The sequence below is a fragment of the Pseudomonas syringae group sp. J248-6 genome, assembly GCF_032586995.1.
Lineage (GTDB): Bacteria > Pseudomonadota > Gammaproteobacteria > Pseudomonadales > Pseudomonadaceae > Aquipseudomonas > Aquipseudomonas amygdali.
Genome location: NZ_JAWHOP010000015.1, coordinates 1 through 115,343 on the forward strand (window position 1 = coordinate 1; position 115,343 = coordinate 115,343).

The following is a 115,343-nucleotide window of genomic DNA, read 5'->3' on the forward strand; positions in this document are numbered from 1 at the left end:
CTCATCAGCGGGAGGCGAATTCTACAGCGTTACAACCGCGTGTCAAACTCTTTTTTCTCACCGCTGTCGATCACTGCAGACCCGACCTCTTTCCTCGCTGACTCTTCACTCCAAACCCTCGTAAACTATTGATCTACAAGGCTTTTTCGTTTCCGTCTGCGCCGGAAGTGGGGCGAATTATAGACAGATCACAGAGGGCGTCAACCGTTATTTTGAACTTTCTTCAGAAACCAGGGTAACGCGCCCGAAAGCCTTCTTGCCAGCCTGGCAGACGTGAGTCGCACCCAGCTTGAATACAAAGCCGCGATCCACCACCCCACCATCTATACGCACACCGCCAGATGCCAGCAGATCGCGAGCGACAGCAGCGTTCTTTACCAGCCCCGCCTTATTAAGGACGGCCGAGATCGGCATATCCTCTGTAGCAGCTACGGAAATCTCTGGCAGATCGTCTGGCAGCTCGCCTTCCTTCATACGGTTGCCCGCAGAACGATGCGCATTGGCGGCAGCTTCTTCGCCATGGAAACGGGCGACCAGCTCTTCGGCCAGCTTGATTTTGATATCACGCGGATTGGCACCCGCTTCGCAATCAGCCTTCAAGCCATTGATCTCTTCCATCGAACGGAAGCTCAGCAGTTCGAAGTAGCGCCACATCAGCGAATCCGGAATCGATACCAGCTTGCTGTACATAATGCCCGGCGCTTCCTGAATACCAACGTAGTTGCCCAACGACTTGGACATCTTCTTCACGCCATCCAGGCCTTCCAGCAGCGGCATGGTCAGAATGCATTGCGGCTCCTGCCCATACGCACGCTGAAGCTCGCGCCCCATCAGCAGGTTGAATTTCTGATCAGTACCACCCAGCTCGACGTCAGCCTTCAAGGCCACGGAGTCATAACCCTGCACCAGCGGGTAAAGGAATTCATGAATGGCGATGGACTGATTGCTTTTATAGCGCTTGTCGAAATCGTCACGCTCAAGCATACGGGCGACTGTGTACTGCGAAGACAAGCGAATGAAGTCAGCCGGACTCAGCTTGTCCATCCAGGTGGAGTTGAACGCGACTTCGGTCTTGGCCGGATCGAGAATCTTGAAGACCTGAGACTTGTAGGTTTCGGCGTAGTCGAGAACCTGCTCACGGGTGAGCGGCGGGCGCGTCGCGCTTTTGCCGCTCGGGTCGCCGATCATGCCGGTGAAGTCACCGATAAGGAAGATGATCTGATGCCCCAGGTCCTGAAACTGCCGCAGCTTATTAATAAGCACGGTGTGTCCAAGGTGCAGATCGGGCGCTGTCGGGTCGAAACCAGCCTTGATACGCAGTGGCTGGCCACGCTTCAGCTTCTCGACCAGTTCGGCCTCGACCAGGAGTTCATCTGCACCGCGCTTGATCAGCGCCAGCTGTTCTTCAACCGACTTCATTTCAGCCCCCAATTCAAAGGGAACCAACCTTACAAGATCAGAGCCCAATTACAAGTTTTGCCCAGCGTTCGCCTGCGAATCAGTGACTGATACGCGGGAAGGGTTGCTTCGAGCAGGTTTTGGTTATATTTTATACAGTTATTTCATCTTCATCATGTCATTCATCTTTTCCATTTCACCTTTTTCAAAGTCAAATTACCTATGAAAGACACACCGCCTAAAGCGCCCCCGCTTTATCCGAAGAGTCACCTGCTCGCTGCAAGCGGCATTGCCGCATTGTTGAGCCTGGCTCTCCTGGTTTTTCCTTCCAGCGAAGTTGAAGCCAAACGAACGAATCTTTCCCTTGATCTGGAGATGCCGGATCAGGACGCACAAGACCAAGACGCTCCAGACGCTGCTCAAGCCACACCTGAAACCACTGAATCGCCATTTGCCCAGATCGACAATGCCGATGACCAGGCCCAAGACACCGCCACAGCACAGTCTGAAGCAGAAAAGCCGGCGCCGGCCAAAGACCCTAACCATCGGGAAGTGATCGTCAGCAAGGGCGATACGCTTTCGACTCTGTTTGAAAAAGTCGGGCTGCCAGCCGCTACCGTTCATGAAGTGCTGGCCAGCGACAAGCAGGCCAAACAGTTCACCAAGCTGCAGAACGGGCAAGCCTTGCAGTTCGAGCTATCGCCGGAAGGCCAGCTCAAGCAACTGCATACCAAACTCAGCGAACTTGAAACCATCAGCCTGTCGAAATCGGCTTCCGGCTTCGTTTTCAATCGCGAAATCAGCAAGCCCAACGTGCGTAACGTCTACGTCCACGGGGTGATCAACAGCTCACTTTCACAGTCAGCACAGCGCGCCGGCCTGACTCATAGCATGACGATGGACATGGCCAACATCTTCGGCTACGACATCGACTTCGCGCAGGACATCCGCAAGGGTGACGAATTTGACGTGGTGTACGAACAGAAACTGGTCAACGGCAAAAGCGTCGGCACAGGCAATATCCTGTCCGCTCGCTTCACCAACCGTGGCAAGACCTACACCGCCGTTCGTTACACCAACAAGCAAGGCAATACCAATTACTACACGGCCGACGGCAACAGCATGCGCAAGGCATTCATCCGCACCCCGGTAGACTTTGCCCGCATCAGCTCCATGTTCTCGATGGGTCGCAAACACCCGATCCTCAACAAGATCCGCGCGCACAAGGGCGTCGACTATGCAGCGCCACGCGGTACGCCGATCAAGGCGACCGGCGATGGCAAAGTTCTGCTCGCTGGCCGTCGCGGCGGTTACGGTAATACCGTCATCATCCAGCACGGCGATACCTACCGCACGCTGTACGGTCACATGCAAGGCTTTGCCAAAGGCATACAAACCGGCGGAACCGTTAAGCAAGGTCAGGTAATCGGCTATATTGGAACTACCGGCTTGTCTACTGGCCCGCACTTGCACTATGAATTTCAGGTCAATGGCGTTCACGTAGACCCGCTGGGCCAGAAGCTTCCGATGGCGGATCCGATCGCCAAATCCGAAAAACAGCGGTTCATGCAGCAAAGCCAGCCGTTGATGGCGCGCATGGATCAGGAAAAGGCCACCACGCTGGCCTCGAATAAAAGGTAATCCATGGACTTCTTCTATATAGGTGTGATGTCCGGCAGCAGTCTCGATGGGATTGATATCGCCCTTTTGAAGCAGGATGACCGATCAAGGCTTCTGGCTACTCACTACATCCCGATGCCGGAAGATCTGCATGCCGAACTGCTGGGGCTTTGCTCCAGTGGTGCCGATGAGCTTGCACGCGCAGCAATCGCCGAGCAGAAGTGGTGCAGGCTGGTCGCCCAGGGCGTGCAGACCTTGCTGGAAGATCAAAACATGGTGCCCGCTCAGATTCGCGCCATTGGCAGCCACGGCCAGACTATTCGTCATGAACCTGCGCGCGGCTACAGCATTCAGATCGGCAATCCGGCGCTGCTGGCAGAGCTGACCGAGATCACCGTGGTAAGTGATTTTCGTCGTCGCGACATCGCCGCAGGTGGACAGGGTGCGCCGCTGGTGCCCGCCTTCCACGAAGCACTGTTCGACGATAACAAAGATCACCGCGCCGTATTGAACATCGGCGGCTTCAGCAATTTGAGCCTGATAGAGTCCGATCGCCCGGTCGAAGGCTTCGATTGTGGACCCGGCAACGTACTGCTTGATGCCTGGATACAATCCCAGCGCCATGAAAGCTACGACAAGGATGGGGCGTGGGCGGCGAGCGGCAAGGTTGATCAAGCCCTTCTCAAGAAACTGCTCAGCGATCAGTTCTTCCTGACCAAAGGCCCAAAAAGCACCGGTCGGGAAGTATTCAACCTGGGTTGGGTGCACCATCATCTGTTCCAGCTGCCAACGTTGACTGCTGAAGACGTGCAAGCCACGCTGCTGGAACTGACTGCACTGACCATCACAGAGTCGCTGCAATCGGCACAAGCGGTCACCAAGGAGCTTCTGGTCTGTGGCGGCGGCGCACATAACAAGGCGCTGATGAAACGCCTTGCAGAGCTATTGCCCACTACCGAGGTCAACAGTACCGAGAAGTTCGGCGTAGACCCTGACTGGGTTGAGGCCATGGCGTTTGCCTGGCTGGCTCATTGCTGCCTCGAAGGCGTACCGGCCAACCGCCCAACGGTAACCGGCGCCAAAGGCAGACGTGTTCTGGGCGCGATCTACCCCGCCTGACGCCATGCCACAATGCAAAACGCCGCTCAATGAGCGGCGTTTTTGTTTACAGCACGCTTCGATCAGATCGAGAACGAGGAGCCACAGCCACAGGTCGTGGAAGCATTCGGGTTTTTGATCACGAATCGCGACCCCTCAAGCCCTTCCTGATAATCGACTTCTGCGCCAGCCAGGTACTGAAAGCTCATTGGATCGACAACCAGGCTTACGCCCTCGCGCTCGACGATGGTGTCATCGTCTGCCACATCTTCATCGAAAGTAAAACCGTACTGAAAACCTGAGCAACCGCCACCTGTAACGAATACACGCAGTTTGAGACGATCATTGCCCTCTTCGTCGACCAGGGTTTTCACCTTGTGCGCTGCATTTGGAGTGAACTCCAAAGCGGTAGGCGTGAAGGATTCGACACTCATGTCAGATATCTCCCGGCGTTAGCCGTCGTAATGCGTAATGACGGCATTATCCGCTTCTCCTAGAAAATCGGTCAACTATTTGCTGGACGGCGGCAGTCCTTACGGCATCATGCCCGCGTGAGACAAACCGGCACGCTCATCAAGACCAAACAGGATGTTCATGTTCTGAACCGCCTGACCTGACGCACCTTTGACCAGATTGTCGATAACCGACAGCACGACAACCAGATCGCCGCCCTGCGGACGGTGCACCGCGATGCGGCAAACGTTGGCTCCGCGCACACTGCGGGTCTCGGGGTGGCTGCCTGCGGGCATTACGTCCACAAAAGGCTCGTCGGCGTAGCGCTTCTCGAACAGCGCCTGCAGGTCCACCGAACGATCAGTGACCGTCGCATAGAGCGTGGAGTGAATGCCACGAATCATCGGCACCAGATGCGGAACGAACGTCAGGCCGATATCACCGCCCGCAGCGCGACGCAGGCCCTGGGTGATTTCAGGCAGATGACGATGGCCTTTTACGGCATAGGCCTTGAAGCTTTCATTGGCTTCCGAATACAGAGAGCCGATACTCAAACCACGCCCGGCACCGCTCACGCCAGATTTGCAGTCGGCAATAAGGCGAGTGTTATCGGCAATCCCCGCCTCAAGCAGTGGCAGGAAACCCAATTGGGTAGCCGTCGGATAGCAACCCGGCACGGCGATGAGCCGCGCATTCTTGATCTGCTCGCGATTGACTTCCGGCAGCCCGTACACCGCGTCTTCCAACAGTTGCGGAGCGCCATGAGGCTGGCCGTACCACTTGGCCCACTCGACCGGGTCCTGCAGACGGAAGTCGGCAGACAAGTCGATCACCTTGGTGCCTGCCGCGAGCAGTTCACCGGCCAGGGCATGAGCGACACCGTGAGGCGTGGCGAAGAACACCACATCACAGGCACCCAGGGTTTTCACGTCAGGTACGCTGAAAGCCAGGCCGTCGTAGTGACCTCGCAGGTTCGGGTACATCTCGGCGACTGGCATGCCGGCCTCCGAGCGCGAGGTAATGACCACTACTTCTGCCTGCGGATGCTGTGCCAACAGACGCAGCAGCTCGACCCCGGTGTAACCCGTGCCGCCGACAATACCGACCTTGACCATAACCTGCCCTCAACGAAACAACTGGAAAGCGGTCGATAATAGGAGCCTATCGCTTCTGCGACAACCGACAACGTGACGTACGGACGCACAAGACACTACTATTCGGCCACCGTGAACCTGGGAATAATCAAAAATGCTCTATCTATGGGTCAAAGCGCTGCATGTCATTTCAATGGTCTGCTGGTTTGCAGCCCTGTTCTATCTGCCAAGACTGTTCGTCTACCACTCGATGAGTGAGGACACGGTCAGCCGTGAGCGCTTCATGGTGATGGAGCGCAAGCTCTACCGTGGCATCATGACCCCGGCGATGATCGCAACGCTGGTCTTCGGCGGCTGGCTGATCAGCTTTGATGCCAGCGGTTATTTCAGTCAGGGCTGGATGCACGCGAAGCTGACACTGGTGTTCCTGCTGATCGGCTATCACCATGTCTGTGGCGCACAGGTCAAACGCTTTGCCCGCGGAGAAAATGGCCGCAGCCATGTGTTCTATCGCTGGTTCAACGAGATTCCTGTGCTGATCCTGATCGCTATCGTCATTCTGGTCATCGTCAAACCCTTCTGACCGGAAAGCATTCGGCCTCTCCAGCAACACAACAGGGCGCTCGGCTTTACGCAATGTGTAACGCAAGCGCCCGGTACTGTTCCCCCCCAAGACAAGGAAGCCCTGTATGGCCGATTCCCTCTTCAAGATTGTATTTGAAGGACAGGTGCGTGAAGGCGTCGAGCTTGATACCGCGAAGGCCAACCTTGCGGGGTTGTTCAAAAGCGAAGCTCGCGCAGTGCAAAAGTTGTTCAACGGCCAGCCCGTTGCGCTCAAGCGCGGGCTGACCCACACAGATGCAGAGCGCTACCTGAAGGCACTTAACGATGCAGGTGTCGAAGCACGCATCGAACCGGACAGCGACATCAGCCTGAGCCTCAATGAAACAGCGAGCCCGCCACCACAAAAACCCGCGCATCTGGAAATATCGCCCTATGCGCCGCCCAAAGCACAGGTTGGCGGTGATCAGCCGGAGCATTCGACTCTAAAAGTCCTGAGCATAAACGGGCGCATCGGGCGTTTGCGCTATCTGGCCTGGAGCCTGGTATTGAGCGCAGCGGCACTGGCGCTGGTTGCCGTGTGCCTGCTGACGATGAACGAGTCACTGGTCGCTGGCGGGCTACTGAGCGCGGTGGTGCTCGTGGTGTTTGCAGTCATCGGTGCACAGATCGGTATACAACGGCTGCACGACCTGGGCTGGTCGGGCTGGCTTTTACTGCTGACGATGGTGCCCTTCATAGGCAGCGTCTTCCCGTTCCTCATGGTCCTGCTGCCGGGGACAAAAGGCCCCAATCAGTTCGGCCCGCCGCCACCGCCGAACTCGAAAGGCGTAAAGACGCTGGCCATTCTGTGGCTGTTGCTGCTACCGATTATTCTGATTGGCCTCACTGCCGGAGGCGCAGGCATGCTGCGCGACGAGCTGGAACTGCAGACAGACGAGTACGAGCAATCCCTCCCGTACGACGATGAACAAGACCAGGACAGTGCCTTGGTCGTGCCGGTGGATGTCAACAAAGAGCTCAAAGAAACACAGTGACACGTAATAGACTGCTCACGGTTCGGCAGACTGCCGGGCGCAATATGCTCAATGGAGAAATGCATGACCCGTTACGCCCTGATCACCGGCGCGTCCAGCGGCATAGGCCTGGCGATGGCCGAAGCGCTGGCACGCCGTGGTCGCAGCCTGATTCTGGTCGCCCGCCAACGCGACCTGCTGGAAACAATTGCACTGGAATTGACTCAGCGTTTTGGCGTGGAAGTGCTGTTTCGTGCATGCGACCTGGGCGAACCGCTGCGACTCTCGGGCTTCCTGCTGGAACTGGAAGACGGCGCGCATCAGATTGATCTGCTGGTCAATGCAGCGGGCATCGGCACGTGCGGACCTTTTCTGGCGCAGGACTGGAGCGCCGAGCAGGACCTGATCGACCTGAACATCCTCGCACTGACTCGCCTGTGCCATACCGTCGGCAACCTCATGGCCATTCAAGGTGGTGGCCAGATACTCAATGTCGCCTCCGTGGCGGCTTTCCAGCCAGGGCCGTGGATGAGTACCTACTACGCGAGCAAAGCGTATGTACTGCACTTTTCCGAGGGGCTGCGCGAGGAAGTGAAGAAGGCCGGGGTGAAGGTCTCGGTGTTGTGCCCCGGCCCGACCCGAACAGCTTTTTTCCGTACCGCGCAGTTGCAGGTCAATGTCGACAACCTGATGAGCCCCGAAGAAGTGGCCCTGTATACCGTTCGCGCACTGGCAAAGGACCGTGCGGTGATCATCCCCGGCTTCAGCACCCGGCTATGGACGTTCAGTCCGCGCCTGGTCTCGCGCTGGCTGGCCCGCCAGATCAGCGGCTACATCAACAGGAAGTACTGCCCACGCTGACAGACAAACGACTGGGCGAGCGGCGCCTCGCTCAGTACACTCAGGCGCACTGCTGCACAGCAATACCCTGCGACGACCATCAACCGACAAGGAGCAAACGGCTGTGGAAACTTTGTTTACCAAGATCATCAATCGGGAAATTCCGGCGAAGATCATCTACGAAGATGACCAGGTACTGGCTTTTCATGACATCGCCCCACAGGCACCCGTGCATTTTCTGGTTATCCCGAAAAAGCCCATTCGGACCCTGAACGATCTGACCGAAGAAGACAAAGGCCTGGCGGGGCATATCCTGTTCACGGCGCAGCGTCTGGCCCTTGAACTGGGTTGTGAAGAAGGCTTCCGCGTGGTCATGAATTGCAATGATCTGGGCGGACAGACCGTTTATCACATCCACATGCATGTACTCGGTCAGCGTCAGATGAACTGGCCGCCGGGCTGATCCAGCGTTTCCGGGCTTTGCAGCCGGCCAGCGGCCGTTATGTTCGCTGGCCGCGCCGACACAAGCCCTGCTGCCTGCGGCCGATTCGGGTAAACTGCCCGCATGATCTTCCGGAGGTGCCCATGGCTACCGAACGTCACTATTCCCCCCTCGACCGTCTTTTACTGCAAGCCGATAGCGCAATGCGTACATTGCTGCCATTGAGCGCACATCCGCAACGCCCCTCCCCTGCGGTCGTCCAGCCCGATCACAAGATGAGCGACGTCGACACTCGCCACGTTGCAGGCCTGATGCGCATCAACCATACCGGTGAAGTCTGCGCTCAGGCGCTGTACCAGGGACAGGCGCTGACAGCGAAGCTGCCCAAGGTGCGCAAGGCGATGGAGCATGCGGCTGAAGAGGAAATCGATCATCTGGTCTGGTGTGAGCAGCGCATTCATCAGCTTGGCAGCCATACCAGCGTACTGAACCCGCTGTTCTACGGCCTGTCCTTCGGGATCGGCGCGGTAGCCGGCGTTATCAGCGACCGGGTCAGCCTGGGTTTCGTCGCGGCGACAGAGGATCAGGTCTGCAAGCACCTGAGTGAACACCTTGAGCAATTGCCGAGCGAGGACGGAAAGTCGCGGGCCATTCTGGAACAGATGCTCAGTGATGAAGAACACCATGCCGAGTCAGCGCTGGAAGCAGGCGGCTTTCGCTTCCCGGCACCGGTCAAGTTTGGCATGAGCATATTGGCCAAGGTCATGACCAAGTCGACTTATCGCATCTGACGACGCAACCGGATGGATAAGGACGAATAAAAAAGGCGCCTGCAACAGGCACCTTTTTAATGTCCGGAATCCGGGCTTATACGGCTACGTTACGGCCGTAGAAGATTTCCAGCATTTCGTGTTTGACCTTGGCGGTCACTTGTTCGCGCTGCTCTGCAGACAAGTTGCTGGTCGCGTCGCCGAACAGGTAGTTATCCAGTTCGAACTGCTTGAGCAGCATCTTGGTGTGGAACAGGTTTTCCTGATACACGTTCACGTCGGTCATCTGGTAACCGTTGCGCGTGTCTTCGGACAGGTAATTCTGGATCGAGTTGATTTCATGATCGATGAAGTGCTTCTTGCCTTCCACGTCACGGGTAAAGCCGCGCACGCGATAATCGACGGTCACGATATCCGACTCAAACTTATGAATCAGGTAATTCAACGCCTTGAGCGGTGAAATAACGCCACAGGTCGACACATCGATATCCACGCGGAACGTGGCGATGCCATCTACCGGATGAATTTCCGGGTAGGTATGAACCGTGATGTGGCTCTTGTCCAGGTGCGCCAGGATGGTTTCCGGCAGTGGACCTGGCGACTCTTCGATCTGGCTTTCGGTAGGCGTCACCGGCTGCTCGGAGATCAGAATGGTCACACTGGCACCTTGTGGATCGTAATCCTGACGCGCAATGTTCAGGATGTTGGCACCAATGATATCGACAACATCAGTCAGAATCCGCGTCAGGCGTTCTGCGTCATACACACTGTTGATGTATTCGACATACGCCTGCTGGTCCTGCGGGGTTTCCGCATAGCAGATGTCATAAATGTTGAAGCTCAAGGTCTTTGTCAGGTTATTGAACCCGTGGAGCTTGAGTTTGCTTTTCACCGTTAAAAACTCTCTATATGGGTGCGGCGCCAGCCGCGTGATCAAGCATGCCCGTCAGTTGAGTCCGGCTCATCTGCGTAGGACGGTTAACACCTCTTCGCGTTGGCGATTTTGGTTGTCTGTTCGGGCCTGCAGCAGAAAACCAGTACATGCTGCGCCCTGAAAAAGTGGCGCATTATGCAGACGTCCGAAGCCGTCTGCCAGAGTGTGCGCCGTTTTTATGATCGTTGGATGTCTGGCGTTCAGGTCAACTCGACAATTTCATAATCGTGAGTGATCTTCACACCCGCGTTTCCGAGCATTATAGAGGCAGAGCAATATTTCTCCGCCGACAGCTCGATAGCCCGTTTGACCTGAGCTTCTTTCAGACCGCGACCCTTGACGACGAAGTGCAGATGAATTTTGGTGAACACTTTCGGATCTTCATCCGCGCGCTCGGCGTCAAGAAATGCCTCGCAGCTTTCCACTGGCTGGCGCGACTTCTTCAGGATGCTCACCACGTCAAAGTTGCTGCAGCCGCCCAGGCCGATCAATACCATTTCCATCGGGCGTACACCCAGGTTGCGGCCACCGCTTTCAGGCGGGCCGTCCATCACTACCACATGTCCGCTGCCGGATTCGCCGAGGAACATGGCTTCGCCAGCCCATTGAATGCGTGCCTTCATCGCCAGGACTCCACTGTAAAAAAGGGGTCGCCAGCTTAGCACAGCGCCAAACCCTGCCTGGACGCATTGAAACAATGCTTTTTGTAGGAAACGCGTAGGAATATTCGCAAATAGCTTCCTACACGTCTGGAAAAGCTGGTGAGAATGCAGGCGCAGCCGATACCTACAGGTATGCCATTTGGCCATACATCTTATTTTCGGAAGTCACGCATGGTCGCAATAACATTTACGCCCAAAGCAAACAGTCTCGACAAGCTGCTGCCCCATGCAGAACGCCGCCGCTGCCCCGCCAAAAGCAACATCATCAATGCGGGTGATCGCTCTGAGTCGCTGTTTCTGATCCTGAAGGGCTCAGTCACGGTTCTGATCGAAGATGACGAAAGACGCGAGATGATCGTCGCCTATCTCAACAGCGGGGATTTTTTTGGTGAACTGGGTCTGTTTGAGCAGCCGGGACGCGAATCCGTGCGCAGTGCATGGGTGCGAGCCAAGACCGAATGCGAAGTGGCCGAGATTTCATACGGCGCCTTCCGCGAGCTGACCCGCCAGGAGCCGGAAATTCTCTACGCTCTGGGCAGTCAGATGGCCGAGCGCCTGCGCAACACCACACGCAAGGTCGGTGATCTGGCGTTTCTCGATGTCACCGGGCGAGTAGCTCGCACGTTGCTTGAGCTGTGCAAGCAGCCAGATGCAATGACCCACCCGGACGGGATGCAGATCAAGATTACCCGCCAGGAGATCGGACGCATCGTAGGCTGTTCAAGAGAGATGGTCGGGCGCGTGCTCAAGGCCCTGGAAGAGCAGAGCCTGGTCAACGTCAAGGGAAAAACGATGGTGGTGTACGGTACGCGCTGAACCTCTGCCAGTCAGAGTTCAGCGAGTAGCTGCCGATAGGCCTGCGCCAGGCGAGGCAGAACGTCGACATCCGGAAACACTTCGTGCAAGGCAACGTGGCTTTCGGCCCGAATACGTGGCTCAAGCTCACAAAGCTCATTGAAGCGGTTGACCGCTCCCGCCATCTGTACACGCTCATCATCCAGCAACAATGCGCCGTGGGCCAACACTACAGGACGCGTTCCGCCCTGACTCTGCCGCCAGCGCTGGGCAGTTCCGACCATCTTGCGACCATCAAGGTTGACGTTGAAGCGGCCGTCGCAGAATGCACCCGCCACTTCGCCCAATGAAGCCTGGCCGCCCAACTCGATCAACAGGTTTAGCAACGGCTGACACAAGCGCAGGTAAGCGGTTTCTATGCGGTCACGATCAACATCAGCAGCGGGCTGTGCATAGACCAGCGCGATATTCACTGTGGAAGAGGATTGTGGCACCGGCTCACCACCGGTTTCACGCAACAACACGGGCCATCCATTGTCAGCCAGGGTCTCGCTTGCCTCGACAAAACCCGGCAAGCGGCTCATGCGGCGCGGCATGACCAGCGCCCGGTCATTGGGTCGCCAGAACAGCAACCCATGATCGGCAGCGCCGGAACACACAGCCGCCAGAAGGTCCTGCTCGGCCTGCAAGCCTTGTTCGACGCAGATGTCGATGATCGAGTCTTGCATGCCGGACCTCAGCGTGGTGTTCAGTTCAGTCAGTCGATGGACGGGCCGCTCGCCGCAAGCTTGCGCTCCGGAAAGAACAGCCGCTGCAACTCGGCGCCCGGGTGTTCGGCGCGCATGAAAGCCTCGCCCACCAGGAACGAATAGACATCGTTGATTTCCATCAACTCGACATCCGCACGATTGAGAATGCCGCTTTCGGTGATGACCAAGCGATCACGCGGGATGCGCGGTAGCAACTCCAGCGTGGTTTCCAGGCTCACTTCAAAGGTGTGGAGGTTGCGATTGTTGACACCCACCAGCGGTGTATCAAGCGTCTTGAGTGCGCGCTCCAGCTCGTCGCCGTCGTGCACCTCGACCAGTACGTCCAGTCCGACACGCTTGGCAACGTCGGCCAGCTCAGCCATTTGCGCGTCTTCCAGTGCCGACACGATCAGCAGAATGCAGTCAGCGCCCAGCGCGCGAGCCTCGACCACCTGATAAGGATCGATCATGAAATCCTTGCGGATCACCGGCAAATTGCACGCCGCCCGAGCTTCCTGAAGATAGGCATCGGAACCCTGAAAGAAATCGACATCAGTGAGCACTGAAAGACAGGTCGCGCCTCCCGCCTGATAACTTCTGGCGATCTCGCCCGGCAGGAAGTTTTCCCGGATAACGCCTTTGCTTGGAGACGCCTTTTTGACCTCTGCGATGACGGCAGGCAGCTTCAACCTGGCCTGAGTAATCAGCGCGTTGGCAAAGCCACGTGGCGCATCGGCGCTGGCGACCTGTTGTTCAAGTTCGGCGAGGCTGACAATTGCTCGACGGGCCGCAATTTCCTCGGCCTTTCGAACAAGAATCTTTTCCAGTACGGTTGGCACGCTCATGCTTCGTTCTCCTGTTTGAATACTGCCGTGAAGGCACCCAACTCTTCCAGCTTTTCCCGCGCAAGGCCGGTGTGCAGGGCATCGTGTGCCAAGGCCACACCCTCTTTCAGGCTGGTCGCATGATCGGCAGCATAGAGCGCGGCGCCGGCATTAAGCACGATCATTTCCGCGGCTTTCTGCCCGTTCTCGGTCTTGCGTCGCCCAAGCGCATCACGAATCAGTTCCAGCGAAACTGCCGGACTTTCCACAGCGAGGCCATACAGACTCTGGCTTTTGATGCCCAGGTCTTCGGGCTGTACCCAGTATTCAGTCACTTCGCCATTTTTCAGCTCGGCAACGAAGGTCGGCGCGGCCAGACTGAACTCGTCCAGGCCGTCCTGCGAGTGCACCACCAGCACATGCTTGCTGCCCAGCCGCAGCAGCACTTCGGCCAGCGGCCGGCACAACGCCTGATTGAACACGCCGACGATCTGGTGGCGAACCCCAGCCGGATTGGTCAGCGGGCCAAGCATGTTGAACAGTGTGCGCAGCCCCAGCTCACGGCGCGGCCCGGCAGTGTGCTTCATTGCGCTGTGATGGGACTGGGCAAACATGAAGCCGATGCCCACGCTGTCGATGCAGCGAGCCACCTGAACAGGCGTAAGGTTCAGATAAACCCCGGCGGCTTCCAGCAGGTCGGCGCTGCCGCTCTTGCCCGACACTGCGCGGTTGCCGTGTTTGGCCACCGTGCAGCCAGCAGCTGCGATGACAAAAGCCGACGCCGTGGACACGTTGAAAATATTTGCGCCGTCACCACCAGTGCCAACGATGTCTACAACGCCATCCAGTGTTTTCAGCTCAACACTGCTGGCCAGCTCACGCATGACCGAAACAGCACCGACGATCTCATCGATGGTTTCACTCTTCATGCGCATGCCCATCAGAAACGCACCGATCTGCGCTTCGGTGCATTGGCCGGTCATGATCTCGCGCATGACGTCGCGCATCTCGTCAGTGGTCAGGTCCAGCTGGTTGACCACGCGGTTCAGCGCGCTTTTGATGTTCATGGGGGTAGTCATAAAAAATCCTTAGCCCTGACGATGGCCGCCGCTCTGCTTGAGAAAGTTGGCGAACAGCTCGTGGCCCTGCTCGGTCAGAATCGACTCAGGGTGAAACTGTACCCCTTCCACGTTCAACGTTTTGTGACGCAGGCCCATTATCTCGTCAACCGAGCCGTCTTCCAGCGCAGTCCAGGCGGTCACTTCCAGGCACTCGGGCAAGGTATCGCTTTTTACCACCAGCGAGTGGTAGCGGGTTACCACCAGTGGGTGATTAAGACCTTCGAACACGCCGCCGTCCTGGTGCACCACCGGGCTGGTTTTGCCGTGCATCACCTGACGCGCACGCACCACATCGCCACCAAAGGCCTGCCCGATGGACTGATGCCCCAGGCACACACCCAGAATCGGCAGTTTGCCCGCGAAATGTTTGATCACTTCAAGCGAGACACCGGCTTCATTGGGTGTGCACGGGCCGGGCGAGACCACGATGCGTTCGGGGTTCAGGGCTTCGATCTGTTCAATGGTCAGTTCGTCGTTACGAATGACTTTGACATCGGCCCCCAGCTCACCGAGGTACTGCACGACGTTGTAGGTGAACGAATCGTAGTTATCGATCATCAGCAGCATTTTGCTATCAACCTTTTGATTTACTGACTTGATTCAGGCCTTCCGGATTCCACTTCGCCCATGCGTCCCCTCTTCAGCCACAACGCTGGGGGTGACAGAGGCAAAGGCATCATATATCGAAGGCATACAGGTACGGGTCCGGCAGGGCCGGCAAGGAAATAGTCAGGCGCGCCAACGCCAACGGGCGTGAGCCTTGATAACGCGCATCAAGAGTTTGCTGACAGTCGTCACGGAAGGGGTCTCATCGGTACGTTTCGGGACATTAGCGTACCGAACCGACCGGTGCAATATGAATGTACCGGGCTGCGCCGATTGAAAAGCGGTTAAAAGCTGAAAAGAGGGCCGCGCCTCCTTGTGGAGGCGGGATTGAGGCAGGGGCACGATGGCCGAGGGTGGGGAGCCGAGAGGAACATCAGTGCGCAATCTCGCGCACGTAGGCCTGGCAGGCCTTCAAAGCGATCAATCCCTGATCGCCGTAGTCGGTGATGGCGACAATTCGTCCAGCAGCCGCTGGGTCAAGTTCGCCTCGCGAGCTTCCATGAACCACGCCGCCGGAACCGGAGGCGGTTGGCATTCCATCGCCACCGGTGGGGCTGGCAAGGAGGACTGACAGCCGCAAATCAGCGGTAGCCAGACGATCACGCAAGCGAGCCTGAGAAGTCTGTGCATCGCTCAATTCCTTATGAATGGTTGTATCGTTATCTTGCAGACGGAGTTCCAGCGCCCGCCTTCGTGCTTGCTCAGCGTTCTGCCAGTCGACGAGCGCCAGCGCCGCCTGTTCGCGCTCTTGCTGCCACGTCAGCTGTTGCGCGGACAGTTGCAGGCCATAGCGGGCCGCCTGCCACTGCCAGGCGGCCCATGTACCCAGCCCTGACCCCAGCACGAATGCGAGGATCAGGAATCGCATCTCCAGCACTTTCACGGCAGCACCTCCAATGCCCGCTGGTAAAGCGCCTGCCGATCTGCCAGGCCATTGGTGCCTCCGTTGATACGCCGGGTGATCATCAGAAAATCACCCTTGTCTGCCAGCGCGTTGAGGTTGGCACGGTCCCAGAACCACGCCGCCGACATGGCGGCATGCTCCGGCTGTTCAAGCAGTTGCGGCTGGCGCAACAAGTCCAGCCCCAGCGCCTCCCCGCACGCTTCATAGTTGGTCCGCCCCGTCACCTGAATAAGCCCACGGCCCCGGTACAGTTGGCCGTCGCCATCTGCCTCCGGCGTGTTGCCCAGACGTAACGCCAACTGCCCGGTGTCGTACTTGGCCAGATAGCTGTCGCTACCCAGCTCGCGCACATACCGAAGCTGCCCGGACTCATGCCCGATCTGGGCGATGAACGCGGCGATACGCAGGCGAGTGTCGATGGCGTAACGAGCCATTGCGGTGTTGAGAGCAGGAACAAAAACGCCGGCTTGGGGGCCGGCGTTGGGGAGGATTTTTAGTAGTTGTTGCTGGTTGATAAGCATGGAGCCTCCTAAGTAGTTTGCTTACATCCCAGGTCGACGAAGATTTTCTGCTTCACGCGCAATACACACTGCGGATAAAACAACGCCCCGTCAGTGCGGGGCGTTATCCAGCCATCGTCTTCTGAGCATCAGGCTCCGAGGGGGGCGTAAAAATAAAAGGCTGTGCTGGCGGGTCGGGCCACTCGACAGAAAGAGGAAACCCTGTTTGAGACTCTATCTGCGCAAGACTTACCCGATAAGCTCTCCAAGCATTAAATTCCGCTTCCAATCCGGCAAGACTGGCTACCTGTTGATCGTTGGCCTTATTAAGCTCAACAGCATCATGGATTATTTCCAACGCTATTTGCAGGGCGTTGATTTTCGCGGTTGCCAGCGCTGAGGCCGAGCCCCGTTTCAAATTGACAGAAGCCTGAATTTCCAGCTCGGTCGGTTCACCAATATCACCAAACTCTCCCGCCACGGCCAGTTGGTAAATTTCTCGCCCATGGGCAACGATATCGTCTGGCGATGCCGCAAACGGAATTTCACCCAGCGTGTCTTCCGTTTCTACAAAAATGACATCCAGAGTGACAACGTTATGTTCAACATTCCAGCGTGGGTTACGCGCACTTTTCAGAACAGCCATATCAGGAAATCCTCATGCAAACAGTGACCGAGTTAGCATCATTTAAGTTTTTGTCCAGGACAAAGCCCATCAATCGCCATGTGCCTACCGGGGCCCCCGTGGCATGACCAGACGTTGCAGAATACAAGCAGGATGAACCCGCAACAGCTTCACCCGGATTACCTGAAGTACCGGTATTCCCTCCTCCTATCAACAGAAGTGCATAGGTTCCAATACCGCCAGCCTGCTGCGCCCCTATGTTGGGCATGAGATTGTTCTCGGTCATGATCCGGCCCCAGTCAGTATTGTCTACTGTCAGTCTGGGTTGAGCGCCATCGTAGCCAATTCTGATTAGGTTACTGAGTTGCCCAACGCCGGTGCCTTGCTGAACCGCAGTGAAGCCAAGTCGCGGCTGCAGGTAATAAACCGTACCGTCCACTGTTCTGCGCATGTATGGAAGATTTACGTCATTACCGGCAAAGCCTATATTGGTTATGGAGTCCGCCAAAGGTCGCTGTGAGTCACGCAGATCACTTTCAGCCTTTGTGTAAGCATCGGCGATACGGTACGAAGCGAGCGTTGTACCCCAGTTAGCCTTGGTTGTCGGGTCGAAATTCTTGGCATACCAGAGATTGCCCATATCGGTTTCATCAACGGTCGCTTTAAGACCGTTGTCCGACCAGCCTATCTTCACGACATTGTTGAGCTGACCCAAACCAGTGCCCTGCTGAACCGGCGTATACAGCAATCTAGTCTGAAGCCAGCAGGTCGCAGAGTCAGAAGATCGTCGCATGTAGGGCTGCCCTAGATCTCCACTGCCCAGCCCTACATAAGAGATAGCGTCCGCCAACGCCCTACTGGCCAGTCGCGTATCCACTTCACTTTTGGCATACACCTCAGCCTTGGTGTAAGCGTCAGTAATTTTATAAGACGCCAGCGTAGTGCCCCAGTCAGCTTTGGTGGCTGGATTAAAGTTGTTCGCATACCAGATATTGCCAAGATCAGTAGCATCGACCATCGCCTTGAGGCCGTTGTTCGACCAGCCGATCTTCACCTTGTTGTCGAGCTGGCCTGTACCACCGCCTTGTTGTACCGGAGTAAAACCCAGGTTCGGTTGCAGGGAAACCAAGGCGCCATCGGACTCACGGCGCATATAAGGCGCATCAGGCTTGTTATTGGAAAGACCTACATGCGTGATGGAATCACGCAGCGGCCGCTGAAGATCGCGCAGATCGGCCTCGGCCTTGGTATACGCATCCGAAATACCATTACCGCTAAGTGTTGTAGGGTTGCTCCCCTCTTCCACCTGCCCGAACTTATTGACCTTGACCCGGGTGTAATCACCCGCAGCAACACCACTGCGTCCCAATAGACGCTCGAACGCAAGGTCAGTTGTACCCAACACCGGCACTGTCGTATTGACCAGTTGCCACACGGTGCCTGCGTTTTTCGTGCCGGCCTGCACCGGCACCAGATGACCCGGCGTGCATTCGGTGCTTTCGTTCGCATCCTGCGCACGAGCCCAGGCGCCTGCCGCGGCCACGTAAATCCAGTTCTGCGACGCAGTGTCCTGATTCTTCACCAGCACCCGATCACCGGCCACCAGCGTGACGTCATCAATGGTCTGCAAACCGCTCAGCCCAATGGAAACTGTCGTGGCGCAACGCACTGCTTTCTTATAGTCAGATGCGGCGAGCCCGAGAATGGCCCTGTGCAATTGAGTGACATCTTCCTCATTCGGCACCAGGCCAGCGCCGAGGATGACGTTCAAAATCTCCTGCGTCACCGAATTCCCCCATGCCGCAGGGATCAGCGAGCCGGGTGTGCCGGTTGCCGGGTTTTCATCTACAAACTTGCCGCTTGCCAAGCCTACGCCTGGCACACTTTTGGGATAATCCACGTTGTGTTCCTCAGTTGAAGTTAACGAATTCGACGCTATGCGCCGGTGCAGCTCGACGGATCAAACATTCGATAGCGAGCCCGGGGTTGACCCCGAATCGCTCTCCCCAGTAGCTGGCCCCGAAGCGCCGCCCAAGCCGCTGGCGACCGCCGGTGTTCAGGGTCCACATGAACTGCGCGTTCCAGGTGCCGAAGTGCGCCTGGCCAAAACGCGAACGCCCCATACGGGGCGCTCGAAATTCGGTGACGGTGGCGTCGGGGTAGCCCTGGCTGACGGCAATGTCGATGTAGAACGCTGCGTTCTGCCCTCCTGTTGCCACCAGCCGCTGGCGCACTGACAAGCGTCGATCTGCGAACAAGGGTTTGAGCCCCAGGCACGGATCCGGCAGGTTCATGACCCGCTCCCAGTCCGGTACCAGTTCACTGACGGTTGCAGGGTCCATTTCGTTGAGCAGGTCGAACGCACGGCCATCGATGCGCGCGAACTCGCGGGACAGGCCGGTAATGACCTGCTGCAATTCCGGTACGCGCTCCGGGTCCCACGCAGGCCCGGGTGGCAACAGCGCCTGCAATTGCCCGGCGTAGTGCTCGGCAGTTCTTATGACGACCATTGAATGCCCCCGAACGTGAGTAACTGGTTAGGGCCTGCGGCTACATTGGCAACAGGCGCAATCAGCACATGATCGGTTTCGCCGGTCGCGCGGCTGATGGCCTCGGCGATGTGCGTCAGCAGCAGGGTTTCGCCCAGTCCGCCCTCACGGTTGTGCAGGTCCAGCAATTGAGCCTCAACCGCTGATCGCACGGCAGAGCTATCAGGCGTGAGCCTGATCGTGTAGATCACAGGCTTCTGCACTGGCGCCAACACATATACATCGGCAGTAACCGGACGCAGCGGCTCTATGTAAGCAGCCACCGCAGCCAGTTGCTCGGTGTCAGGAATCGGGTCAGCCTCATCGTCACGCATGAAGAACACCGCCACCGTACCCGGCCCCATGAAGCGACGCACACACCAGGCGCGCGTCACCCCCGGCACTTCCAGCGCCCAGGTCACGTAGTCGTCCTGATTGCCGCCGTGAGGAATGACCCGGTAGGAGCGCACCACTCGAGCACGCAACGACTCGATACTTTCCTGCGCGATGCCGCCAGTCAGACCGTCGCCGATGACGGTGAACGTACTGTCGATGCCTTCGACCGGTTGCACGGCAGTCATGACCAGACCGGCATCTGCGTTACCAAGCACGCCTGCATCCACGGCTTCGACCGTGGTTGTGTTGTTGCCTGCAACCGTGGTGACGCCTTTTGTCACTCGATAGAAGCGCCCGTCACTGAATTGCAGAACCGTGTCGACATCCAGCACTGCACCGACAGCGGCGGTAAAACGCACGGAGCCAGTGGCGGCCTGGGCAACCTTGCGTGGCTGCCTCAGACGCAGGATGGCTTGCCGCTCAAGGGTTTCCTCGTCGGCGGTGTCCGGCAGAATCTGGTCGGCAATCCAGTCCTGATAGCCGTACAGCCCGTAGGCCGCACCGCTGTGTGCACGGGACAGTACCCGGGCATCGGACTGACGCAGCGCTTCGTCGGCGAGGTCGACCTGGGTTCGGTTGATCAGCGCCGGTAACGTAGGTGTTTCAAACGGCATAAATCACCTGCCACTGTTCAGAAGGGTTGAAGCGCACGATCTGACCGTCCGAAACGACCAGCTCGACGCCCAGGTTCAGGCGATTGCTCTGAACCTGTTCGGTAAGGATGTTTATGTTGCTGACCTGACCGTCGTCGATCAGCCAGGCGAGCGCTTCGCGCGCATAGAACTCGGCGTCGCGCTGGGTCTGCCCAGTGAGCCGGACCCTGCGCAGCAGCCACAGCCTGGAGCCGATACGGTCGTTGGCCTGCGCCGGGTAGGTATCGCCCCACCAGCCAAAACGTTCGGCATCGTCGAACGGATCGTCCGCTTCGGCGCGACGCCAGGTGAACAGGCTGATGACCACCGAGCGCAGCAAGGACGCCTGCAGAGAGCCTTCAATAATCATCCGGCACCTCCAGCGGGCGGTCCGCTCTGGCCGTTACCTGCCTGAACACCGGCATGCAGATGGCTGATCTGGCTGATGCCAGCGGCAAGCTGGTCGCCCTGGGAGACGATCTTTCCGGTCTGGGTGATCTGCGGTGTGTCGAAGTTCACCGCTACCGCGGCCTTGATGTTCAAGGTGTCGGTTTCAATGTCGATGACCTTGCCGCGCTTGAGGTGAACCTTGTCGCCCTCGTCGGTGTAGATCGCCACTTCGCCCGACTCCAGGCCCTTGAGGCGATAACGACGATCAGCCACCACCAGCAGCAGCCCGTGTGATCGGTCGCCACCAATGAAGGCGGCAATGCCCTCGGCGCCAGCCAGCGGATTGCTGGTGAAGCCATAGGGCTCGAAGTGTTCCATGTCGTCCTTGACCTCTCCGGCGGTGAGGCGCATTTGCAGCGCCTGCATTTTGCTGCTGGCCCTGGCGAGCACCACCGTGCCGCGCACCAGCATGCGATTGAGTAAGCTCATGAGGTTGTTTCCTCGTCGATGGGCAGCAGCCAGGAGTAAGCGTCCTGATTGACCTGCACCTTGCTGCGCTTGTTGGGGTCACCCGGCTCGGCCTGGAAACCTTCAGGCGGACCGACCACCAGTGTGGTGATCGTGCCTTTATCGGTCAGGGAATAGGTCACCGCTGAAATCAGCATGTTCCTGCTGGTAAAACCGATGACCGGATCGATCACCCGCACCATGGTGTTGTGCCGCCAAAGCGCGCCGTTGGACTGCCGCCAGCCCTGCACCTTGTACGTGGTGAGCAGTGCCTTGCCCGCCCGCTGACCACGCTCCCAATTGGCCCGACTCAGGGCAAGCGCGGGAGTGATCGGGGCGTCCTCATGCACGATCAGCACACGCAGACGTTTTTCATGCTCCGGGTCGTCATGCCTGAGGTCGATGACTTCGGCTGACACCTCCGACGCTTCCTTGCCGAATGTCTTGTCATTACCGGTCTGCTGACCAATCACCCGGTATTCGGAAAAGAGTCCGGAAAAATCCCGGGCGATGCTGGCGCTGAGTACATTCTTGCCGAGCTCGAGCGCGTCGGCGCTCTGCCCTCGACTCCCCGGCCTGGCCAGTACCACATTGCCGTACTCGTCATCGGTGGAAAAAATCCGGAACAGGGTCAACAGTCGGTCAATGGACTTGAACACGGTTTCGGCCGGCTCGATGGTGTGATCTGCCATTTTCGAGGTCTCCGGTATTTCGCTGATTACCGTCAACTTGTAGGGAGCAGCCAATGCCTCGACAATCTTCAGCACCCCAACACCTTTCCACTGGCTCGGCCTGTTGATAGCCGAGCAGTCAATGAGGTCGGCGGTTTTCGAGCGACCGGAAATCGTCAGTTTGACCTGCGTGCCGTCGTAGCTGACCGGCGCGGCAAACACCCAGCCGGTCAGGATCAGCTCGCCGCCGATACGCACTTCGCAGGCGGCACCGGGGGTGATCGGATGCGCGACTTCAGTGCCCGGCCACTGCCAGGTAATACTCACCTCAAAGCTGCGGGCCTGACGCTCGATCCCGGCAGATATTTCCACCGATTTCCAACCGGCATAGTCGTGCTTGTCTACCGTCAGGGTGACAACGTTAGGGTCGATCATGGGTTACTCCCGAGCGATCTTCAGCGTGCCGGGCGGCACGAAACCAGGATGCGCAAGGCGGTTGCGCTGCACAATTTCCAGCGCCCGACTGGCGTCGCCGAATCGGCGATAGGCCAGCACCAGCGCAGGCAGCGGTTCGGACACCTTCATGTCCACCAGACGTACCCCAGACGCAGCCACCGCATTGAGATGGCGGACCAGGGCCTGACGCAAAGTGTTCAGCGCCAGGTAGTGTTCGGGGTCGGCTTTCAACGACGCTTCCCAGATGGCCGAACTCAGCGTGTCGCGCAGTTCGATAACGTCATCGGCAACCGGCACATCCACACGTTGCAGCGCTTGCGTCACCTGCTGATCAAGCGAGGGCACCACATTCAGCGGCGTGACCGTCGTCGCAATCGGCATGCTCGCGACGATTCTCGCCACCTTGACCAACAGCGCATCCTGTACCAGGTTGGCAGTGGCCTGAGCCGTCATACTGGTATCAAGACCGCTGCCCTGGCTGACCAGATTGATACCAGACACCGCCTCTGCCTGTTGTGTGGCCTCGGAAATGACCGACCGGTAATCGACCGTTTCAACAGAGGACACGCCGCCATTGCTGCCGGACCTTGCTGCCGTGCTGCTAGCAGCGGTGCCGTTACTGCCACTCGCGGAACCGCTGCCTGAGCCGCCCCCTGTCGAGCCACCGGAACCTGACCCGACATTCGTTCCGGTACTCGCCCCGCCAATACTGCTGGTGCCGTTCGCTCTTCTGGCTCGACGACTGTCGCCATCGAAACTGGCAAAGAACGTGGTAAACAGCGTGCTGACCGTCAATGGCGCGTTGACCAGCGAATGCACCAGCGCGGTGACATCCGAATAGATCGCCATGAACGGTGCGAACTGCCGCTGAATGGTGGCGAATACGCCCGACAGGGCGCTGCGCAGCGCCTGAATGTTGATACGTACCGCGTCCACCGTGGCCATCACCGAACGGTAGCGCCTGAGCGCCGAGTCCAGCAGGCTCTCGGACGCGCCCAATAACTGCCGCCGGGTGTTGAGCGTGGACACCGGAAACTTGAGCGGGTTGGCCGGATAGAATTTCAGGTCCAGCCGGACAAGTCCGCCTTCGTTCAGGTTGTGTGTGACGCCGCACTCGCCAACCTGAACCTGCACGCGACCCAGCCAGGGATGCACCAGCTCGCCAGCCCCTTCCTGCTCCAGCGCCTGAAGCAGTTTGTCTCGCTGTTCGAAACAGTCGGGACCGACAATGAACCCCGTCAGCGTATGAACTTTCGACTGTTTGCCCAGCGACTCGAAATAAGGCTCGTCGCGCTGTGGAAACTCATGCAACTGCCCCTTGCGGCCTGCCGGGACGACGGCTTTTTCAATGAAAAAACCGACGCCCCGGAAAGACGCTGGCAGCAGGCTGTCACGCCATGTACTCATGATCCGGCTCCTGCGCCGAGGGTTCGATAACCGACGTTTGGCGATATCGTCAAACCCGGCTGGTTGGTTTGCACTTGCCCGGCACGCATGCCCGGCGGCGCGTTTTCAAAGCGAATGTTGAGCTCGCCTTCAAGTCGCGGACCGGCCCCGCCTGCGCCCTGCTGCAGCAACAGGCTGCCGGGAACCAGTGGGGCGGGTACGCCGAGCAATTGGCTGGTCGGCGGCACGCCAGTGGCCTGATTGAGCAACTGCTGATTCATGCGAACGTTGTCGACGGCACCGGCCGCCAGAAACGCACCGGTCCCGCCGCCCGGCCCTGCATTGCGTATCCGCTGTTGTTCCGCGAACTGATTGACCTTCTCCGTCGCTCGCTGCAGCACGGTCTTATCAGTGTCGCCACCAAACCAGCTCATGATCGGTTCGATGAATGGCTTGATGTCCGCCCACAGACCTGCGAACCAGGTTTTGATCGGCTGCCATTTCTCGATAACCATGCCCAGCGGCGAAAAACTGAACAGCGTTGCCAGCACATCGGTAAATGGTTGCGCCTCGGCCTTGATGGTTTCCCACAGGCCGGCCAGGTACTCGGACAACGGCTGCCAGTTGGCCACGACAATGCCCAGCGGCGACCACGCAAACAGTGTCTGCAGGAAGTCGAAAAACGGCGTGGCCAGCGCCTTGATAACGTCCCAAAGCGCAGCAAAGAACTCGGACAGCGGCTGCCAGTTGGCGACGATCATGCCCAGCGGTGTCCAGGCGAAGACCGCCTTGAGTACGTCCCACAGCGCCATGGCCGGCCCACGAATCGCTTCCCAGACAGCTTGAAAATAAGGCGCGACGGTCGACCAGTTGGCAATCAGAAGACCTGCCGCCAGCGCCAGGCCGCGCACGATCAGGGCCAGCGGTGACAGGCCCATCACCGCGCCAAGTACGCTCATGGCGGTCGTCGCTGTCATGACCGCAACTTGCAATACACCGAACGCAATCGCAGCGGCCACCACACCCTTGATCACGCCAGGGTGTTCGGCCGCCAGTGCGGCGACCTGAGAAATCATCGGCCCGATCACGGCCATTGCTTCGTTCATCGCCGGCAGAAACATACTGCCGATATTGATGCCCAGACGATCGACACGGTTGGTCATCTCTTTGATGGCCGTGGCCGTGGTCTGCGAGTTGTCGGCGAATTCCTTCTCGATAGTGCCGCTGTTCTGCACGCCCTCGCCGACCTTGGCCAGGTTGGACCTGAGCACATCCAGATTGGCCAGCAGTGGCGTGATAGCACCCAGCGATTCGGCACCGAACAGTTGCGTGATGACATCCGACTGCTTGCCGGGGTCAACACTGGAGACCGCCGTCAGAACCTTTTCAATGGTCCCGGACGGGTCACTCTGCATGCCTTGGGTCAGCTGATTGACGTCGAGCTGCAACGCCTCGAACGCCCCGGCTTTCGCCGCGCCACCTTCGGTCAACGACTGCATGAATCGCTTCATGCCGCTGGCGGCCACATCGGCCGGCACATCGACGCTTGCCAGGGTTGCGCCCATTGCCGCCAGCTGCCCGGAGGCCATCCCCGCAACCGGCCCGAGCGGGCCCATTGCAGTCACCATGGTGGCGATTTTCTTTTCCAGGTTGTTGCCGCCGAGCACATTGATCTTCTCGGACAGCGCCGCGACTTGCGGTTGGGTCATCTGGAACGATGAGCGCCAAGAGGCCATCATGTCGCCCGACTCGGCCGCCGTCTGATCGAATGCGACACCCATTTTCACGGCATCGCTGGCAAACCCGGTCAGTTCTTCACGCGGTACATTGGCCTTGGCACCGGCAGCAACAATCGCCGCGATACCGTTGGCGCTTTCCGGCAGTCGTTCACTGAGGTCCAGAATGTCGGAACTCATCTGCTGGAACTGTTGCGGTGTTTCAAAGGTGACCGACCGTTTCACGCCGGCCATGCTGGTCTCGAAACCGATCGCTGCCTTTACCCCGGCAATCAAAGGCCCCGCCAAAGCGTTGTCCGTGACTGCCTTGCCAAGGTCTATGGCCCCCAGACTGGTCTCGAGGCCTTTAACATTGTTGCGGATAGTTGCCAGCGTTGGAGACAGCTGGTCGACGCCGGTAATCAGCGTTCTGATAGTGTCTGCCATCACTCCCCCTGCAGGATCTGGTTGATGCGTTGCGCCTGCAAGATCGATTCGGTGATGACGTCCAGCTCCCTGGACATCATCAGTTCGGGATCGGTCTTCCAGAAGTACGCGAGGTCGTAAACGACGGCGATCAGTCCTTCAAGGTTGCTGATGCCGCTGCCATGAAAAAACTCGCAACCTTCCAGCTCAGCGTGTTGATGTCGCACAGATCCATCTGATTGACCGACGAGGGCGGGATGCCGGCGCAGACGGCGATGTACTTCGCCGCCACGTCCAGGTCCAGGGAAACTTCCTCGTTCTTGTCGATCCTGTACGGCAGAGCCTTGATGGCCCGCGCTTCCTGCGCCGTAGGGCGCCGGAAGGTCAGTTGCGAAAGGGTTTCGCCGTGCGCTTCGATCGGGCTGGCCAGGTCGATGACTTCACTCATTGCCAGCTCCCCTGATTGCCGTCGAATCTCAGCTCGATGGTGCCGTCGTCAGCCTTGCTGATCGGCTCATCGACCAAGTAGGCGCCGGACAGGACGTAGGTCTTGCCGTTCTTGAATTCACAGGTGATGGTCATGTCCACACCGGTAGTGAGCAGCTTGAGCGGCAGATCCGCGGTATGCACGGCGGTGAATTTCAACCAGGCGGCCTTTTCGGTTTCCTTGTAGTAACCAGGCACGACCGTCTCGCGCTTGATGTTCATCAGAGGCGCTTCGCCGCCGCCGCTGATGGTCAATTGGGTGCCATCCACTTTGATGTAGCAGGTACCCGCAACTTTCTGACCCATGTTGTTTATCTCCAGAATGAAAAAACCCGCACGAGGCGGGCTTGAAAGGGTTGGTTAGGCTTATGCCGCTTCGTCGTACTGCAAGCGGAACTGGTTGAGCAGCGCGAACACGCGCAGGCCGTTGATGTAGTCAGGCGGGAACATCACGTTCACGCGGCTTGGGTCATTGCCGTCACGCTCAACGATCAGGTGCTGGGCGAACGTTTCGGCGTTCTCCACATGACCCTCTTCTTCAAGGCGTGCGTACTGCGCAATCAACTCGCCACGGATGGTGCTCGGCGTGATGATCGGCTGGCCGGCACCGAAGCGCGTGCCATCGTTGGCCAGCTTGTGGCGGCCGTACTTGCTGGTGATGATGCCTTGCAGACGACGGATGATGAACGCCGACTGGTGCATGGTTTCGCTGTCCAGGTACGAGTTGTCAGCCTGGCCGTAAGCGTTCTTCTGGTAGGTGGTGATCGAACGCTGAATGCGCACGTAACCGCCTTCGTAGTACGCCGTGGCGATGCCGTAACGCAACAGCGACTCACGCTCGGTCAGGGTGAAACGCTGACTGGCCGGCGCCGGATCGATGCCAGGCATGGTGCCGCTCTGGGTCGGACGGCTGGCGTCGGCAGAGATGAACACCGCCGTGCGTGCAGCCAGGGCAGCGGCTTGCAGCCAGACAGGTTGCGGCACACCGTTTTCGACACCCTGCAGGGTGATGTGCTGATCGTTGCGCAGTTGACCTGCAGCCACCAGCGTACCGACCGTGCCGCGCTTGGCGGTGTAAACGTGGCCGTACAACTGACGCGCCCAGCTCCAGCGACCGGTGCTGTCATCCATCGCCGCTTTCCAGGCATCCAGCGTGGCGGTGTCGGTCCACGGCATGCACAGGAACTCGAACGGCTCATCGCCCAGCGCAGCCAGTGCCTTGAGCTGATCAGGCGTACCCACGCCGCCGGTCATGGCAGTGACTGCTGCCGTCAGGCCAGCCGGAATGACTTCACCATTGGTCTTGCCCTGGCGGTTGAATTCCAGCTGGATGTCATTGCCGCTCGCCCCGCTCCATTTGCAGGAAAGGGTCAGCACACCCGCTTCGACAGCCGCGGTGATCGGCAGATCAGGCGTGGCGTTGATTTTCACCGACAGTGCCGTGGCCGCCTGGGCAGCGGTTGCGCCGTTAACGACAGTGGCCTGTACTCGCATGCCGCCGACATACAGGTTCAGCAAACCGGCTTCGGTCGCCGCCCCGCTGAGGGTGACTTTCGCGCTGGCCTTGGCGCCTTCGGTATTGATCAGCGGCAGGCACCAGACTTCGCCGGTGGGGTCCGCCTTGCGCCAGGTTTCATACATGGCGGCCAGCATGGAGCCCTGACCGCCAATGTTTTTCGCCAGCGCCACACTCGGCACCAGCACCAGAGAACCCAGTTCGGGGCCGGACACATCGTCGTTGACCTGCGCAACGATCAGTCGGCGCATGCTGGCCGACGCACTGTTGGCGGCCGAGTTGTCCATCTCCGCATAAAACAGCGGCACGCGAACATCGGATGGAATGTTGTTAAAGCTGATAGCCATTGTTTGGCTTCCTCTTGGTTAAGCCGTGAAGGCTTGTTGGGTGGTGGTGGATTGCTCGGTTTGAAGGGTGATGTCGCCGTCGTTCTGACGACGCTGCCACCAGGCGTTGAAGGTCACCTGCCGACCTTCGACGGGCAGCAAATCGCCCGCCTCCGGATCCGGCACAGTGCGGCCCTCGGCCGGTACTACAGTGATGCGTTGAGTCATGGTGTTACCTCTATTGTGAATTTCGCTTCGATACGGCCATCAGGGCCGGGGGTTTTCAGATTCGGATCTGCGGGGTCAACGCAGTCCATCTCGAGGGTGGCGCCGGTAAATCCGGGCAAACCGTCCAGATACGCTTCATGCCAGGTCTCGGCAGGCTGATCGGAGGTGTTGCGGCCCAGTTGAAACTGCGCTGCAAACCCGAAGCGATACGTCACCCGGTCGCCGCTGATCTGCACCAGCGCGCCACCGGTGTACTGCATCGCGTCGTAATCGCGATCCGGGTTCCAGCCCACCAACGCTCGCCACAACTCAGCGCGCAGGGTGTGTAGTTGCTCACTGGCTTCCTGCCCGCGCTTGTCACCGCCGTCGAGCACCACCACCACGTCAATCCGGTCGGTGATGTTCTGGCGAATAACGTTCTGCAAATCGTTGGCGGTGGGCTGATCGCCAGTGGCAATGACGTACGCCGACGGGTGGGCGAGCTGATCACCGAGGGCGACCGCCGCCCAGTCGATACCGGCACTGATTCGCCCGGCAAAGCTCGGGCAGGTCGCCTGCAAGTGGGCAACTATCGGGGTTATCTTCATGAGGGGTTCCGCGTGTGTTGAGGTTGATTGCGGCGTGGGAAACGCCTACTGGTTCGCCTTGCCCAACGCCTCATCAGCCTTGTCTGCAGCACGGCTGGCCGTGTGAGCGGCCTGATTGGCAATTGATGCAGCACTCTCGACCTTGTCTGCCGCCTGGGTGGTGGTTTCGGCCAGCCTGTCCAGGCGCCGGTCGCGCTTGCCCAGCGCTGCGTCGTAGGCATTGCGAACCTCGGCCAGCTGCTGCGTATGCTCGGCATTCGCCGACCACTGCCCGGCCTGAAAACCGAGCATCAGGCAGCCAGCGATCAGCAGTACGGAAATCAGCCAGACCTCCAGGCGCCGCCACCAATGGCGAGCGATGAAATCAATTGCGCATCTGTGCATCGTTTGCACCTCCGAGTTGGGATCGCAGCCGGGCTATTTCGGCGCTTTGCGTGGTGACCTTGTCGGTGAGTTGAACGATGTGGCTGGTTAGGGCTTCGATCTTGCCCTCCATCCGCCCAACCGCTGCGGCGAGCTCGTTGCGCTCCTTGGCGAACTGATCAGCCCGCGCTTCGGCTTCCTTGCGCGCCTGGCGCTCGGAGTCGAGCAGCTCATTGAGGCGGCGCACCGTACCGATGTCCGCGTTGTCCATCGCCCGGTCTGTTGCATCTCTGGAAAGAAACTTGCGCAGCCAAAGAAAGCCGCCAAGCAGAATTGTGCCCGTGCCGCCCAGCCAGGTAGCTGTGCCTGGGCCTAGGTCGGTTGGGTCCATTGGTGCTCCGTAATAGGGTGGTGGACTCTCAAGGCCCTCGAAAATCGAAAGCCTGAATAAACTGGAAAGAGCCCCTTGATGCGGGGCTCCGTTGTTGGGTCAGAACGGAATGACTTGCACCGTCATGCCTGTGCATAACCCCACAGGGCAATGCGCTCGGCAAAGTACGGTGTGACCAGTGCGACGGTCTCCGCCTGATTGCTGGCCTCCAGGCTCATCTTTTCGCCATCGGTGCCTGGCCCTGTGACCCACAGTGTCACTGGCACTTTTTCCGCCTTCGCTTTATCGAGCAGGTTTTTCAGCGCGGTGCGACCGGCAGCCGTTGGCGGAATCCCTGTTTCGCCGATAAATGCGGCCATCTTGTTGGTCTTGGCATAGGTCAGAAACGGCCCCACGATTTCATCGCGCAGAACGGTCGGCGAGATCAGGTCGTTGTTATTGGCGTAGGCACCGCTGGAGCTTTTATCGTAATCGCCGTAAGCATGGGCTTCCCAGACAATTGCATTGGCCGGGTCGACGATCTTCGACTGAAGGTTGGCAGAGACGGTGGCCCAGTTTCTGGCGCTTGCAAACTCAAGCCCACAAATGAACACCGGCTTTTTCGAGCTGTTGCGCAACGCCTGCAGCACGGTATTCATCGTGCTGATGTACAGCGCCTCAAGAGCAGGGAACGTAATGTAGTCCTTGGCACCCACCGTAGTATTCGAATACGGCTCGTTACCCAACCCCCAGCCCAACACCATTGGATCGTCGCATTCGGTGACCAGCTTCTGGTGAAAGTTGGCCAAGTGAACGGCGCTCCAGAAAGTGCCACTGACACCGTTCCCATCCTTGATCAATACCGACTCGGTTGCCTTCCAGCCGTTCTGATTACCGGCCTCCGCGGCAGGAAGAATGCGCCCGGTCAGGTTCCCGTTTGCATCGGTTTCGTAGCGATGCAAACGCATGTAGTGGTGCGGATCAGGAATGATTCTGGCCTCGCCATTGGAGTCTTCACGAATCCAGCCAAGCATTTCTTTCCAGCGCTTCACGAAGTCGGTATTCAGGTTCGCCCCTTGACCTGGCAGGCCGTCCAGAGTCGACAGCTGAATAGCGCGCTGAAGTTCGAACGGGAAACGGATCAGACGCACGCCCCGATTCTTGACCCAGGTAGTGATGGTTCCACGATTGGGCCACTGATAATGAGTCCCTGCCTCGCCAGGCACGATCTGCCCGGCGTTAGCCACTGAACCCAGGTTGATACCTACCAGCGGAATATTCTTGAGCTGGCTGACAGCAGAACTGCTATTGGACATGATTAATACCTCTGATTAGCACCGCGAGGCAGCAACGACGCTGCTGTACCTCTGTCGCTCAACGGCGATAACTCGAGGCGCGCGGCCTTCACATGATTCAACGTTCCGCAGCGGGAACATTTGATCTGGAGCTCTGTGTACTCACCCATGCGGGCCAGCAGTTTCTTGCACTGCCCGCATCGAAAGTCCTTCAACATGTGCACTGGCCTCCGTGTGCCTGACCCAATGAAAAACCCCGCCGAGGCGGGGTTTGAGGTGGGTCGCGAGTGACCGGTTGTGGCTGTTGTTCAGCCTGTTTCCGGCTGCTGCCCTGAGGCGCAAATCGCATATCGTGGGACCTTTTTACCCCCCTCCGGAAAGCCTGGGAAGGGGCAGTTTCGGGGTGGGTCGAGTTTGACCGGAGTTCAACACGAGTTCGGCCACAGCTGTGCAATCGACCCGGATAAACGGCGTGAAACCGTGTCTTCATTTACCCTTGCGCAGCCTTGTCGGCGACGGCGTTATTGCTTCTGGAAGCGCTGCGCTCAGCGAGAATCGCCAGCACTTGCTGGTGAAGCTTGTTGATCCAGTTGCGGTAGGTGCGGTCTGCGCCTTCATTGATGCCCACCAGACGCATCTGCTCGCGCACCGGCAACGACTCGACATAACGCAATGTCGCCAGTTGCGCCAGTTCAGGCCCGCGGCTCTTTGCAGGGCTGCGCGAAAGCTGCGCCACAGCCGCCTCGACTTCGCTGCTTATATAGTCCAGGCCGCTGCCATTCCCCACCAGCGCGCGCGAGCCGGGCGTGCGACGTGGAATGTAAGCGCCCCACTCCATGATCCCGGCCATAGGACTGCTCAGCCCGCCGCCAAGACCTATACGCATGCGTTGCTCGCCCCAGTGCTGCATCACCGCTTCTACTTTTTCGATCATCGTGTCTCTCCTGTAGGACCTTTCTGAAACTGCGCCCGGCTTCTTCCGCCAGAAACAGCCAAGGCCTTACAATACATTTTGTATTTTTACGACACAACGAAGCATTACATTATGTATATTGCTCAACACCCTACAGCCTGTATGATTCGACGCATGAACAGAAAATGGTATGAAGTCGCAAGACAGGTCATGGAAACCCAGCAGATCAGCCAGGAAGAGATGGCTGAGCGCATGGGCGTGACGCCCGGCGCGGTGGGGCATTGGCTGAATGGCAAGCGTGAGCCGAAGATCGAGGTTATCAATCGGTTCCTGACCGAGCTCGACCTGCCGATTCTCACCACCTCCATTCCGGCCAGCGAACCCGGCATGCACAACGTGGAACCCACGGTGCAGCCCTCGCGTTTCTATCGCTATCCGGTCATAAGCTGGGTTGAGGCCGGTGGCTGGAGTGAAGCCGTCGAGCCCTACCCCGCCGGCTATTCGGACACCTTCGAGATCAGCGACTACAAAGCCAAGGGCCGTGCCTTCTGGCTGGTCGTGCGAGGCGACTCGATGACTGCGCCCGCAGGCCAGAGCATTCCAGAGGGCATGCTGATTCTGGTCGATACCGGAATCGAGCCCACTGCCGGGAAGCTGGTCATCGCCAAGCTGCCGGAAAGCAATGAAGCCACGTTCAAAAAACTGGTCGAAGACGCCGGGCGCTATTTTCTCAAGCCGCTGAACCCCGCCTACCCGACCCTTGCGGTGACCGAGGAGTGCAAACTGATCGGTGTCATCAGGCAGATGACGATGCGTCTCTGACCCCCGGCATGCCACGTCCAAGCCCCGATAACCGGGGCTTTTTCATGCGCCACTGTTTCGTCCCGGGCAGGTGTCCGTGTAGGAAACATTTGTAGCTTGCGTGAGAAACACCCCTCAATTACTGTATGCACATACAGTAAAAAGGAGTTCACTCATGCTCAAGCAGTTCCCCGACACCTCGCAACATGACGCTTACCTGGACTTGGCACAGCGCATTCAGGACGCTATCACCAGTGACAAGGCGCAGATCGAGCATCAGGTCCTGCTGATCAGGGAGCCTGGCGAATCGGTGGCTCACTGGGAGAGCATCATGGATCAGATCAGCGAGGCCGAAGGTATCAGCGTCACCCGCAACCCTGAAAACGGCACTGCTCGCGTGTCCTGGTACATCGATTCCCTGTGAGACGAACAATACAAATCGTATTTAAAATACAAACTGTATTGTCACAACGCGCTACATATCGTATTGTTTGTCTGCACCCCATCTCGGGAGTACTCACATGCAAACCACAGGGAGTCATGGAATGAACGAAATACTGGATCAACTTCGCAAAGAATTCGCCACGCCGTGCCCTTCGCTGAGCGCCGTCAGAGAGCGTTATTTTTCGCACCTGTCGAACGACAGAAATCTGCTGCGCAAGATCAACGCAGGACGCATCGACTTGAAGGTCAGCCGCACAGGCGGCAGTCGTCAGGGTCACCCCTTCGTGTACCTGCATGACCTGGCCAACTATCTGAGCGCCATCGTGACCAACAGGGCTGCCTGAGGTCAAAAAAGCACCGGCGCAGCGCGATAATGTTCATCAAACTTTGCAGCCATGAAAAATCTTGCTACGTTTCCGGTACAAAACAAAAACAATCGGGATCCGTTCATGACCAAGACATCGAGGCGCTGGCCCTTCGCAGCCTGCCTGTTATCGCTTGCCTGCGGCACCGCTGCTGCCGCGCCCTATTCGACCATGGTGGTGTTCGGTGACAGTCTGGCCGATTCCGGGCAGTTTCCGGATACCGCAGGGCCAAGGGGCTCTACGCTAAGGTTCACCAATCGTGTCGGCCCCACGTATCAGGACGGCAGCGGTGAAGTGTTCAATCTGAACTCATCGACGCTGATTGGCAGAATGCTCGGTGTTCCGGCAGGAGATCTGGCGGCCTCCACGTCACCAGTCAATGCTGCGCTGGGAGCACCCGATGGCAATAACTGGGCAGTCGGCGGCTATCGGACCGACCAGATTCTTGAGTCGATCAACTCGCAATCCACCGTTGTCGACCCGAACACAGGCACACTGCTGCGCAGCCGGACCGGCTACCTGCCCGCAAACGGTTTTCGCGCCGACCCCAATGCGCTTTATTACCTGACCGGAGGCGGCAACGACTTCCTGCAGGGTCGCGTGGTGAGTGCCAGCAGCGCAGCGCAAGCCGCCAATCAGCTGGCTGACAGCGCGCAAGCCCTGCAACAGGCCGGTGCGCGCTACATCATGGTCTGGTTGCTGCCGGACATCGGTAAAACGCCAGCCTTGAGCGGTTCGCCACTGGCTTCGGCCACCTCGGCACTCAGCGCGGGCTTCAATCAGCAACTGGTCAGCCGACTGGCGCAGATCAATGCCCAGATCATTCCGCTGAACGTTCCGTTGCTGATCAATGAGATCCTCGCTGAACCGGCACGCTTCGGGTTCGATCCCAACGAGAATCTGGTCAGCACCTGTTTCAGCGGCAATAGCTGCCGGGAAAGCACCACCAACGGCAGGTCCAGTACGACGCCGAATCCGAACCGGCTGTTCTTCAACGATCGCGTGCACCCGACCGAGGCCGGACAGAGGTTGCTGGCCGACTACGCCTACTCGCTGCTTTCGGCCCCTTGGGAAGTCTCCCTGCTGCCGGAAATGGCCAATGGCACGCTGCGTATGCATCAGGACGAAATTCGCGCCCAGTGGCTCAGCGACTGGGGCAACTGGCAAGGTGTCGGGCAGTGGCAGAGCATGCTTTCGGCAGGCGGTCAGAAAATGGACTTCGACGCGCAGAACAGCTCGGCTGATGCTGACGGAAGAGGCTATAACCTGACCATAGGCGGCAGCTACCGGTTTGCCGAAAACTGGCGCACCGGTGTTGTTGCCGGGGCTTATCGCCAGAATCTTGAGGCGGGCCCCAGGGACTCGGACTACAAGCTCAACAGCTACATCGCCACCGCGTTTCTGCAGTATCAGGCCAACCATTGGTGGGGTGATCTGGCGGTGTCGGGCGGCAAGCTTGATTACGAAAATGCCGAGCGCAAGTTCGCGCTGGGGGTCAGCGAGGGTCAGGAAAAAGGCGATACCGACGGCGAGATGTGGGCGGCCAGCGGGCGAATCGGCTTCGACATCGCGGGGGCTGCCAGCCGCTGGCATCTGTCGCCTTTTGTCAGCGCCGACTACGCGCATATCGATGTCGATGGCTACTCGGAAAAAGGTGATCGCTCGACGGCACTGACCTTCAGTGATCAGACCCGCAAGTCGCGGCGTGCAGGCGTTGGTCTGCAGGGCAAGTTCCAGGTGACACCGAGCACGCAGGTATGGGGAGAAGTTGCCCATGAAAGGGAGTTCGAGACCGATCAGCAGGACGTGACCATGGCGCTCAACAGCGTACAGTCAGTGGGTTTCACGCTGGAAGGTTACACACCGCAACGCGACCTGAATCGGGCAACGCTGGGCGTCAGCCAGAAGCTGACCCAAGACCTGACACTGCGCGGCAACTACAACTGGCGCAAGAACGACGACGTGACCCAGCAAGGGGTAAATGTTGCGTTGAGTATGAGTTTCTAGACAGGCCGCAGGAGCGAGCGTGAGGCACGATAATCTGACTATCGTGCGTGGCGCTTTTTCAGGGTTTCACTATCGTGCGACGCTCCGCGTCGCATGCCGTTCTGGACGCTCCGCGTCCTCTCCTGAGAACTGCGGCGCGGCGCAAATCTGTGACGCGGAGCGTCACCCACGGCATTCCCACGCTGGAGCGTGAGGAACGATGATCTCAACTATCGTGCGTGGCGCTTTTTCAGGGTTTCACTACCGTGCGACGCTCCGCGTCGCATGGCGTTCTGGACGCTCCGCGTCCTCTCCTGAGAACTGCGGCGCGGCGCAAATCTATGACGCGGAGCGTCACCCACGGCACTCCCACGCTGGAGCGTGAGGAACGATGATCTCAACTATCGTACGTGGCGCTTTTTCGGGGCCTGACTATCGTGCGACGCTCCGCGTCGCATGCCGTTCTGGACGCTCCGCGTCCTATCCTGAGAACTGCGGCGCGGCGCAAATCTGTGACGCGGAGCGTCACCCACGGCATTCCCACGCTGGAGCGTGAGGAACGATGATCTCAACTATCGTACGTGGCGCTTTTTCGGGGTCTGACTATCGTGCGACGCTCCGCGTCGCATGCCTTTCTGGACGCTCTGCGTCCTATCCTGAGAACTGCAGCGCGGCGCAAATCTGTGACGCGGAGCGTCACCCACGGCATTCCCACGCTGGAGCGTGAGGAACGATGATCTCGACTATCGTACGTGGCGCTTTTTCGGGGCCTGACTATCGTGCGACGCTCCGCGTCGCATGCCGTTCTGGACGCTCCGCGTCCTCTCCTGAGAACTGCAGCGCGGCGCAAATCTGTGACGCGGAGCGTCACCCACGGCATCCCCACGCTGGAGCGTGAGGAACGATGATCTCGACTATCGTGCGCTGCTCTGCGTCTGCTTTGAGACGCAGAGCAGCAAGCCTGCTCAACCCTCGGCAGGCTGCGACGCCAGGGCAACAGCGCGGAACATGGCGCGGCGCTTGTTCAGGGTTTCTTCCCATTCCAATGCCGGCACCGAGTCGGCAACAATGCCGCCACCGGCCTGCACATGCAGTTCGCCGTTCTTGATAACCGCAGTACGAATCGCGATAGCCGTGTCCATGTTGCCATTCCAGGCCATATACCCCACGGCGCCGCCGTAGACACCGCGCTTGACCGGCTCCAGCTCATCGATGATTTCCATGGCGCGAATTTTCGGCGCACCGGACAAGGTGCCAGCCGGCAGAATCGCCCGCAGTGCATCCATTGCCGTCAGCCCGCTTTTCAGTTGACCGGTGACGTTGGAAACAATGTGCATCACGTTGGAATAACGCTCGATAACCATCTTCTCGGTCAGTTTGACCGTACCGATCTCGGACACCCGCCCAACGTCATTACGGCCCAGATCGATGAGCATCAGGTGTTCGGCGATTTCCTTGTGATCGGACAGCAGGTCTTCTTCCAGCGCAAGATCAGCCTCTTCGGTGGCACCGCGAGGGCGAGTACCGGCGATTGGACGCACCGTGATCAGGTTGTCCTCGACCCGCACCAGCACTTCCGGCGAACTGCCGACGACATGGAAATCGCCGAAGTTGAAGAAGTACATGTAAGGCGTCGGGTTGAAGCAGCGCAGCGCCCGATACAGATCGATGGGCGCGGCGCTGAAATCGATGGACATGCGCTGTGACGGGACAACCTGCATCACGTCGCCAGCGAGGATGTACTGCTTGATCGTGTCGACCGCCGCCTCGTAATCGTCCTGAGTAAAGCTGGAACGAAACACCGGGTCGGCGGCCGGCGGCCGGTCCAGGTCCAAACCGCGACGCGGAGTGATCGGCTGACGCAGTTTGTGCATCAGTTCATCAAGCTGCGCAGCGCCACTTGCGTAGGCATCCTGTTGCGCCGGATCGACCAGCACGATGGCGTGCATCTTGCCCGCCAGGTTGTCGAACACTACGACCGCGTCAGACACCATCAACAGGATATCCGGCACGCCCAGCGGGTCAGGATTCGGGCAGTTGGCCAGACGCTTCTCGACATAGCGCACACAGTCGTAGCCAAAGTAGCCCACCAGCCCGCCGTTGAAGCGTGGCAGCCCGGCAATCGTCGGCACGTTATAGCGCGCCTTGAAGGTCTCGACGAAGTCCAGCGGGTCTTCGACATCCAGGCTTTCTATCTCGACGCCATCATGGGTCACGCTGACGTGATGACCATGCACGCGCATCACGGTGCGGCATGGCAGGCCGATGATCGAATAACGCCCCCACTTCTCGCCGCCCTGAACCGACTCCAGCAAGTAGGAGTTGGGCTGATCGGCAAGCTTGAGGTAGATCGACAGCGGCGTGTCGAAGTCGGCCAGGGTTTCGCGGGCAAGCGGGATGCGGTTGTAGCCTTCAGCGGCCAAACGCAGGAATTCTTCACGGTTCATGAGCAACCTCGTGGTTTGAGGAAAAACGGTCAGTCAGGCAAACGTGCCGGCAGGCCGGCCAGGATCAGGTCAGGCGCGCCAACGCCAGCGGGCCAGGGCCTTGATGACTTTCATCCAGAGCTTGCGAGTGACCACCACGATGGATTCTCTTGAGGAGGGACGTTTGATGTCGGGCAACAGTATCTCAGCGTCCATGTCCAGGCAACCGGGAATCAGCTTGCGCAGATCATCGATGACCATTGCCGGGTTTTCCTCGGCAATCGGCCGGCCATGGTTGTAGCCATAACTCAACGCGACACAGGCAACACCGGCCGCCTTGGCAGCCTGTACATCACTGCGCGAGTCGCCAACGAACAGTGCTTGCGAGGCCGGAACACCCGCCATTTTCATTACGAAAAACAGTGCGGCAGGGTCAGGCTTTTTCTGCGGCATGGTGTCGCCACCGATGATCCAGCGAAAGAAACGCCCCAGCTTCATCTCATCCAGCAGCGGCGCGACAAAGCGCTCCGGTTTGTTGGTGATGAGAGCCATTTCGACGCCCATCTTCTGCAGCCATTTCAGGGTTTCACGCACGCCGGGGTAGACCACGGTGAACTCGTGCTTCTGGGCGTAGGCACGCATGAAGATTTCCAGGCCCTGCTCAGCCAGAGCATCATCGACACCACTGTGGTCGAGTTGGTTGGCCAGTGCGCGGCGTACCAGCACCGGAGCACCATTGCCTACCCAGGCACGGACCGATTCAAGCCCGGCTATTGGCCGGCCAAGTTCAGCCAGCATGGTATCCACCGCTACTGCCAGATCAGGGACCGAGTCCACCAGGGTCCCGTCCAGATCGAACATGATCAGCCTGGGCAACTTGCCTGCAAACAGCTGCTCAAAGCCGCTCATGCGCGGGATGCTGCCAGTTCTGCGCGCATTTTCTCGATCACTTCCCGGTAGTCCGGTGCGTTGAAAATGGCTGAACCGGCAACGAAGGTATCAGCACCTGCGGCTGCAATTTCGCGGATGTTGTTGACGTTCACGCCGCCGTCGATTTCCAGGCGGATGTCGCGTCCGGAAGCATCGATCAAGGCGCGAGCCTCGCGCAGCTTGTTAAGCGTACCGGGAATGAACTTCTGCCCGCCGAAACCCGGGTTGACGCTCATGAGCAGGATCATGTCGACCTTGTCCATCACGTACTCCAGCAGGTTCAACGGCGTGGCCGGGTTGAACACCAGACCTGCCTTGCAACCGCCTTCAAGGATCAGTTGCAACGAACGGTCGATGTGCTGAGTCGCTTCCGGGTGAAAAGTAATGTAGGTAGCACCGGCATCGATGAAATCCCCGATGATGCGATCCACCGGGCTGACCATCAAATGCACATCGATCGGTGCAGTAACGCCATATTTGCGCAACGCGCTGCACACCATCGGACCAATGGTCAGGTTCGGGACGTAGTGATTGTCCATCACATCGAAGTGGACAAAGTCGGCGCCGCTGGACAGCACGTTGTCGACTTCCTCGCCCAGACGGGCGAAGTCAGCGGAAAGAATCGATGGGGCAATAACGAAGGGCTGCATGACGCACCTGTTTGAGCAGAATCACGGTGCGCGGATTGTACGCCAAGCTTCGCCCGGAGCGGTAAGCCTCAAGCTGCACGCCAATGGATTCGCCTTGGCTGGCAGCTTGAAACTTGCGGCGCCCGGTTATTGAGCCGTTCGGAGTTTTTCACTACGCCCGCGTAACCACTCCAGTACCAGCAGCAACAGCACGGAGAAGCCGATCAGCAAGGTCGCGGCGGCAGCGATGGTCGGGCTGAGGTTTTCGCGAATGCCGCTGAACATCTGCCGAGGCAAGGTCGCCTGCTCCGGCCCGGCGAGGAACAGCGTCACCACCACTTCGTCGAACGAGGTCGCGAAGGCGAACAGCGCACCGGAAATCACCCCCGGCGCAATCAACGGCAGGGTCACGCGCCGGAAGGCGGTCAGTGGCGAGGCACCAAGGCTGGCAGCCGCACGCACCAGATTGTGATTGAAACCCTGCAAGGTCGCCGACACGGTGATGATCACGAATGGCACACCCAGCACCGCATGGACCAGAATCAGCGAGGTGTAGCTGTTGCCCAGGCCCAGCGGCGCGAAGAACAGGTAACTGGCGACACCGACAATCACCACCGGCACCACCATCGGCGAAATCACCAGCGCCATGACCAGCGCCTTGCCGGGGAAGTTGCCGCGGGTCAGGCCGATCGCTGCCAGCGTGCCGAAGCCCATCGCCAGCAGGGTCGCGGCCGGGGCAACGATCATGCTGTTCTTCAGTGCGCGCATCCACTCGGCGGAGTTGAAGAAGTCCTGATACCACTGCAACGAGAACCCTTGCAGCGGATAGACCAGAAAGCTGCCTGAATTGAACGACAACGGCACGATGACCAGCACCGGTAACACGAGAAAGAGCAGCACCAGCGCACAGATGATGCGCAAGGCGTAATACCAGATGCGTTCGATCGGCGATGTGTAAGGGTTCAACATGGTGACACTCCTCAGCTCAGACGCAGGCGGCTGGCGCCGACCAGCCAGCTATAAATCAGGTACAGCACGATGGTCGCCAAGAGCAGTAACCCGCCGAGCGCGGTGGCCATGCCCCAGTTGATGCTGGTGTTGGTATAGAAGGCGACGAAGTAGCTGACCATCTGGTCGTTCGGGCTGCCCAGCAAGGCCGGGGTGATGTAGTAGCCGATCGACAGAATGAACACCAGCAGACAGCCTGCACCGATCCCGGCGTAGGTCTGCGGGAAGTACACGCGCCAGAAACTGGTGAACGGATGGCAGCCAAGCGAAATGGCGGCACGCATGTAGGTCGGGGAGATGTTCTTCATCACGCTGTAGATCGGCAGGATCATGAACGGCAGCATGATGTGAACCATCGAGATGTATACGCCCACCCGGTTGAAGACCAGTTCCAGCGGCTTGTCGATGATGCCCATCGCCAGCAACGCGCTGTTGATCAGACCGCTCGACTGCAGCAACACAATCCAGGCAGCCACCCGCACCAGAATCGAGGTCCAGAACGGCAACAGCACCAGAATCATCAGCAGGTTGCTCTGCCGCGCAGGCAGGCTGGCCAGCAGGTAAGCCAGCGGATAAGCCAGCACCAGGCAGATCGCGGTAATCACCAGGCCCATCCAGAAGGTGCGGGCGAAGATATCCAGATAGATTGACTGATCCGGGGTCGCAGGCGCGACTTCCCCAAGGTCGTCGATACGATGGTCTACCGCCGCAAGCAGGTAATACGGGGTGATGCTGCTGGTATTGCGGCGCACCGCCTGCCAATAGGCCGGGTCACCCCAGCGCTCGTCCAGCGCTTCGAGCGCTTCTTTATAAGAGGCCGGTTCAGTCTTGAACGGCAAGGCGCGAGCGGTCTTGCTCAGCAGGCTGCGATAACCGGCCAGTTCCATGTTCAGACGCTTGGACAGATCGCCCAGCGTGGAATTCTTGCGTGTTTCGGCCAGGTCCAGGCTCATTGCCTTGTAGACCGACTCGGGCGGCAGCCCTTTTCCATCCCACTTTTGCACTTCGACCACTGTGGTCGGCAGTGCAGTCACGACTTCCGGGTTGCCGACACTCTTATAGAGCAGCGCAGCAATCGGCACCAGAAACACTAACAGCAGGAAAATCACCAGCGGAGCGATCAATGCCTGAGCCTTCCAGCGGTTGACCCGCTCGGCGCGAGCGAGACGTTGCTTCAAGTTAGGGCTGGCGCCTTCAGTCAGGGGCACGGCGATGGCCATAGCGAACTCCGGAATCTTTCAACGAGAGGGCGCTCCCTACAGCAGAGAGCGCCCGGATCTGACGTGATGCAGCCTGTTTACTTGGCAGCCCAGGCAGTGAAACGCTGCTCAAGGGATTCGCCGTTGTCGGTCCAGAACGCTACGTCCATCTGCACCTGATCCTTGATGTTCTCAGGCGTGGTCGGCATGTTCTGCAGGGTTTCCTTGTCCAGCAGCTTGACCGCCTGGGTATTGGCCGGGCCGTAGGCGATATTCTGCGAATAGGTCTTCTGCTGCTCGGGGCTCAGCATGTAGGCGATGAACTTCTTCGCGGCATCGGCGTTTTTCGAGCCCTTCGGGATGGCCCAGGCATCGAAGTCATATACGCCACCGGTCCACACGACCTTGAGGTTGCTTTCCTTCTGCACAGCAGCGATCCGGCCGTTGTAGGCCGAGCTCATCACCACGTCACCGGAAGCGAGGTACTGCGGCGGCTGTGCGCCTGCTTCCCACCACTGAATGTTTGGCTTGAGTTCATCGAGCTTCTTGAACGCGCGGTCCTGGCCGTCTTTGCTGGCCAGCACTTTATAAACGTCTTTCGGCGCAACGCCGTCAGCCATCAGGGCGAATTCCAGCGTGTACTTGGCACCTTTACGCAGACCGCGCTTGCCTGGGAATTTCTTGGTGTCCCAGAAATCGGCCCAGCCGTTTGGAGCTGTGGCGACCTTGTCGGCGTTGTAGGCCAGCACGGTGGACCAGACGAAGAAACCGGCACCGCAGGTGGTGATGGCGCCAGGCACGAAATCAGCGGCATTGCCCAGTTGTTTCGGGTCCAGCTCCTCAAACATGTCCTCATCGCAACCACGGGCCAGTTCCGGCGATTCGACCTCTACCAGGTCCCAGGAAACGCTCTTGGTGTCGACCATGGTTTTGACCTTGGCCATTTCACCGTTGTATTCACCGGCGATGATCTTGCCGTTACCGGCCTTTTCCCACGGCGCGTAGAACGCCTTTTCCTGAGCGGCCTTGTTGGCACCGCCAAAGGAGATGACGGTCAGGTCGGTGGCTGCCATGGCCTGCGCGGCGCACATGAGGCCCAACGTGATGGCGGTGAACTTCAAAGACTTCAACATAGGTTCTTTTCTCCACAAGCAGTGTTGGTAAGCGATTGGGATGGGCGATCAGGTCGCCTCTGTTATTGCTTTTATCGGTAGATCAATGCACTTGCTGCAAGGGGTCGAGCGCGCGAACGTGCTCGACTTGCCAGCCGATGGGCACCACGTCGCCCACACTCAGGCCAGGGTCCAGTTCGGCAATCGGTTGTTTGACGAAGAAGTCGTTCTTGCCTGCTACCTCCAGACGCACGCGAACGTGGTCGCCCAGGTAGATGAACTCAGCCACACGGCCGGAAAAACGGTTTGCACAATTCTCGCTGCGACCATTGAGGTTGATGCGCTCAGGGCGGATCGACAGGGTCACCTGGCCGCCAGGCTGGCCGACGTTGATCGCCAGCGCATACACTTTTTCGCCGCGCTCAAGCTCGACGACACAACGGTCGCCATCCTGACTGACCAGACGTCCGTTCAGCCGGTTGTTCTCGCCGATGAAGTTGGCCACAAAGGTGTTCTTCGGCTCTTCGTACAGGCTGCGTGGCGGTGCGATCTGCTGGATCTCGCCCTGATGGAAGACGGCGACCCGGTCGGACATGGTCAGGGCTTCACCCTGGTCGTGGGTCACATAGACCACGGTCACACCCAGGCGCTGGTGCAGGTGCTTGATCTCCATCTGCATGTGTTCGCGCAGCTGCTTGTCGAGGGCGCCGAGCGGCTCATCCATCAGCACCAGCTGGGGTTCGAACACCAGCGCGCGTGCCAGCGCCACGCGTTGCTGCTGGCCACCGGACAACTGCGCCGGGTAGCGATGCGCAAACGTGTCCAACTGGACCATGCCCAGTGCCTTTTTGACCTTCTCGCCGACGTCGGTCTTGCTCATGCCACGCACCGACAACGGGAACGCCAGGTTCTCGGCCACAGTCATGTGCGGAAACAAGGCGTAGTTCTGAAATACCATGCCGATGTCGCGTTTGTGCGGCGGCACGTTGTTGATGGCGCGGCCACCGAGGAGGATTTCACCAGCCGTCGGGGTCTCGAAACCGGCCAGCATCATCAGGCTGGTGGTCTTGCCCGAGCCGGACGGACCGAGCAGGGTCAGGAACTCGCCCTTGCGAATGTCCAGGTTGAGGTCTTTGACGATCAGTGCTTCGCCGTCGTAGCTCTTCTGCACACCACGAAAGCTGACCAGAACATCATTTGCTCCAGCGCTTGTATCGACGTCGCTCATTACCCACACCTTTGTTTTGTCTGCGTGGGCTCAAGCCTAGAGCAGCCTGAATGCCCCGCAAATCGGCAGCCGGGAGAGAATCGCCTAGGCCGGCTGGAAGGCGGGGGGTAGGGATTGCCCTACAGCGATGGCGCGATTGAGTATGTGAGTGAGCCTGATCGTTGCGCACGCCCCAGCGTGGGAATGCAGTGCGTGACGCTCTGCGTCACAAAAGAGGACGCAGAGCGTCCAGAACGGCATGCCGACGCGGAGCGTCGCACGATAGTTGTGAGTAAGGCACCGACCCGACACTCAACTGGAGTGTCGTTTTCAGACTCAGAATAGCTTGTGCTCCATCGCGTATTTGACGAGATCGGCCAGTGAGTTGAGTTTCATTTTCTGCATCAGCCGCGCCTTGTGGGTGCTGATGGTTTTGCTGCTCAATGCCAGTTGCTGGGCGATGTCGTTGACGTTGGCACCCTGCGCCAAGCGCTCGAACACCGAGAACTCGCGCTCCGACAACAATGAGTGCAAAGGCCGGCTATCGGTCAGGCCCACTTCAAAGACCATGCGGTCGGCGAGGTCCGGGTCGATATAGCGCCCGCCTGCCGCTACCCGACGAATTGCCGTCAGCAGCAGTGCCGGGTCACTGTCCTTGGTGGCATAACCTGCGGCGCCGACTTTCAGCGCACGTGCCGCCATCTGTGCTTCATTGTGCATCGACAGCACCAGAATGGCGGGCGGACTGGCCAGTGCGCGAATTCGCGGAATCGCCTCAAGACCATTGACGCCGGGCATGGAGATATCCAGCAAAACCACTTCGCAAGTCACATGACGCAAGGTTTCGAGCAACTGCTCGCCGTTGCTGGCCTCACCGACCACTTGCAGGTCTCTGGCCAGACCAATCAGTTGCTTGATCCCTTCACGCACGATGGTGTGGTCTTCGGCTACCAAAACACGAATCACTGGCTTCGCTCCTGTGCGACGGGGTCCAACGGGATGTAGGCGCGCAAGGTTGTGCCCTCACCGGCCTCGCTGTCCAGCTCCAGTCTGCCGCCGAGCATCAGCACCCGCTCGCGCATCCCGACCAGACCGAATGAAACCACCCTGCCCGACTCGACGACAAACCCCTGCCCGTCATCGGCGATGGTCATGCACATCACGCCATCCTGCAACGTCAGGCTGATTTCCACCGTGTGCGCCTGGGCGTGGCGCATAACGTTGGTCAGCGCTTCCTGAAGAATCCGGAACATGCCTGTGGCTCTCGCATCGCTAAGCACTGGCAGGTTGTCCGGGACCTGCACCAGACAAGGGATTTGCGTACGCGCCTCGAAACGGCGTGCCTGCCACTCGATGGCCGACGCAATGCCGGCGTCGAGAATCGGTGGCCGCAATGCCGTGGCAACATCACGCACCAGTTGAAACAGTTGAGCGATAAGACGCTTCATGCTGTCCAGTCGCTCACCAAGGCCGGTATCCAGATCTGCATAGGCCAGCTCGCACATCGACGTTTCCAGCTTCAGCACCGTCAGCATCTGCCCCAGCTCGTCATGCACCTCGCGAGCAATACGCGCCTTCTCTTCTTCACGCACGCTTTCCAGGTGGGCTGACAATTCACGTAGCTGATCATGCGCACGGCGTCGTTCACTGGCATCACTGAGAAACACCACCAGGTATTCCGCCTCACGAAAGCGCAGGAAGCTCAACGAAACGTCGGTAGGCAGAAGGCTGCCATCAGCACGCAGACAATGGGTCTCGAACACCTGCGGGCTGTCTTCAAGAGAGCGCGCGTTCTTCCACAGGTTGAGCCAGCGGTCCATATGCAGACCGGGCTCGAAATCAATCAGCGGGCGCTCGACCACCTGTCCCGGCGCGTAGCCGAGCATGGATTCCGCCGCCCGGTTGGCGTAACGCACACGACTGTCCCAATTGACCCAAAGGATGCCGACGGTGCTCTGGTCGATGGAGAATTGCGCCAGACGCAGCGCCTCCTCACCTTCAACGCGACGGGCAAGCTCTTCACGCGCGCGCAGCAACTCCTGCTCCTGCGCCTGCTGCTGGCGACGCTGCCAGACCACGATCGCAAAACAGGCCAGCAGCATCACCAGCAGCAGAATGCACAGGTTTTTCCAGAGCTTGGTCGACTCGATGAAATGCGATGGGGTGAGCGGCATCCAGCGCGCGTGCAGTTGCTCAAGCTCTTTGGCAGGAATCGCGCGCAACGCTTCGCTGACGATGGCGGCCAGCTCAGGCATGTCACGGCGCGAAGCCACGCGCAACAATTGCGGCAGCCCGATATCCCCCACTACCGCCAGCCCGGCAAATTCCGGCTCGCGGAGCAGGCGGCTGAGCTGCGCTTCGTCCACCACGGCATAGCGTGCCTGCTGACTGAGCAGCAATTGCAGCGCCTGACGCTCCAGCGGCACGCCTTGCAGGTTCAGGTGCGGAAAGTTGCTGCGCAGGTAATCGGCGGCAGGGCCTGGCATGCGTACAGCAACCCGCGAAAGGCTGTCGAGTTTCTCGAGGTCCACGGCAGTGCTGCCATCACGTTCGCCGATCAACAGTTGCGAAACACGCAGATACGGATCGGAAAACAACCACAGACGCAGGCCCGCCGGGCTCTGCATCAAGCCAGGCGCAACATCGATTTCACCATTGGCCAGGGCCTTCTCAAGCGCCGCCTGATCAGGAAAGTTTCGCCACAGCAACTCGACCGGCAGCATCGAAGCCAGCGCATTCATAAGGTCGACATTGGCTCCGGACAACTGCTGCAAACGCTGATCGAACTGAGCATAAGGCGCACGCAACACCAGACCCACCCGCAGCGGACCGTGCTGGTCGAGCCAGCTACGCTGTGCTGAACTCAACTGCGCAGACGCAGGCATTTGTGGCTCGTCAGCCTGCGTACTGGCCATCTGAACCATCAAGAGCAAAGCCAGGCAGCCGATAAAGCCGGTGCGCAGAAGACCAATCATCAATGTGTCGCTCTCGTGTGTTCGTATGACGGCCATATGCCGCGCAGGCTCAGGCCTGACAAAAGCCGATCAACCCATTAGGCTGCCGGGATAGTTTCTGGCTTGGAATATCCGATGTCCTACACCTTTCGCGCAACGTTTCCTGCATTGTTTCTGTCATTGGTCCTGCCTTGCGCACTGCCTGTACTCGCAGCCGACCCGGCCCCGGCGAAAGACGCTGCTGCCGAAGCACCGGTAGAACGGGCACCGCTGCTCAGCCGCTCACAGGAAGACGCGATAGCGCTGGAGCGTCAATTGCCTCGCGAGGATCAGCAGCAGCTTCAGGCGGGTGACGAAAGCTTTCTCGCCCTCTGGAAGCCCGCAAACAGTGACGCCCCCCAAGGCGCGGTGATTATTGTGCCTGGCGACGCCGAGTCACCGGACTGGCCGGATGCCGTCGGCCCGTTGCGAAGGAAGTTTCCGGATGTCGGCTGGTCAAGCCTGAGCATCACCCTGCCGGATGCGATGGACAACAGCCTGGTGCCACGCGAGCCCGACGCCGCCCCGACCGACGCGAACGCTGCCAAACCCAAGGAATCCCCCAAGGACGCCAGTCCGAAAGCGCAAGACCCGGCAGCTGAAGCCGAGGCCCTGGCTGCCGCAGCAACCGCAAAGGCAGCTGCCGACGAGGAAGTCAACAAGGCTCAGGCCGAGCGCATCTTCGCGCGGATCGAAAGCGCGATCAGCTTTGCGCAGCAGAACAAGGCCCGCAGCATCGTATTGATCGGCCATAGCAGCGGCGCCTACTGGGCAGCCAGATTCCTCAATGAACGCACATCGCCTGCCGTGCAGAAGCTGGTGATGCTTGCTGCGCGCGAGCCGGTAAATGCTGCGCCTTCGCTGCTGGACATGGTGCCTCAGCTGAAAATAAAGACCGCCGACTTCATCTACAAAAACTCGCCGGACCAGGCCGCCAAAGCACGCCTGCAGGCCAGCAAACGCGCCAAAGGCCCCGGTTTTACGCAGATTGGCCTGATCAATATCGTAGGCAATGAAGATACCGAGCAAGAACAACTGTTCCGCAGGGTTCGTGGCTGGATAGACGCCAAGGAAGAAAAATAAGCTTCACGCCAAGCACCCGACGCACGAGCAGGCTCAGTTGAACCCGCGTCGGGCCTTCACCACCCGATAGGCGTTATGCAACTGGCTGGTCTTGTCGGTCGCCACCCGCACTTGCTGAGGGTTGGCACCCGAGCCGGCAACCTTGTCAGGGTGATGCCGACTGAGCAGCCGGCGGTAGGCGCGCTTGATGCTCGACGGGTCGGTGTCCGGTTTTATTCCCAGAAGCGTCATCGCACTTTTGTAGTCATCCCCGCTGCTGACCGGCGAACGCTTCATCGGGTCGTGATCGGCAGCCAGCGCCTCGACTTGTGGCCCTGTCCAGCCCAGCCACATGCCCCATACCCCGATCAGCTCACGCTCGACCCGGGAAGCCTTGCCATCCGCCCAGGCCATGCGCCAGCAGGCACGCAACAGCTCCTCGGCGGTGTCCGGCTGCCCGTGCAGGCCGCGCAAATAACTGCGCAGCCCGTCGGCACCATCACGACCACGCTTGAAGGCGTTGATGGCGCGCAACTGATCCGCCTCGTTCAGGTTCAGACGGCGCATTTCGGTACGGGCCTGATTAATATGACTGGCCAGTACACGTCCGTCACTCTTGGCCAGACGGCCCAGCAACACAAACAGCAGCCCATCGGCGGATATCGCCGCCCGCCCGCCCAGACGCTCGCGCAGATGCGCCCAGCTCTGCAGCTTCAGGCGCCGGTCCAGCGCCTGCCCCAATAGAGCACCCAGCATTGCGCCCGGGATGCTGGCAATTGCATAGCCGACACCCGCGCCGATCAATGTGCCAGGCCAAAGCATTCAGCGGGTCTCCGCAAGCAAGTGCTCGACTTCAGCCAGACGCTCGTGCGTGCCGACATCGACCCACCGCCCTCTGTGGTGCTCTCCCGTTACCAGGCCTTGATGCATGGCCTCACGCAACAACGGCGCAAGCTTGAACGCACCGGGCTCACAGTTGGCAAACAACTGTGGATGCAGGATAGCGATACCGCTGTAGGTCAGTCGCTGGCCTGCCGAATCGTCATCGCGCACCTGACCGTCAACCAGCGAGAAATCGCCAGTGGGGTGATGTGCCGGGTTATCGACCAGCACCAGATGCGCGAGACCGGCTAGCGGCACGCGCAAAGCGCTGAAGTCATAGTCCGTCCAGATATCCCCATTGATCACCACAAAGGGCTCAACGCCCAGCAATGGCAATGCCCGATGAATCCCGCCGCCTGTTTCCAGCGGCTGGCCCTCGGGGGAATAACGGATACTCAGGTCGAAACGCTGACCGTCGCCCAGATAATCCTCGATCTGCTGCCCCAGCCAGGCATGGTTGATGACCAACTGGTGAAACCCGGCTGCGCGCAAGGCGTTCAGGTGGTACTCGATCAACGGCATCCCCCCGGCACGCACCAATGGCTTGGGCGTGTGCAGGGTCAACGGGCGCATTCGCTCGCCTTTACCGGCGGCGAGAATCATCGCTTTCATGCAGTCCTCTTCAACACAATCAGGTTTCTTTCAAAATAGCCATTTTCAGGCCGTCGCTGGCGTATCAGACAGCGGTCTCTACCGGTTGCTGCAGACTGGTAAGCAATTGCCCGAGTTGGGCCAGCTCGGGGCGACGCGACAAAACTGCCTCTATATAAGCGAAAAAGCGCGGGACGTCTTGCAGATAGCGCGGTTTTCCATCGCGGTGGCAGATGCGGGCAAAAATACCGATCACCTTCAAATGGCGCTGAACACCCATCAGATCACTGGCGCGCTCAAAGGCTGCAAAATCTTCCTGCACAGGGATACCAACGGCACGCGCCTGATCCCAGTAGATTCTGAGCCAGTCGCTGACGCGTTCTTGTGGCCAGCTCAGGAACGCGTCCTTGAACAGACAGGTCACGTCATAGGTGACCGGGCCGTAGACAGCGTCCTGAAAATCCAGCACGCCTGGATTGGGCTCGCTGATCATCAGGTTTCGCGGCATGTAGTCGCGATGCACCAGCACTTTGGGCTGCGCCAGAGCGCTGTTGATCAACAACTCGCTGGCCTGCCGCCAATCGCTCAGTTGCGCCTCGTCCATCTCGATACCCAGGTGGCGCTTTACGTACCACTCGGGGAAAAGCTCCAGTTCACGGCGCAGCAACGCGACGTCATAGCTGGGCAGCAGCGCGTCCATCGGCAATTGCTGATAGGCCAGCAGCGCCTGGATTGCATCGGCGAACAAGGCATCGGCATTGTCAGCGTCAATCACATCCAGATAGGTCTGACGACCAAGATCATTGAGCAGCAAAAAGCCTTGCTTCAGGTCTTCGGCATAAATTTCCGGAACATTAATGCCCGACTTTTTCAGTAAATGGGCGATATCCACAAACGGTTTGCAGTTTTCCTGCGGTGGTGGCGCATCCATCACAATAAAAGTTCGGCCAGCGCCCTCCCAGCGAAAATAACGACGAAAACTTGCGTCACTACTGGCCGCAGTCAATGTGGCCGGGGGTACAGCGCCCCAATTTCGCGCCGCAAACAGCGCTGGCAACTGCTCATCGAGCCAAACTTTCAGGGATTGCAGGCGTATATCTTGATCTGACATTACAAGGGTCTCCGACGGCGCTAGCCGTCAAGCGGGTCATGCTTTATTATCCGGAATCTTTTTCAGCCCATCGAGAGGCGTGCGGCCCCCCCGCGGGCAGATGGCGCGCAGGAAGCCCGGACTAATAAGATGGCATTGAAATCCCCCGCGTTTCGTAAAAAATTTCCGTTGCTCGTAACCGGCAGTCTGCTGGCGATGCAACCTCTGGCCACTCAGTTCGTGGTCGCCGCGGAACAGTATGACTGCTCAGTCTCTGCTTCGGGTGCCTGGAACTGTGCGCCGAAATCCAATGCTGCTGCAGTGGACCTGCCTCCGCGCCCCGTGCATGACACGACGTCGGTCAGTTCCAACGGCACAGTCACCTCGCAAGGCACCTCTTCGGGTGAGCAGGTTGCAGGTACGCAACTGGTTACCGAAGCCAAGGGCAAAGGTCTGCGGTCGCGTAGTGCTGACTACAGCCACCTTGATTGGGTTCCTCGCGAAAAGCTGACCGCAGCACAACTGGCCGAGACCGGTCCGTATTGCTCGGGTGCCTACGTCGAGCCGATACGCCCAGGCATGGACGACAAGACGCCGATGAAAGACGCGCCTATGTTCGTCGGAGCCAAGGCTTCGCGTTACGAACAGGAAGCGCAGGTCGCGACGCTGGCAGGTGATGTCGTGTTGCGCCAGGGCAGCATGCAGGTACAGGCCCAGGAGGCCGCACTGCATCAGGCCGAGAACCGTGGCGAGCTGAACGGCGATGTCCGTCTGCGCGACAACGGCGCGCTGATCGTCGGTGACAAGGCCGAGTTGCAACTCGATACCGGCGAAGCCCGTGTCGACAATGCCGAGTACGTCCTGCACAAGTCGAACATTCGCGGTAACGCTTTGTACGCCAAGCGTGCAGAGAACGCGATCATCCGGCTCAAGGACGGCACCTACACCTCGTGTGAGCCGAACAGCAACGCCTGGACGCTCAAAGGCAACAACATCACGCTGAACCCGGCCACCGGCTTCGGTACAGCGACCAACGTTACCCTGCGGGTCAAGGACATACCGGTTCTGTATACGCCGTATATCTACTTCCCGATCGACGACCGTCGTCAGTCCGGTTTCCTGCCGCCGTCCATTGCGGCAGGCGGCGATAACGGTTTCACGCTCGTTACTCCGTACTACTTCAACCTGGCACCGAACTACGACGCCACGTTGTACCCGCGTTACATGGCTGACCGCGGCCTGCTGATGGAAGGCGAGTTCCGCTACCTGACCAAAGGCAGCGAAGGCCAGTTTGGCGGCGCGTACCTGAACGACGAGAATGACGACCGCAAGCTTCAGTCGGACTACGACAAGACTCGCTGGATGATCAACTGGCAGCACAAGGGCGGACTTGATACGCGCTGGCTGACCCAGGTTGATTACACCGACATCAGCGACCCGTATTACTTCCAGGATCTGGAAACCGATCAGATCGGCGTTAAACGGACGGATTTCCTCAACCAGCAGGGCTCTTTGACCTACCGTGGCGACAGTTACGTGGCAACGCTCAACGCCCAGGCTTACAAGCTGGCGACGGTCGCGAACATCACACCTTATAACCGCCTGCCACAGCTGACGCTTAACGGCACCTTGCCGTACAACCCGGGTGGTCTGAAGTTCGATTATCAGACAGAAGCTGTCCGTTTTGAACGTGATCTGCGCAGCGGCGCGTTCATTGATGAAGATGGCAACTCCGAGACACGCCTGGACAACAACATCTCCGGCCTTGCCCGGGCAAACGGGGACCGCCTGAATCTGGCGCCGTCCGTCAGCCTGCCAATGAACTGGACCTATGGTTTCCTGACACCGAAGCTTAAGTACGTCTACACCCAGTACGCGCTGGACCTGGACAGTCAGGGCAAAAGCTCGCTTCTGGCTGGCGAGGAATACAGCAGTAGTCAAAGCCGCAGCGTGCCGATCTTCAGCGTCGACAGCGGCCTGTACTTCGACCGCAACACCAACTGGTTCGGCAAGGATTACCGTCAAACCCTGGAACCGCGCCTGTTCTATCTCTATGTACCCGAGAAAGACCAGACCGACATCCCGGTATTCGACACCAGCGAAAGCACATTCAATTATGCCTCGCTATTCCGTGACAACCGCTTCACCGGTTCCGACCGCATCGGCGACGAGAACAAGCTGTCGCTGGGTATCACCAACCGCTGGATTGAAAGCAACGGCTTTGAACGCCAACGCTTCAGCATCGGTCAGGCGCTGTATTTCGAAGACCGCAAGGTGCAGTTGCCTGGCGTGGTGTTCGCTGACCGTGATGATGCGCGTTCCAACGTTTCGCCTTATGCACTGGAATACGAATACCGCTTCAACCGCGACTGGCGCTTCAACTCCGATTTCAACTGGGATCCGGACAGCAAGAGCACCCGTTCGGGCAGCGCAATGTTCCATTACCAGCCTGAAGACAACCCGAACAAGATCGTCAACCTCGGCTATCGCTATCGCAACGACCAGATTCGTTACGACGAAAGCACTGGCCGCTGGATCGTGGGCGGTGGCGACTACGGACGTCCGGGCGATGCCAACTACGTGAAGGACTACTACAAGATCCAGCAGCACGATTTCTCGGTCATCTGGCCCATCGTGCCGCAGTGGAGCCTGATCAGCCGCTGGCAGTATGACTACAACCGTGCGCGCACCATCGAAGCTTTCGGCGGGTTCGAGTACGACAACTGCTGCTGGAAAATGCGTCTGGTCAACCGCTACTGGGTCGATTACGACGAGTTCAGCCAGGCAGCGCCTCAGAACGAGAAAGGCGACCGCGGCATATTCCTACAAATCGTGTTGAAGGGGCTCGGCGGTGTAACTGGCGCCAAGGTAGACAGCTTCCTCGACAAAGGCATTCAAGGTTATCGTGAACGTGAAGACCAAGCTTTCTGATTGTCTGCGCCCGCTGATGCTGGGCGCGTTACTCCTGAGCGGTGCAGTGCATGCTGCGGTTCAACCTCTGGACAGTATCGTGGCCATCGTCGACAACGACTTGATCATGAAAAGCCAGATGGACCAGCGTGTACGTGAGGTTCAGCAAACCATTGCCAAGCGCGGCTCTGGTGTACCGCCTGCGGAAGCTCTGCAACCGCAGGTTCTGGATCGTCTGATTCTGGAAAACCTGCAGCTGCAGATGGGCGAACGGTCCGGCATTCGTGTCTCCGACGACGAACTCAATCAGGCCATCGGCACCATTGCCCAGCGCAACAACATGAGCGTGGAGCAGTTCCGCGCCGCACTGGCTCATGACGGCTTGTCCTATAACGATGCACGCGAGCAGGTGCGCCGGGAAATGATCATCAGCCGTGTGCGTCAGCGCCGGGTGGCCGAACGTATCCAGGTATCCCAGCAGGAAGTGAAAAACTTCCTCGCCTCCGATCAGGGCAAGGCTCAGTTGTCTGAAGAGTTCCACCTGGCCAACATTCTGATCGCAACGCCTGACAGCGCCTCTTCGGACGCCATCCAGGCTGCTGCGGTCAAAGCCAAGGGCATTTATGACCAACTGAAGAAAGGTGCTGACTTCACCCGACTCGCAGCAACCACCTCCTCCAGCGAAAATGCACTGGAAGGCGGTGACATGGGCTGGCGCAAGGCTGCGCAACTGCCACCGCCGTTCGGTGACATGCTCAGCGCGATGCCTGTCGGCGACGTGACGCCTCCAGCGCGCACGCCGGGCGGCTTCATTATCCTCAAGTTGCTGGAAAAACGTGGCGGCCAAGGGCAGGCACAAATGCGTGATGAAGTGCATGTGCGTCATATCCTGATCAAACCGAGCGAAATCCGTAACGAAGAAGAGACCAAGCGTCTTGCCGAGAAAATCTACGACCGCATCCAGAATGGCGAAGACTTCGCCGAACTGGCGAAAAGCTTTTCGGAAGATCCGGGCTCGGCACTCAATGGCGGCGATCTGAACTGGGTTGATCCGAACTCTCTGGTTCCGGAATTCCGTCAGGTCATGAACGAAACGCCACAAGGCGAATTGTCCAAACCGTTCCAGACCCAGTATGGCTGGCATGTTCTCGAAGTACTCGGTCGTCGCTCCACGGACGCTACCGACCAAGCTCGTGAACAGCAGGCGTTGAACGTACTGCGTAACCGCAAGTACGACGAAGAGCTGCAAACCTGGCTGCGTCAGATCCGTGACGAAGCCTACGTTGAGATCAAACTCCCTGGCGCGACCCAGGCTGCGCAGTGAAACCCAAGCGTTTCGCCCTGACACCCGGCGAGCCGGCCGGCATTGGTCCTGACCTTTGCCTGCTGCTCGCCACGCAGCCTCAGCCATACCCTCTGATTGCCATCACCAGCCGTGACCTGCTCCTTGAGCGGGCCGCGCAACTGGGTGTGGCGGTCAGTCTGCTTGACGTCACCCCTGATTCGCTTCCCGACCTGCCTGCGCCTGTCGGCAGCCTGTATGTCTGGGATACGCCCCTGGCAGTTGCGGTAGAAACCGGTGTGCTGAACAAGGCCAACGCAGCGTTCGTGCTGCAAACCCTGACTCGCGCTGGCCAAGGCTGTCTCGACGGGCTGTTCAGCGGGATGATTACTGCCCCGGTGCACAAAGGCGTCATCAACGACGGCGGTATCGCTTTTTCCGGACACACCGAATTTCTTGCCGAACTGACCCACACCGAACAGGTGGTGATGATGCTGGCGACCGGCGACCTGCGCGTGGCACTGGTGACCACGCACCTGCCGTTGCGCGAAGTGGCTGATGCCATAACACCGGACCGACTGGAGCGCGTGACACGCATCCTGCATGCCGATCTGGTGAACAAGTTCGGCATTGCCCACCCGCGTATTCTGGTCTGCGGCCTCAACCCTCATGCTGGCGAAAGCGGGCATCTGGGCCGAGAGGAAATCGACATCATCGAACCGACTCTGGAGCGCCTGCGCAGCGAGGGCCTGGACTTACGCGGCCCACTGCCTGCCGACACTCTGTTTACCCCCAAATATCTGGAGCACTGCGACGCAGTGCTGGCGATGTACCACGACCAAGGCTTGCCCGTGCTGAAATACAAAGGTTTCGGCGCAGCAGTCAATGTGACGCTCGGCCTGCCGATCATCCGCACTTCTGTCGATCACGGCACGGCGCTGGATCTGGCTGGCAGCGCGAACATTGATACCGGCAGCCTGCACGTTGCACTGCAAACCGCCTACCAGATGGCCGAGACCCATTCATGACCGAGCAATACCAACACCGGGCGCGCAAGCGTTTCGGGCAGAACTTCCTGCACGACGCAGGCGTTATCGACAAAATCCTGCGCGCCATTCGTGCCAAACCTGAAGACCGGCTGCTGGAAATCGGACCGGGCCAGGGCGCACTCACCGAAGGGCTGCTCAACAGCGGCGCGCAGCTGGACGTGGTCGAGCTGGACAAGGACCTGATCCCGATCCTCACCGGCCAGTTTGGCAACAAGCCGAATTTCAACCTGCATCAGGGTGATGCACTGAAGTTCGACTTCAACAGTCTGGGCGCCGAACCGCGCAGCCTGCGTGTCGTGGGCAACCTGCCGTACAACATCTCGACGCCGTTGATTTTTCATCTGTTGCAGAACGCCAGCCTGATCCGCGACATGCACTTCATGTTGCAGAAGGAAGTGGTCGAGCGCATGGCTGCAGGTCCGGGCGGCGGTGACTGGGGTCGCCTGTCGATCATGGTCCAGTACCATTGCCGCGTGGAGCATCTGTTCAACGTAGGACCGGGGGCGTTCAATCCGCCACCGAAAGTGGACTCGGCCATTGTGCGCCTCGTCCCTTATGAAACACTGCCGCACCCTGCCAAGGATCACCGTGTGTTGGAGCGCATCGTGCGTGAAGCGTTCAACCAGCGTCGCAAGACCCTGCGCAACACGCTCAAGCTGCTGTTGACCAGCGACGAGATTACCGCTTCCGGAGTAGACGGCAGCTTGCGTCCCGAGCAGCTCGATCTGGCTGCATTCGTCCGCCTGGCAGACACTCTCAGCGAAAAAGCTGTAACAGAGTGAACCCTGAGGACAAGTAAACGGCACTGCCAGTCGTCATTTCCCGCTTACTTGTCCTAGACTTGTCTACCTGCCGCACACGCCCTTTTTTTCGTTATGGATTTCAAGGCCTATTGCATGCCCGATTCTCGTTACAAGGTCGACGTCAGCGTCGTCACACGCTTTCTCTCGGAACAGTCGCAACCCGAGCAGAACCGCTTCGCTTTCGCCTACACCATCACCGTGCACAACAACGGTAAATTACCTGCCAGGCTGCTGTCGCGTCACTGGGTTATCACCGACGGCGACGGCCATGTCGAAGAGGTGCGCGGCGAGGGCGTGGTCGGTCAGCAACCGTTGATCGAGGTCGGTAAAAGCCATACCTACAGCAGCGGTACGGTAATGACCACCCGGGTAGGCAATATGCAGGGCTCTTATCAGATGCTGGCTGAAGACGGTAAACGCTTTGAGGCGGTCATAGAGCCCTTTCGTCTGGCCGTCCCGGGTTCGCTGCACTGATGGCGGTGTACGCCGTTGGTGACCTGCAAGGTTGCCTTGAACCTCTGCAATGCCTGCTTGAGCACGTCCACTTCAACCCCGAGCATGATCGACTCTGGCTGGTGGGCGACCTGGTCAACCGTGGTCCGCAATCGCTGGAAACACTTCGCTACCTGTACGGCCTCCGTGAATCGCTGGTGTGTGTGCTGGGTAATCATGACCTGCACCTGCTTGCCGTCGCCCGTAAACACGAACTGCTCAAAAAAGGCGATACGCTGCGCGAAATCCTTGAAGCGCCGGATCGTGACGAATTGCTCGGCTGGGTGCGTCGGCAAAAGCTGATGCACTACGATGCAGAACGCAACGTCGCCATGGTGCATGCCGGTATCGCGCCGCAGTGGTCGCTGAAAAAGGCCTTGAAGCACGCAGCCGAAGTCGAGCATGCACTTCAGGACGACCAGCTGTATGGCGCTTTTCTCGACGGCATGTACGGCAATGAGCCGGCCAAGTGGGACAACGACCTGCAAGGCGTCACGCGTTTGCGGGTCATTACCAACTACTTCACCCGTATGCGCTTCTGCACCAGCGACGGCAAGCTCGACCTGAAGAGCAAGGAAGGCGTTGAAACCGCCATACCTGGCTATGCGCCCTGGTTCAGCCACCCGAAACGCAAGACCCGTGAGCTGAAAATCATTTTTGGCCACTGGGCGGCGCTTGAGGGTCGCTGCAACGAGCCCGGCGTCTTTGCCCTCGACAGCGGATGTGTCTGGGGCGGCTCGATGACGCTGCTCAACGTTGATACCCTTGAACGTCACCAATGCAATTGCGATGCTGTCGGCCAGGCCGCCAACGGGCTTGTTACAAGCGCACAGGCCGGCACCGCCACTAACCCCCAGGCTCAGGAGCCCAGGCAATGACCGAATTCAAACGTATTCCACCTGAACAGGCACAGGCACTGCGCGAGCAAGGTGCAGTGCTGGTCGATGTTCGTGATGCGCAGACTTTTCAAAGCAATCACATTCCTGACTCCGTGCATCTGGACAATCACTCGATTGCCGACTTCATTGCCAAGGCCGATCTGGACAAGCCGCTGGTCGTTGTCTGCTACCACGGCAACTCCAGCCAGAGCGCTGCCGCTTACCTGGTGGGCCAGGGTTTCTCCGACGTATACAGCGTGGACGGCGGCTTTGAGCTGTGGCGCGCCACTTACCCTGACGAAACCGCGCAAGGCTGATAAAAAATATTTTTATGACAGCTGATCCCGCGTTCTACGCGGGCTCGCGAGCCATCTGACGAACGGTCAGCCCGTCTTCTAGCGCATCCCTTCTTTATCTTTCCGAATCCGAACTATCCTTAGCCTAGGCCATCCGTATTCAGGGGAGAGCCGGTACACCGGCGCGTGGGTCATCGGTAGTTACTTTTAAGGTGTTCTGGGGGGAAACAGCAGCCGCATTGCGGTCGCTGCCAGCATCGACTGACGATCCGCCGCCGGCTCCACGTATCGAGCGAGGTGACGTCATGAGTATATTCAGCCACTTCCAACAACGCTTCGAAAGCACACGGCAAGAAGAGCTCTCGCTACAGGAGTATCTGGAGCTCTGCAAACAGGACCGCAGCGCCTATGCCTCTGCCGCAGAACGTCTTCTGCTGGCCATTGGCGAGCCCGAACTGGTGGACACCTCCACCAACTCCAGGCTCTCGCGAATATTCTCCAACAAGGTGATACGCCGCTATCCTGCCTTTGCCGACTTCCACGGAATGGAAGAATGCATCGACCAGATCGTTTCGTATTTCCGCCATGCCGCCCAAGGCCTGGAAGAGAAGAAGCAAATCCTTTACCTGCTCGGCCCGGTGGGCGGTGGTAAATCGTCCCTGGCTGAAAAGCTCAAGCAACTGATCGAAAGAGTCCCGTTCTACGCCATCAAGGGCTCGCCAGTCTTCGAGTCGCCTCTGGGCCTGTTCAACGCCACTGAGGACGGCGCGATTCTGGAAGAAGACTTCGGAATTCCGCGACGCTACCTGAGCACTATCATGTCGCCCTGGGCGACCAAGCGCCTGGCCGAGTTCGGTGGCGACATCAGCCAGTTCAAGGTTGTGAAGCTCTACCCTTCGATTCTCAACCAGATCGCCGTAGCGAAAACCGAGCCCGGCGACGAAAACAACCAGGATATTTCCGCGCTGGTCGGCAAGGTCGATATCCGCAAACTGGAAGAATTCCCACAGAACGACGCCGACGCGTACAGCTACTCGGGCGCACTGTGCCGGGCCAACCAGGGCCTGATGGAATTCGTCGAGATGTTCAAGGCACCGATCAAGGTCCTTCACCCGTTGCTGACCGCGACCCAGGAGGGTAACTACAACAGCACCGAGGGGCTGGGGGCCATCCCGTTCACCGGTATTCTGCTGGCGCACTCCAACGAATCGGAATGGCACAGTTTCCGCAACAACAAGAACAACGAAGCCTTCATCGACCGTATCTACATCGTGAAGGTGCCGTACTGCCTGCGTGTCAGCGACGAGATCAAGATCTACGACAAGCTGCTGTTCAACAGCTCGCTGTCCAAAGCGCATTGCGCGCCTGACACCTTGAAGATGCTCGCGCAGTTCACCACGCTGTCGCGCCTCAAAGAGCCGGACAACTCCAACATCTACTCCAAGATGCGCGTGTATGACGGCGAGAACCTGAAAGATACCGACCCCAAAGCCAAGTCGATCCAGGAATACCGCGACAGTGCGGGCGTCGACGAAGGCATGAACGGTCTCTCTACCCGCTTCGCGTTCAAGATTCTGTCCAAGGTCTTCAACTTCGATCCACACGAAATTGCTGCCAACCCGGTGCACCTGCTGTACGTACTGGAACAGCAGATCGAACAGGAGCAATTTCCGGCCGAAACGCGTGAACGCTACCTGCGTTTCATCAAGGAATACCTGGCACCCCGCTACATCGAGTTTATCGGCAAGGAAATCCAGACGGCGTACCTGGAATCCTACAGCGAGTACGGTCAGAACATTTTCGACCGCTACGTGCTGTATGCAGACTTCTGGATTCAGGATCAGGAATACCGCGACCCGGAAACCGGCGAGATTCTCAACCGCGTTGCCTTGAACGAGGAGCTGGAAAAGATCGAGAAACCGGCCGGCATCAGCAACCCGAAAGACTTCCGCAACGAAATCGTCAACTTCGTGCTGCGTGCCCGCGCCAACAACAACGGCAAGAACCCGACCTGGCTCAGCTACGAGAAGCTGCGCGTGGTGATCGAGAAGAAAATGTTCTCCAACACCGAGGACCTACTGCCCGTCATCAGCTTCAATGCCAAGGCCAGCAAGGAGGATCAGCAGAAGCACAACGACTTCGTCACACGAATGGTCGAGAGGGGCTACACGGACAAGCAGGTACGTCTGCTTTCCGAATGGTATCTGCGCGTGCGGAAATCGCAATAAAGCAGCTGCAAGCTTCAAGCTATCAGCTGCAGGCGAAAAGCGATCGAGGCCCGGCTCCGGGATCGATGGCGCGCTCGCTTGCAGCTTGAAGCTTACAACTTGAAGCTCCCCGGAGGAGCCTATGAGCTATGTGATCGACCGACGTCTCAACGGCAAGAACAAGAGCACGGTAAACCGGCAGCGGTTTCTGCGGCGTTACCGTGACCACATTAAAAAGGCAGTGGAGGAAGCGGTCAGCCGGCGCTCCATTACTGACATGGAACACGGCGAGCAGATCAGTATTCCCGGACGCGATATTGACGAGCCGGTCCTGCACCACGGTCGTGGCGGCAAGCAGACCATTGTTCATCCTGGCAACAAGGAGTTCACCACAGGTGAGCACATCGCCCGCCCTCAAGGCGGTGGTGGCGGCAAAGGGCCTGGCAAGGCAGGCAACTCCGGCGAAGGCATGGATGAGTTCTCGTTTCAGATTACTCAGGAAGAGTTTCTCGAGTTCATGTTCGAAGACCTGGAGCTGCCGAACCTGGTCAAGCGTAACCTGACCGGTACCGACACCTTCAAGACCGTGCGCGCGGGGATCAGCAACGAGGGCAACCCTTCACGCATCAACATCATCCGCACCCTGCGCTCGGCGCATGCGCGACGCATTGCGCTGTCCGGCAGCAGCCGGGCAAAACTCAAAGAGGCCACTGTCGAGCTTGAGCGTATGAAGCGCGAAGAGCCCGACAACTTCGGCGATATTCAGGAACTGGAAGTAGAAATTGATCGACTGAAAGCACGTATTCGTCGCGTACCGTACCTCGACACGTTCGACCTCAAGTACAACCTGCTGGTCAAACAACCCAACCCCAGCTCCAAAGCGGTCATGTTTTGCCTGATGGACGTCTCCGGCTCCATGACCCAGGCGACCAAAGACATCGCCAAGCGCTTCTTCATCCTGCTGTACCTGTTTCTCAAGCGTAATTACGACAAGATCGACGTTGTGTTCATTCGTCACCACACCAGCGCCCGTGAAGTGGACGAAGAAGAGTTTTTCTATTCTCGGGAAACCGGCGGCACCATCGTTTCCAGCGCATTGAAACTGATGCAGGAGATCATGGCCGAACGCTACCCAAGCAGCGACTGGAATATTTACGCGGCACAGGCCTCGGATGGAGACAACTGGAACGACGATTCGCCCATTTGCCGGGAAATCCTGACCAAACAGATCATGCCCTTCGTGCAGTACTACACGTACGTGGAAATCACGCCGCGTGAGCACCAGGCCTTGTGGTACGAATACGAGCGTATCGGTGAAGACTACGCCGACACGTTCGCCCAGCAGCAGCTGGTCTCTGCCGGTGATATCTATCCGGTATTCCGCGAACTCTTCCAGCGAAGGTTAGTGTCATGACCGCCAGAGAGCAGAAGCGCCAACCCCTTTCCACGGGGTCAGAGTGGACATTTGAACTGATCCGGGCCTACGACCGTGAGATCGGCAGAATTGCCGAGCGGTATGCTCTGGACACCTATCCCAACCAGATTGAGGTGATCACTGCCGAACAAATGATGGATGCCTACGCCTCGGTGGGCATGCCCCTGGGCTACCATCACTGGTCATACGGCAAGCACTTTCTCAGCACTGAAAAATCCTATTCGCGTGGCCAGATGGGGCTGGCGTACGAGATTGTGATCAACTCGGACCCGTGTATTGCCTACCTGATGGAAGAAAACACCATCTGCATGCAGGCACTGGTCGTTGCGCACGCCTGCTATGGCCACAACAGCTTCTTCAAGGGCAATTACCTGTTCCGCACCTGGACCGACGCCAGCTCAATCATTGATTATCTGGTGTTCGCCAAGCAGTACATCATGCAATGCGAGGAACGGCACGGCATCGACGCCGTGGAAGATTTGCTCGACTCGTGCCACGCGTTGATGAACTACGGCGTGGACCGCTACAAGCGTCCGTATCCGATTTCCGCTGAAGAGGAACGGCGGCGTCAGAAGGATCGGGAAGAACATCTTCAGCGCCAGATCAACGATCTTTGGCGCACTATTCCGAAGAACGCCGAAAAAGGCAGCAAAGAGGACAACGCACGCTTTCCTGCCGAGCCGCAGGAAAACATTCTCTATTTCATCGAGAAACACGCGCCGCTGCTGGAGCCCTGGCAGCGCGAAGTGGTGCGCATTGTGCGCAAGATCGCGCAGTATTTTTATCCACAGCGCCAGACCCAGGTGATGAACGAAGGCTGGGCAACGTTCTGGCATTACACGTTGATGAACGACCTGTACGACGAAGGCCTGGTCACCGACGGCTTCATGATGGAGTTTCTGCAGTCGCACACCAGCGTGATTTTCCAGCCCGGTTTTGACAGCCCCTACTACAGCGGCATCAATCCCTACGCGCTGGGCTTTGCCATGTATCAGGACATACGCCGGATGTGCGAAAGCCCTACCGATGAGGACCGGCAGTGGTTTCCGGAAATTGCCGGCACCGACTGGCTGACGGCGATCAAGTTTGCGATGACCAGCTTCAAGGACGAGAGCTTCATTCTCCAATACTTGTCGCCCAAGGTGATTCGCGACCTCAAGCTGTTCAGCATCATGGACGACGACCAGCAGGAAGACCTGCTGGTGCCTGCCATTCATGATGAAAACGGTTACCGGACCATTCGCGAGATTCTCGCTGCGCAATACAACCTGGGCAATCGGGAGCCCAACGTGCAGATCTACAGCATCGACCGCCGAGGCGATCGCTCGCTGACCCTGCGCCACCAACAGCACAATCGAAAACCGCTGGGCGATTCGACTGACGAGGTGCTCAAGCACCTGCACCGGCTATGGGGCTTTGATATCCATCTGGAAACCCTGCAGGGCGATCAAGTGGTCAAAACCCATCACGTACCTCCAAAAGGCGAGCATGCCGACAGTGAGTATCCCCGGCTTGATATGGCGGTCGTCCACCTTTAGGCGTTAGGGAAAAGGCTGTTTAAACGGCTGCTCATGCAGCTTTAGCCTCCGCAAGCACGGCACAAGGTTTATCCTGTCGCGCTTACGGAGGCTTTTTATGCAGATTTATAAAGTGGGCGGTGCTGTACGCGACCGCCTCCTGGGTCAACCTGTCACTGATATCGATTGGGTCGTGGTCGGCGCGAGCACTGAGGACATGCTGGTCAAGGGCTATCGCCCGGTCGGCACAGACTTCCCGGTGTTTTTGCACCCGCTGACCAACGAGGAATACGCGCTGGCGCGCACCGAGCGCAAAAGCGGCGTGGGCTATGGAGGCTTTGTTTTTCATGCAAGCCCCGAGGTAACGCTTGAGCAGGACCTGATTCGGCGCGACCTGACGATCAATGCCATGGCCGAAGACAAGGACGGTAACCTGACCGATCCGTATAACGGCCAGAAAGACCTTGAAGCGCGAGTATTGCGCCACGTTTCCCCCGCGTTCGCCGAAGATCCGCTTAGGGTCTTGCGCGTGGCCCGGTTCGCAGCGCGCTACGCACGTTACGGTTTCACCATCGCACCCGAGACTTTGGGGCTGATGCGCCAGCTCAGTGAATCCGGCGAACTCAAGGCGCTGACTGCCGAACGAAGCTGGAAAGAAATCTCTCGCGCGCTCATGGAAGATCAGCCTCAGGTGTTCATCCAGGTACTGCACGACTGCGGCGCACTCAAGGAACTGATGCCCGAGGTCGAAGCGCTGTTTGGCGTGCCGCAACCCGCTGCACATCACCCGGAAATAGACACCGGCGTACATGTCCTCAGCGTGCTTGAGCAATCTGCGATTCACAAACACCCGCTGACCGTACGCTGGGCCTGTCTGCTGCACGATCTGGGCAAGGGGCTGACGCCGGAAGCCGAATGGCCCAGGCACATTGCCCATGAACATACCGGCCTGCGCCTGATTAAAGCGGTCAACGAGCGCTTTCGGGTGCCCAGGGAATGCCAGGAACTGGCACTGCTGGTCGGCCAGTACCACACCCACGGCCATCGGGCGCTGGAACTGAAACCCTCGACCTTGCTGGATCTGCTGCAAAGTTTCGACGTCTACCGCCGCCCGCAGCGTTTTGAAGAGTTCATTGCGGCGTGCGAGATGGACGCGCGAGGACGTCACGGCTTCGAACAACGCAGTTATCCACAGGCTGATTACCTGCGCGGTGCAGCACAGGCAGCTCGAACGGTGTCAGTACAGCCGCTGCTGGAAAAAGGCCTCAAGGGCAAGGAACTGGGCGACGCGCTAAAGAACGAACGGCTCAAGGCGCTGAAAATCTACAAGGCAGAGCACGTCGCCTGACTCTAAATGACTATTATCGCTTCCACGCTCCGCGTGGTAGCGCAGCCCTGGACGCTCTGCGTCCGGTCTTCAGCACCCGAGAGCCACACACCGACTCAGCTACGCAGCAGACTCTCAGGCGTAAGACCCACTCCGCGCCACTCAAACGCTACCGGCCAGAGCTGCTGATCGATCTGCGCGTCAGCCCAAAGCTTGCTGAAGGCAATACCCACACCCGGATGCAGACGTTCAGGGGCAATCAATGCCAATGGGCACAGCACGAAGGCATTCTTCAGAATTTCCGCTCTGGGCAAAATCAGCCCGTCGAAATTACCGACCTGCTCGCCATACAACAGCACATCGATATCCAGCGGCAGCCCTTTGCGATCCGGGGCATAGCGGCCATTGTCGGCCTCAATGAATTTCAGACGGCGATCAAGCTCCATCAACGGCAGATCGGTCAACGCCGACACCACCAGATTGAAGAATGGCCCGCTCTTGATGCCCACCGCATGGCTTTCAAAAACCGGCGAGCAACTGAGGTCAGTCAGAAAGCCATCCAGCGCATCCAGCCCGGCATGCAGGTGACGTTCGCGCTCGATATTGCTCCCCAGGCCGAGGAAAATCCGCGTCAGCGACATCCGCGCTCGATCTCCACGCCCACACCGGCAGCGGCCGCTACGGCACCCGGCTTGGTCAGTTTCAGACGCAGCCAGGGAATATTGAATTCGCTCATCAGCACTTCAGCCAGCCGCTCAGCGAAGGTCTCTACCAACTGAAACTGAGCCTGCTCGGCGAAAGCCTGAATACGTGTCGAAACACTGGCGTAGTCGAGGGCCTTGCTCAGGTCGTCGCCTGCCGCTGCAGGGCGATTGTCCCAGGCGAAGCTGAGGTCCAGACGCAGGCACTGGCGAATGCCGCGCTCCCAGTCATAGGCGCCGATGACCGTATCAACCTCAAGGCCCTCGATGAAAACTCTGTCCAAGCACTACTCTCCACTGCACGACAAGGGCGCGATGCGCCGTTAGAATCAGGGCATCCTCGCCCGGAATGGTTAGCATGTTTTGGTTACTGGCCACCTTCGCCTACCTGCTTGGTTCGCTGTCCTTCGCCATTCTGCTCAGCCGCCTGAGCGGCAGACCAGACCCGCGCGCCAGTGGCTCGGGCAATGCCGGCGCTACCAACATGCTGCGTCTGGCCGGAAAAAAACTGGCCATCCTGACCCTGCTTGGCGACCTCTGCAAAGGCCTGCTGCCGATCCTGATCGCCAGCGCCTGGAACCTGAACATCGCGCAACAAGGCTGGATCGGCGTCTGTGCAGTGCTGGGCCACCTGTTCCCAGTGTACTTTCGCTTCCGTGGTGGCAAAGGTGTCGCAACAGCCGCCGGGGTGCTGCTGGGGCTATACCCGCCCGCAGCCGCCCTGGCGATAGCGGCCTGGCTGCTGACGCTCTACCTGACCCGCACCAGCTCGCTTGCCGCCCTGATTGCCACACCGCTGACCCTGCCATTACTGGCATGGCAAGAACCTCATGCGCTGTTGCCGATGAGCGTGCTGACACTGCTCATCGTCTGGCGCCATCGCGGCAATCTACGCGACCTGCTCGCCGGGCGCGAACGACATTTCTGAAGGGCAACCTGAAATCATTTTACCCTCGCCTGCCATCACAGCCCCGGCAACTGCTCCATGGGCCAACGCGCCTGCACGCTGATGCTCAAATCTTCCTTCTGCCCTGCCTGCAAACGCTGACAGCCAGCAAAGGCAATCATTGCGCCGTTATCGGTACAGAACTCGGGCCGTGCGTAGTAAACATTGCCGCGCAGGTCGCCAAGCATGCTTTCCAGCGAAGCCCGCAGCGCCTTGTTGGCGCTGACGCCGCCCGCAATGACCAGGCTCTTGAGGCCGGTCTGTTTGAGCGCGCGCTTGCACTTGATGGTCAAAGTCTCCACTACCGCCTGCTGGAACGCCAGAGCGATGTCGCAGCGGGTTTGCTCGCTGTCGTCTCCAGCGCCCTGACATTGCTGCCAGGTATTGAGCGCAGAAGTTTTCAAGCCGCTGAAACTGAATTCCAGCCCGGGGCGATCGGTCATTGGTCGGGGAAAGACAAAACGCCCCGCCACGCCCTGCATCGCCGCCTTGGAAATCTCCGGGCCGCCTGGATACTGCATGCCCATCATCTTGGCGGTCTTGTCGAACGCCTCGCCTGCTGCATCATCCAGCGTCTCGCCCAGCAGTTCGTACTGACCGATACCATCGACGCGTACCAGTTGCGTATGACCACCGGACACCAGCAACGCGACGAACGGGAACTGTGGCGGGTTTTCTTCCAGCATCGGGGCCAGCAGATGGCCTTCCATGTGGTGAACGCCCAACGCCGGGATATCCCAGGCGAATGCCAGCGCCTGAGCGCACGAGGCGCCGACCAGCAATGCACCCACCAGACCCGGCCCGGCCGTGTAGGCAATGGCGTCGATGTCAGTGGCCACGCAGTCAGCCTCGGCCAGTGTCTGGCGAATCAGCGGCAGCATGCGCTTGACGTGATCGCGCGAAGCCAGCTCCGGCACCACACCGCCGTAGGCCCGATGCAGGTCGATCTGGCTGAATAATGCGTCCGCGAGCAAACCGCGTTCGCTGTCGTACAACGCGACACCGGTTTCGTCGCAGGAGGTTTCTAATCCCAGTACTAGCATGGGGTTGCGCCTTGTAGGGGGCAGATTTGAAGGCGCGCATAATAGTCGTCGACCGAGGTGCCGACCAGCGGTTTTCGATCAGAGGCTTTGCATTCCTCTCAATGAGGGGTTAACATCCGCAACCCTTAAAAACCGACGTACTTTTGTGCAGTGTTTGCACTAAGCGTTGACCCCGGTAATGAATGAAGGTAGCTCTGGATGCCAGCCGTCAAAGTTAAAGAGAACGAACCCTTCGACGTAGCTCTGCGTCGTTTCAAGCGCTCCTGCGAAAAAGCCGGTGTTCTGGCTGAAGTTCGTAGCCGCGAATTTTACGAGAAGCCGACTTCGGAGCGTAAGCGCAAGGCAGCAGCTGCTGTCAAACGCCACGCCAAGAAAGTCCAGCGCGAACAGCGCCGCGCCGTTCGTCTGTATTAATTTACAGACCTTCGTCGCAAGCTTCTGCCTTGCCCGGCCAACCAGCCGGGCTGTCGGCAGTTCCAGCTTCGCTTTTTTGCGTTAACTGGATTGCGCGTTAGCTAGATTGATTGACCCCGTCCAAGCCGCCGATGCGACTCAGACATTCAATCAAGCACGTCCAGCCTGTTCACAGGCTACGTTGGCCATGCCCACTCGGGCAGCAGACGGCCGATGACAAGACGAGTATGCCTTGATGACTTCGCAAGAAGCTCAGCCAAGGCAGCGTCTTCCGTGCACCCAGGCTTATGTATCCGGGTTTTGTCACACTCAGGTGGACACCCAGCATGAAGCCTCCCGACCTGCCCGCAGGTTCAAGTTTATTTCCTTTCAGGCCCACACCGCCCAGCGGATGCAAAGACGTGCCCGTTGATTGCTCACGTCTTCAAAAAAGACGGCTGACAGGCTGACGGAACGCTCGTAGAGTCTCCCGATACTTTTGCACCACGCTTGAATGATGAGAACGCCATGGCCGGGCTGATTCCCCAGAGCTTTATCGACGACCTTCTGAACCGCACCGACATTGTCGATGTAGTCAGTTCGCGCGTGCAGCTCAAGAAAGCCGGGAAGAACTACACCGCCTGCTGCCCGTTCCACAAAGAGAAAACACCCTCTTTCAGCGTCAGCCCGGACAAACAGTTCTATTACTGCTTCGGTTGCGGCGCTGGCGGCAACGCGCTCGGCTTCATCATGGATCACGACAATCTGGATTTCCCCCAGGCTGTCGAAGACCTCGCCAAAGCAGCAGGCATGGAAGTGCCTCGCGAACAGGGCGTAAAAGGCCAGAAGCCCCGCCAGCCAACCGATTCCCCGCTCTACCCGCTGCTGACCGCCGCCGCCGAGTTCTATCGCCAGGCGTTGAAAAGCCATCCATCGCGCAAGGCAGCGGTGGATTACCTTAAAGGCCGCGGGCTGTCCGGTGAAATCGCCAGAGACTTTGGTCTGGGCTTTGCTCCGCCAGGCTGGGACAACCTGTACAAGCACCTGAGCAGCGACTCACTGCAGCAAAAGGTCATGATCGATGCCGGTCTGCTGATCGAGAACGCCGAAACCGGCAAACGCTATGATCGCTTCCGTGACCGGGTGATGTTTCCGATACGCGACTCGCGCGGACGCGTCATCGCCTTTGGCGGGCGCGTGCTGGGTGATGACAAGCCCAAGTACCTGAACTCGCCGGAAACACCGGTTTTCCACAAGGGCCAGGAGCTGTACGGGCTGTTCGAAGCCCGCAAATTCAATCGCAACCTCGACGAAATCATCGTCGTTGAAGGCTACATGGACGTCATCGCCCTGGCGCAGCAAGGTTTGCGCAATGCCGTGGCCACGCTGGGTACCGCGACCAGCGAAGAGCATTTGAAACGACTGTTCCGGGTCGTGCCCAACGTGCTGTTCTGCTTCGACGGCGATCAGGCCGGGCGCAATGCCGCGTGGCGGGCACTGGAAGCCACCCTGTCGAACCTGCAGGACGGGCGTCGGGCGCGCTTTTTGTTTCTTCCCGAGGGCGAAGACCCGGACACGCTGGTGCGCTCCGAAGGCACCGACGCGTTCAAGGCGCGCATCAATCAGCACGCCCAGCCACTGGCCGATTATTTTTTCGAGCAACTGACCAAAGAGTCTGACCCGCGCTCGCTGGAAGGCAAGGCGCACATGGCCACCCTCGCGGCGCCACTCATCGATAAAGTGCCTGGGGCGAACCTGCGCATTCTGATGCGCAAACGCCTGACCGAAATTACCGGGCTTACCGGCGAGGCCGTCAGTCAACTGGTACAGAGCGCGCCGGCGGATGCACCGCCGAGCTACGACCCGTACGTCGATTACGACGCCATGCCTGACTTTGCCGATTACCAGCCCCAAGGCGGTTATGAGCCACAGCAGGAATGGACGCCAAAGAAAACCGGCGGTCAGAATCAAAAAAAATGGGACAACAAATCCTGGGGCAAAAAAGGCAAGCGCCAGGACTTCGAACCTCGAACACCGCGTGTACCGACCGCTGTCGAGCCACCCATGCAGGCCGCACTGAGAACATTGCTGCACCACCCTGAACTGGCCGAAAAGGTCGAAAATGCCAGCCATTTCGCTGCAGAAGACCAATCTAACGCGCAACTGCTGGTCGCCCTTATCGAAGCCAGGCAAAAGAATCCCAACCTGCGGTCGTTACAGTTGATAGCGCGATGGCACGGGACTGAACAGGGCCGTTTGCTACGCGCCCTGGCAGAAAAGGAATGGCTGATTGAGGCCGACAACCTTGAACAACAGTTTTTCGACACTATAACTAGCTTATCCGCTCGCCAACGCGAGCGCAGTCTGGAACATCTGATCAGCAAGGCTCGGCAGACCGAGCTGAGCGCAGAAGAGAAAATTCAGCTTAGGGAACTGCTAAATCGCAATGTTCCCGCACAAACCCCGACCTCAACTGGCGCGTGAGGTCATAGCTCGGGTATAATCCTCGGCTTGTTTTTTGCCCGCCAAGACCTTCAGTGGATAGGGTGTTATGTCCGGAAAAGCGCAACAGCAATCTCGTATCAAAGAGTTGATCACCCTGGGTCGTGAGCAGAAGTATCTGACTTACGCAGAGGTCAACGACCACTTGCCCGAGGATATTTCAGATCCCGAGCAGGTGGAAGACATCATCCGCATGATCAACGACATGGGGATCCCGGTACACGAGAGTGCTCCGGATGCGGACGCCTTGATGCTGGCCGACGCCGATACCGACGAGGCAGCCGCAGAAGAAGCGGCTGCAGCGTTGGCAGCGGTCGAGACCGACATCGGGCGTACCACCGATCCCGTTCGTATGTACATGCGTGAAATGGGCACCGTTGAACTTCTGACCCGTGAAGGCGAAATCGAAATCGCCAAACGTATCGAAGAAGGTATCCGTGAAGTGATGGGCGCAATTGCGCACTTCCCTGGCACGGTTGACCATATTCTTTCCGAATACACACGTGTCACCAGCGAAGGCGGTCGCCTCTCCGATGTTCTGAGCGGCTATATCGACCCGGACGACGGCATTGCGCCGCCTGCCGAAGTACCTCCGCCTGTCGATCCCAAAGCCGTCAAGGCCGAAGGCACCGATGACGACGAGGAAGAATCGGCAGACGCCAGCGACGACGAAGACGAAGTCGAAAGCGGTCCCGATCCGGTCATCGCCCAGCAGCGCTTCGGTGCGGTTTCCGATCAAATGGAAATCACCCGCAAGGCGCTGAAGAAATTCGGTCGCGACGACAAGCACGCCATTGCCGAAATGGTTGCACTTGCCGAACTGTTCATGCCGATCAAACTGGTTCCAAAACAGTTTGAAGGTCTGGTAGAGCGTGTGCGGGGTGCTCTTGAGCGTCTTCGTGCTCAGGAACGCGCCATCATGCAGCTGTGTGTACGTGATGCACGTATGCCGCGCGCCGACTTCCTTCGCCAGTTCCCCGGCAACGAAGTTGACGAAAGCTGGACTGACACACTGGCCAAGGGCAAGAGCAAATACGCCGAAGCCATCGGTCGTCTGCAGCCTGACATCCAGCGTTGCCAGCAGAAGCTGTCGGCACTGGAAGAAGAGACCGGCCTGAAAATAGCCGAGATCAAGGACATCAACCGTCGCATGTCGATCGGTGAGGCCAAGGCCCGCCGCGCGAAAAAAGAGATGGTTGAAGCGAACTTGCGTCTGGTTATCTCCATCGCCAAGAAGTACACCAACCGTGGCCTGCAATTCCTCGATCTGATCCAGGAAGGCAACATCGGCTTGATGAAGGCTGTGGACAAGTTCGAATACCGTCGTGGCTACAAGTTCTCGACCTATGCCACCTGGTGGATCCGTCAGGCGATCACTCGCTCGATTGCCGACCAGGCCCGCACCATCCGTATTCCGGTGCACATGATCGAGACAATCAACAAGCTCAACCGTATTTCCCGGCAGATGCTGCAGGAAATGGGTCGCGAACCGACTCCGGAAGAGCTGGGCGAACGCATGGAAATGCCTGAGGACAAAATCCGCAAGGTATTGAAGATCGCGAAAGAGCCGATCTCCATGGAAACCCCGATCGGCGACGACGAAGATTCGCATCTGGGTGACTTCATCGAAGACTCGACCATGCAGTCGCCAATCGATGTCGCCACTGTTGAGAGCCTGAAGGAAGCGACACGCGAAGTGCTGTCGGGCCTTACCGCCCGTGAAGCCAAGGTTCTGCGTATGCGTTTCGGCATCGACATGAATACCGATCACACGCTTGAAGAGGTCGGTAAGCAGTTTGACGTTACCCGTGAGCGGATTCGTCAGATAGAAGCCAAGGCACTGCGCAAGCTGCGTCACCCGACAAGAAGCGAGCACCTGCGCTCGTTCCTCGACGAGTAATCGCATCTGCGAGTCAAACAAAACCCCCGGCCTGCCGGGGGTTTTGCGTTTCAGAGAAAAAGAAATCCAGATTTGCAGGTCCAGTCGTCAATTGATCAAATCAAACAGATGTCAGACGTCGGTCTAATTGCAGGCCCTGACGAATTGACCTACAACTATGTATCACACAGGACACAAGCGCTTTTCAGTCCAGCCTTGACCAGTGATTGTTACAAATTCACGCCACAACAATATCAGCGATAGTCAAACACGGACGTAAGCCGCATATGCGTGAAGTAATAATCGACACCAATGACCGGGAAGCGTCGTGCCTGTCCGAGGGAAAATTCGCCTCGGTCTTCGCTCAGTGCCCGGATGCCATGATTATCGCAAGCCTTGTCGACGGGCATATCATGGATGCCAACGCGGCGTTTGTTGAACGGACCGGCATCGCCCTTGACGAAGTGATCGGAAAAACACCCACCGAACTGGACCTGTGGGCAGTGCCAGGTATAGGCCCAAAAGTTTTGCAGCAACTGCAGACAGGCAACATCCATAATCTGGAGATACCCTTTCGGCGCAAGAACGGCGAAACCTTTTCCGGGCTCATGTCCGCCCAGCCTTTCGACCAGAGCTCCACGCCAGCCGTACTGGTGATAGTGCGTGACATCACCCAGCGCAAGCAGGCCCAGCAGCAACTTCAACTTTCCGAAGAAAAATTCGCCAAGGCTTTTCATGCCTCGCCTGACGGGCTGGCTATCACCCGCCAGCAGGACGGGATGCTTTTGGAGGTGAATGAAGGTTTCTGCCGCATCACGGGGTATAGCGAAGCGTACTGCCTTGAACACTCGACATTCGACCTGGGCATCTGGGTGGATCTGGGCGAGCGCTCCAGGCTCATTGAGCAGTTGAAACGGTACGGCTCCGTACGGGACTTCAGGGCCCGGCTTCGTAATGTTGATGGCAGTATCAAACTGTGCGAACTGTCCTCGCACCCGCTCGTCATCGCAGGCGACGACTGCCTGCTGACGATTGCACGAGATGTAACCGAAAGCAGGCAAATGCAGGAAAAACTGCACCTCGCTGCAACGGTGTTCGAGAGCACCGCCGAGGGCGTGCTCATTACCGACACCAACCAGCGCATCAATGCCGTCAACCGTGCCTTCACTGAGATTACCGGCTACAGCGAGAGCGAAGCCATCGGCCAGACGCCTCGCATGCTCGCCTCAGGCCAGCATGACAGCGCGTTCTATGCCTCAATGTGGCATCAACTTGCAGCCGAGGGCCACTGGCAGGGCGAGATCAGCAACCGGCGCAAGAGCGGCGAGCTCTACCCAAGCTGGCTGACGATCAATGCAGTGCGCAACAAAGCCAACCTCACCACCCACTTCGTCGCCGTCTTCGCTGACATCTCAAGCCTCAAACACGCCCAGGCGCGCCTCGACTACCAGGCCCACCACGACCCGCTCACAGGCCTGCCCAACCGAACCCTGTTCGAGAGCCGCCTTCAATCGGCATTACTGCACAGCGAAGAGTCCGGCAGCCTTGGTGCAGTGCTGTTCCTCGATCTGGACCGTTTCAAGCACATCAACGACAGCCTGGGCCACCCGGTCGGCGATCTACTGCTCAAGGGCATCGCACACCGGCTCAAGGAGACCCTGCGCGATGTCGATACGGTCGCGCGCCTTGGCGGTGACGAGTTCATCGTTCTGTTACCTGGCCTGCTGCAGCCCAGCGACGCACAAGCCATTGCCAACAAACTGCTGTCCAGCTTCAACACACCTTTTGAAGCTGGCGAACATGAGCTCTACATCAGCCCGAGCATTGGCAGCTGCGTTTTCCCGACTGACGGCACCGACGTAGCAACGCTGGTCAAAAACGCCGACGCTGCGATGTACCGCTCCAAGGCCAAGGGCCGCAACCGGGTCGAAAGCTACACCTGCGACCTGACCACACAGGCCAGCGAACGTATTGCCCTTGAACAGGAATTGAGAAGAGCGCTGGACCGCAATCAGCTGTCCCTGGCCTACCAGCCCAAAATCAGCCTTCTGACCCACACGCTGATAGGCGCAGAAGCGCTGATCCGCTGGAACCACCCGACCTTCGGCGACGTGCCGCCCGAACACTTCATACCGCTGGCCGAAGAAAACGGCATGATTCTGCAAATCGGCGAATGGGTGCTGGAGCAGGCCTGCCAACAGATGGGCAAATGGCACAAAACCTGTCAGCCGTTCGGCCCCGTGTCAGTCAACCTGGCAGGCGCTCAATTGCGCCAGACAAACCTTGTCGAACACATCGAACAACTGCTGGCCGACAACGGCCTGGAGCCAGGCTGCCTGCAGCTGGAAATCACCGAACACTTCATCATGAGCCAGACCCAGGAGGCGCTGGCAGTGCTGCACAAACTGAAGAAACTAGGCGTGCAGCTGGCCATCGACGACTTCGGCACCGGCTATTCCTCACTGAGCTACCTCAAACGCCTGCCGCTGGACATCCTCAAGATCGACCAGTCCTTCGTTCGCGGCCTGCCCGAAGACACCCACGACTCCGCCATCGTCCGCGCCATCATCGCCCTTGGGCGCAGCATGCAACTGACCGTGATTGCCGAAGGCGTAGAGAACAGCGAACAGCAGCAATTCCTGACCCGCGAGGGCTGTGAACAGATCCAGGGCTACATCATCAGCCTGCCCCTTCAACCCGAAGAATTCAGCGAGAGATTTCTTCTTATGAATCTTTCGGACGTTTCGGATAGCACAGCCGCGAAACCGCCGTTATAATCCGCGGCCTACTGAGGGCCCATAGCTCAGTTGGTTAGAGCAGAGGACTCATAATCCTTTGGTCCACGGTTCGAGTCCGTGTGGGCCCACCATATTCAAAGCCGCGCATTGCGCGGCTTTCGCGTTTTTGGCGGAGCCACCTCAGATACAGTCCTATGGCCCAAGGGTACAATTTAGGTACAGCGCTGGTTCGACAGCCGCCTAGGAGGCCACTCTCATGGCAACTCTAGTCAAAACTCCTTCTGGCACCTGGAAGGCACTCATTCGTAAGAATGGCTGGCCCACTGTCGCCAAAACCTTCCGCACAAAGCGTGATGCGGAGGATTGGTCTAGCCGTAGGCAACACAATGTTTTGTCTGTAAGACCATCCCTCATGGTTACACCTCACTTCGCAGGTTGGGGAGAGAAGAATGGGCTATACCTCACGAATGAGGAGACTGGACTCGGAATAATTACCTCAATGAGCGTAACTGTGTCCGGCAAAACCTACGCTGGGCTAGGTACAAGTCAATGGCCGACAATCTTGCGCAGCATTAACTTGGACCCGCTTTGCTTCTCTACGGGATGGCCAACAAAGCTCGCCGCTCTGATCCCCGGTAAGGAGATCCAGATTCTGGGACCTTCGAAAAAACCACCTGCAGGTTGCGAGCTCGCGCTGATCAACTTCCTTTTGCGCAAGGATGTCTCAATTGCGTTGCACTACACCTCCCTGTACGAGGAAGTGCATGTATTTAATGGGGATACCTCGATGAATCTATAAGTGGTTACTTTTCCTCGATATTCTCAGCAGCGCCTTTGACTACGTTATTTTCTCCACATAAAAGGCATGGAGCATCCACACATGACTATCGTTGCTGGACCGTGTAGAAGCTGATGCTAGTAGAGACTTGGGAGGCCTAGAGTGGCGAATCTTTATGCCGACAAGAAGTGGGCGAATTTCAGAGAGCGAGTAATAGAGCTGGATGGTGGTGTCTGCGTTGTTTGTGGCCGCAGGCGGCCAGAAGTCGTGCTGCAGGTCCACCATAAACAGTACATTAGCGGCCGAAAACCTTGGCAGTATGACTACTCTGATTGCGAAACCTTATGCCGGGGCTGCCATGCGCGCGAACATGGTGAGATACGACCTGATTTGGGATGGGAGTATATCGGCGAGGATGATCTGGGTGACCTCGCCGGGAGTTGTGAGCTGTGTGGCACCGCGATCCGTTATGTTCACTATGTACTGCATGAGCACTGGGAGCAAATGGGAGTCGGCACCAACTGCTGCGATACCCTGACGGGCACGCGAGAGGCTACCGAAGCGAGAAGACGCTTGGGGCGGCTCAGACGCTTTCTGTCCTCATCCAAATGGAACGGCGAAAGAGATCACCAGACGATAAAATTCCGAGGGTTTCAATTGGCTGTTGTCCTTGAGCCGGTCGGCTATAAGCTCGTTGTGGATAACGTGCTAGGAAAAAAAATATTCGAAACCACCTCGCATGCTAAGGAGTTTGCGTTCGACTTTATTGATAGCGGCCAAGCTAAGGAATACGCGGAACAGCGCAGGCATAGAAGCCAGTCGCTCTGAGCAAAATTTTTACACCCGCAGCCTAGGAATAGCTCGCGAGTCAGACTGATTGATGCACCTCTGCACATCGGCCCTAACCGTCTATAGAGATGTTTCAGTACCATCGAGCCGAGTAGGCCTCAAACGTTTCCTCGTAGAGGACGGCTACAGAGCCCTGCACCCGACAATCATGGTATCGGCCGGTAGACGAATATGGATATCTCCTGTAGGCACACTGAATTAACTGTAGTAGCCTAACGCTACCCATCGTAAAGATGGACTAGAAAATGTCCGAGCAGACATTTAAACCAAAACACATGGGAAGTGAATATGCCTAAAGTCATCAGTATGATTAATTGGAAAGGTGGAGTTGGAAAGTCTACCTTGTCGTTACACTTAGGCGTCGGAGCTATGAAGTTCTCGAATCCAGAGTCGCGGGCTAGAGTACTTCTGGTAGACTTGGATCCGCAGTGCAACTTATCCTATCTCGCCTTAGGCGTATCAAAATATATCGATCACGTTTACGACAAGAAAAAACCCACTTTGAAGAATCTATTTGATTCCTATTTTAAAGGGGAGACTTTCGACACAACAAAAGCAATCATAAAAAAGCCGATTACTGCGAGCCCTGGAAAAATATGGGTAGACGTTGACCTTTTGCCTTCCCATCACGACTTAGTATTGGTAGATATGCGACTAGCTCGCGAAAAGAAAAGTGGAACTACTCACCAAGAAGAAACACGGTACGAGATAGACAAACTATCCATTATCCAAAACGCTTTAGATCAAGTCGCGGATCAATATGACTATATCATCCTAGACTGCCCACCAAATATAAATCTCGTAACACAAAATTCCTTCTTTGCCAGTGACTCATATGTAATCCCAGCCATACCAGACTTCCTCTCAACAGTCGGTATCTCGTTGATTCGAACTGAAATGGATCGCTTGAACAAAAACTTCAGCCAAATGATAGGATATTCAGGAATCGACGCAACTTATGCAGATGCCGAATTAAAAGGAATTATTTTCAATATGGTAGATGAGTACGGCGGCGGCCCCAAACAAACGCATGACACCACGATCAACTTGATGAAGACACAACATCCAAATTTAGTGTTCGAAAATTATGTAACTGATGGTGATGGCATATCTACCGCTGCCGATAATAATATGACCGTCTACAGCTATGACCACTTTCCCAAGGCTAAGGCAAACGGACAAAAACAAGCCGAAGCCCTGGAAAGGGTAACTGCCGAATTTATTTCGCGTGTCTAAGGAGGAAGCATGAAGGCTAACGAACTATCTAAAATGTTGCGCCAAACCGCTACCCTGCTTGACATGTACGATGACAAGGACATCCATCATATACTAAGTGACCTTACCAAACTTAAATCTCAAAATCTCGAAAAACGCACTGAAACGCCTAGGCGAAAAGCTCAAGTAGAGCAGTTAGATAAAGCAAAGCTGAATGAACTTTCTAATTGGTTAAGGCATGCGTCCCTAGAAGAAGTTCAAAACTCGATGGAGGTCGACAGTTTTTTTAAAAGCGGGGAGAACGTTCGTGCCTTAGCCAAGTTAATTGGTTTAAGCGTCAGTACGCGTCAGAGTAGAGATGCATTGATCCAAACATTACTTAGCCATTTAGATCGAACTCGCATGCATAGAACAATAAGCGAACGCGATCGAAGCATAGAGGAGCCTTCCCGCAGCGCAAACACTTCTGCCGAAGAAACTGAGCAATCTTCCGAGGGTGCCACAAGCAAATCTGGCTAATTCGAAAACAGCCTATCAGTACTGCCAAGGCATTCTTCACCAATGCCTTGGCAGGCCACCGCACCTACTTCTCTAACGGCCCTCCACTCTAAACTCAACTCGAGTTATATTTTAGAGAGCTTTCATGAATTACTTAGATCCAGGGCGTAGACGAGAGTTAACCGCCGTTCTTATATCAGAAAGTTCAACACCATCAGCCTGAAGCTGCTGCCGCATTTCGTTGAACACCTTCCCACTATTTCCAGGGTCACTAATAGTGATTATTGTTGAAAACGGAATTCCCTCAACAGGGAAGTCATAACCACTTCGACACAGCGACTCCAACACTAACCTCCACCGAGAGGACGTGCCAACGCCTCGAAATTTCTGCTCAAATCGTTTGACCGGCCACCATTTAACACCTTGCGCAATTCGCTCTTTTTCAATACTTTTATCTGCGTCATTCTTAAGCTTGTTTTTAAAAACCATTTCACCGGTTTTTTTATCTAAGGTCTCTTGACGCAACCAAGTATCAACGTTGACAAGAACAAATTCAGCCCCAAAATCACGATCAGTTGGCGGCCTATAGACTGTGGTTATTTTAACTTTCCCTGAGCAATTTCCATTTTTTACCAAACAGGCGGGCCACGAAAAATCAAAAGTCAACTCTTGCCGCTGATTCAAAACCCCGTTAAATACAAGCGTAATCTCACTGTCATCAATAACCAAGCTTGGCAATGCTGAAGCAGGAATTCCCGCCCCGACAAAGTCCTTTGCAATCTTACTAAGCTTTTTGTGGGTAAGCCATTTCGGAACAATTGAGTTATGAAGTAGAAGAGCTGCTAGTGTCTCTCTAGGGGTATACCCCTCTATTGAGTGGTCGAGCACTGCTAGCGTTTTCGCAACTAGAGGCGACGCAAAACTAGTACCACAGTTGCCTGCAATTCCACCCCTTGGAGTTAAAGAAAAAAGGCCGTGCCCGTTATCATAGCTGCCACCTATGTGTGCAACATCAGGCTTAGCGCCCAAAGATGGGCCTGGACCGCGACGCGAGTATCTGGACGGTTTTAACTCGCCTTTAATGCAAGCTGGGTCTAACGCACCAACCGTAATAGAGCGCACGCTATCTGCGGGTTGAAAAATCTTATCTCGGCCCTGAGAGCTATACTCAGCCAAGAACTTCAAGCAATTGTCCGGCCCATCAGGCCAATGGCCTCTAAGCGTTTCTCCATCCAGGTTTCCAGATGGTAAAACGAAAATAATATCATGCTGATCAGCTATCTGATCTAATATATTTGCAAACAAACTATACCGCCTATCTTCCACTGGAAGAGTGACAGAAAGGCTCATATTAAAAATTCGGACGCCTGCGGCTATAGCCGTGGAGAGCTCAGAGTCCAGCTGCTCCAAAAAGTCTAGAAACCCACGAGGGTAATAAAAATCGTAATTCGATGTAGGATGGAGCCCGAGGTCATAATATTTACAATCAATCTCGTCGAATTCCTGCCCATCATTTAAATGTTTACTACCAGAAACGAGCCCGGCAATAAATGTTCCATGCGAGTTATCCTGAAGGGATTCATCTATAAAGTCCACCTCACCTAGTCGCCAAGGTTCCAAACAATCTAGGCGACTGACACCTGTATCAATAATGCCCACCACTGGGTAGTTTGTTAACTCACCCACTTGTGGAAAACTACTCATTTCAACCTCATCCGTCCCCATTTTTGCCGACTGCAAGATAGGAGGCAGGAGTATAGCTCGAACAGCAGAATGTGAATCCATGTAACTTACAAGCTTTTGGTGTGCAGCCAAACTAGTATCCGACTTATCCTTCAGACGAATTACAAATAGTGCATTTGGTGTCCACTCAGCTCTCACCTGAGTAATTTCTATCGATAAACGTAAGGACAATAACCCGCTTTTAAAGTCATCAACGTTCCGGTTAGCTAAGGTGACAGCGCGAGCTAAAGAGGGCTTCTCTTTGGAGGCATCAGAAGCAAAACTCTCCACATAATAAGCACTCCCGGTTCGAGGATCAGATAACCACTTAGCCGCCTGCTCTATTGAGAATTTACGCCTATCCGCGTCATCATATATTCTAATTCTCTTGACAGCCCCGACTTCACTACGAAGCCTAGTAGGCTTCGCGATCATTTTATTTTTATCTTCGTCAAAAACCCAGTTGGTTTCGTCTTCTGCACTCAGAACCTTTTTCCGCAAAGCATCTAACTCGGATGAGTTAAGCTCAACTATCACAGTTCCGAGTTCATTACCACTCAGAGAACGTATTTTACTAAAGGGGAACATCACCCTGTTAGGTCTGTGAGATTTTGCCCATGCACTCTCTTGAAGCTCAACATGGGCATAGACCAAAGTTACCTGATTTGAAAACGGCATCAATGCCAAAATGGCACTAGCGAGTTCCGCCTTATGAGCAATGAAGGCTGCGTCCTTACCAGCGTAAAAATCGGTGTTACTCCCCCCTGGATTGACTTCAACATGCTGTACATAGTGCTGAGAGTTCAACACAATTTGAACCGGATTATTTGCCATTACGAACACCTCCCTGCGTTTTTTCTTTCCGAACCCAGCGGCTTATTGTTGACTGGGTTCGACTGAACAACTCAGCCAGTTTGTCCTGCGGCATAGTTATCTCAGCATCATGGGCTAACGCATACGCTAAGTCTTCCGACCGCCCTATTACTAAGTCTCTATTTTCGCTTTCCAACACCTGAGCACTTAATTGAACATACTTCCTGACAGATTCAATAAACTCATATTTGTCCGCCAGTATGGCAAATCTTCGCTTAACAAAATCCGATAGCTTTTCAATATCAGACCCGCTATATCCTTTTGAAACCCAGGCCAAGAACAATAGCTGGACAGCTGATATTTTCATGCCGCCAGAAAACTGAGACTTTAAAATCTGAACGCGTGCATCCCAATTAGGCTTAGGAACTTCTATCCTAATATCAAATCTACGCCATACGGCAGGATCAAGTAGCGACTCATGATTTGTAATAGCTACCGTAAACCCTATCGAGCTTCTTTCATCGAGGCACTGAAGCAATGTATTGACAACTCGCTTTAATTCTCCAAGCTCGTTTGGATCATCTCTAAGTTTCGCTACAGCATCAAACTCATCAAGAAGAAGTATGCATTTATAGCGATTAGCGAATGTAAAAAGGTTAGAAATATTTCTAGCCGTAGTTCCTAAAAATGAAGAGACCAAGCCATCAAGTCGTGCGACCACTAATGGATAGCCTAGTTCTTTAGCCATATGGTGAGCCAATAGAGTCTTGCCCGTCCCCGGGGCACCAAACATCATCAATGATAGCGCTGGCTTGACCCCTGCGACCTTCAGCCGGTCTATGTTCCGCCACTCATCTAAAAGACCATCGACGCTGCCTGAAAGCCCAGTATCAAATATCGGTACGACTGGTCGCACAAAATCCGGAAATATTATCTCGGCTAAGGGGGCACTTGTTTCCCTATCTACAGGAGCCTTGACGCTAGGAGTGAGTAACTCTCCCCCCATAGAGGCAAGCGATAACACAACTCGACTTGGTTGAATTTCGACACTTTTGCCTGGGGCCTGAAGCAGCTTCGCCAATCCTTGCGCCTGGGCTCCTTGGCCATCCTTCTCCAGCGCCTTCGCCAGCCTGCGCAAATGGTTCTCAATAGCAGGATTGGGAGTTTGCATAGCAGCACGGCAGACCGCCAAAACGATTGAAAAGTGTTCCATTACGCCTCCTACCCACAATATCGCCATAATATGCATGAATTTCGATTTTTATGCATCATTTAGGGTATTTTATCTTAATACTGTATGAATGAACAGTCATGTGGATAGGATAAGCGAATATCCCCGCTCGACGGCCTGCGAGTAGACGACGAGGCACCACCAGCAAGGCCAGGCTCGCTAACGGAGAGTTTTCGTAACGTAAACGGAGTGGAAAGAAGGAAGGATTACTACCACGCGGGATCACGGGCTGGGCGAAGGCGGGAAAACAGGGGCGAAGTAAGCCATGGGAGCCATCCTTGTGCCAGACAACGCTAGCCCTTTAGCGCGCAAAAGTAGTTACTACTGACCCTATTGATCTGTTGCGGGCAGCTTAGGGCAGCAGTAGCATGCCTGAATCCACCCGCCGCCCGTCCCCTGGGGACGACACGCGCCTTGATCACTTGATCCCGGCATTCGGCGCCTTACTAGGAATGTATTGGTGTTCAACGCACGAAGCGCAGATAAATCAATCATACGTCTCCCCATCGAGCAGAAGGAGCAGGCCGCTCAAAAGGATGCAAGCACACTGCTGGCACGCGAAATCTACCATGATCTCGCCACCCTGCTGGCAGAGAGCCTGAATAATCAGCCAGACAATGATGACGATGTCGACCTGTATCGTTCTCATAGCGCAATCCTGATTGATGGCAAGCGCGGTGCTGGCAAAAGCTCGGTGCTGGTCAATCTGAAGTTGTATCTCGAGCGTGAGCACCCAGAACTGGAAAATCAAGTCCATATCCTCAAACCGGTTGACCCAACCCTGCTCGAAGATACTGATGACCTGTTCTTGAACGTTATTGTTGCAGCGGTAATTCGCGACAAAGCTATTGCTCGTGCGCTCAGCTGTGCTGACCACAAAGCAGAAGCGTTCCATCATCAGCTACAGGTATTGGGCAACACGCTGGAAAACCTGCAGTCGCAGAGGGATAAGTACGGCCTAGACAAATTGCGGGCGTTCATGGGCAGCCATGACCTGATGCAGCAAGTTCATATCCTGTTCAAGAAAGCGTTGGATCTAGTCGATAAGAAGTTGCTGGTATTGCCAATCGATGATGTCGACACTTCGATGAACCGGGCTTTCGAAAATCTGGAAGTGGTTCGGCGTTACCTTACCTCTCCTTTTGCGCAACCTATAATCAGTGGCGATCTGTCGCTTTACCACGAAGTAACTTGGCGTGATTTTCATTCGAAGATTACTAAAGATAGTAGCGCCAACTCGGAGGTTGCGGTTATTAAAGCTAAGGAGCTGGCAACAGAGTACCAGCGTAAGGTAATGCCACTGCAACTACGGCGAAAAATGCCTTCTACCAGCAGCTACATAAAGCGCAAAGACATTGTGCTTTGCAACGGCGAGGCAGACTACTTTTCACTCCACACATTCTGGCGTTGGATTGACGCATTGCTGAATGACCGGACCAATTGCGTAGAAGGGCATCGGTTGTGGATTTCAGTCGATACGGTTCGCGAGCTGACCCAACTCATATTTTCTTTAAAACATCAGATTCCCAAGCTCCACGAGTTCCTCGTCAGCCTCAAGTCGGGCGCATTGAGTGAGCATACCCTACAGCGTCTGATATTCATGCCCGCCGGTGCAGCATTCCGTATAGAGCAATTCTCCGATGACTACCAAAAGGCGCAAAATTTGCTTGGGAAAAGTCAACGAGAGACCGCACGCAATCGAGCCTATACGGATTTCCTAAACCCACGACAAGACGTGGAGGCACAGCACCTGGCCTATTGGCATGCGATGATTCTTGACTGCAAGGGCGTATTATTAAGCCATCTACGCCATGAATACAGAAGAACCGCCGAATACTTGGTCTTGGCCGCTGACCTGCATTTTGCGCGACTGATAAAAAATCCCAGCTTAAAACTAGCTGATTTGTTCGACACCACGTTGTTTAAGCCCCGACTTGTGTCTAAAGAAACTGCCGAATCCTTTCCTGTGAGCAAACAACAGATTGATGGTAGCGAGCTATATGAAAGAGCACCCTACAATTTGGTAAAGGATCTACCATTTAACGAAGACTTTCCTTATACGCTGCCAGAAGTCGGCTTCGCTACCAAGACTAGAAACTCTCTTGCCTTTACAGAAGACACTCAACTGCTCATTGATCTCATGCTCCATCGAAGCTTTTACAACGAAAATAAAAAAGCCAGTTTGATATATTGCGGAAGATTGTTTGAACTGGTCATAGCTAGCTTGGTCAGGGATCTAGATCCGCGGGACATATCTCATATAGTGGCTCGACCTCCGTTCTATTCCCTGCCAGCTATCGCTGGCACGGAGGACAGTGAGCTGGAAACAGCACCGACAGAAACCGATGTTGAAACCGATTATGACTCTGCAATTGCCGACCTGACCATACGAATAAATGAATGGCGACGCAACGAGCATATTGACCAGCAGTTACTATCTAGCTGGCTGGTATTTAACGTAATGAATCGCTATTTCAAACAAGCTTGGTACTTCAATAAACCGTTAAAGGTTAACCAGAGCTCGGCCAAAGAAGATCACTCATACCTTATCGATGTTTCCAGACGTGCCTATCGCAGTCTTTGGAGTGCGTTCGCAATGCTCGAAAAAGGCGAGATTTTTGGCATGCCATATGTTATCGCTAATGTAAACGTCGGTGAGGGCGAAAGTTTTGAGAACAGTGACCTTTACCGGCAGAATATATCGCCCTTTATGCATCGCTCCGGCAATCGCTCATTCGGACGAGAAACTCACTCCTACACTCACGCTTTAGCATCGCACCCGCTGAGGGTCCTTATTGAAACCGTTCATCAGCAAGTCAGTGAGATGTCCAGCAAAAAATTGCACACTTCCAACGCGCCTTTCTATGCGAGTGAAGGACGCAAAGTGACCGCAATTATCAAGAAGCACTTCAACGTCAAAGGGCGAATTGATGATGAGATCGAAAGCATAATCGTTACTAAAAAAGATCTATCTGAAATAATTGAGGAAGGCCTGAAGAACGACCTCACGAAGGAAACATTACTCAAGAGCAAACACTTCTCCTTCCTCATGAAGCGCGTGACTGAGGATAATTGAGATGCTTGAGCAATCCCTGCTTGAGCTAACTGTTGCGAGCCTGCTTTCAAGCCAGGCCTTGGTCGACCAACTGTGTGAAGATCTGCTATCACCTCAAGCCCCCGAGCGGCTCGGCGAATTCGACAAGCGCCACAAAGTTTATCTGCAACACTTGGCGAACGAAATCGACCAGCGCCACCATGGCCGCTTTCGCTTGAACGACTTGGCCAGCGCGGCGGCGCATGCGTTGCCACCAACGCTGTTGCGAACCCCGGACATTAAGCCTCTGGATGCCCTATTCGAAGATCTGTTCCTGTGCAATGGGGACTACATCCACTATCGTCCGGAGCGTCTGCGGGACTATGCCAGTCTGTGCGCGAAACTGGACCCCAGCGCAGTAGTAGCGTGGCATCTGGCAAAGCAGTTCAAAAAATCTGCTGGGCTTAATGCTGGCGATATCTGTCGCATTGTGCAGGCCCAGCAACCTTTGTTCAGCCCCCCTCCAATTAGCAACAAACCATTTGCTGAAGGTCATGTCCATCTGGGCGGTATTCATTTCGACGGCATCATCCTGATGAACCAGCTAGCCAATGAACCAGGTATGGAAGACTTCGCCCCACTACATCGGCTCACGCACGCCTTACTCAGTGAATGGCCTTCCCGAGGAACCGTTGGCAAATCCCAGCAGGTACACATCCTGAGCCTCTGCCGTCGTGCCCTTGGCAACCAACACATGACAAACCCCGTGACAATACTCGACTGGTCCAGCCTGGCCCATCTGCAGGTTTGTGAAGACGATATACGCAAACCAAACTGGCTCAAGCGCCAGATTGCCCTCGCGGTTACCCTCGGAGACCTGGACAAGGCATGGCTCTGGCTATTGATATGGCTCTGGACTCAGTACCAGTCTGACGTCGCCCCGCCCACGTTGCGGATGAGCATCTTCTTTCTGATATCGGCATTGATGACCAAGCGTCGTCAACTGATCATGGACGGCCAAGGCCTCTCGCGGTTCTCCGGTATATACGGGAAATTTGCCTCGGCGTCGGGCTCGAAATCTCACACGCCGAAACAACGTAGCTCCTTTGCACAAGGCAGCGTGCGAAAACTATTTCAAGGTGCCGACGACGTCGCCGAAATCAAGATCAGCGAGCAAGTGTTTAACCCCGAGAGTATTCGTGGCTGGGCCCTGGCAATCAATCGCCATCACGGCCTGAATAGTGTGCCGTTTCTGAAACAGGTAAGTCCGAAACAAGCCGTCCGCGTCAAGGCCCAGATGGAGCGCTGGCATTTCTGCGTGCATTTCCTGCGCCGCACCGAACACCTGAAAAATCGCAGTCAACTTTGGCTCGAGGGTGAAAACCTTTTTCAGAAACTCAGTCAACAGACTGGCTGGTCTGATCCCACGTTCCTAGCTGGGTATCTAAGCCCGGATTTTTACTTCGAACCGGATGCCTGGGTTCGTGGCCTCGATGTTGCGGGTGACGAAAACAAGACCCGCAATGAGATCTATGCCCCCATGCTGCGCTGGCTTCGTTCGGGCTTGCAGCCCAACGTGCGCAAAGCTGGCGCGCACAGTGGCTTTCATTTAAGCATCCATACCGGCGAAGACTATGCCCACCCGTTATCGGGTATGCGCCATATCGATGAAACTGTCCGCTTCTGCGAAATGCGCCACGGTGATCGCATCGGCCACGCCTTGGCATTGGGTGTATCCCCGCGTACTTGGTGCGAAAACCAGGGCGACATGCTGTTGCCGGTCGATGAGCACCTGGACAACCTGGTATGGCTCTGGCACAACGCGACACTACTGGCGCCGCGCCTACCACTGGCCAACAAGGTCTTGCCACGCCTGGAGCGTCGCATTGCGCAGTTCGCAGCCCAGGTTCCGTGGGTCGGGACAAACTACCTGAATGCGTTCTACCCCAACACACACAAGAAAACTCCAACCACCACCTCAGCGGCCCGCTTTATAAGCCCGCACACCTTGCACGACGGCTGGAGGTTAAGGCGCAACTGCTTCCATATGTTGGAAGGATACCGCAGCAACCGCATGAAAGATGCAAAGGTACTTGCCGCAGTTCCGGATCTGACGCTGCTTTCGGCTATTGATTTCGACAAGCTCAATGGTAGCCATGCCGACCCCACCCCTGAGCTGCTCTACTGGCGTCGCTCGACACACATCAAGCATGGCAGCGGCAAGCCAATGACAGTACGGGTCAGTGTGCGCCCTCATGCGACAATCGACTATCTGTTACCTCATCATGACGCCCATCTGCAACTGCTGCATGACTACGAAACCGAAGACGACCTTGAACTGATGGAGGCCCTTCAGGACTGGCTGATCGACGAGTATGACCAGCGCGGTGTGATATTCGAGACCAACCCCAGCTCCAACGTGTATATCGCGCGAATACGCCGCTACGAGGACCACCCTATTTTTCGCTGGAACCCGCCTGACGAAAGCGTGCTGGAACAGGGCGCACGGTACAATCGGTTCGGGCTGCGTCGGGGACCGATACGGGTAACTGTGAACACCGACGATCCTGGCGTAATTCCGACCACCTTACGAACCGAGTACGCCCTGTTGCTGGAAGCCGCCCGTGCGCAGGGGGTTTCGCGCACGTGCGCCGAGGAATGGCTGGAGCGGCTTAGGGTGTATGCCAACGATCAGTTCCACCGCACACACCAGCCGGTATTCCAGGACCGCTAGCGGGCAAACACGGCGATGTCTAGCGCTGTAATACCCATCGGTGCAGGTTTGAGTACACCTAGACTAACCCGACTATCGGCCGGAAACACCCTAGCCCTGCGCCACCTCACAACCAAGTCCCACCAGCAATTCCCTGTGCTAGAAAGTCTCCACCCCATAGGGATCACCTGCCGTCCAAAAGTCCGCACTAGGGTGATCACCGTACGGGGCAGAACCTCGGTGCAGATTCAGTACAATCACAGTACAGTCCTCAGCTTGAGAAAATTTCTCAAAATTACGTTCAACACCTGTAAAGACGGGGCCTCCAGCTATGCCGACCTACGTTCATCTGCGCACGATTTCTCTAGGCATACCCGGTCGCCCAGCAACTCATAATCCTTTGGTCCACGGTTCGAGTCCGTGTGGGCCCACCACCTTTGAAAGCCGCGCATTGCGCGGCTTTTGTGTTTCTGGGTGATATCTCTCAGATACAGTTCAGCCTTTGCGCTCTCCCCTATCCCAGCCTTTCCCGGTGAGATTCAGGTTCAAGCCCGCTTGGGCAACTTCCAGTTCGGCCGGATGAAGTGGCAGGTATACCCGTTCGGTATCCGCTCCAGATAATCCTGATGCTCCGGCTCCGCTTCCCAGAACTCGCTGGCGGGCTCGATTTGTGTGACCACACGCCCCGGCCACAGCTTGGAGGCGTCCACGTCAGCCGCAGTATCTTCGGCAATATCCCTTTGCTGTTCGCTCAGGTAGTAAATCGCCGAACGATAGCTCGGACCAAGATCATTGCCCTGCCGGTTAGGCGTGCTCGGGTCATGGATCTGGAAAAAGAACTCAAGAATCTGCCGGTAGCTGATCACCGCCGGGTCAAACACGATCTCAATCGCTTCGGCATGGTTGCCGTGGTTGCGGTAGGTGGCGTTCGGTACTTCGCCACCGGTGTAGCCGACTCGCGTATGCAGCACGCCGGGGTAGCGTCGCAACAAATCTTGCATGCCCCAGAAGCAGCCGCCGGCAAGGATGGCGGTTTCGGTTGAGTTGGTCATAGTCTGTCCTTGCGGTTCATGGAGACAGGGATAGTTATGGGGTGATGTCGGGCAATACCAAGCCGGATGAAGTAAAAAACCGGATCGTGTTGCGGAACGAGTACACGTCCTACAGAAGCCTCGGTGCCTTGCTCCGTTGCCTACAGTTGGGTCAGAATCCGCTGGCTTGAGCGCTTGAGTCAGCGTTTCCAAGATGGCTCGATCGCTGACAACTCAGTGATCGGGTTTAGTTGACCCACTACAAACCTGCCAACCAAACAACTATAAGCCCACTCCCCCCACAGCATTCTCCCCAGTCATCGACCCTCTCAATCACCCGATCAAAACATCCGATTAGCCATCCTTCGAAACATTCCGTAACGTTGTTTCCCCGTGCGACAGATGCGCGCACCGCTTGAGCTTCTGCTCCCCACGCTCAGCCCACGACCACGCACGAGCCCACCATGTCTCTGAACACCCCGCAGCAAATCGCTGAAATTGCCGTCGAAAGTGGCGTCAAGAAAGCCCACTTGGGCCTGTCGTCGTTGATGATCCTGGGCTTTCTGGCAGGGGCTTTCATTGCCCTCGGGTTTCTTCTCGATATTCATGTCAGCACCATGATCCCTCACGAGTGGGCGTCGCTGGGCAATCTGCTTGGCGCTGTGGTGTTTCCGGTCGGGCTGATTCTGGTGGTGCTGGCCGGTGGCGAGTTGCTGACCGGCAACATGATGAGCCTGCCCATGGCGCTATTCGCCGGGCGTATCGGTCTGGGTCAGTTGGTGCGCAACTGGGTACTGGTGACGCTGGCCAACCTGATCGGCGCGCTGTTCGTCGCCTATTGTTTCGGCCATGTGGTGGGGCTGACTGAAGGTCCATTCATGGCCAAGACTGTGGCCATCGCCAATGCCAAGGTGGGGGCCAGCTTCGAACAGGCATTCATCTCGGGTATTGGCTGCAATTGGCTGGTGTGCCTGGCGGTGTGGCTCAGCTACGCGAGCAAGGACGTGATCGGTAAAGTGGTCGGCATGTGGTTTCCGGTGATGGCATTCGTCGCGATCGGCTTTCAGCACATCGTCGCCAATATGTTCGTCATTCCTGCAGCGATCTTTGCCGGTGCCTTGAGCTGGGCGCAGTTCGGCGACAACTTCGTTCCGGTATTTTTGGGTAACGCGGTGGGCGGTGCGGTGTTCGTAGGCCTGGCCTATCACCTGGCCTTCTTCAATGCGGCAGCCCGACCTGCTGAGCTGTCCAGGGCCAGCGGCGCGCAAGCACCGGAATAATCTGACGCCATACAGGCTCTGCGGTGAAAACAGATGACGACCGCAGAGCAAACCAGCAAGTTGAAGAGCAAAACTCACCTCACAAGCAAATAGTCGAGTTGGCTCGACAAGAGCCTTTGAATGAAGCCGACTCCTCGCGTACCCACCGCCAATCCAGGCCGCACGCGTTCAGACACTGTCCATAAAACCGATCCACGCCGCCAGCAGCAATAAAACCGCCAGCACTCGATTCATCCACTGCACTCGCCAAGGCGATGTGAGCCAGCGGGACGAGCCTGCGCCCATCAGAGCCCAGCTGCCTAAGCAGGGCAAGGAAATCAGAAAAAACACCAGCGCCAGGTAAGACACCGGGCTGCGCTGGCTGAATACACTGACTACCGCCAGCGCCATGACCCAGGTCTTGGGATTTACTATTTGCAGTGCTGCACCACCGATAAAGCCCATCGGCAGACTGTTTTGCCGCTCGATTGAGTCGGTCGGGCTGGCACCTATCTTCCAGGCCAGCCAGGTTAGCCACAGCACGCCGACCCATGCCATGACGCGCTGAGCATTGGGGATCGCGAGCAATGAGTGGCCGACACCCATGCCGACAAGCAACACCAACAGTGCAGCGCCGGTGCAGGCTCCCAGAATCAACGGTAGGACGGCGCGCCAGCCGAAGCGGGCACTGTTGCTTAATACCAGGATGTTGGTGGGGCCGGGGGTAATCGAGGCGACGAAGGCGAACAGAATGAAAGGCAGCATAATCGGCAATCCAGGGCTGAAAAAGCCCATGCTGCGACATACCACAGGATCAGTCTGGAAGGTTTGAGCAGCGCAAGCGATAGGCCGCCGGGCTCAGTCCGTAGGCGCGCATGAACCAGCGGCCCAGATGGCTTTGGTCAGCAAAGCCCAGATCGCTGGCTACCTGAGCGGGCCAGATTCCGGCTGCCAGCATTCGACGGGCCTTGGCCAGGCGCAGCTGTACCAGATATGCATGAGGCGGCAGGCCGAAGGCCGCCTTGAACGCCCGAGTCAGGCGAAAGCGGTCGACGCCACAAACAGCTGCCAACTCGTTCATGCCTACGTCTTGGTGCAGATGCGCGTGCAGATAATCCCTCGCCCGCAAGGCCACCTGCGGCAAGCGCGGATCGGGATCGGTCATGCGTCGCCATTGCACCCGATCAATGAGCTGCGCCAGTAATTCATCCAACGCGCTTTGACGAACGATGCGTAGTTCTTTTTGATGCAGCGCCGTGAAAGCGAACGTGACCGCGTGAGCCAGCCGTGATTCCGTTTGCAAGGTATTGGCGAAAGAAGGCAGATGCTGGTCGGGAGCCTGTTCGAACAACCCACTGAGCTCCCGGCTCAGCCAATGCGGGTCCAGGTACAGCATCTGATAGGTGAAACCTTCGGCGCACGGGGCATTGCCATCATGGATTTCTCCCGGTTCCAGTGTGAACACCTGCCCGGGCGTGCTGGCATGGCGCTGACGGCGGCAATTGAACTGCTGCACACCTTGCCGGGTAACGCCCACCAGATAGCTGTCATGCCAATGGGGATCATAGGCATGCCCCTGAAAGTGCGCGTGCAGCGTCTCGATGCCTGTATCAAGGTCGCGAGCGAGGTCTATCCAGTGTGTGGAAGGCATAAAACACCTGAATCGATGAAAGCGATTGGTTATCGCTGACGTCAGGAGGTGAGTCTAGAACATTCGTGCATTCATCTGTCTGTTGGAATTGCAGTTGCCAAAGGTCGTGACACGAAGCCCAACGGCTCGCTATCCAAAAGTTTTCATAAACGGCTCAGCACATCGCCTGACCGCAGCGATGACCTCCGGCGCCCGCTCGTTCAGCTCAACCGAACGCGCCAGTACTTGCTCCAGTGCCTGAAGTTGCCCGGAAATCACCTCCTCTGGACGTGTCACATCACAGATCTGGGCGAAATCCAGTAGGCCCTGCCGCGAGGCGAATAGCGACTTGTTGCCGAGCAGATCCAGTGCCAACACGTCCTCGGGGATGTAAGCCGTGGTGTTGACGATGTCGTAAGCTGGAGCGAGCCGTGCATCTCGTTGGGTGGGGTCGGAATACAGCAGACCGAAGTTTTTCAGGTGGGCGTCGCCGTTGCCGACAATACAGCTCAGGGTCACGATGGCGAATAGCTGGGCCAATGAATTCTGTACCTGGTCGGGGGCACAGAACAGGCGGATTGCTTTGGCGATAGCAGAGTAGCTCTTGCTGTATTTCTTCCCGGCGGGCAAGCCCATCAGTACCGCCATGTCCTCAAAGCCAATAGGGTTGAGCTGGTCATCCCGGTCGAAGCGGCGCATGACGAACAGCCTGGAATTATCGGACAGGTAGAACTCTGGTACCGCAATTCCTGCCTCCTTTGCCACCGACATACAAATGAATTCGTTGATCGCCAAGCCTGGGAACTCATCCCGGCCACTCTTGATGATCAGATCGGAAGTTTTCGACGTGCAACGCTGCGGCGCGGAGTCTCGATGCTCGGGAACCAGTACTTTGGGTTGCACACCAGAGATGCCGGCACGCAGGATGTAGCGGTCTACCAGACCCGCGAATATATCTTCGGCACCATCCCACGAGAGAATCTCGTCAAGCCGCTCTCCCGGAAACTGCTGTCGTTGCAACAGCGCATCTACCTCCGGCGAATGGACCGCCACTCGACCGATAGGCGAGCTGCTGCCAGACAATGCCAGCAGCAACATTGGATCGACGCTTGCGATCTTGGCCAAACGATTACGTAGCTGCTCCAGAACATAACCTTCCGGAAGGTTCATCTGGAAAATCGGGTGCAGCTCTCGATGGCGATATTCATCCGCGCGAGGCGGCATAAGCAGGCTGATTGCGGCTTGAGTTCTGGCGTCATGGTGATAGCGAAACAGGTAATCACCCGCACTACTGAGGATTCGTCCACTCTCGCCTTCTGGCGTTGCAACCTGCAGCGTGGTCATCATCAGTCGAATACTCCCTCAATTTCATCCAGTGTAGGCATGACAGCGGGTATGACCGAGAGCTCACAATCCAGCGCCCCGAGCACGCGCGCATAGGCCGTCATACCTACTGAGAGTTCACCTTTTTCTACGGCGATTATCTTTTGCCGGGTGACGGCTGCCATCGCGGCGAGCCTGGCTTGCGTAAGCCCTCGATTGAGGCGGCGCTGCCGAATCTGCTCGCCAAGACGCGTTGTGATGAGGGAATAGTCCATGTTCCGTATACATAACAAATTAGATTAAATGTAACGTATACCTAACCTTTGAATAAATCAAACTGATGTGTGAACGGGGCTTTGAGTCGCGGCACCGGCTAGCGAATTTATTGAAACGCTATTACAGAGTCAGATGAGACCTGACGGCTCAGAGCTACACATCGAGGCCATTTCAAAGCCACTACCCCAACCATATTCGTCCCCAATTCAACCTCGATGCCCACGCCCTCCAACTGCCCCACCTCTGCCCACTCCCCCAACTCACGCCCATGCAGTTTCAAAAACGCTTCTCGCTCACACCAGACCCTGGCAAACGCGACCGGGCGCATCGTCTCGGAAACATCCCGCAGTCGCGCACCTACATCTGGCCCGAGATAATCCCGCGCAACAACCTGCCAGTCCGGTACAGGCTGGACCTGCATCAAGTCCACACCCACCGCTCCGTTGAGATTGACCGCAGCCAGAGAGAATCCAGCTTCGTGGCTGATGGAAAAACCGGGCTCCGGCAGGCCGTCGATCATCAATCGCGGTGCAACACCTGGAGTGCTGATGAACGTGATCGCGTCCGGGGGCAATTCGAGCCACTGCTCCACGGCTATACGCGCGCAGGTCCGAATGCGGTTTCTCGCGTCATCTCTTGCAGAGCCAGGCCTGGTGACGCAACTGACCAGCAATACACCGTGGTGCGGGAAAGACTTGGGAGGGGCAAGCTGGCCATTTTCATCAAATGTCCAGCTCGCTCCGGGCCTCATGCTTTGTCAGGTGCCGCCGGGCAGCCGGCCCAGCGACTGCACGCGGGGATGTGTTCGCCTTTCATCACCAGGGTCAGTGCGCCAAGGTGCGCATCGTTGCCGACGACAGCGCTGTAGAGCACGGCGCTGCGTGGCCCCATGTACACGCGTTCGCCGATTATGACGTGATCGATTTTCATCACCCGGTCTTCAAACAGGTGTGTTTGCGGGCAGGCACCGGCATTCAGTTCGCTGTCTGCGCCGATGCTGACGCAGTCGAATTCGGTGATATCGGTTGTGTCCATGTAAACCCCTCGGCCAATCTTGCAGCCGAGCAGGTTGAAGGCCAGCGGCAGCCACGGAGTACCGCGCAGGTAGCGCATGAAGTTTGGTGCGGCCATGCCTTCATAAAGGCTGGTGATACCTTCCGAAAGCCATACGAATGGCGTCCACATAGGGTCTGCGCGTTTGCGATAGCGCCCCATGACCAGCCACTTCAAGGCTGCGATCAGCAGAAAGTTACCCACGCTGTACGCCATGCCGATGACGGCAAGGTAAGCCAGCACGGCACCCCAGCGCTCTTGGTCGGCGAGTGGCATCAGATCAAGCATCACGGTGTAGCCAACCGCAATCACCACCGCGTGCGGGGTGACAATGCGCACGCCTTCGACCAGACCTCGGGCCAGACGACGCAATGGCGAGGGCTTGAAGGTCAGAGATTCCGGAGCACCGCTTACCTGCTCACGGGCTGGCAGGTGAATTGGTGGCGAGCCCAGCCAGGTATCGCCATCGGCCATCTTGCTGTTATGCGGTGCACAGGAATGGACGCCGATCAGGACGTTTTCCGGCAGTACCGTGCCGTCCGCGATGTATCCGCCGTTGCCGACAAAGCTGCGATGCGACACGACCGTGGGCTGCATGGTCATCCAGCCGCCGTCGATACGCTCATCACCGAGCATCACCGCATCGGCGATAAAGGTTTCATCGCCCAGGGTCAGCATGTCCGGGATGACGCCCTGTGCGCTGGAAATCTCGGCGTCGCGCCCCACTTTCGCGCCCAGCAGTCGATACCAGAAGGGCGAATACACCGTGGCGTAGATACCGGACAGCACGTTGAGGCTGGCCTCTTGAATCTGGCTGATCAGCCACTTGGCGCAATAAGTGTTGCTGTGTACCGCGTAGCGACCCGGCTTGAGACGTGGAAAGACGATCCAGCGCAATGCGGCAGAGGCCAGAACAGTCGCGACAATCAGCACCGCACTGGCCGGGAACGCGAGCAGGAAATAGCGCGCCAGTTGTCCCAATGGTCCGCTGCCCTCGAACCATGGCAAGACGTTCTGCGTGTCGAACCAGTCGATCAGGAAAAAGGTCGGGAAGACCGGGATGAAGAACAGCGTCGCGACCAGCAGAACGCCGAACACGAAGAACAGTTTTTCTGCCCGCAAACGCGCAGTGCTGGTCACAGGCCGCGCAGGTTGGCCGAGCGTATCGAACGCGCCGACATCACGCGCAGGTGAGCCCTGCCAGATACGCCCCGCCGGAACTTCCCTGCCGTCAGCAATGGCCGATTGCGCTTCAAGATGCCCCCTCGGACCGATAGCCGTATTGCCCTCCATGATCACGTAGGAACCCACACAGGCATTGTCCTGCAACGCGATACGGCCCAGATGCAGCTGGCCCCGCTCGACGCGTGCGTTCTCGAAGCTCACGCCGTTGCCGACGCTGACCCCGTCACCGATTTCCAGCAGGTCGTGGGCCCGCACCGTGGCCCCGCCGATAATCACTTCCTCACCGATCTTTGCTCCCAGAGCGCGCAGCCACAGGGGATAAAGCGAAGAACCACTCAACAGGTAATTCGGTGCCGACTCGACCATACGGTCGGCGGCCCACCAGCGAAAATAAGTGACGCCCCACAATGGATATATTCCAGGCTTCAGGCGACCAACGATCAGCCACTTGGCCGCCCACGCGATGAAAAACTGCAGAACGGTGGCAAGCAGAAACACCGAGATAGAAGCCAAAGTAGCCAAAGCCACAGAGTCGTCAGGCGAACCGGTAAGCAAGTGGTAGGTAAAGAACGGCGCGAGCCACTGGGTCATTCGCAGGCTGACCATTACCGGCAATGCCATGGCCTGAGCCACGCCGCAGCGCCAGCGACGCCACGCGGACGGAGGCGTCCAGTCAACCGGGGCAGCCATCTCTTGTGGAGCTTGATCCAGCACTTCGGCAATCGCGCCGATACGGCGTTGCTGGTAAATGTCGCGCACAGTGATTTGTGCAAAGCGAGGATTCGCACGCAAGGCCGAGGCCAAACGAGCGGCAAAGAAGGAATGCCCGCCCAGATCGGTGAAAAAGTCCGCATCGCGGCGGATCGGCATGCCTGGAAAGAGTGTGGCCAACGCAGCGAACAGTGCGATTTCGCCTTCAGTTTCAGCCACGTCGGACTCTGCGTCAGCAGCCGCGGCATCAACCGTCAACGGGCGAGCCTTGAGTGTTTTGCGGTCGATTTTTCCGGACGTGAGGCGCGGCATGCTGTCGAGCAGCTCGAAATGCCCTGGCACCATGTACGACGGTAACCGGGCCTGCAAGGCCTTGCGCAGCTGGCTGGTGAATGTGGAATCCGTCGAGGTGTCGCAAACCAGATAAGCAATCAGCTGATCAACGCCACCCTCGTTGCGCAACAGGACTGCGACAGTACCTACACCGGGTTGTTGCGCCAACAGCGCTTCAATCTCGCCCAGTTCGACGCGAAAGCCACGAATTTTTACCTGATCATCGGCACGTCCCAGGCATTGTACTTGCCCTTCATCGTCGATCCGCGCGAGGTCGCCGGTCCGGTACAGGCGCGCATCGTGATAGCCGGTGGACCACGGGTTAGGCAGGAATTTCTCCTGGGTCAGATCCGGCCTGCCCAGATAACCTTCAGCCAGACCGGGGCCGATGATGCACAGTTCGCCGACTTCGCCACGGGGCAGCAGGCTGGGTGCCAGACTGCTGCCGACCGCTGGGTCATTGGCGATTACCAACAGACCATAGTTGGGTAGCGGCGTACCAATCGAGACAGGGCGACCACGCGATAGCCGCGCCAGACTCGCCGACACGGTGGCCTCCGTGGGCCCATAGGTGTTGAACATTTGCCGGTTCGGCGTTGCCCAGCGGTCGACCAGCGATTCAGGGCACATCTCGCCGCCCAGATTGATCACGCGCAGGCCGGGAACGTCTTCGCTGAACAGCGCCAGCAAAGTAGGCACCGCGTGCAAAACGCTGATGCGCTGCTCGTTCAGCAGACGTGGCAGGGTTTCAGGGTCTCCGCTGGTTTCCTTCGGGCCTATCCACAACGTTGCGCCCACCAGATAGGCAATCCAGATTTCCTCGAATGACATGTCGAATGCCACGGAAAAGCCCTGATAAACCCGGTCGCTGGGGCGGATACCGAGTACCGCGTTTTCGCTGCGCAGGAAATGGCAGATGCTGCGCTGGGAAATCAGGATGCCCTTGGGCTTGCCGGTGGAACCGGAGGTGTAGATCACGTACGCAGGATGATCGGGAAGCACACCACTGCGGCGCACCAACGCTGCGTCGGTCGGTGTCAGCAGCGATTCGGCAGTCCACACGTTCAGACCGCTACCAGCCAGCAACGGGCTCAGCGCATTACAGGACACCAGCCCCACTGCGCTGGCATCGTCCAGGCATATCTGCAGACGCTCAACGGGCGTGTCCTGATCCAGAGGCAACCAGGCGGCACCCGCCTTGGCGATACCGGCCTGCATCACCAGAAGCTCGATGCCTCGCGGCAGCCACAGACCAACGATGTGCCCAGGCCTTACGCCAGCCTTGATCAGCGCAGAAGCCACCTGATCAGCCTGCCGGTCCAGCTCCCCATAACTGATCCGGTGCTCGCCGAAGATCAGCGCCACTTGCTGCGGATTGCGCCGGGCGCTGGCTTCCAGCAAATCGGCCAGCACTTCCTCGCGTAGCAGTTCAGGTTGAATCGGACCGTAAATCACGTCCGCCGATTGTTCGTTCTGGCAGGTCTGCAGCAGGTTCAGGTTATTCATGGCAGCAAATATTCGCTCGTCTGAAGGAGATGCCTGAGATTTCTGGTTATGGGGTCAGAGCCGGTCCATCAGCGAGTGGCGTGCATTTTGTGGTGACAAGGTGTCCACGATATTTCTGTTTTGATACATTTTGGCTGGAGCGCTGCGGCTCTCACCGCAGTGAAAGAACAGGCTGGCAAAGCGAATATGGCAAAGACTGGCTGTACGAATCTTGAACAACAAAACGAAGGTGGCGGATAGCCAACAAGGCATTTATGTATCGACCTTGCAGCTCGATGAGGAAAGCGCAGTTCGCTAAAGTGGATTGCATCCATGACTTGGCATGGGTTAAAGCAGACGCCACAGGGTCTCACGCGTCGCAGGATCGAAAGTCTGCGACTGACGCTTCATGACGCGCCTTAACCCATCGCCAATACAATCCGTCGGCATCGGACAGAACCCATGCTGACGGAACCATGGGCCATTCCAGGGTGGTTCGCGAAATGTTGTCAGGCTTACCGCATCAGCCCGACGCAAATGCGCGTATGCCACTACAGACGACAGCAGGCTTTTTCCAACGCCCTTGCCTGAAGCAAGAGGTTCGACCGAGATATTGTCCAGGTATAAGTAATCATCCAGTAGGCGCATGGCTGCGAAACCGATGACTTTATCGCTATGGCCGTCGACAGCCACCATGACCCGGCAGGCTTCGAATCTGTCTGCGCCCAGCGGTGGGCTTTCGGCGACATGAGCCAAAGAGGGGATGATCATATACCGCTGACGAGCCCGCACAGAGAGACGCTGCAACTGCTCCAGATCGTTGTCATGCGACAACCGCAGCTCAAATTCCATCTGGCTTTTCTCCTTGGCTGGTCAACACTGCAGGTGAGGACGGCAACACGCATAAAGTGCTGCCGCCGTCCTTGTGCCCTTCAAGCCAGGCAGGGCTCAGCGCCCGACCGAAGAGCAGCTATTTGCCATAGCGGCTGATGAACAGCGCGGCGCGTTTGGTCACCACGGGCAGCGAACTCAGATCGATGGTTTCATTCTCGCTGTGGGCACCTTGCCCCCACGCGCCAAGACCGTCCAGGCTCGCCGTTACATATTTGTTCACATAGGAAATATCGGCACCGCCTCTTTCCGCTGACGGAGCCGATTCCAGTGCAGGTCCATCAAGGTCCTGGCTGACCTTGCTGTAGGCTTGCAGAAGTTTGCGATTACTTTCGCGATCAACCATGACCGGCATGATTGCCTTGATCTTCAAATCGCTATGGGTCTGTGCCAGTGAGTGACTGGCTATTTCCTGCAACCGGGCTTCGGCAGAGCTTCGCTGTTCTTCACTGCTGAACCGCAAGTCGCCGTGCACGGACGCTATTCTGGCGATTGTGGTTTTTCTCCCCGAGGCAGTGCCTTGTCCGCTGGGCACATCTTCCTGGGCTGTGGCGCCGCCCAGAATGAGCCCTGGGTTAATGGTCAAGCCTTGCTCACCGGAGAGTTTGGAGCGAATTTCGTCAAGTACCCGGGCCGACTCGTACACCGCACCGAAACCGGTTTCAGGCTGAAAAATAGTCGCTGAGTGTTTGTCTATGCCGGTACTGGTCAAAAACCATTCGCTCAACCCTCTGCGCTCGGTGATCAACTGATTGGGCGACAAGGCGAATTCAAAGCCCAGTGCTATGTCGCTTCTTTTGGCTTCGGCAATCAGCCATTCCCTGGAAATTTCAGTCGGCTTGGCCGCCAGCTCTTCGTCACCAACCAGGACCACAGAGATATTCATGTCCTGCAATGCGCCGCTGTGTTTCAGCGCCTGCAAGGCGTACAGGATGGTGACCAGGCCGCCCTTGTCGTCGATCACCCCAGGGCCTTTGGCTTTTTTGCCGCCATCTATCAACGAATACTCCTGAAACTTGCTGGTGGCCGGAAACACCGTGTCCAGATGGCCTATCAGCAGGATTCGTTTCGCAGACTTGTTACCGTCATGCACCGCGACAAGGCTACCCGCATGGTTCATCCCTGCGGGCAGCTCGTGCCAACGGGTATCGAAGCCCAGTGCTTCCAACTCTGCCTTCATCAGATCACCGACCTTGACCACACCGTCCACGTTGTCCGTGCCGCTGTTGATGTTCACCAGTTTTTCAAGCAACGCGACCTGCTCGGCACTGTGACTGTCGACGTACGAAGTAATGCTCTGTTCATCGAGCATCGTTCCTGCCAATGCGCCATGGCAGAAAAACAACGTCGTGAGCAGGGAAATACTTTTTTTCATTGAAGATAAACTCCGCTTGGCCATTAGTGATGACCGGGGCATTGCGCCCGGGATCTCATCAGATTGCCCACAAGGAGCGATGCTCTGCCGTCCTAAGTGTCGGGAAGGCTGATACGGTTCCATTGCGCCAGCAAGTGAACCACTATGAAGGCGGACGAACGGTAGTTGAATTTTTTTGGCCCGAAACAACGTCTGGACGGTGAGCCGAATAGCCAGCACAATCGGCTCACCTTATGAGCCGATTAAACCCGTATTCGGCTCACCTCAAAGGCATATCCAATGTCCGAACATCTCTGGATCTGGCAGCAGCCGGACTGGCCCCACTTCAACTGGAGCGATGAACGCATCGCGCCCTTGATACGAGCGTGCGCTAAAGCTCAAGGTCGCCTGCTGGGAATGAGCGGCGTAGTGAGTGGCGATGCCGAAATGCGCGAGGGCGTGGACACCCTGTTGCAGAATATTGTTACCTCGTCTGCCATCGAAGGCGAGCGACTGAATGTGGGCTCTGTCAGGTCTTCGTTGGCGCGTCGTCTGGGTATTGCCAATAACGGTAAACAAAACCCCCGCAGCGAGGGGTTGGCAGAGCTGATGCTGGACGCCACACGCAGGCACGATCAACCGCTTGACCTACAACGCCTGTACACCTGGCATCGCTGGCTGTTCCCGGCAGAAGACAGCTTTGTATCCGCTCGCATCCTGGCAGGCCAGTTGCGTAGCGACGAGCCCATGCAGGTGGTCTCCGGGAGACTTGATAGACCGGTCGTGCATTTCGAAGCACCACCGCGCGCGGTGCTTGCGCAACAACTGGACGACTTCCTCGACTGGTTTGCCGCCAGTCAAAATGATCCGGGGCTAGATCCATTCGTGCGTGCCGGCATCGCACATTTCTGGTTTGTGACGCTGCATCCATTTGACGACGGTAATGGTCGCCTGACGCGGGCGCTGACTGACCTGACGCTGACTCAGGGCGATCAACAAGCCATTCGGCTGTTTTCCATGTCTGCCAGCATCCTCGATGACCGCGCCGGGTATTACCATGTTCTGGAAACCAGCCAGAAACGTACAACCGATATCACCGAGTGGCTGGAATGGTTTTTGCGCACATTGCTGAACAGCATTGAGCATGCCCTGGTTCGTATCGAACGGGTGTTGGCCAAGACGCGATTCTGGCAGTTGCACAATGGTGACGGCTTGTCCGCCGAGCAGGTCAAGGTGTTGAATCGACTGCTTGATGGCGGCGAGCGGGGCTTTGAAGAAGGTCTGAGCGCCGCGCAGTATCAAGCGGTAGCGAAAGTCTCCAAGGCCACGGCGACCCGGCATTTAAGTGATCTGCTTGGCAGAAACTGCCTGACTCGTCTGCCCGGCGGCGGCCGCAGCACTCGCTACCAGATCAATCGGCCCTTGCCATAAGGGCTGCAGAATCTGAGGGGGCTACTGGCCCTTCAAGCGCGCGGCACTGGTAGCATCGACCGTAGCGTCCAACTCTGCACACAGGACACTCCATATACTCCATATAAATGTAGGCCTGAGCCATCAGAAGTCCTCCGGCTTGCTTCTGGGCAGACGAACGCGCTTGCGGTCGGCGGCTTCAAGCTGTTCGACGCTAAACGACTCGTCGTCTCGCAGCCCCTGAAACAAGCGCTCTGACACACCCAGCCCCCAGACCACCAGCATGAAGTCGCGCAGCGATACGCCGTCTGCACTGCCCGCTTCGATGCGTCGAAATGTACGCAGCGAAATGCCCAGCCGCTCGGCAAGATCTACCTGGCGGACGCCCTGTTGTAGGCGGGCCTGCTTTACCAGCAGGGCAATCCGCAACAGCGTGTCGGTGCATTGAACAGGGAAAAAAGCTTTCATGAGCAGTTACCAGCGAGCAGGCGCGGGGGTTCAACGAATCACAAAGTAGCACGTTTGCAGTCTTAAACCTGTAGATAATAGATCACGAAAGTACACATTAATGACTATAAAGTCTCATATAGAGGCATCTTAAAAAGTACCGGATGTCATCCTTACTGCATTCAGGGCGTCGCTCCTACCGCTTGAATCCACGATGCCATGTTCACTGATCGCCAACATACCCCACCCATCTCCTCTCAAAATGTGGCTTACTGAGACCTGCCATCATCCAATCAGGGAATCTCTTCCCTACCCTCGCGGTCTCTTAACGCATGACGAATTCGCGCTCTGCTTTCATACCCTCCTGGCTTCGCCCTGTTCTGCGTCCGCTGCTGGACCCGTATCGCCGTTATCGGCATGCGCGGCTGATCCACGCGGCGCGAATTGCGGTGGGCTTGCTGGTAACGATTCTGTTGACCACGGGCCTCAATCTGCCCCATGGCGAGTGGGCGTCGGTGACGATGCTGATCGTCATCGGCGGTTTGCAGCACCACGGCAATATCGGCAAAAAGTCAGTCGAGCGCGCCTACGGAACGTTGATTGGGGCTGGTCTTGGCCTGATCGTGGTGGTTCAGCAGGGCTATCTGGAGATGCCGCTGCTGACCTACGCAATGATGTCGGTGCTGTGCGGTTTTTTTGCCTATCACGCTATCGGCAAAGGCGGTTACACCGCGTTGCTGTCGGCGATAACGCTGTTTATCGTGGCTGGTCATGGCTACAACCCGATCAGTGACGGGTTGTGGCGCACAGTAGATATTTTGATCGGTATCGCGCTGGCGCTGGCCTTCTCCTTCGCCCTGCCGCTGTATGCCGTGTTTTCCTGGCGCTACAACCTGGCCAGTGGCTTGCGTGATTGCGCCAAGGTCTATGGACGCATCGTGCAAGGCCAGCCGGTCACCGCAGACGAGCATCTCAAGCTGACCGCCAGGCTCAACGCCACGATGCTGCAATTGCGCTCACTGCTGCCGTCGGTTTCCAAGGAAGTGAAGATGTCCATGGTCGAACTGGACGCCATTCAAGGCCATTTCCGCATGTGCCTGAGCACCCTGGAAATTCTTGCCAATATTCGCCCCGCCGATCTGGATAAAGTGGCGGGCGAGTCGTTGAAGACTTCGCTGGATAACGATTACCGGCAGATCCGTCGTCAGTTGATCGGCATGGCTCGCGCGCTGCAAACCGGCGCAACCGAGCGTCTGGTACGCACATCAGAAAGCGCTCCCGCGCAGCCGGTCATTCCAGCCGAGTTGATGGGCTATCACTTGATGACTCAGCAACTGGCACAGAACCTGGATGGCCTGCAGGCACGTCTGGCCAAGACCGCCAAACGCTGGAAGTTTTAAGGAAATACCCGTGCCCGATACCCGCCCGCCCGTGCTGGACGAAATTGATCGCCAGTTGATCGCAGCGCTGCAAATCAATGCACGCGAAAGCGTCGCCATGCTCGCCCGTCAACTGGGCATCGCCCGCACCACCGTTACCTCCCGGCTGGCACGCCTGGAAAGCAGCAAGGTGATTACCGGCTATGGCGTGCGCCTTGGCCAGCGAGTGGTCAGTGGCGGATTGCAGGCGTATGTCGGCATCACCGTGCAACCCCGTTCGGGCAAGGAAGTGCTACGCCGACTCGGCGCCATGGCGCAGGTGCAGCAGTTATGTGCGGTCAGTGGCGAGTTCGATTATGTCGCGTGGCTGCGCACGGATTCTCCGGAGCAACTGGACCAGTTGCTGGACCTGATCGGCAGCGTGGATGGCGTGGAGAAAACCACCACATCGATCATCCTCAGCAGCAAGATCGACCGCGGGCAACCGGTATGAGCAAGCAGTAGTCAGACGCAACCATACGAAATGGCCGGCAGGTTCGTCATTTAGCACAAACAAACAGCATAACGACGACACTTTGCGTCTTATTTACGTGTTCACCCTTCTCTAGACTGTTGTTTTTCGCCGTTGCCCATCAAGGTCCGTCATGAAGAACAACCGTCACCCTGCCAACGGCAAAAAGCCGATCACCATGTTCGGCCCCGACTTCCCCTTCGCCTTCGATGACTGGATCGAACACCCGAAAGGCCTGGGCAGTATCCCGGCTGAAAATCATGGCGCGGAAGTGGCGATTATCGGTGCTGGTATCGCCGGGCTGGTGGCGGCCTACGAGCTGATGAAGATGGGCCTCAAACCAGTGGTGTACGAAGCCTCCAAGATGGGTGGGCGGTTGCGTTCGCAAGAGTTTGAAGGTGCCAAAGGCATCGTTGCCGAACTGGGCGGCATGCGTTTTCCGGTGTCATCGACCGCATTCTTTCATTACGTCGACAAACTGGGCCTTGAGTCCAGGCCCTTTCCTAACCCGCTGACCGCCGCTTCCGGCAGCACCGTCATAGACCTGGAAGGCACCACCTATTACGCACAAATGCTCTCGGATCTGCCGGCGCTGTTTCAGGAAGTGGCCGACGCCTGGGCCGACGCACTGGAAAGCGGCTCGCAGTTCGGTGACATCCAGCAGGCTATCCGTGACCGTGATGTGCCGCGCCTCAAAGAGCTGTGGAACAAGCTGGTGCCGCTGTGGGACGACCGCACCTTCTACGATTTCGTCGCGACGTCCAAGGCCTTCGCCAAACTGTCTTTCTATCATCGCGAGGTGTTCGGTCAGGTAGGCTTCGGCACCGGCGGCTGGGACTCGGATTTCCCCAACTCGATGCTGGAAATCTTCCGCGTGGTGATGACCAATTGCGATGAGCACCAGCACCTGATCGTCGGCGGCGTGCAGCAGGTGCCGGTCGGTTTGTGGAGCCACGTGCCCGAGCGTTGCGCGCACTGGCCCAAGGGCACCAGCCTGTCTTCGCTGCACCGTGGCGCACCGCGTCCTGGCGTAAAACGTATTGCTCGGGCCGAGGACGGAAGCTTTTCCGTGACTGACAACTGGGGCGACACCCGGCAATACGCAGCCGTGCTGACCACCTGCCAGAGCTGGCTGCTGACCACGCAGATCGAATGCGAAGAATCGTTGTTCTCGCAAAAAATGTGGATGGCCCTGGACCGCACCCGCTACATGCAATCCTCGAAGACTTTCGTGATGGTCGACCGTCCGTTCTGGAAAGACAAGGACCCGGAAACCGGTCGCGATCTGATGAGCATGACCCTCACCGATCGCCTGACCCGTGGCACGTACCTGTTCGATAACGGTGACGACAAGCCGGGCGTGATCTGCCTGTCTTACTCGTGGATGAGCGATGCGCTGAAGATGCTGCCGCAGCCTATCGAGAAGCGTGTGAAGCTGGCGCTTGATGCGCTGAAGAAGATCTATCCGAAAGTGGACATCGCGGCGCGTATCATCGGCGACCCGATCACCGTTTCCTGGGAAGCCGACCCGCACTTTCTGGGCGCCTTCAAGGGTGCGCTGCCGGGCCATTATCGCTACAACCAGCGCATGTATGCGCACTTCATGCAGCAGGACATGCCCAGCGAACAGCGCGGCATGTTCATCGCCGGTGACGATGTATCCTGGACACCGGCCTGGGTTGAAGGCGCAGTGCAGACTTCGCTCAACGCCGTGTGGGGCATCATGAACCACTTCGGTGGCAAGACTCACGCCGAGAACCCAGGCCCCGGTGACGTGTTCCATGAAATCGGCCCGATTGCACTGGGCGACTGACAGAAGGAAGCTCCCATGCGCATTGCGCTGTATCAATGCTCGCCGTTGCCGCTGGATGTCAGCGGCAACCTGACGCGTCTGGAACAACAGGCCCAGGCTGCCGCAGAGCAAGGGGCACAGCTGCTCATCTGCCCGGAAATGTTCCTGACTGGCTACAACATCGGTGCACAGGCGGTCAGTGAGCTGGCGCAAGCGCAGGACGGTTCAGCGGCGACACGCATTGCCGCCATCGCGCAAGCCAGCGGCATTGCGATTCTGTATGGCTACCCGGAGCGCAGGCCTGATCAGCAGATCTACAACGCCGTGCAGTTGATCGACAGCCAGGGCACACGTCTGTGCAACTACCGCAAGACCCATCTGTTCAGTGAGCTGGACAGGTCGATGTTCGCAGCAGGCGAGGATCATTACCCGGTGGTCGAATTGAACGGCTGGCGTCTGGGCATGTTGATTTGCTACGACGTGGAGTTTCCTGAAAACACCCGTCGGCTCGCGCTGGCAGGGGCCGAGCTGATACTGGTGCCGACCGCGAACATGCTGCCTTACGACTTTGTCTGTGAAGTGACCGTACGGGCGCGAGCGTTCGAGAACCACTGCTATGTGGTGTACGCCAACTATTGCGGCAGCGAAGGCGAGATTCGTTACTGCGGGCTAAGCAGCCTTTGCGCACCGGACGGCAGCCGCCCACTGCTGGCAGGTCAGGACGAAGGCTTGCTGGTGGGGACGCTGGACAGGGCATTGCTGGCCCAGGCCAGGACGGTGAACGACTATTTCGTTGATCGTCGGCCGGGGCTGTATACGTCGCTGACTTGATCCCGAGGCGTCACGCTCGGCGCTCCTACACTGGAGTGACGATCTCGACTATCGTGCGACGCTCCGCGTCGGCATGCAGTTCTGGAAGCTCCGCGTCCTGCCTTGGTTCAGCCATGCTCGCGAACTTCGCCGGTTATCCGCTAGCATGACGCTTTGCATTCCCTGCTGCCGTGGACACCCCATGCCTGCCCCGCCTTCCTCTGACATCAAACGCCTCACGCTGGCCAACGGCCTGAATGTGGTGCTGTGTCATGAGCCGCGCCTCAAGCGCTGCGCGGCCTCATTGCGCGTCGCGGCGGGCAGCCATGATGCGCCGCGGGCCTGGCCGGGGCTGGCGCATTTTCTGGAGCATCTATTGTTCCTCGGCACCGAGCGTTTCCCTGCCAGCGAAAACCTGATGACGTTCGTGCAGCGCCATGGCGGTCAGGTCAATGCCAGCACACGCGAACGCACCACTGACTTCTTCTTTGAGCTGCCGCAGGCGGTCTTTGCCCAAGGGCTGGAGCGACTGTGCGACATGCTTGCCCGGCCGCGCCTGACCATGGCCGACCAACTGCGCGAGCGCGAAGTGCTGCACGCCGAGTTCATCGCCTGGGTCGGCGATAGCGCAGCACGCGATCAGGCGCGCCGGCTGGCACCGATCAATCCACTGCATCCACTGCGCGGCTTTCATGCGGGTAATCGTTACAGCTTGTCAGTGCCCAACCCAGCTTTTCAGCAAGCGTTGCAGGACTTTTATCGATGCTTCTATCAGGCCGGACAGATGACCCTGTGCCTGAGTGGGCCGCTACCAATCGCCGAGCTGGAAACGCTGGCAATCAACCATGGCGCAATGTTCGCCAGTGATGTGAAGGTCATACAGCAACCGCCTCCACCGCTGATTGCCAATCGACCAAAGGCTGACGAGCAAAACCACCTGCTGTTTGCCTTTGAGGACTTGCCGGAAAAGTCTGACGAAGCGGTGGCGTTCTTCTGTCACTGGCTTAATGCAGCTCAGCCGGGCGGACTGATTGCCGAGCTGGTCGACAGGGGCTGTGCCAGCTCCCTGAAAGCCGCACCGCTGTACCAGTTCGGCGGGCAGCTCTTGCTGGATATCGAATTGAAAGATGCCCTCGCGAACACTCTCACCCTCAACAGCCTGTTTTTCAGCTGGCTCGATTTTTTCAAGGCTCACTGGCCGGTGCTGGTCGAGCAATATCAACGCCTCGAACAACGCCGCCTGCACATGCTCGGTGCGTTGGCTCTGGCACATCATTACTGTCGCGAGACGCCTGCGCAGTTAAGCGAGCAAGGCCAAGAGGCATTGCGCGCGCTGCTTGAACAGTTCACGCCCGACGCGCTGGTCAGTTCCGCACTCGCCGATACCCACAGCATTGAGCAGGTCAATTGGCGTTTGCCAGCGCCGAATCCGTTTCTCGATACGGCATTCACCAACAGCGATGAAGCCGCGTTTTATCTGCGCTGGGAACTGCCTTCCCCGCAGCCAACCCTCTGGCGTATGCTCGATGCAGGGCTCAAGCCATTGATCGAAGACGCACGTCAGGCTGGTGTGGCCCTGACGTTCAGTGCTTACGGGCCTTATTGGCAGCTTCAACTGAACGGCCTGCGCGAGCCGATGGTTGCGGTTATCGAACACGCCCTGCATCGCTTGCAGCACCCTGAGCCCGCATCGCTGGCAGGCGACGAGCCTGAGTTGATTCAGATTCGTCAGTTGCTCAAACAGCTTGCCGATCATTACCTGAGCAGCGAACCGCAACTGACGGTTGGCGATCTGCCGAATGTATGGGCGGCTTCGCGCTGGATCAGCTTCGCCAGTGGCTTGTGTGCTGCCAGTCAGCCCCTGATAGAGGCCACATTGAATGCAGCACCGGGCGTTCGGCAACCAGACTCGCCAACGCTGCCCGCCACTCGCCCAGGCAAACGCTGGGCGACTGAAGCATCTTCCTCGTCGGAAGACGCGGTGCTGGTGTTTTGCCCGGCCCCTACGGCCTCCGTTGCAGATGAAGCTGCCTGGCGGCTGCTCGCGCACGTGTCACAAGCGCCCTTCTACCAGCGGCTGCGGGTCGAGCTGCAGTTGGGTTACGCCGTGTTCAGTGGCATCAGGCAGATCAACGGAAGAACCGGGCTACTGTTTGGCGTTCAATCGCCCTCCTGCGACGCAGCGCAGCTTTTTCAGCACATTGAGGCGTTCATCGGCAGCTTGCCCGAGCGGGTTCGCGACGCGGATGTATCTGAGCAGATAAAAGCCCTTTCAGCCCAATTCGAGCCGTCGAGCATGCCGGACCAGCAGCAGGCAGACATGCAGTGGCAAGCGCATCTTGCCGGGCATCAGGGTAGCCACTCGCAGGCGTTACAATGTGCTCTGTCAAATCTGGATACACACTCGTTACTCACTGCTACGGAGCAGCTGACCAATGCCACTGGCGGCTGGCTGATCGTGGCCAATCGCCCTGCCAGCGCGGCCATCCCGCTATCCTTACCTGAACGGTAATGGTCTTTCCTGCAGATTCCAGTCCTGCACAATTGTTAAATTGAGTAACATAGCTCCCTAACTATCTGAACGTATGCCTTCAGCGATGCACTAAGATGTAGTCACCAACCGCAGCACTTATCCGAGGAGATTTTTATGTCGTGGACTAAACCTGCTTACACTGATCTGCGTATCGGTTTTGAAGTCACCATGTACTTCGCAAGCCGTTGATTTCAGTGTGCTGTGAAGCCTCGGTTCGCCGGGGCTTTTTTTATGGTTGTGGCTGTTTTTTATTTCAGAACGTGTGCCAGGAGCTGTCATGTACATCCAGATTCTAGGTTCTGCTGCTGGCGGTGGATTCCCCCAGTGGAACTGCAACTGCGTCAATTGCGCAGGTTTTCGCGACGGCAGCCTGCGTGCCCATGCGCGGACCCAGTCGTCCATTGCGCTGTCCGACGACGGCATAAACTGGGTGCTGTGCAACGCCTCACCGGATATCCGTGCGCAACTGCAGGGCTTTGCGCCGATGCAGCCGGGGCGCGCATTGCGCGACACCGGCATCAGCGCCATTGTGCTGATGGACAGCCAGATCGACCACACCACCGGTTTGCTCAGCCTGCGCGAAGGCTGCCCGCACCAGGTCTGGTGTACCGACATGGTCCATGAAGACCTGAGCACCGGCTTCCCGTTGTTCGAAATGCTCAAGCACTGGAACGGCGGCCTGACCTGGAACCGCATCGAGTTACAGGGCAGCTTCGTGATCCCCGCCTGCCCGAACCTGCGCTTCACGCCCTTTCCGCTGCGCAGCGCCGCACCACCATATTCGCCGCACCGTTTCGACCCGCACCCGGGCGACAACATCGGCCTGCTGGTCGAAGACACCCGCACTGGCGGCAAGCTGTTCTATGCCCCGGGCCTGGGCAAGGTCGATGAAGCACTGGCCGAGAAAATGCGTGACGCCGACTGCCTGCTGGTCGACGGCACAATGTGGGACGACGACGAAATGCAGCGCCGTGGCGTGGGCACGCGTACCGGCCGGGAAATGGGCCATCTGGCACAGAACGGCCCCGGTGGCATGCTGGAAGTCCTCGAAGGCTTTCCCGAGCAGCGCAAGGTGCTTATCCACATCAACAACACCAACCCGATTCTCGACGAAGACTCCCCGGAACGTGCGGAGCTGGTTCGTCGCAACGTCGAAGTGGCCTTCGATGGCATGAGCATCGAGCTTTAGGAGCTGACATGAGCGAAGCGATTGCGCTGTCCCCCACTGAATTCGAACAGGCCTTGCGCGCCAAGGGTGCCTATTACCACATCTATCACCCGTACCATGTGGCGATGTACGAGGGTCGTGCAACCCGCGAGCAGATTCAGGGCTGGGTCGCCAACCGTTTCTACTATCAGGTGAACATTCCGCTCAAGGACGCGGCGATTCTGGCCAACTGCCCTGATCGCGAAATCCGTCGCGAGTGGATTCAGCGCTTGCTTGACCATGACGGTGCGCCCGGCGAAGACGGCGGCATCGAAGCCTGGCTGCGCCTCGGCCAGGCCGTCGGGCTCGACCCGGACCAACTGCGCTCTCAGGAACTGGTGCTGCCAAGCGTGCGTTTTGCCGTCGACGCCTACGTGAACTTCGCCCGCCGCGCCAACTGGCAGGAAGCGGCCAGCAGCTCGCTGACCGAACTGTTCGCGCCGCAGATCCACCAATCGCGCCTGGACAGCTGGCCGCAGCATTACCCATGGATCGACCCGGCAGGCTACGAGTATTTCCGCACTCGCCTGGGCCAGGCCCGACGCGACGTGGAACACGGCCTCGCCATCACGTTACAGCACTACACTACATATGAAGGCCAGCAGCGCATGCTGGAAATCCTGCAGTTCAAGCTCGATATCCTGTGGAGCATGCTCGATGCGATGTCCATGGCCTACGAGTTGAACCGCCCGCCGTATCACAGCGTTACAGACCAAAAGGTCTGGCATAAGGGGATTACGCTATGAAGCACGATCCGCAGTTCCGAGCGTTGACACCCAAATGGCATCAAGGCTATCGCTTTCAGTACGAGCCTGCGCAAAAGGCGCATGTGGTGCTTTACCCTGAGGGCATGATCAAACTCAATGATAGCGCTGCCCTGATTGGCGGGCTGATCGATGGCAAGCGCACCATCACCGCCATCATTCATGAGCTTCAGCAGCAGTTCCCCAATGTTCCCGAACTGGGCATGGACGTAGACGAGTTCATGGAAGGCGCCAAAAAGAAAAACTGGATCGATCTTGTCTGACCTGGCCCCCGTCACCAACACCCCGTACATACCGCCCACTCCCGAGGTCGGGCTGCCCCTGTGGCTGCTCGCCGAGCTGACCTATCGCTGCCCGTTGCAGTGCCCGTATTGTTCCAACCCGCTGGACTTCGCCAAACAGGGCCAGGAACTGACCACCGAGCAGTGGTTCAAGGTCATGCAGGAAGCGCGGGAGATGGGCGCGGCGCAGATCGGCTTTTCAGGCGGCGAACCGCTGGTGCGCCAGGACCTTGCCGAGTTGATCGCCGAGGCGCAGCGTCTGGGTTTCTACACCAACCTGATCACCTCGGGCATCGGCCTTACCGAAGAGAAGATCGTCGCCTTCAAGGAAGCGGGCCTGGACCACATCCAGATCAGCTTTCAGGCCAGCGACGAGCAGGTCAACAACATGCTCGCCGGCTCGAAAAAAGCCTTCGCGCAAAAGCTGGAAATGGCCCGCGCGGTGAAAAAGCACGGCTATCCGATGGTGCTGAATTTCGTCACCCATCGGCACAACATCGACCGGATCGACAAGATCATCGAGCTGTGTCTGGCGCTTGAAGCGGACTTCGTCGAACTGGCCACCTGTCAGTTCTATGGCTGGGCGCACCTGAATCGCCTCGGCCTGCTGCCGACCAAAGATCAACTGGTCCGCGCCGAAGCCGTTACCAACGAATACCGCGCCCGTCTGGAGGCAGAGAATCATCCGTGCAAGCTGATTTTCGTCACGCCTGATTATTACGAAGAGCGTCCCAAGGCGTGCATGAACGGCTGGGGCAATATCTTCCTGACCGTGACACCAGATGGCACCGCACTGCCCTGCCACGGCGCACGGCAGATGCCGATCCAGTTCCCCAACGTGCGCGACCACAGCATGCAGCACATCTGGTACGACTCGTTCGGCTTCAATCGCTTTCGCGGTTACGACTGGATGCCCGAGCCGTGCCGTTCGTGTGACGAGAAGGAAAAGGACTTCGGCGGTTGTCGCTGCCAGGCCTTCATGCTGACCGGCGACGCCGCCAATGCCGACCCGGTGTGCAGCAAGTCCTACCATCACGGGATCATCACTCAGGCTCGTGACGAGTCCGAAACCGCTACTCAAACCATTGAAGAGCTGGCCTTTCGCAATGACCGAAACTCACGACTCATCGCAAAATCCTCCTGAACGCCTGAGCGCCGCACAAGCGGTTGCCGCAGGCGTCGACTTCGCCGAACTGGACGTCAGTTCGGCAGGCCTGTTCTGGAACGAATACCGACCCGAAGACGGTGCCTGTCGTATCTGGCACTGGTACGCGAACAGCAAGCGCTGCCTGACGCCACAAGGCTTCAGCGTTCGCAGCCGGGTGTATGAATACGGCGGTGGTTCGTTCTGTCTGGCCGACGACGCGCTAGTGTTCGTCAATGAGCGCGACCAGCAATTGTACCGTCAGGCGCTGGACCCCAGCGCGCCGGTTGCGCTGACGGAGGGCGACAAGCGTTATGGCGGCCTGTTCTTCAGCGGTGGTCAGATTCTCGCCGTTGAAGAAGACCACAATACCCATCGGCTGGTCGCTATCGATCTGGCTGACGGGCAGCGCCGATTGCTGGCAGAAGGTGCTGACTTCTACGCAGCGCCGATAATCAGCGCCGACGGCAAACGCTTGGCCTGGATCGAATGGCAACGCCCGCATCAGCCGTGGACCAGCACCAGGTTGATGTGTGCAGCGAGACAAGACGACGGCCACTGGGGCACTGCGCAGTGTGTTGCAGGCGACGGCGCGCAAGAGTCACTGCAACAACCGCGCTTCGATGCCCACGGGCGGCTGTATTGCCTGACTGACCGCGCGGGCTTCTGGCAGCCGTGGGGTGAATCGCCTTCAGGGTTTGCGCCGCTGCCCGCCAGCCCGGCCGATCACGCTTCCGCGCCTTGGCAACTGGGCAGCTGCACCTGGCTGCCGATCAACGATGGCTATCTGGCGAGCTGGATCGAAGACGGCTCCAGTGTTCTGGGGCTTTGTCAGGCTGACGGCAGCGTCGAGGATTTCAGCGTTGGTTACAGCCGCTTTCGCAGCCTCGCCATTGACGAAGAGTTCGTGTATTGCATCGCGGCATCCGCGGTGAGCACATCTGCCGTACTGGCTATTTCTCGCCATGACGCCGGTGTGCAGGTGCTTGCCGGGGGAGGCTCGCCGCTGCCGCCCGAACTGATCAGCCGCCCTCAGCCGCTGCGTTATCCCAGCGGTGGAGCGGAGGCCTACGGCTATTTCTACCCGGCCATGACCGGCGCGCAAAAGCCGCCACTGGTGGTGTTCATCCACGGCGGCCCGACTTCCGCCTGCTACCCGGTGCTGGACCCGCGTATTCAATACTGGACACACCGCGGCTTCGCCGTGGCAGACCTCAATTATCGCGGCAGCAGCGGCTACGGTCGCGTCTACCGGCAAGGCCTGCACCTGACATGGGGCGTGGCGGACGTGGAAGACGCCTGTGCGGTTGTCACGCATCTGGCGGGGCGTGGCCTGATTGACCAAGGACAGGCCTTCATTCGCGGCGGCAGCGCAGGCGGTTACACCACGCTTTGTGCATTGGCCTTCAAGGATGTGTTTCGTGCAGGGGCCAGTCTGTATGGTGTCAGCGACCCGGTGGCGCTGGCCAGGGCCACGCATAAATTCGAGGGCGATTATCTGGACTGGCTGATCGGCGACCCAGACAAGGACATCGAGCGCTACCAGGACCGAACGCCGCTGCTGCACGCAGACAGAATCAAGGTGCCGGTGATTTTCTTTCAAGGCGAGCTGGATGCCGTGGTAGTGCCCGAACAGACCCGGGCCATGCTCAAAGCCCTGCAAGACAACGGTATCAAGACTGAAGCGCACTTCTACGCAGACGAGCATCATGGATTCCGCAAAGCGAGTAACCTGGCAGATGCTCTGGAGAAGGAATGGCGTTTTTATCGGGATGTGCTTGATGCCTGATCAAGCCGTGTGATCGTTCCCGCAGCAGGGAACGATCAACGAGTGCGACAAGGTCTTACTTACGCGAGACGATGATGTAGATCGCGTGGATGATTCCCGGGATGTAACCCAGCAGGGTCAGCAGGATATTCAGCCAAAAAGCGCCAGCAAAGCCTACTTGCATGAACACGCCTACCGGTGGCAGCAGAATGGCGAAAATGATACGAATGATGTCCATGGAAAGCTCCTGATTGAATTGGCTCTGATTGGCCATACAGCTAATCGACCCTTGCCGTCGGTGAGGGTTCAACCGGCTCTGGCACGACGCCATTATTCTTTCTCGGGAGATGACTGCCACACGCATGGGTAGTGCATGCGCAAGACAGAATTCTGCGGGCAGGAAAAACCGAATCGTTAAAACGCAGACAAAGAAAACCCCGCCTAAGCGGGGCTTTCCAGACTGTTTCCCTGATTTCCCTTTCACCCCACCGTCCTGGCAGGCTTCCCTACGTGTCCCTGTTATGTCTTGTTGCGCGTCCTGCGCTACGTCCATGGGTGAAGATTAACTTTGGATCCCTTTTTTGGGA

105 protein-coding genes, 1 tRNA gene and 1 pseudogene are annotated in these 115,343 nt (G+C 57.6%); 49 read left to right on the forward strand and 58 right to left on the reverse strand.

What is annotated here, in order from left to right; genetic code table 11:
• Positions 1-207: 207 nt before the first annotated feature.
• Complete coding sequence (tyrS, locus tag RYC17_RS18570; RefSeq protein ID WP_058408581.1) at positions 208-1,419, reverse strand: tyrosine--tRNA ligase; 1,212 nt, start codon at positions 1,417-1,419, stop codon at positions 208-210.
• A gap of 201 nt (positions 1,420-1,620) precedes the next feature.
• On the opposite strand from tyrS, the gene RYC17_RS18575 reads away from it, so the two are divergent.
• Both RYC17_RS18575 and RYC17_RS18580 read left to right on the forward strand, forming a co-directional pair.
• The gene (locus RYC17_RS18575) at positions 1,621-3,039 is read left to right on the forward strand and encodes a peptidoglycan DD-metalloendopeptidase family protein (protein WP_122258516.1); all 1,419 of its coding nucleotides are present in this window, start codon (positions 1,621-1,623) and stop codon (positions 3,037-3,039) included.
• Between the two features lie 3 nt (positions 3,040-3,042).
• A complete protein-coding gene (locus tag RYC17_RS18580) occupies positions 3,043-4,137 on the forward strand; it encodes an anhydro-N-acetylmuramic acid kinase (RefSeq protein WP_058408580.1) in 1,095 nt (364 codons plus the stop codon).
• A 62-nt stretch (positions 4,138-4,199) separates the two neighbouring features.
• On the opposite strand, the gene erpA is transcribed toward RYC17_RS18580, so the two are convergent.
• Positions 4,200-4,550 carry an iron-sulfur cluster insertion protein ErpA gene (erpA, locus tag RYC17_RS18585; RefSeq protein WP_002551953.1) on the reverse strand — a complete coding sequence of 117 codons (351 nt, stop codon included), beginning with the start codon at positions 4,548-4,550 and terminating at the stop codon, positions 4,200-4,202.
• A 99-nt stretch (positions 4,551-4,649) separates the two neighbouring features.
• A complete protein-coding gene (gene argC, locus RYC17_RS18590) occupies positions 4,650-5,684 on the reverse strand; it encodes an N-acetyl-gamma-glutamyl-phosphate reductase (protein ID WP_058408579.1) in 1,035 nt (344 codons plus the stop codon).
• 133 nt (positions 5,685-5,817) lie between these two features.
• On the opposite strand from argC, the gene hemJ reads away from it, so the two are divergent.
• From hemJ to coq7, 5 genes are all read left to right on the forward strand, one after another.
• Positions 5,818-6,246, forward strand: a complete 429-nt coding sequence (hemJ, locus tag RYC17_RS18595; RefSeq protein ID WP_058408578.1) for a protoporphyrinogen oxidase HemJ — start codon at positions 5,818-5,820, stop codon at positions 6,244-6,246.
• 106 nt (positions 6,247-6,352) lie between these two features.
• Positions 6,353-7,261: a DUF805 domain-containing protein gene (locus RYC17_RS18600; protein WP_316904033.1), complete on the forward strand. Its 909-nt coding sequence runs from the start codon at positions 6,353-6,355 to the stop codon at positions 7,259-7,261.
• Between the two features lie 63 nt (positions 7,262-7,324).
• The gene (locus RYC17_RS18605; RefSeq protein WP_002551949.1) at positions 7,325-8,101 is read left to right on the forward strand and encodes an SDR family NAD(P)-dependent oxidoreductase; all 777 of its coding nucleotides are present in this window, start codon (positions 7,325-7,327) and stop codon (positions 8,099-8,101) included.
• A gap of 103 nt (positions 8,102-8,204) precedes the next feature.
• The gene (locus RYC17_RS18610) at positions 8,205-8,543 is read left to right on the forward strand and encodes a histidine triad nucleotide-binding protein (protein ID WP_004660762.1); all 339 of its coding nucleotides are present in this window, start codon (positions 8,205-8,207) and stop codon (positions 8,541-8,543) included.
• A gap of 122 nt (positions 8,544-8,665) precedes the next feature.
• Complete coding sequence (gene coq7, locus RYC17_RS18615) at positions 8,666-9,313, forward strand: 2-polyprenyl-3-methyl-6-methoxy-1,4-benzoquinone monooxygenase (protein ID WP_058408576.1); 648 nt, start codon at positions 8,666-8,668, stop codon at positions 9,311-9,313.
• Between the two features lie 76 nt (positions 9,314-9,389).
• Here the strand turns inward: coq7 and speD are convergent, their stop codons facing one another.
• A complete protein-coding gene (gene speD, locus RYC17_RS18620) occupies positions 9,390-10,184 on the reverse strand; it encodes an adenosylmethionine decarboxylase (RefSeq protein ID WP_002551946.1) in 795 nt (264 codons plus the stop codon).
• 242 nt (positions 10,185-10,426) lie between these two features.
• A complete protein-coding gene (locus tag RYC17_RS18625) occupies positions 10,427-10,849 on the reverse strand; it encodes an OsmC family protein (RefSeq protein WP_057404116.1) in 423 nt (140 codons plus the stop codon).
• 210 nt (positions 10,850-11,059) lie between these two features.
• On the opposite strand from RYC17_RS18625, the gene crp reads away from it, so the two are divergent.
• Entirely contained in the window at positions 11,060-11,704 is a 645-nt protein-coding gene (gene crp / locus RYC17_RS18630) for a cAMP-activated global transcriptional regulator CRP (RefSeq protein ID WP_005743964.1), read from the forward strand.
• Between the two features lie 11 nt (positions 11,705-11,715).
• Here the strand turns inward: crp and RYC17_RS18635 are convergent, their stop codons facing one another.
• The 25 genes from RYC17_RS18635 to RYC17_RS18755 all read right to left on the reverse strand — a co-directional run bounded on the left by RYC17_RS18635 (position 11,716) and on the right by RYC17_RS18755 (position 32,224).
• Positions 11,716-12,411 carry a biotin/lipoate A/B protein ligase family protein gene (locus RYC17_RS18635; RefSeq protein ID WP_122258514.1) on the reverse strand — a complete coding sequence of 232 codons (696 nt, stop codon included), beginning with the start codon at positions 12,409-12,411 and terminating at the stop codon, positions 11,716-11,718.
• Between the two features lie 29 nt (positions 12,412-12,440).
• Positions 12,441-13,277 (reverse strand): indole-3-glycerol phosphate synthase TrpC, encoded by an 837-nt coding sequence (gene trpC, locus RYC17_RS18640; protein ID WP_122258513.1) that lies wholly within the window; start codon positions 13,275-13,277, stop codon positions 12,441-12,443.
• A complete protein-coding gene (gene trpD / locus RYC17_RS18645; protein ID WP_058408574.1) occupies positions 13,274-14,323 on the reverse strand; it encodes an anthranilate phosphoribosyltransferase in 1,050 nt (349 codons plus the stop codon). The genes trpC and trpD overlap by 4 nt, the downstream gene beginning before the upstream one ends.
• A 21-nt stretch (positions 14,324-14,344) precedes the next feature.
• Entirely contained in the window at positions 14,345-14,944 is a 600-nt protein-coding gene (locus RYC17_RS18650) for an aminodeoxychorismate/anthranilate synthase component II (protein ID WP_002551940.1), read from the reverse strand.
• A gap of 412 nt (positions 14,945-15,356) precedes the next feature.
• On the reverse strand, positions 15,357-15,866 hold the full coding sequence (locus RYC17_RS18655) for a lysis system i-spanin subunit Rz (protein ID WP_193600953.1): 510 nt from the start codon (positions 15,864-15,866) through the stop codon (positions 15,357-15,359).
• Entirely contained in the window at positions 15,863-16,408 is a 546-nt protein-coding gene (locus RYC17_RS18660; RefSeq protein ID WP_316904037.1) for a glycoside hydrolase family 19 protein, read from the reverse strand. The genes RYC17_RS18655 and RYC17_RS18660 overlap by 4 nt, the downstream gene beginning before the upstream one ends.
• A 103-nt stretch (positions 16,409-16,511) precedes the next feature.
• Positions 16,512-17,033, reverse strand: coding sequence for a phage tail assembly chaperone (locus RYC17_RS18665; protein ID WP_122281057.1), 522 nt, complete (start codon positions 17,031-17,033; stop codon positions 16,512-16,514).
• Between the two features lies 1 nt (position 17,034).
• Positions 17,035-18,912 (reverse strand): phage tail protein, encoded by a 1,878-nt coding sequence (locus RYC17_RS18670; protein WP_122281056.1) that lies wholly within the window; start codon positions 18,910-18,912, stop codon positions 17,035-17,037.
• A 10-nt stretch (positions 18,913-18,922) separates the two neighbouring features.
• Complete coding sequence (locus RYC17_RS18675) at positions 18,923-19,522, reverse strand: YmfQ family protein (RefSeq protein ID WP_058408570.1); 600 nt, start codon at positions 19,520-19,522, stop codon at positions 18,923-18,925.
• Complete coding sequence (locus tag RYC17_RS18680; protein ID WP_122258508.1) at positions 19,510-20,550, reverse strand: baseplate J/gp47 family protein; 1,041 nt, start codon at positions 20,548-20,550, stop codon at positions 19,510-19,512. The genes RYC17_RS18675 and RYC17_RS18680 overlap by 13 nt, the downstream gene beginning before the upstream one ends.
• On the reverse strand, positions 20,540-20,938 hold the full coding sequence (locus RYC17_RS18685; RefSeq protein WP_316904038.1) for a phage GP46 family protein: 399 nt from the start codon (positions 20,936-20,938) through the stop codon (positions 20,540-20,542). The genes RYC17_RS18680 and RYC17_RS18685 overlap by 11 nt, the downstream gene beginning before the upstream one ends.
• Positions 20,935-21,447, reverse strand: coding sequence for a phage baseplate assembly protein V (locus RYC17_RS18690; RefSeq protein WP_316904039.1), 513 nt, complete (start codon positions 21,445-21,447; stop codon positions 20,935-20,937). The genes RYC17_RS18685 and RYC17_RS18690 overlap by 4 nt, the downstream gene beginning before the upstream one ends.
• Entirely contained in the window at positions 21,444-22,571 is a 1,128-nt protein-coding gene (locus tag RYC17_RS18695; protein WP_058408567.1) for a phage baseplate assembly protein, read from the reverse strand. Before RYC17_RS18695 ends, RYC17_RS18690 begins: the two co-directional genes overlap by 4 nt.
• Before the next feature lie 3 nt (positions 22,572-22,574).
• Positions 22,575-23,999, reverse strand: a complete 1,425-nt coding sequence (locus RYC17_RS18700) for a DNA circularization protein (RefSeq protein WP_122258506.1) — start codon at positions 23,997-23,999, stop codon at positions 22,575-22,577.
• Positions 23,996-26,140 carry a phage tail tape measure protein gene (locus RYC17_RS18705; protein ID WP_316904040.1) on the reverse strand — a complete coding sequence of 715 codons (2,145 nt, stop codon included), beginning with the start codon at positions 26,138-26,140 and terminating at the stop codon, positions 23,996-23,998. The genes RYC17_RS18700 and RYC17_RS18705 overlap by 4 nt, the downstream gene beginning before the upstream one ends.
• A 130-nt stretch (positions 26,141-26,270) precedes the next feature.
• Positions 26,271-26,567 (reverse strand): phage tail assembly protein, encoded by a 297-nt coding sequence (locus RYC17_RS18710; protein WP_002551918.1) that lies wholly within the window; start codon positions 26,565-26,567, stop codon positions 26,271-26,273.
• On the reverse strand, positions 26,564-26,911 hold the full coding sequence (locus RYC17_RS18715; RefSeq protein ID WP_122258504.1) for a phage tail tube protein: 348 nt from the start codon (positions 26,909-26,911) through the stop codon (positions 26,564-26,566). The genes RYC17_RS18710 and RYC17_RS18715 overlap by 4 nt, the downstream gene beginning before the upstream one ends.
• Before the next feature lie 60 nt (positions 26,912-26,971).
• Positions 26,972-28,468 (reverse strand): phage tail sheath subtilisin-like domain-containing protein, encoded by a 1,497-nt coding sequence (locus RYC17_RS18720; RefSeq protein WP_230016958.1) that lies wholly within the window; start codon positions 28,466-28,468, stop codon positions 26,972-26,974.
• An 18-nt stretch (positions 28,469-28,486) separates the two neighbouring features.
• Positions 28,487-28,675 (reverse strand): DUF2635 domain-containing protein, encoded by a 189-nt coding sequence (locus RYC17_RS18725; RefSeq protein ID WP_057455684.1) that lies wholly within the window; start codon positions 28,673-28,675, stop codon positions 28,487-28,489.
• Positions 28,672-29,262 carry a hypothetical protein gene (locus RYC17_RS18730; RefSeq protein WP_316904041.1) on the reverse strand — a complete coding sequence of 197 codons (591 nt, stop codon included), beginning with the start codon at positions 29,260-29,262 and terminating at the stop codon, positions 28,672-28,674. Before RYC17_RS18730 ends, RYC17_RS18725 begins: the two co-directional genes overlap by 4 nt.
• Positions 29,263-29,307: 45 nt before the next feature.
• Positions 29,308-29,646: a hypothetical protein gene (locus RYC17_RS18735; RefSeq protein ID WP_003372736.1), complete on the reverse strand. Its 339-nt coding sequence runs from the start codon at positions 29,644-29,646 to the stop codon at positions 29,308-29,310.
• A complete protein-coding gene (locus RYC17_RS18740; RefSeq protein ID WP_003411734.1) occupies positions 29,627-30,016 on the reverse strand; it encodes a hypothetical protein in 390 nt (129 codons plus the stop codon). The genes RYC17_RS18735 and RYC17_RS18740 overlap by 20 nt, the downstream gene beginning before the upstream one ends.
• A 122-nt stretch (positions 30,017-30,138) precedes the next feature.
• Complete coding sequence (locus tag RYC17_RS18745; protein ID WP_016982694.1) at positions 30,139-31,311, reverse strand: cellulase family glycosylhydrolase; 1,173 nt, start codon at positions 31,309-31,311, stop codon at positions 30,139-30,141.
• A 2-nt stretch (positions 31,312-31,313) separates the two neighbouring features.
• Positions 31,314-31,508: a Com family DNA-binding transcriptional regulator gene (locus RYC17_RS18750; protein ID WP_004644430.1), complete on the reverse strand. Its 195-nt coding sequence runs from the start codon at positions 31,506-31,508 to the stop codon at positions 31,314-31,316.
• A gap of 272 nt (positions 31,509-31,780) precedes the next feature.
• Entirely contained in the window at positions 31,781-32,224 is a 444-nt protein-coding gene (locus RYC17_RS18755; RefSeq protein ID WP_011269120.1) for a hypothetical protein, read from the reverse strand.
• A 189-nt stretch (positions 32,225-32,413) separates the two neighbouring features.
• Here RYC17_RS18755 and RYC17_RS18760 point away from each other — a divergent pair, with 189 nt between their 5' ends.
• From RYC17_RS18760 to estP, 4 genes are all read left to right on the forward strand, one after another.
• Entirely contained in the window at positions 32,414-33,025 is a 612-nt protein-coding gene (locus RYC17_RS18760) for a LexA family transcriptional regulator (protein WP_316904131.1), read from the forward strand.
• 154 nt (positions 33,026-33,179) lie between these two features.
• Complete coding sequence (locus tag RYC17_RS18765; protein WP_316904042.1) at positions 33,180-33,428, forward strand: DUF1654 domain-containing protein; 249 nt, start codon at positions 33,180-33,182, stop codon at positions 33,426-33,428.
• 121 nt (positions 33,429-33,549) lie between these two features.
• On the forward strand, positions 33,550-33,792 hold the full coding sequence (locus RYC17_RS18770) for a pyocin activator PrtN family protein (protein ID WP_003316268.1): 243 nt from the start codon (positions 33,550-33,552) through the stop codon (positions 33,790-33,792).
• Positions 33,793-33,897: 105 nt separating this feature from the next.
• On the forward strand, positions 33,898-35,820 hold the full coding sequence (estP, locus tag RYC17_RS18775) for an esterase EstP (protein ID WP_316904043.1): 1,923 nt from the start codon (positions 33,898-33,900) through the stop codon (positions 35,818-35,820).
• 944 nt (positions 35,821-36,764) lie between these two features.
• Here estP and trpE read toward each other — a convergent pair.
• From trpE to RYC17_RS18820, 9 genes are all read right to left on the reverse strand, one after another.
• Entirely contained in the window at positions 36,765-38,246 is a 1,482-nt protein-coding gene (gene trpE, locus RYC17_RS18780; protein ID WP_316904045.1) for an anthranilate synthase component I, read from the reverse strand.
• A gap of 69 nt (positions 38,247-38,315) precedes the next feature.
• The gene (locus RYC17_RS18785) at positions 38,316-39,134 is read right to left on the reverse strand and encodes a phosphoglycolate phosphatase (RefSeq protein ID WP_122258498.1); all 819 of its coding nucleotides are present in this window, start codon (positions 39,132-39,134) and stop codon (positions 38,316-38,318) included.
• Entirely contained in the window at positions 39,131-39,805 is a 675-nt protein-coding gene (gene rpe / locus RYC17_RS18790) for a ribulose-phosphate 3-epimerase (protein ID WP_316904046.1), read from the reverse strand. The genes RYC17_RS18785 and rpe overlap by 4 nt, the downstream gene beginning before the upstream one ends.
• Positions 39,806-39,931: 126 nt before the next feature.
• On the reverse strand, positions 39,932-40,753 hold the full coding sequence (locus RYC17_RS18795) for an ABC transporter permease (protein ID WP_002551902.1): 822 nt from the start codon (positions 40,751-40,753) through the stop codon (positions 39,932-39,934).
• Positions 40,754-40,764: 11 nt separating this feature from the next.
• Entirely contained in the window at positions 40,765-42,012 is a 1,248-nt protein-coding gene (locus tag RYC17_RS18800; RefSeq protein ID WP_058400986.1) for an ABC transporter permease, read from the reverse strand.
• A gap of 77 nt (positions 42,013-42,089) precedes the next feature.
• Complete coding sequence (locus RYC17_RS18805; RefSeq protein WP_002551900.1) at positions 42,090-43,124, reverse strand: polyamine ABC transporter substrate-binding protein; 1,035 nt, start codon at positions 43,122-43,124, stop codon at positions 42,090-42,092.
• An 82-nt stretch (positions 43,125-43,206) separates the two neighbouring features.
• Positions 43,207-44,331 carry an ABC transporter ATP-binding protein gene (locus RYC17_RS18810; RefSeq protein WP_316904048.1) on the reverse strand — a complete coding sequence of 375 codons (1,125 nt, stop codon included), beginning with the start codon at positions 44,329-44,331 and terminating at the stop codon, positions 43,207-43,209.
• Positions 44,332-44,646: 315 nt separating this feature from the next.
• A complete protein-coding gene (locus tag RYC17_RS18815) occupies positions 44,647-45,276 on the reverse strand; it encodes a response regulator transcription factor (RefSeq protein ID WP_122280247.1) in 630 nt (209 codons plus the stop codon).
• Positions 45,273-47,321, reverse strand: a complete 2,049-nt coding sequence (locus RYC17_RS18820) for a histidine kinase (RefSeq protein ID WP_316904049.1) — start codon at positions 47,319-47,321, stop codon at positions 45,273-45,275. Before RYC17_RS18820 ends, RYC17_RS18815 begins: the two co-directional genes overlap by 4 nt.
• 78 nt (positions 47,322-47,399) lie before the next feature.
• On the opposite strand from RYC17_RS18820, the gene RYC17_RS18825 reads away from it, so the two are divergent.
• The gene (locus tag RYC17_RS18825) at positions 47,400-48,386 is read left to right on the forward strand and encodes an alpha/beta hydrolase family protein (RefSeq protein ID WP_316904050.1); all 987 of its coding nucleotides are present in this window, start codon (positions 47,400-47,402) and stop codon (positions 48,384-48,386) included.
• Between the two features lie 33 nt (positions 48,387-48,419).
• Here the strand turns inward: RYC17_RS18825 and RYC17_RS18830 are convergent, their stop codons facing one another.
• The 3 genes from RYC17_RS18830 to RYC17_RS18840 all read right to left on the reverse strand — a co-directional run bounded on the left by RYC17_RS18830 (position 48,420) and on the right by RYC17_RS18840 (position 50,949).
• Positions 48,420-49,187 carry a TerB family tellurite resistance protein gene (locus tag RYC17_RS18830; RefSeq protein ID WP_316904051.1) on the reverse strand — a complete coding sequence of 256 codons (768 nt, stop codon included), beginning with the start codon at positions 49,185-49,187 and terminating at the stop codon, positions 48,420-48,422.
• Positions 49,188-49,859, reverse strand: coding sequence for an N-acetylmuramate alpha-1-phosphate uridylyltransferase MurU (murU, locus tag RYC17_RS18835; protein WP_316904053.1), 672 nt, complete (start codon positions 49,857-49,859; stop codon positions 49,188-49,190).
• Positions 49,860-49,923: 64 nt separating this feature from the next.
• Complete coding sequence (locus tag RYC17_RS18840; RefSeq protein ID WP_316904055.1) at positions 49,924-50,949, reverse strand: aminoglycoside phosphotransferase family protein; 1,026 nt, start codon at positions 50,947-50,949, stop codon at positions 49,924-49,926.
• Positions 50,950-51,078: 129 nt separating this feature from the next.
• Here RYC17_RS18840 and RYC17_RS18845 point away from each other — a divergent pair, with 129 nt between their 5' ends.
• The 11 genes from RYC17_RS18845 (at position 51,079) to RYC17_RS18895 (ending at position 65,145) form a co-directional block, all read left to right on the forward strand.
• Entirely contained in the window at positions 51,079-53,859 is a 2,781-nt protein-coding gene (locus tag RYC17_RS18845) for an LPS-assembly protein LptD (RefSeq protein ID WP_058408548.1), read from the forward strand.
• Positions 53,840-55,162 carry a peptidylprolyl isomerase gene (locus RYC17_RS18850; RefSeq protein WP_316904059.1) on the forward strand — a complete coding sequence of 441 codons (1,323 nt, stop codon included), beginning with the start codon at positions 53,840-53,842 and terminating at the stop codon, positions 55,160-55,162. The genes RYC17_RS18845 and RYC17_RS18850 overlap by 20 nt, the downstream gene beginning before the upstream one ends.
• Positions 55,159-56,148 carry a 4-hydroxythreonine-4-phosphate dehydrogenase PdxA gene (pdxA, locus tag RYC17_RS18855; protein WP_230016962.1) on the forward strand — a complete coding sequence of 330 codons (990 nt, stop codon included), beginning with the start codon at positions 55,159-55,161 and terminating at the stop codon, positions 56,146-56,148. The genes RYC17_RS18850 and pdxA overlap by 4 nt, the downstream gene beginning before the upstream one ends.
• Positions 56,145-56,951 (forward strand): 16S rRNA (adenine(1518)-N(6)/adenine(1519)-N(6))-dimethyltransferase RsmA, encoded by an 807-nt coding sequence (gene rsmA, locus RYC17_RS18860; RefSeq protein WP_058400994.1) that lies wholly within the window; start codon positions 56,145-56,147, stop codon positions 56,949-56,951. Before pdxA ends, rsmA begins: the two co-directional genes overlap by 4 nt.
• A gap of 114 nt (positions 56,952-57,065) precedes the next feature.
• Positions 57,066-57,446, forward strand: a complete 381-nt coding sequence (apaG, locus tag RYC17_RS18865) for a Co2+/Mg2+ efflux protein ApaG (RefSeq protein ID WP_058401035.1) — start codon at positions 57,066-57,068, stop codon at positions 57,444-57,446.
• On the forward strand, positions 57,446-58,342 hold the full coding sequence (locus tag RYC17_RS18870; RefSeq protein ID WP_058400995.1) for a symmetrical bis(5'-nucleosyl)-tetraphosphatase: 897 nt from the start codon (positions 57,446-57,448) through the stop codon (positions 58,340-58,342). Before apaG ends, RYC17_RS18870 begins: the two co-directional genes overlap by 1 nt.
• Positions 58,339-58,659, forward strand: coding sequence for a thiosulfate sulfurtransferase GlpE (glpE, locus tag RYC17_RS18875; RefSeq protein ID WP_002551886.1), 321 nt, complete (start codon positions 58,339-58,341; stop codon positions 58,657-58,659). The genes RYC17_RS18870 and glpE overlap by 4 nt, the downstream gene beginning before the upstream one ends.
• Before the next feature lie 284 nt (positions 58,660-58,943).
• Positions 58,944-60,866, forward strand: a complete 1,923-nt coding sequence (locus RYC17_RS18880) for a PrkA family serine protein kinase (RefSeq protein WP_002551885.1) — start codon at positions 58,944-58,946, stop codon at positions 60,864-60,866.
• 121 nt (positions 60,867-60,987) lie between these two features.
• Positions 60,988-62,259 carry a YeaH/YhbH family protein gene (locus tag RYC17_RS18885; protein WP_316904063.1) on the forward strand — a complete coding sequence of 424 codons (1,272 nt, stop codon included), beginning with the start codon at positions 60,988-60,990 and terminating at the stop codon, positions 62,257-62,259.
• Positions 62,256-63,818, forward strand: coding sequence for a SpoVR family protein (locus RYC17_RS18890; protein WP_219170382.1), 1,563 nt, complete (start codon positions 62,256-62,258; stop codon positions 63,816-63,818). Before RYC17_RS18885 ends, RYC17_RS18890 begins: the two co-directional genes overlap by 4 nt.
• Before the next feature lie 97 nt (positions 63,819-63,915).
• A complete protein-coding gene (locus RYC17_RS18895; protein ID WP_316904065.1) occupies positions 63,916-65,145 on the forward strand; it encodes a multifunctional CCA addition/repair protein in 1,230 nt (409 codons plus the stop codon).
• A 95-nt stretch (positions 65,146-65,240) separates the two neighbouring features.
• Here the strand turns inward: RYC17_RS18895 and folK are convergent, their stop codons facing one another.
• Together folK and folB are read right to left on the reverse strand one after the other, a co-directional pair.
• Positions 65,241-65,765: a 2-amino-4-hydroxy-6-hydroxymethyldihydropteridine diphosphokinase gene (gene folK / locus RYC17_RS18900; protein WP_002551881.1), complete on the reverse strand. Its 525-nt coding sequence runs from the start codon at positions 65,763-65,765 to the stop codon at positions 65,241-65,243.
• Positions 65,756-66,109, reverse strand: a complete 354-nt coding sequence (gene folB / locus RYC17_RS18905) for a dihydroneopterin aldolase (protein ID WP_002551880.1) — start codon at positions 66,107-66,109, stop codon at positions 65,756-65,758. The genes folK and folB overlap by 10 nt, the downstream gene beginning before the upstream one ends.
• A gap of 74 nt (positions 66,110-66,183) precedes the next feature.
• Here folB and plsY point away from each other — a divergent pair, with 74 nt between their 5' ends.
• Entirely contained in the window at positions 66,184-66,753 is a 570-nt protein-coding gene (plsY, locus tag RYC17_RS18910) for a glycerol-3-phosphate 1-O-acyltransferase PlsY (protein WP_004660108.1), read from the forward strand.
• Between the two features lie 35 nt (positions 66,754-66,788).
• Here the strand turns inward: plsY and tsaD are convergent, their stop codons facing one another.
• A complete protein-coding gene (gene tsaD, locus RYC17_RS18915) occupies positions 66,789-67,814 on the reverse strand; it encodes a tRNA (adenosine(37)-N6)-threonylcarbamoyltransferase complex transferase subunit TsaD (RefSeq protein WP_002551878.1) in 1,026 nt (341 codons plus the stop codon).
• Positions 67,815-68,012: 198 nt separating this feature from the next.
• Between tsaD and rpsU the strand changes: the two genes are divergently transcribed.
• The 9 genes and pseudogenes from rpsU (at position 68,013) to RYC17_RS18960 (ending at position 78,687) form a co-directional block, all read left to right on the forward strand.
• Complete coding sequence (gene rpsU, locus RYC17_RS18920; RefSeq protein WP_002551877.1) at positions 68,013-68,228, forward strand: 30S ribosomal protein S21; 216 nt, start codon at positions 68,013-68,015, stop codon at positions 68,226-68,228.
• 507 nt (positions 68,229-68,735) lie between these two features.
• On the forward strand, positions 68,736-70,691 hold the full coding sequence (gene dnaG / locus RYC17_RS18925) for a DNA primase (RefSeq protein ID WP_316904068.1): 1,956 nt from the start codon (positions 68,736-68,738) through the stop codon (positions 70,689-70,691).
• A 67-nt stretch (positions 70,692-70,758) separates the two neighbouring features.
• Positions 70,759-72,609, forward strand: coding sequence for an RNA polymerase sigma factor RpoD (rpoD, locus tag RYC17_RS18930; RefSeq protein WP_230016967.1), 1,851 nt, complete (start codon positions 70,759-70,761; stop codon positions 72,607-72,609).
• A 278-nt stretch (positions 72,610-72,887) separates the two neighbouring features.
• Positions 72,888-75,365 carry an EAL domain-containing protein gene (locus tag RYC17_RS18935; RefSeq protein ID WP_410478463.1) on the forward strand — a complete coding sequence of 826 codons (2,478 nt, stop codon included), beginning with the start codon at positions 72,888-72,890 and terminating at the stop codon, positions 75,363-75,365.
• A 15-nt stretch (positions 75,366-75,380) separates the two neighbouring features.
• Positions 75,381-75,457, forward strand: a tRNA-Ile gene (locus RYC17_RS18940).
• 125 nt (positions 75,458-75,582) lie between these two features.
• Positions 75,583-75,720, forward strand: a pseudogene (locus tag RYC17_RS18945) (site-specific integrase); the annotation flags it as partial.
• Between the two features lie 546 nt (positions 75,721-76,266).
• Complete coding sequence (locus tag RYC17_RS18950) at positions 76,267-76,932, forward strand: HNH endonuclease signature motif containing protein (RefSeq protein WP_316904073.1); 666 nt, start codon at positions 76,267-76,269, stop codon at positions 76,930-76,932.
• 309 nt (positions 76,933-77,241) lie between these two features.
• Positions 77,242-78,189 (forward strand): ParA family protein, encoded by a 948-nt coding sequence (locus RYC17_RS18955; protein ID WP_032883886.1) that lies wholly within the window; start codon positions 77,242-77,244, stop codon positions 78,187-78,189.
• Positions 78,190-78,198: 9 nt separating this feature from the next.
• Complete coding sequence (locus RYC17_RS18960; RefSeq protein WP_316904076.1) at positions 78,199-78,687, forward strand: hypothetical protein; 489 nt, start codon at positions 78,199-78,201, stop codon at positions 78,685-78,687.
• A 129-nt stretch (positions 78,688-78,816) separates the two neighbouring features.
• Here RYC17_RS18960 and RYC17_RS18965 read toward each other — a convergent pair whose 3' ends face one another.
• Together RYC17_RS18965 and RYC17_RS18970 are read right to left on the reverse strand one after the other, a co-directional pair.
• On the reverse strand, positions 78,817-81,222 hold the full coding sequence (locus RYC17_RS18965; protein WP_316904077.1) for a S8 family peptidase: 2,406 nt from the start codon (positions 81,220-81,222) through the stop codon (positions 78,817-78,819).
• A complete protein-coding gene (locus RYC17_RS18970; protein WP_316904080.1) occupies positions 81,212-82,414 on the reverse strand; it encodes an AAA family ATPase in 1,203 nt (400 codons plus the stop codon). Before RYC17_RS18970 ends, RYC17_RS18965 begins: the two co-directional genes overlap by 11 nt.
• Before the next feature lie 478 nt (positions 82,415-82,892).
• On the opposite strand from RYC17_RS18970, the gene rdrA reads away from it, so the two are divergent.
• The gene (rdrA, locus tag RYC17_RS18975; protein ID WP_316904082.1) at positions 82,893-85,508 is read left to right on the forward strand and encodes an antiviral RADAR system adenosine triphosphatase RdrA; all 2,616 of its coding nucleotides are present in this window, start codon (positions 82,893-82,895) and stop codon (positions 85,506-85,508) included.
• A 1-nt stretch (position 85,509) separates the two neighbouring features.
• The gene (gene rdrB, locus RYC17_RS18980; RefSeq protein WP_316904084.1) at positions 85,510-88,200 is read left to right on the forward strand and encodes an antiviral RADAR system adenosine deaminase RdrB; all 2,691 of its coding nucleotides are present in this window, start codon (positions 85,510-85,512) and stop codon (positions 88,198-88,200) included.
• Positions 88,201-88,724: 524 nt separating this feature from the next.
• Here the strand turns inward: rdrB and msrA are convergent.
• Positions 88,725-89,231, reverse strand: coding sequence for a peptide-methionine (S)-S-oxide reductase MsrA (gene msrA / locus RYC17_RS18985; protein WP_117140223.1), 507 nt, complete (start codon positions 89,229-89,231; stop codon positions 88,725-88,727).
• 443 nt (positions 89,232-89,674) lie between these two features.
• On the opposite strand from msrA, the gene RYC17_RS18990 reads away from it, so the two are divergent.
• The gene (locus RYC17_RS18990) at positions 89,675-90,490 is read left to right on the forward strand and encodes a formate/nitrite transporter family protein (RefSeq protein ID WP_005735093.1); all 816 of its coding nucleotides are present in this window, start codon (positions 89,675-89,677) and stop codon (positions 90,488-90,490) included.
• Positions 90,491-90,658: 168 nt separating this feature from the next.
• Here RYC17_RS18990 and RYC17_RS18995 read toward each other — a convergent pair whose 3' ends face one another.
• The 8 genes from RYC17_RS18995 to RYC17_RS19030 all read right to left on the reverse strand — a co-directional run bounded on the left by RYC17_RS18995 (position 90,659) and on the right by RYC17_RS19030 (position 100,731).
• Positions 90,659-91,234 (reverse strand): LysE family translocator, encoded by a 576-nt coding sequence (locus RYC17_RS18995; RefSeq protein ID WP_316904087.1) that lies wholly within the window; start codon positions 91,232-91,234, stop codon positions 90,659-90,661.
• Positions 91,235-91,283: 49 nt separating this feature from the next.
• On the reverse strand, positions 91,284-92,120 hold the full coding sequence (locus RYC17_RS19000) for an AraC family transcriptional regulator (protein WP_016982681.1): 837 nt from the start codon (positions 92,118-92,120) through the stop codon (positions 91,284-91,286).
• Between the two features lie 129 nt (positions 92,121-92,249).
• Positions 92,250-93,446: a type II toxin-antitoxin system HipA family toxin gene (locus RYC17_RS19005; protein ID WP_316904088.1), complete on the reverse strand. Its 1,197-nt coding sequence runs from the start codon at positions 93,444-93,446 to the stop codon at positions 92,250-92,252.
• On the reverse strand, positions 93,446-93,697 hold the full coding sequence (locus RYC17_RS19010) for a helix-turn-helix transcriptional regulator (protein ID WP_316904090.1): 252 nt from the start codon (positions 93,695-93,697) through the stop codon (positions 93,446-93,448). The genes RYC17_RS19005 and RYC17_RS19010 overlap by 1 nt, the downstream gene beginning before the upstream one ends.
• A 107-nt stretch (positions 93,698-93,804) precedes the next feature.
• Positions 93,805-94,449, reverse strand: a complete 645-nt coding sequence (locus tag RYC17_RS19015) for a 4'-phosphopantetheinyl transferase family protein (protein ID WP_316904092.1) — start codon at positions 94,447-94,449, stop codon at positions 93,805-93,807.
• Entirely contained in the window at positions 94,446-98,486 is a 4,041-nt protein-coding gene (locus tag RYC17_RS19020) for a Pls/PosA family non-ribosomal peptide synthetase (RefSeq protein WP_316904094.1), read from the reverse strand. The genes RYC17_RS19015 and RYC17_RS19020 overlap by 4 nt, the downstream gene beginning before the upstream one ends.
• A 327-nt stretch (positions 98,487-98,813) precedes the next feature.
• Positions 98,814-99,317: a GNAT family N-acetyltransferase gene (locus RYC17_RS19025; protein ID WP_316904096.1), complete on the reverse strand. Its 504-nt coding sequence runs from the start codon at positions 99,315-99,317 to the stop codon at positions 98,814-98,816.
• Between the two features lie 118 nt (positions 99,318-99,435).
• Positions 99,436-100,731 (reverse strand): M20 family metallopeptidase, encoded by a 1,296-nt coding sequence (locus RYC17_RS19030; protein ID WP_058401005.1) that lies wholly within the window; start codon positions 100,729-100,731, stop codon positions 99,436-99,438.
• A 279-nt stretch (positions 100,732-101,010) separates the two neighbouring features.
• Between RYC17_RS19030 and RYC17_RS19035 the strand changes: the two genes are divergently transcribed.
• Entirely contained in the window at positions 101,011-102,141 is a 1,131-nt protein-coding gene (locus tag RYC17_RS19035) for a Fic family protein (protein ID WP_057404992.1), read from the forward strand.
• A gap of 123 nt (positions 102,142-102,264) precedes the next feature.
• Here RYC17_RS19035 and RYC17_RS19040 read toward each other — a convergent pair whose 3' ends face one another.
• Entirely contained in the window at positions 102,265-102,588 is a 324-nt protein-coding gene (locus tag RYC17_RS19040) for a helix-turn-helix domain-containing protein (protein WP_193601240.1), read from the reverse strand.
• Between the two features lie 311 nt (positions 102,589-102,899).
• Here RYC17_RS19040 and RYC17_RS19045 point away from each other — a divergent pair, with 311 nt between their 5' ends.
• From RYC17_RS19045 to RYC17_RS19095, 11 genes are all read left to right on the forward strand, one after another.
• A complete protein-coding gene (locus RYC17_RS19045; RefSeq protein ID WP_058401007.1) occupies positions 102,900-103,967 on the forward strand; it encodes an FUSC family protein in 1,068 nt (355 codons plus the stop codon).
• Positions 103,968-103,977: 10 nt separating this feature from the next.
• Positions 103,978-104,439, forward strand: coding sequence for an Lrp/AsnC family transcriptional regulator (locus RYC17_RS19050; RefSeq protein WP_316904101.1), 462 nt, complete (start codon positions 103,978-103,980; stop codon positions 104,437-104,439).
• Positions 104,440-104,590: 151 nt separating this feature from the next.
• Entirely contained in the window at positions 104,591-106,270 is a 1,680-nt protein-coding gene (locus tag RYC17_RS19055; RefSeq protein WP_005735082.1) for a flavin monoamine oxidase family protein, read from the forward strand.
• A gap of 15 nt (positions 106,271-106,285) precedes the next feature.
• A complete protein-coding gene (locus tag RYC17_RS19060) occupies positions 106,286-107,080 on the forward strand; it encodes a carbon-nitrogen hydrolase family protein (RefSeq protein ID WP_316904103.1) in 795 nt (264 codons plus the stop codon).
• Between the two features lie 181 nt (positions 107,081-107,261).
• Positions 107,262-109,571, forward strand: coding sequence for a pyrroloquinoline quinone biosynthesis protein PqqF (pqqF, locus tag RYC17_RS19065; RefSeq protein WP_316904104.1), 2,310 nt, complete (start codon positions 107,262-107,264; stop codon positions 109,569-109,571).
• A gap of 135 nt (positions 109,572-109,706) precedes the next feature.
• Positions 109,707-109,781: a pyrroloquinoline quinone precursor peptide PqqA gene (pqqA, locus tag RYC17_RS19070; protein ID WP_003422658.1), complete on the forward strand. Its 75-nt coding sequence runs from the start codon at positions 109,707-109,709 to the stop codon at positions 109,779-109,781.
• A gap of 88 nt (positions 109,782-109,869) precedes the next feature.
• Complete coding sequence (gene pqqB, locus RYC17_RS19075; RefSeq protein ID WP_003411817.1) at positions 109,870-110,781, forward strand: pyrroloquinoline quinone biosynthesis protein PqqB; 912 nt, start codon at positions 109,870-109,872, stop codon at positions 110,779-110,781.
• Between the two features lie 8 nt (positions 110,782-110,789).
• Complete coding sequence (gene pqqC, locus RYC17_RS19080; RefSeq protein ID WP_316904107.1) at positions 110,790-111,545, forward strand: pyrroloquinoline-quinone synthase PqqC; 756 nt, start codon at positions 110,790-110,792, stop codon at positions 111,543-111,545.
• A complete protein-coding gene (gene pqqD, locus RYC17_RS19085; protein WP_002555562.1) occupies positions 111,542-111,826 on the forward strand; it encodes a pyrroloquinoline quinone biosynthesis peptide chaperone PqqD in 285 nt (94 codons plus the stop codon). Before pqqC ends, pqqD begins: the two co-directional genes overlap by 4 nt.
• Positions 111,819-112,988 (forward strand): pyrroloquinoline quinone biosynthesis protein PqqE, encoded by a 1,170-nt coding sequence (pqqE, locus tag RYC17_RS19090; protein WP_316904109.1) that lies wholly within the window; start codon positions 111,819-111,821, stop codon positions 112,986-112,988. The genes pqqD and pqqE overlap by 8 nt, the downstream gene beginning before the upstream one ends.
• Positions 112,951-114,777, forward strand: a complete 1,827-nt coding sequence (locus RYC17_RS19095; protein ID WP_316904111.1) for a S9 family peptidase — start codon at positions 112,951-112,953, stop codon at positions 114,775-114,777. The genes pqqE and RYC17_RS19095 overlap by 38 nt, the downstream gene beginning before the upstream one ends.
• Positions 114,778-114,832: 55 nt before the next feature.
• On the opposite strand, the gene RYC17_RS19100 is transcribed toward RYC17_RS19095, so the two are convergent.
• Complete coding sequence (locus RYC17_RS19100; protein WP_002555565.1) at positions 114,833-114,994, reverse strand: YqaE/Pmp3 family membrane protein; 162 nt, start codon at positions 114,992-114,994, stop codon at positions 114,833-114,835.
• Positions 114,995-115,343: the final 349 nt, after the last annotated feature.

Coding starts and splice junctions, on each gene's coding strand:
- pqqC (WP_316904107.1), top strand. CDS start 110,790: ATGAGCGAAGCGATTGCGCTGTCCCCCACTGAATTCGAACAGGCCTTG.
- RYC17_RS18635 (WP_122258514.1), bottom strand. CDS start 12,411: ATGCAAGACTCGATCATCGACATCTGCGTCGAACAAGGCTTGCAGGCC.
- RYC17_RS18740 (WP_003411734.1), bottom strand. CDS start 30,016: ATGGACCCAACCGACCTAGGCCCAGGCACAGCTACCTGGCTGGGCGGC.
- RYC17_RS18750 (WP_004644430.1), bottom strand. CDS start 31,508: ATGTTGAAGGACTTTCGATGCGGGCAGTGCAAGAAACTGCTGGCCCGC.
- apaG (WP_058401035.1), top strand. CDS start 57,066: ATGCCCGATTCTCGTTACAAGGTCGACGTCAGCGTCGTCACACGCTTT.
- RYC17_RS18650 (WP_002551940.1), bottom strand. CDS start 14,944: ATGCTGCTGATGATCGATAACTACGATTCGTTCACCTACAACGTCGTG.
- folK (WP_002551881.1), bottom strand. CDS start 65,765: ATGTCGCTGACGCGGATTTTCCTCGGCCTGGGGAGCAATATCGAGCGC.
- RYC17_RS18720 (WP_230016958.1), bottom strand. CDS start 28,468: ATGGCTATCAGCTTTAACAACATTCCATCCGATGTTCGCGTGCCGCTG.
- RYC17_RS18770 (WP_003316268.1), top strand. CDS start 33,550: ATGAACGAAATACTGGATCAACTTCGCAAAGAATTCGCCACGCCGTGC.
- argC (WP_058408579.1), bottom strand. CDS start 5,684: ATGGTCAAGGTCGGTATTGTCGGCGGCACGGGTTACACCGGGGTCGAG.
- RYC17_RS18710 (WP_002551918.1), bottom strand. CDS start 26,567: ATGAGTGAAGTCATCGACCTGGCCAGCCCGATCGAAGCGCACGGCGAA.
- RYC17_RS19060 (WP_316904103.1), top strand. CDS start 106,286: ATGCGCATTGCGCTGTATCAATGCTCGCCGTTGCCGCTGGATGTCAGC.
- RYC17_RS18755 (WP_011269120.1), bottom strand. CDS start 32,224: ATGATCGAAAAAGTAGAAGCGGTGATGCAGCACTGGGGCGAGCAACGC.
- RYC17_RS19015 (WP_316904092.1), bottom strand. CDS start 94,449: ATGAGGCCCGGAGCGAGCTGGACATTTGATGAAAATGGCCAGCTTGCC.
- RYC17_RS18735 (WP_003372736.1), bottom strand. CDS start 29,646: ATGCACAGATGCGCAATTGATTTCATCGCTCGCCATTGGTGGCGGCGC.
- rpoD (WP_230016967.1), top strand. CDS start 70,759: ATGTCCGGAAAAGCGCAACAGCAATCTCGTATCAAAGAGTTGATCACC.
- RYC17_RS18785 (WP_122258498.1), bottom strand. CDS start 39,134: ATGAGCGGCTTTGAGCAGCTGTTTGCAGGCAAGTTGCCCAGGCTGATC.
- crp (WP_005743964.1), top strand. CDS start 11,060: ATGGTCGCAATAACATTTACGCCCAAAGCAAACAGTCTCGACAAGCTG.
- RYC17_RS18675 (WP_058408570.1), bottom strand. CDS start 19,522: ATGGTCGTCATAAGAACTGCCGAGCACTACGCCGGGCAATTGCAGGCG.
- RYC17_RS19095 (WP_316904111.1), top strand. CDS start 112,951: ATGACCGAAACTCACGACTCATCGCAAAATCCTCCTGAACGCCTGAGC.
- RYC17_RS19040 (WP_193601240.1), bottom strand. CDS start 102,588: ATGAAAGCTTTTTTCCCTGTTCAATGCACCGACACGCTGTTGCGGATT.
- plsY (WP_004660108.1), top strand. CDS start 66,184: ATGTTTTGGTTACTGGCCACCTTCGCCTACCTGCTTGGTTCGCTGTCC.
- RYC17_RS18685 (WP_316904038.1), bottom strand. CDS start 20,938: ATGATTATTGAAGGCTCTCTGCAGGCGTCCTTGCTGCGCTCGGTGGTC.
- murU (WP_316904053.1), bottom strand. CDS start 49,859: ATGAAAGCGATGATTCTCGCCGCCGGTAAAGGCGAGCGAATGCGCCCG.
- RYC17_RS18730 (WP_316904041.1), bottom strand. CDS start 29,262: ATGAAGATAACCCCGATAGTTGCCCACTTGCAGGCGACCTGCCCGAGC.
- RYC17_RS18695 (WP_058408567.1), bottom strand. CDS start 22,571: ATGATCGACCCTAACGTTGTCACCCTGACGGTAGACAAGCACGACTAT.
- hemJ (WP_058408578.1), top strand. CDS start 5,818: ATGCTCTATCTATGGGTCAAAGCGCTGCATGTCATTTCAATGGTCTGC.
- glpE (WP_002551886.1), top strand. CDS start 58,339: ATGACCGAATTCAAACGTATTCCACCTGAACAGGCACAGGCACTGCGC.
- msrA (WP_117140223.1), bottom strand. CDS start 89,231: ATGACCAACTCAACCGAAACCGCCATCCTTGCCGGCGGCTGCTTCTGG.
- RYC17_RS18765 (WP_316904042.1), top strand. CDS start 33,180: ATGCTCAAGCAGTTCCCCGACACCTCGCAACATGACGCTTACCTGGAC.
- RYC17_RS18965 (WP_316904077.1), bottom strand. CDS start 81,222: ATGGCAAATAATCCGGTTCAAATTGTGTTGAACTCTCAGCACTATGTA.
- rpe (WP_316904046.1), bottom strand. CDS start 39,805: ATGCAGCCCTTCGTTATTGCCCCATCGATTCTTTCCGCTGACTTCGCC.
- RYC17_RS18870 (WP_058400995.1), top strand. CDS start 57,446: ATGGCGGTGTACGCCGTTGGTGACCTGCAAGGTTGCCTTGAACCTCTG.
- RYC17_RS18705 (WP_316904040.1), bottom strand. CDS start 26,140: ATGGCAGACACTATCAGAACGCTGATTACCGGCGTCGACCAGCTGTCT.
- trpC (WP_122258513.1), bottom strand. CDS start 13,277: ATGAGCGTGCCAACCGTACTGGAAAAGATTCTTGTTCGAAAGGCCGAG.
- RYC17_RS18725 (WP_057455684.1), bottom strand. CDS start 28,675: ATGACTCAACGCATCACTGTAGTACCGGCCGAGGGCCGCACTGTGCCG.
- RYC17_RS18700 (WP_122258506.1), bottom strand. CDS start 23,999: ATGAGTACATGGCGTGACAGCCTGCTGCCAGCGTCTTTCCGGGGCGTC.
- dnaG (WP_316904068.1), top strand. CDS start 68,736: ATGGCCGGGCTGATTCCCCAGAGCTTTATCGACGACCTTCTGAACCGC.
- RYC17_RS18605 (WP_002551949.1), top strand. CDS start 7,325: ATGACCCGTTACGCCCTGATCACCGGCGCGTCCAGCGGCATAGGCCTG.
- RYC17_RS18960 (WP_316904076.1), top strand. CDS start 78,199: ATGAAGGCTAACGAACTATCTAAAATGTTGCGCCAAACCGCTACCCTG.
- RYC17_RS19035 (WP_057404992.1), top strand. CDS start 101,011: ATGTCCGAACATCTCTGGATCTGGCAGCAGCCGGACTGGCCCCACTTC.
- RYC17_RS19020 (WP_316904094.1), bottom strand. CDS start 98,486: ATGAATAACCTGAACCTGCTGCAGACCTGCCAGAACGAACAATCGGCG.
- RYC17_RS19030 (WP_058401005.1), bottom strand. CDS start 100,731: ATGAAAAAAAGTATTTCCCTGCTCACGACGTTGTTTTTCTGCCATGGC.
- RYC17_RS18890 (WP_219170382.1), top strand. CDS start 62,256: ATGACCGCCAGAGAGCAGAAGCGCCAACCCCTTTCCACGGGGTCAGAG.
- rsmA (WP_058400994.1), top strand. CDS start 56,145: ATGACCGAGCAATACCAACACCGGGCGCGCAAGCGTTTCGGGCAGAAC.
- RYC17_RS18845 (WP_058408548.1), top strand. CDS start 51,079: ATGGCATTGAAATCCCCCGCGTTTCGTAAAAAATTTCCGTTGCTCGTA.
- RYC17_RS18995 (WP_316904087.1), bottom strand. CDS start 91,234: ATGCTGCCTTTCATTCTGTTCGCCTTCGTCGCCTCGATTACCCCCGGC.
- estP (WP_316904043.1), top strand. CDS start 33,898: ATGACCAAGACATCGAGGCGCTGGCCCTTCGCAGCCTGCCTGTTATCG.
- RYC17_RS18575 (WP_122258516.1), top strand. CDS start 1,621: ATGAAAGACACACCGCCTAAAGCGCCCCCGCTTTATCCGAAGAGTCAC.
- pqqF (WP_316904104.1), top strand. CDS start 107,262: ATGCCTGCCCCGCCTTCCTCTGACATCAAACGCCTCACGCTGGCCAAC.
- RYC17_RS18820 (WP_316904049.1), bottom strand. CDS start 47,321: ATGGCCGTCATACGAACACACGAGAGCGACACATTGATGATTGGTCTT.
- RYC17_RS18745 (WP_016982694.1), bottom strand. CDS start 31,311: ATGTCCAATAGCAGTTCTGCTGTCAGCCAGCTCAAGAATATTCCGCTG.
- RYC17_RS19010 (WP_316904090.1), bottom strand. CDS start 93,697: ATGGACTATTCCCTCATCACAACGCGTCTTGGCGAGCAGATTCGGCAG.
- RYC17_RS18825 (WP_316904050.1), top strand. CDS start 47,400: ATGTCCTACACCTTTCGCGCAACGTTTCCTGCATTGTTTCTGTCATTG.
- RYC17_RS18895 (WP_316904065.1), top strand. CDS start 63,916: ATGCAGATTTATAAAGTGGGCGGTGCTGTACGCGACCGCCTCCTGGGT.
- pqqD (WP_002555562.1), top strand. CDS start 111,542: ATGAAGCACGATCCGCAGTTCCGAGCGTTGACACCCAAATGGCATCAA.
- RYC17_RS18795 (WP_002551902.1), bottom strand. CDS start 40,753: ATGTTGAACCCTTACACATCGCCGATCGAACGCATCTGGTATTACGCC.
- RYC17_RS18880 (WP_002551885.1), top strand. CDS start 58,944: ATGAGTATATTCAGCCACTTCCAACAACGCTTCGAAAGCACACGGCAA.
- tsaD (WP_002551878.1), bottom strand. CDS start 67,814: ATGCTAGTACTGGGATTAGAAACCTCCTGCGACGAAACCGGTGTCGCG.
- RYC17_RS19055 (WP_005735082.1), top strand. CDS start 104,591: ATGAAGAACAACCGTCACCCTGCCAACGGCAAAAAGCCGATCACCATG.
- RYC17_RS18970 (WP_316904080.1), bottom strand. CDS start 82,414: ATGGAACACTTTTCAATCGTTTTGGCGGTCTGCCGTGCTGCTATGCAA.
- RYC17_RS18625 (WP_057404116.1), bottom strand. CDS start 10,849: ATGAAGGCACGCATTCAATGGGCTGGCGAAGCCATGTTCCTCGGCGAA.
- RYC17_RS18805 (WP_002551900.1), bottom strand. CDS start 43,124: ATGTTGAAGTCTTTGAAGTTCACCGCCATCACGTTGGGCCTCATGTGC.
- RYC17_RS19025 (WP_316904096.1), bottom strand. CDS start 99,317: ATGGAATTTGAGCTGCGGTTGTCGCATGACAACGATCTGGAGCAGTTG.
- trpE (WP_316904045.1), bottom strand. CDS start 38,246: ATGAACCGTGAAGAATTCCTGCGTTTGGCCGCTGAAGGCTACAACCGC.
- RYC17_RS18580 (WP_058408580.1), top strand. CDS start 3,043: ATGGACTTCTTCTATATAGGTGTGATGTCCGGCAGCAGTCTCGATGGG.
- RYC17_RS18760 (WP_316904131.1), top strand. CDS start 32,414: ATGGAAACCCAGCAGATCAGCCAGGAAGAGATGGCTGAGCGCATGGGC.
- RYC17_RS19005 (WP_316904088.1), bottom strand. CDS start 93,446: ATGATGACCACGCTGCAGGTTGCAACGCCAGAAGGCGAGAGTGGACGA.
- pqqB (WP_003411817.1), top strand. CDS start 109,870: ATGTACATCCAGATTCTAGGTTCTGCTGCTGGCGGTGGATTCCCCCAG.
- trpD (WP_058408574.1), bottom strand. CDS start 14,323: ATGAACATCAAAAGCGCGCTGAACCGCGTGGTCAACCAGCTGGACCTG.
- RYC17_RS18690 (WP_316904039.1), bottom strand. CDS start 21,447: ATGAGCTTACTCAATCGCATGCTGGTGCGCGGCACGGTGGTGCTCGCC.
- RYC17_RS18660 (WP_316904037.1), bottom strand. CDS start 16,408: ATGCTTATCAACCAGCAACAACTACTAAAAATCCTCCCCAACGCCGGC.
- RYC17_RS18810 (WP_316904048.1), bottom strand. CDS start 44,331: ATGAGCGACGTCGATACAAGCGCTGGAGCAAATGATGTTCTGGTCAGC.
- rdrB (WP_316904084.1), top strand. CDS start 85,510: ATGCTTGAGCAATCCCTGCTTGAGCTAACTGTTGCGAGCCTGCTTTCA.
- RYC17_RS18715 (WP_122258504.1), bottom strand. CDS start 26,911: ATGGGTCAGAAAGTTGCGGGTACCTGCTACATCAAAGTGGATGGCACC.
- RYC17_RS18955 (WP_032883886.1), top strand. CDS start 77,242: ATGCCTAAAGTCATCAGTATGATTAATTGGAAAGGTGGAGTTGGAAAG.
- RYC17_RS18990 (WP_005735093.1), top strand. CDS start 89,675: ATGTCTCTGAACACCCCGCAGCAAATCGCTGAAATTGCCGTCGAAAGT.
- erpA (WP_002551953.1), bottom strand. CDS start 4,550: ATGAGTGTCGAATCCTTCACGCCTACCGCTTTGGAGTTCACTCCAAAT.
- RYC17_RS18600 (WP_316904033.1), top strand. CDS start 6,353: ATGGCCGATTCCCTCTTCAAGATTGTATTTGAAGGACAGGTGCGTGAA.
- RYC17_RS19100 (WP_002555565.1), bottom strand. CDS start 114,994: ATGGACATCATTCGTATCATTTTCGCCATTCTGCTGCCACCGGTAGGC.
- tyrS (WP_058408581.1), bottom strand. CDS start 1,419: ATGAAGTCGGTTGAAGAACAGCTGGCGCTGATCAAGCGCGGTGCAGAT.
- RYC17_RS18830 (WP_316904051.1), bottom strand. CDS start 49,187: ATGCTTTGGCCTGGCACATTGATCGGCGCGGGTGTCGGCTATGCAATT.
- RYC17_RS18840 (WP_316904055.1), bottom strand. CDS start 50,949: ATGTCAGATCAAGATATACGCCTGCAATCCCTGAAAGTTTGGCTCGAT.
- RYC17_RS18885 (WP_316904063.1), top strand. CDS start 60,988: ATGAGCTATGTGATCGACCGACGTCTCAACGGCAAGAACAAGAGCACG.
- RYC17_RS19000 (WP_016982681.1), bottom strand. CDS start 92,120: ATGCCTTCCACACACTGGATAGACCTCGCTCGCGACCTTGATACAGGC.
- RYC17_RS18680 (WP_122258508.1), bottom strand. CDS start 20,550: ATGCCGTTTGAAACACCTACGTTACCGGCGCTGATCAACCGAACCCAG.
- RYC17_RS18800 (WP_058400986.1), bottom strand. CDS start 42,012: ATGGCCATCGCCGTGCCCCTGACTGAAGGCGCCAGCCCTAACTTGAAG.
- coq7 (WP_058408576.1), top strand. CDS start 8,666: ATGGCTACCGAACGTCACTATTCCCCCCTCGACCGTCTTTTACTGCAA.
- rpsU (WP_002551877.1), top strand. CDS start 68,013: ATGCCAGCCGTCAAAGTTAAAGAGAACGAACCCTTCGACGTAGCTCTG.
- RYC17_RS18665 (WP_122281057.1), bottom strand. CDS start 17,033: ATGGCTGTTCTGAAAAGTGCGCGTAACCCACGCTGGAATGTTGAACAT.
- RYC17_RS19045 (WP_058401007.1), top strand. CDS start 102,900: ATGACGAATTCGCGCTCTGCTTTCATACCCTCCTGGCTTCGCCCTGTT.